Here is a 113267-nt window from a genome sequence, read left to right as displayed (position 1 = left end):
CGCGCGATAGGCTTCGTGGACGTTCGGCAGGCGGCTGCTGCGCGCTTTTTTTGCGCCCGCCACCGAGCTGATGCACGCAGGCAGCAGCACGAGTTTCAGGGATGATGCTAATGACTACACCGCACACCAACAGCCCGTTGATTCAAGAGCTCGACCCCGAGATCGAGGCGCTCGTTGCCGCCGCCGACGCGGCCGCACTTGCCTACGCCGACACGAACCCGAAGGAGCGCGGCGCCGCGCTCGTCGCCGCCGCTGACGCGCTCGACGCGAACGCCGACGAACTCGTCGCGATCGCCCAGGAAGAAACCGGTCTCTCGGAGGGTCGCCTTCGCGGCGAGCTCAACCGCACCGCGGTGCAGTTGCGCCTGTTCGCCGACGTCATCGTCGACGGTGCCTACCTCGATGCCCGCATCGACTACCTCGACACCGACTACGCCCTCGGCGTGCGCCCCGACCTGCGCCGCGTACTGCAGCCCGTCGGCCCGACCGTCGTGTTCGCGGCCTCGAACTTCCCGTTCGCCTTCTCGGTCGCCGGTGGCGACACCGCCGCGGCCCTCGCCGCCGGTAACCCCGTGCTGCTGAAGTCGCACTCGGGCCACCCGAAGCTCTCGGTGCGTACGGGCGAGATCGTCGCCGCGGCGCTCAAGGGTGCCGGCCTACCCGACGGCGTCTTCGCCGTGTTCAGCGGCCAGGAGAACGGCACCGCGGTGCTCAAGGACCCGCGCATCCAGGCCGGTGCCTTCACTGGTTCGGAGTACGTCGGCCGCCTGCTCGCCGACATCGCGGCCGCGCGCCCGCAGCCAATCCCCTTCTACGGTGAGCTCGGCTCGACAAACCCCGTGTTCGTCACCCAGGCCGCCCTCGACACCCGCGCCGACGACATCGTGAGCGGCTTCGCCACCTCGATCTCGGGCTCGGCCGGCCAGCTCTGCACGAAGCCCGGCTTCGTGTTCCTGCCCGAAGGCCACGGCCTCGACGAGCAGCTCGTCGCCGCGTTCGCCGCGGCAAACGAGTCGACCGGCGAGCAGCGCCTGCTCAACCCGGGCATCACCCGCGGCTACAACAAGCGGCGCGACGAGGTGCTCGCCGCCAACGGCGTGCGCGTCATCACCGAAGGTTCGTCGCGCGTCGACGACGACAAGCAGGGTTGGACCACCCCGACCATCGTCGCCGTCTCGCTCGACGACTTCCGTGCCGGTCGCGAGGCAATCCTCGCCGAGGTGTTCGGCCCGTTCTCGGTGCTCGTTGAGGTACCCGCAGGCACCGACTACGCCGCGCTCGTCAACGAGTTCTTCACCGGTTCGCTCACCACGACCATCCAGGCTGCTGAGGGCGAGGAGAGCGACGAGCTCACGTCGCTCGTGCGGGCCCTGCGCCAGGTCTCGGGCCGCATCCTGTTCGGCGGCTGGCCGACCGGTGTCGCCGTGACCTACGCGCAGCAGCACGGTGGCCCGTGGCCCGCGACGACGAACGACTCGTCGACCTCGGTGGGCACCGCGGCAATCGGTCGCTTCCTGCGCCCGGTCGCATTCCAGTCGATGCCGGATGCCCTGCTCCCGGCCCCGCTGCAGAGCTCGAACCCGTGGGGCGTGCCCCAGCGCATCGACGAGGCCGGCGCCTCGAAGACGTGGGGATCGACCGCGCGGTAGTTTGCGGTTGATCGCTGGGTTGAGCGGTTAAGTGAAGGATGCTCGTGGGCTTGGCCCGCGGGCATCCTTCGGTTTCCGGGGGAGGTGGGGCTGGGTAGGTGCGCCTGTGTGAGATGGACCGTGGTGGGGAGGCAAGGACGGGATACGTGAGGTCGGGCAGGTGCGCCGGTCTGGGATGGGCCATGGTCGGGAAGCAAGGACGGGATACGTGGGTCTGGGACGCTCGCGCTGGCGCGGTCACGCGCCTGGCCGAGCCCGCGCATCCGGCCACGCCCGCGCATCCCGTCACGGTCACGCAAAGTGAGTCGAAGTTACGGAACATCGCGCGAGAAACCGTAAATTGAACTCACTTTGCGGCGAGGGTGCCCTCCCAGCAGCGACACCCACCCGATTCCCGCCACCACGCAGACGTCACGACACAGAGGGTCCCCGATATCCCAGTTCTCGGCGAAAAAGTGGGATCTTGGGGACACTCGATTGGCCGGGCCACGCTCGCGGGTTCGGCACCGCCACAGGGTGTCCCCGATATCCCAGATTTCGGCGAAAAAGTGGGATCTTGGGGACACTCGACGGGCAAAGGCGCACGCCGAGCGGGCGGCGCGTTGACGCGCCCAGGCTGGGTGACTAGCGTCAGCGAAGTGACCCGCACCCTGACTCTCGCCCAGGCGCGCCGCGTCGCCATCGCCGCGCAGGGGCTCGATCGCCCGCGCCCCGACACCGTGACGATGCGGCAGCTCACCGGCGTGCTCGACCGCATCGGGCTGCTGCAGATCGACTCGGTCAACGTGCTCACCCGCGCGCACCTGCTCCCCCTCTTCGCGCGCCTCGGCCCGTACGACACCGCCCTCCTCGACCGCGCGACCAGCAAGGCCCCGCGGCGCCTCATGGAGACCTGGGCGCACGAGGCGACTTACGTGCCGTCGACGACGTTCCCGCTCCTCATGTGGAAGCGCCGCAACTGGGGCGGCATGAACGCCGCGAACCTCGAGGCGAAGCATCCGGGCATCTTCGAGCTCGTGCAGGGCATCGTCGCCGAGCACGGCCCACTCACCGGCCGCGAGCTCGAGCGCTACGTCGACGAGGCGCACGCCGCGCGACCGACCGGCGGCTGGGGCTGGTCGTGGAGCGGCGCGAAGGTTGCGCTCGAAATCCTCTTCGACGAAGGCGTGCTCACCGCATCCCGCCGCAACGCCCAGTTCGAGCGCGTCTACGACCTCACCGAGCGCGTGCTCCCGCCGAAGATCGCCGCCGAACCCATCCCCGACCGGCCGGATGCGGTGCGCGAGCTCGTGCGTATCTCGGCCCGCGCGCACGGCATCGGCTCGCAGCGATGCCTCGCCGACTACTTCCGCCTCGACCTCGCGAGCACGAAGCAGGCGATCGACGAGCTCGTCGACCTCGGCGAGCTCGTCCCCGTGACCGTGCACGGCTGGGATCGTCCGCTCTGGCTCGCGGCCGGGGCGCGCATCCCCCGCCGCACCGACGCGCGGGCGCTGCTCGTACCGTTCGATCCGCTCGTGTTCGAGCGCCGGCGCCTGCTCGAGCTGTTCGGCATGCACTATCGCATCGAGATCTACACGCCCGCGTACAAGCGCGTGCACGGCTACTACGTGCTGCCGTTCCTGCTCGGCGAGCACCTCGTCGCGCGCGTCGACCTCAAGCACGATCGCGCGCGGGGCGTGCTGCTCGTGCGCTCGGCGTTCGCCGAACAGCCGGATGCGCTGGCCGCAAAGACCTGGCCGCGCGCGGATGTGGTGGTCGCGAACCTCGCCGAGGAGCTCGCGACGATGGCCCGCTGGCTCGGCGCCGATGCGGTCGAGGTCGAGGCAGATGCGCGCGGCGACCTCGCGACGCCGCTTCGCCTGGCATCCTGAACAACGCACTTAACGAATTCCCGTGTCGCTGGTGTGCGGCAAGATAGAAACATCGGCACTTCCCGCCCCGCCAGTTGTGAAGAAGGAACGCGTTCGCCAGTGGTCAATCACGTGAATTTCATTTGGAATATTGCCGAGTCGCTGCGGGGCCCGTTCAAGCCGGCTGAATACGGCCAGGTCGTGCTGCCGTTCACGGTGCTGCGGCGCCTGGATGCGGTGCTCGCGGCGACGAAGCCGGACGTGCTCGCGCTCGCCGACAGCCTCGGCGACGTGCCCGAGATTCTGCGCCACATGGAGCTGACGAAGGCGTCGGGCCAGGAGTTCTACAACACGAGCCCGTTCGACATGGCAAAGCTCATCGCCGACCCGAACGACCTGCGCCAAAACATTGCCGCGTATATCGCCGGGTTCTCCACCAACGTCCGCGATATCTTCGACCGCTTCGAATTCGAGACGACGCTGAACAAGCTCGCCCAGAAAAACAAACTCTTCGCGGTTACCGAGAAGTTCGCGCACGCTGACTTCCACTCCGACCGCGTCAGCAATATCGACATGGGCCTCATCTTCGAGGAGCTCATCCGCTGGGCAAACGAGAAGTCGAACGAGACGGCGGGCGACCACTACACCCCGCGCGAGGTGATCTCGCTCATGGTCGAGCTGCTGTTCGCGCTCGACGACGACGCGCTCTCGCGCTCAGGCGTCGTCCGCTCGATCTACGACCCGACGGCGGGCACGGGCGGCATGCTCTCGGTGGCCGACGAGTACCTGCGCCGCGCGAACCCGGGCATTCAGCTGAGCCTCTACGGCCAGGACTACAACGACTACTCCTACGCCATCTGCAAGGCCGACATGGTGATCAAGGGCCAGGACGTCGACAACATTCGCCTCGGCGACACCCTCACCGAAGACCAGTTCGAAGACAAGAAGTTCGACTATGGCCTCTCGAACCCGCCCTTCGGCGTGGACTGGAAGGACCAGCGCGAATTCATCGACGACGAGCACGCGCGCCTCGGCTTCGCCGGCCGCTTCGGCCCGGGCACGCCCGCGGTGAGCGACGGCGCCATGCTCTTCCTGCTCCACCTCGTCAGCAAGATGCGCCGCACCGAAGACGGCGGCTCGCGCGTCGGCATCGTGCTCAACGGCTCGCCGCTGTTCTCGGGCGGCGCGGGCGGCGGCGAGTCGAATATTCGCAAGTGGCTGCTTGATAACGACCTCGTCGAGGCCATCGTCGGCCTGCCGAAAGACATGTTCTACAACACCGGAATCTCGACGTACATCTGGGTACTCAGCAACCGCAAGGACGAGGAGCGCAAGGGTAAGGTGCAGCTCATCGACGGGCGCGAGTTCTTCGTGAAGCTGCGTAAGGGCCTCGGCTCGAAGCGCAACGAGCTCTCGCGCGGCGACATCGCGCGAATCGTGCAGCTCTACGCCGAGTTCGAGGAGACCGAGCACTCGAAGATCTTCCGCAACGACGACTTCCTCTACCGCACCATCACGGTCGAGCGGCCGCTCAAGCTCAACTGGCAGGCGACGCCCGAACGCATCGACGCGGTGTTCGAGACCCGCCCCGTCAAGAAGCTCAACGAAGCGGATGCGCAGATACTGCGCGACGCGCTCGTCGCCCTGGGTGCGGAGCTGGCCTGGAAGAACCGCGGCGAGTTCCAGCAGGCGCTGAAGCAAGCGGTCAAGGGCCGGATGCTGTTGCCGGCACCGCTGCTAAAGGCAATCACGACGGCGCTCGGCGAGCACGACGACACCGCCGAGGTCTGCACCGACGCGAAGGGCAAGCCCGAGCCCGACACCTCGCTGCGCGACACCGAGAACGTGCCATGGAATGAGGATGTCGACGACTACGTGGCCCGCGAGGTGTTGCCCTTCGTGCCCGACGCCTGGGTCGACCACTCGAAGACCAAGGAGGGCGCGGAGATTCCCTTCACCCGCCACTTCTACAAGTACGTGCCGCCGCGCCCGCTCGAGGAGATCGACCGCGACCTCAACGAGGTCATGGACCAGCTCCGCACCATGCTCGCGGAGGTCGAGCAGTGAATCACCGGCTGCGCGAAAGCAACGTGGCCTGGATAGGTTCGGTTCCCGACACCTGGAATATTGTTCCGGCGAAAGGTCTCTTCACCGAGCGGAAGCAGCGAAACGAACCCGAGGACGTTCATCTCACTCCCTCGCAAAAATACGGCGTCTTGCCACAAGCCGAGTACATGCAGATCACCGGTAGCAAGGTAGTCCTGAACCTCACTGGCGCCGACAACATGCGCCACGTCGAACCAGGTGACTTTATTAGCCATTTGAGAAGCTTCCAGGGTGGCCTCGAATACTCCGAAACTCAAGGAAAGGTAAGCGCGGCCTACACGGTGATCACCCGTCGTACTGAAATATCAGGCGCCTATTACAAGTACCTTTTCAAGAGCGCTCAGTATGTTCAAGCGCTTCAGACAACGACAGACCAGCTCCGTGATGGCCAGTCCATCCGTATGTCTCAGTTCAAGCAGATCCCGCTTCCACAACCTCCACTTGACGAGCAGCAAGAGATCGCCGACTACCTTGACCGGGAGACGACGCAGATCGACGCGTTCATCGCGAAGAACGAGGAACTCATCGCGCTCCTCACTGAACGTAGGTTCGCGATGGTCAAGTTCGCAGTTACAAACGGCGTTGGCAGCCCCACAACGATGGTGAATAGCGGCGTGGAATGGATCGGCGAAATACCTGCACATTGGGAAATTCGGCCGCTTCGTTGGACAGTCAACATGAAAACCGGATCGACGCCTTCAGGTGAAAACGTCTTCTCGGATGAACCGGGCGCTCAATGGATACGACCGGACGACATCGACACCACAGGTGCAGGCAGCGTGGCGACCAGATGGCTCACGCCGTTCGGTGCCTCGCAAGGCAAAGCAACCAAATCAGGGGACACTCTCCTCTGCACGATTGGAGCAACGATCGGCAAAGTGGGTCGAGTCGACGATGACGGCATCTTCTTCAACCAACAAATTACGTCGCTCAGCTGGTCGATGGACCCTAACTTCCTATTCTGGGCGATGGTTGGAGCTAGAGACGCAATCAAGGGCCTCTCGGTCGGCAATACTCTCCCGATCCTCAACAATGACAAGTTGGCAACCTTGCGCATTCCGGTGCCGCCTATGTCTGAGCAGAAACGCATAGTGCAGCGGATCAGTTCACAGACCTCACGAGTCGACAATTCGATCGAAACAGCCCACCATGCGATCGAGCTCGCGAAAGAGCGTCGGGCCGCGCTGATCTCGGCGGCCGTGACTGGCAAGATCGATGTGAGCAAGGAGGCCAGCGCGATATGAGCATGTACGGGGCGCATCGGGAGTCGGTGCTCGAAACCGAGATCGCTGAGCATCTCGCGGCGAACGGGTGGCTCTACTCCCCCACTGACGAGGGCTACGACCGCGAGCTTGCCCTCTATCCCGATGACGTCTTCGCGTGGCTGGGCGAATCCCAGCCGGAGACGCACGCGAAGGCGATTCGCGCATCCGACAGCCCTGCGCAGCAGGCCGCGGCCAAGGCCGACCTCCTCCGCAACTTGACCAAGCGCCTCGACAACGACCCGTTCAAGAACGGCGGCACCCTGCGCATCCTGCGCGAGGGGTTCACCTTCGTGCCGATGCGCGGCGGGTCGATCAAGGTCGACATGGCGCAGTTCCGCCCCGCCACCTCGATCAACCCGGCGACGCAGGCGCGCTACGAGGCCGTGCGCCTGCGAGTGATGCGGCAGGTGCACTACTCGACCCGCCACCCGAACCGCGCGCTCGACCTCGTGCTGTTCGTCAACGGCCTGCCCGTCGCGACGATCGAGCTGAAGACCGACTTCACGCAGTCGGTCGGCAACGCGGTGACGCAATATCAGTTCGACCGCAACCCCGCGGGCGAGCCGCTGTTCGGCTACGGTCGGCGCTCGCTCGTGCACTTCGCCGTCTCGAACAGCGCGGTGAAGATGACGACGAAGCTCGCGGGCGCGAAGACCCGCTTCTTGCCCTTCGACCAGGGCAACAACGAGGGCGCGGGCAACCCGCAGAACCCGAACGGCTCGGCCACCTCGTACTTCTGGCAGGAGATTCTGCAGCGCGACACCTGGCTGCAGCTGTTCGGCTCGTTCGTGCACACCCAGATCGACGTCGACACCAACCCCGACACGGGCAAGAAAACGCGCACCGAGAAGATCCTCTTCCCCCGCTACCACCAGTGGCGCGCCGTGACCCGGCTAGTCGCCGCAGCCCGCGCCGAGGGCGCCGGGCAGCGCTACCTCATTCAACACTCGGCGGGCTCGGGCAAGACGAACTCGATCTCGTGGCTCGCGCACCAGCTCTCGCAGTTGCACGACGCCGACAACGAGCGCGTCTTCGACACCGTCGTCGTGGTCACCGACCGTACGGTGCTCGACAAGCAGTTGCAGGACGCGATCGCGCAGTTCGAGAAGCAGGCCGGCGTCGTGCAGTCGATCACGCGCGACTCGGGCGACTCGAAGTCGAAGGTGCTCGCCGAGGCGCTCGTGGCGGGCAAGCACATCGTGATCGTGACGATCCAGACGTTCGAGGCGCTCATCGACACGATTCAGCAGCTACCCGAGCTGCGCGGCCGCCGCTTCGCGGTGATCGCCGACGAGGCGCACTCGTCGCAGACCGGCTCGACCGCCGGGGCGCTCACCAAGGTGCTCTCGCCCGACGAGCGGGCCGCGGTCGCCGAGGGCGCGCCGATCGACTCGGAGGCGTACCTGCAGTGGGCGATGGCGGTGACCGCCGGCGCCTCGAACATCTCGTACTTCGCGTTCACGGCCACGCCGAAGCAGAAGACGCTCGAGCTGTTCGGGCGGGTGCCCGAGGGCGGCACGCTGCCCGAGCCGTTCGACCTCTACTCGATGCAGCAGGCGATCGAGGAGGGGTTCATCCTCGACGTGCTCGAGAACTACACGCCCTACAAGGTCGCGTGGGAGCTGCAGCATCCGGGCGCCGACTACGACGGCAGCGAGCCCGTCGACGAGTCGACCGCGGCGAAGGCGCTCGTGCAGTACGTGCGCCTGCACCCGACGAACATCAGTCAGAAGGCGAAGATCGTCGTCGACCACTTCCGTAGCTTTGTCGCGCCGCTGCTCGACGGCAAGGCGAAGGCCATGGTCGTCACCGGCTCCCGCAAAGAGGCCGTGCGGTGGAAGAAGTACCTCGACAAATACCTGGTTGACGCGCACATCCAGGGCGTGCAGGCCCTCGTCGCGTTCTCGGGCACGGTCGACGACCCGGAGGACGTGGGCACGGACCTCACCGAGGCGAAGATGAACGAGGGCGTGCGCACGGCCGACCTCGCCGAGGCGTTCAAGCCGTCGACGTACAACGTGATGATCGTGGCCGAGAAGTTCCAGACCGGCTTCGACCAGCCGCGGCTCGTGAGCATGTACGTCGACAAGAAGCTCGGCGGCGTGCAGGCCGTGCAGACGCTCTCGCGCCTCAACCGCATGTACCCGGGCAAAGACAAGACGTACGTGCTCGACTTCGTCAACGAGCCCGAGGAGATCCTCGCCGCATTCCTGCCGTACTACCGCAAGGCATCGCTGACGGCGACGACCGACCCGAACCTCATCTACGACCTCGTCGGCAAGCTCGACGTGGCCGGCATCTACACGATGGAGGAGGTCGAGCGGGCCTTCGACGCCGCGCTCGCTGGTGGCGCGAACGCGAACAGCAAGATCAGCGCCGCGACGCGGCCCGCCGTCGACCGCTTCCAGCACCGGTGGTTCGAGGCCGTGATGAGCCGCGACGAGGCCGCGCAGGAGGAGCTGCTGCTGTTCAAGCGCGACGCGCAGGCGTTCGTGAAGTTCTACGACTTCATCTCGCAGGCGCGCAACCTCGAGGACACCGGCTTGCCTCGGCGGCACTATTTCTTCCGGCGCATCCTGCCGCAGTTGCGGACGGCGACGGTCGATGAGCCGATCGACATTTCGCAGGTCGAGCTGCGCAGCTACCGCATCTCGAAGGGCGAGACCGTCAAGCTCACGCTCGAGCAGGGCCCGGGCCTCGACCCGATCACCGCGATTGGCTCGGGTGCGGTGCACGAGAAGCATCGCGACGAGCTGCAGAAGATCATCGACAAGCTCAACGAGCGCTACGGCGGCAAACACCCGCCCGGCGCTGTCGACTACACGTTCAACAACGTGCTCATGCGCCTCTCCCGCGACGAGGAGCTCGCCGAACAGGCGCAACACAACACCTCGCATCAGTTCGAGGAGTCGCCAGCGCTACCCCGGGCCTTCGCGCGGGCGATGATGCGCGCCCGCAGCGAAACCCCGCAGATCATCGACGACGTCCTGGGCGACTCGGAGATCTTCGCGGAGCTCGCCCGGGCAATCCCCGCGATGCTCTACGAGACCTTCAGAAAGAACGGTCGCCCCGAAGACCCCCGCGCTTAGACAGAAACATCCCGGTTGGATGGCGTTCAGGGCGATTCCCCTCAACGCCACCCAACCGGGATGGGACGTCTGGGCTACTTCTTGTTCGCGAGGCGCCAGCGCTGACCCGGGTCGGTCGCGATGCGCAGCCACTGAGCGAGCACGTTCGCACAGACCGTCGTGATGACGATCGCGAGACCGGGCAGCACGGACTGCCACCAGGCGATCGACAGGTACTCGCGGCCCTGGGCCACCATGAGACCCCAGCTGAGGTCCGGCGGCTGGATGCCGATACCGAGGAACGCAAGCTGCGCCAGCGCATGCAGATGGTCTACCAGAGCCCGTTCGACTCGCTCAACCCGCGCATGAACCTGCAGCAGATCATTAGCGAGCCGCTGAAGTCATTCAAGGTCGGCGACGCCGCCGCACAGAAGAAGCGCGCCCGCGACCTGCTCGACCAGGTGTCGCTGCCGTCGAATCTCATCGACCGGTTCCCGGATGAGCTCTCGGGCGGCCAACGCCAGCGCGTCGCGATCGCGCGCGCCCTCGCGCTCGAGCCCGAGTTCGTCGTGCTCGACGAGGCGGTGTCGGCGCTCGACGTGTCGGTGCAGGCGCAGATTATCAAGCTGCTCGACGAGCTGCAGGGCGAGCTCGGCCTGAGCTACCTCTTTATTACCCACGACCTCGGCGTCGTCGCCGAGTCGGCCGACACCGTCGCCGTGATCCAGCACGGCAAGATGCTCGAGTACGGCCCCACCGCCGAGATCTTCCCTCACCCGCAGAGCGACTACACGCGCAAGCTGCTCGACGCGGTGCCGAGCCTGTAGCCCGCGCCCGCGCTGGCCGCGCATCCGCCTTCGCGCTCACTTTGTGGGTGGTTCGGCCGGCGCGTAACAGTGTTGCGGGGCGCGTGCGACATACTCGGTCACACGGCTTGGGATGCCCAGGGTCGCCCGCTTGACTGGATGCACGGCCCGGACACCGCGACACGGCGCGGCCCGGGCCGGCCAACTTCCACGACGGCAGGAGCGCCAATGACGACCCCCGACCACGCCGCCGCGGTGCGAAGACTCGAGGACGAGGCGCTCGAGTTCACGCGGCAACTGATTCGCATCGAGAGCGTCAACACGGGCGATCTCGCGACGATCGGTGACGGCGAGACGCGCGCCGCGAGGCTCGTGCAGGAGTGGCTCGGCGAGGTCGGTATCGAGGGTGAGTTCTTCGAACCGCATCCCGGCCGCGGCTCGTTCGTCGCGCGCGTGCCGGGGAGTGACTCTTCGGAGCCCGCACTGCTCGCACACGCGCACCTCGACGTCGTGCCGGTCGATGCACGCGACTGGACCGCGCCGCCCTTCGGCGCCGAGGTGCGCGACGGGTTCTTGTACGGCCGCGGTGCCGTTGACATGAAGCACTTCGCTGGCACGCTCGTGGCCGTGGTGCGGCACTTCGCACGCACGGGTGTGCGGGCGCGGCGCGATCTCGTCCTCGCGTTTCTCGCCGATGAAGAGGCGGGCGGGGTCTGGGGCTCGCGGTGGCTCGTGCGCAATCGGCCCGAGTTGTTCTCGGGCGTGACCGAGTCGATCAGCGAAGTCGGCGGGTTCTCCGTGCCCTTGGATGCGTCGGGCCGACGCGCGTACCTGCTCGCGACCGGCGAGAAGGGCCCGGCGACGGTCGCGCTGACCGCGCGCGGGGCCGCCCGGCACGCCTCAGGATTGTCGTCGGAGAACACGGTGGTTGCGCTGGCCGAGGCGGTCGCGCGCATCGGGGCGTACGAGTTTCCGGTCGCGCGCACGGGTGCGCTCGAGGCTTTCCTGGATGCGTTTGGTCGCGCCCGCGGCCGCGCGTTCGACGAGGCGACGCTCGAGGCTGAGCTCGCGGGGCTCGAGATCGCGGGTCCGCTCGTCGGTGCCGGCCTGCGCACGACGGCGACCCCGACCGTGCTCGAGGCCGGCGGCAAGCCGAACGTCGTGCCGGGGCGTGCATCCGCGCTCGTCGATGTGCGGGTGGTTCCGGGGCAGGACGAGCTCGTGCGCGCGACGCTGCGCGAGCTCGCGGGGCCCGATATCGTGATCGAGGAGCGCGCCTGGTTCCGCGGCACGGAGTCGCCGGCGTCGGGGGCGTTCGTTGAGGTGCTGCGCGAGGCGATCGCGGTCGAGGATGCGCAGGGCGAGGTCGTGCCGTACATGCTGCCCGCGAGCACCGACAACAAGCATTTCTCGACGCTCGGCATCGCCGGGTACGGGTTTACTCCCCTGCGGGTGCCGCTCGACTTCGACGTGTTCGCGCAGTTCCACGCCGCCGACGAGCGCGTGCCCGTCGAGGCGCTGCAGTTTGGGGCGCGCGTGACGGCGCGTGTGTTGGAGCGGGCGTAGTGGTGGGTGCTGAGGGTGCGCCTGGCCGGCCCGCGGGTTGGCGGGTGGTCCGCTCGCTGCGCGACCGTGAGTCGGCCCCGTGGGCGAATGGCCTCGGATCGACGACCGAGCTGGTCGGCCTCGATGAGGAGGTGCCGGGAATCGTTCGCGACGGCCGCCGGTGGAAGCTCAGCGTCGCAGACCTCCAGCAGCCCGCAGACTTCTCACCGCTGCCGGGGCTGCACCGCACGTTCGTGCCGGTGGGCGCATCCGTCTCACTTGAGGTCGACGGCCGCGTGCACCTGGTTGGCGATGGCGTGCTGCTGCGCTTCGGCGGCGGCGCGGCCACCGCGCTCGTCGCGCTCAGTGCGCCCTGCAACGCCGTGAATCTCATGGCCGAAAGTGCGGACTTCGACCTGCGGGTTGTCACGTCTGCCGCGGATGCGCCGGGTGCGATCGTGCTCATCGCGCTCGCCGATTCGGAGTTGGTTTCGCGGTTCGACCTGCTCGTGCCGGACGGTTCACTCGGCAACGGCGACCTCCCCGCAAGCCTCGGCGCGATTGTCGCCTGAGCCTCGACGCCGCGGTCGGTCAACGAGTCGGAGTTGTGCGGCAGCTAGTCGCAGGTGCCGCCGATCGAGCAGGTGGTCGTGGTGACCGCCCCGCCAAGGAGTCCGTCGAGGCCCTGAATCGCGGGCAGCGACGTAGCCGATTCGCCCGCGGCGGATGCCGTGGTCACGGCGTCGCCGAGGTCTTGCACCGAGGTTTCGCGCGGCTCGCTCACTTCGCGGCCTCAGCATCCTGCTCGGCGACGAGCGAGCGCACGACCTGGCGGAAGGTGTCGAGCGGCAGTGCGCCCGGCGCGGTGTACTTGTGGTTGAAGAGGAAGAACGGCACGCCCTGGGCGCCGAGCATCTGGGCGCGGCGGGCCTCGTCGGTGACCTCCTGGTTGAAGTCGTCACCGGCGAGCACTTCGCGGGTGCGCTCCTCGTCGAGGCCCTGCTTCGTGGCGGCCGCGACGATCTCGTCCTGGTTGAAGGGGTTCACGTCACCCGCAAAGTAGCGGCGCTGCAGGTCGAGGAAGAACGCGTCGCCGTCACCACCGTTGTCGATGACCGCCTGGCGCACGCGGTGCAGTGGGCGGGTGTTCGCCATCGGGCGCTCGGTCGCGTAGGGGCGGCCGATCTCGTCGGCGAGGCCGTGGATCTGCTGTTCCATCTGCTCGATCTGCTCGCGCGGCATGCCCTTGCGGCGGGCGAGGTGGTCGACGTTGGTTTCGCTGCCGTCACCGACGGGCGAGGTCGGGTCGAGCTCGAACGCGTGCAGCTGGATCTTGAAGCGGTCGCTGAGGCCCTCGGCCTCAAGAGCGTCGTGAAGGCGCGATTCGCCGATGTAGCACCACGGGCAGACGACGTCGGTCCAGATGTCAATGGCAATCGGCTTGGGCGTGGTCTGCGTGTTCGAAGTCATGCCCGAGACAACGCGGCATGCGCCCCTCAAATTCCCGCGCGCCCGCGCATCCCTGGTAGGTCCATGGGTGTTGCGGGGCGGCAGACGCAGGGCTCAGAACAGCGCCCGCCACGGCTGGAACAGGGCGAAGTTCGCGAGGCCGGCGATGAGCCCGAGGATGCACAGCATGAGTCCGACGCCCGCGAGAATCGCGCCGACCGGCGCGAGCGGAACCGTGACCAGCGCGTTCATGCCGATGTACGAGTGGGGCTCGAGCACCTGCAGGAACATGACGATGACGAAATAGATGGGCGGCAGCAACGAGAGCGTGCCAAGCACGGTCGCCGCCAGGGCCTGATTGCGCCCGGGCGCGGGTGCCGGCTGCTCCGACTCGCCCAGCTGACCAACTTCGCTCATGCGCGTCACCCTAGCCGCGCCTCCGTCGACCCTGCCACACGAATGATTGCGGTTTCATCACTGCTCCCACTCGCGCGGGCGTTGCGAACACCAGCTAGGTCCATCACGTCCAGGGTTCGAAGTAGGCGAGCACGACGAGGCAGGCGATGACCCCGATCACGCACAGCACGAGGCCGACGTTCGCCTTCGCGCCCTGCCGCTTCGCCCGGGTCGCGAGCCAAATACCGATGCCCGCAAGAATCGCACCGACCGGCGCTGTCGGAACCGTCAGCAAGCCGAAGAAGCCGATGAACGACTCAGGGTTCAACAGTTGGAGGGTGCCGATGACCAAGAAGTACACGGGAGGAATCAGCGACAGTGCCCCGAACACTACCGCGGTGACGGCCTTGCCTCGTCCTGGTTGGAATGTCTCGCTCACCGGCGTGACCGGCCGCAGAACTTCGCTCATGAGCGTCACAGTAGCCCAGCATCCGCCGCCCCTGACCGAACGCAAGATTGCAGTTTCATCACCGCGCGCATCCGGCATTCCGGCCATGATCATGGGTGTCGCGTTTGGGCCCATTTCCCGGCCGAATTCGCGCCCGACTGGGGCGAAACGCACCGCCTAAGGCCCGCAGTGACGCGGGCGGCGCACAATGGGGGCATGTCTGCAGAGTCGCGGTTTCCGAAGTCGGTCTATGCGTCGGGCGAAGAGCCGGATGCGCGCTTCACGCTGTCGAACGAGCGCACGTTTCTCGCGTGGATGCGCACGGCGATCGCGCTGATCGCGTGCGGCATCGCGCTGCAGCTGCTCGGCCAACAGCTGCACGAGGTGATGCGGATGCTCGCGGCCGTCGCGCTCGTGCTGACCGGCATCGTGCTCGCGGTCGCCGCGTGGTTTTCGTGGATGCGCACCGAGCGCGCGCTGCGCCGCGACGAGCCGCTGCCGCGCACGCCGCTCGGGCTGATCTTGTCGATCTCGGTCGCGGTATCGGGCGCGCTGCTCGTCGCGGCGATGTTGCTATGACGCTGCACTCGTACGACCCCGACGACGTCGCGCTGCCGCGCAGCGAAACGCGGTTCGCGTGGCAGCGCACCGCGCTCGAGATCGGCATCTACTCGCTGCTCTGGTCGCGCCTCATGCTCGGGCGTCCCGGCGAGGATGTGCTCGCGCTGCTCGGCTACCTCAGCATCGCCGCCGCGGCCGGGCTGTATCTCGGCGCGAGCATCCGTCACTCGGGGCGCCGCCCGGTCTTCAATCGCGCGCCGTGGCTGCAACTCGCGCTGCTGCTCGGGACGGTCGGCGCGGGCGTCGTCGCGCTCGTCGTGATCGCGCTCTCGGCGCTGCCGCAGTCTGCCGCGCCGTAGGTCGCCCGACGCCCGCATAGGTGGGGATGGCGGTGGCCGAGCAACTTGCGATGCGGTTTTCTACGATCGCTGCGGCTGTAACCGCAGCGATCGTAGAAAACCGCATCCCATCGGCAGCAATCACCGCAGCCGCCATCGCACCTCGCGGAAAACGCGAAGGGGCCCCGCACACGGCGGGACCCCTCAGCGACAGCGACTAGATGCGGGCGACCGCGCGGCGCGCGCCCTCACCGAGCGAATCGAGCTTCGCCCAGGCGATCTGCGGGTGGATGCGGCCACCGAGGCCGCAGTCGGTCGAGGCGATGACGCGCTCAGGGCCGACGATCTTCGCGAAGCGGGCGATGCGCTGCGCGACGAGGTCGGGGTGTTCGACGAGGTTCGTCGAGTGGCTCACGACGCCGGGCACGAGGATGAGGTCGTCGGGGATGATCGCCGCGTTCTCTTCCCACACCTCGTACTCGTGCTCGTGGCGCGCGTTCGCGGCCTCGAACGACACCTGGCCGACGTTCGCCGAGAGCACGGTCTTGAGGATGTGCTTCAGCTCGATGTCGGTCGTGTGCGGTCCGTGCCACGAGCCCCAGCAGAGGTGCAGGCGCACGAGTTCCTTCGGCAGGCCCTTGATCGCCTCGTTGATCGCATCGATGCGGATCTGCGTGAACGCGAGGTAGTCCTCGACGCTCGGCTCGGGGTTGATCTGGTCCCAGTTCTCGGCGAGCGACGGGTCGTCGAGCTGCACGATGAGGCCGGCATCGGTGACGGCCTTGTACTCCTCGTGGAGCGCGGGGATCCAGGCGTCGATGTGCTCCTGCTCGCTCGCGTAGAAGTCGTTCTGGATGCGCGCGGCCGAGCCGGGCGCGATCGCGGTGATGAAGCCGCGCTCGCCGGCCTCGAGCGCCGAGGCGAGGTTGCGCACGTCGGTGGCAATCGCATCCTGGCCGACGTACTCGATCTCGCCGGTCGTTGCCGGCCACTCCGTCGCGTTCTTGCCCGTGCCCATGCCGCTGTTCGGGTCGGCGTAGGCCTCCGCGAAGATCGTCCAGTCGCGGCGGTCGGGGAACGAGGTGAGCTGCACGTTGCCCGGCGTCGAGCGCACGGGCTCCTGCGTGAACGGGTTGTCGCCGGTGAGCGAGAGGCCCTTGTTGCGCTGGAACGAGTAGGTCCACCAGGCGCCGTAGTCGACCGGGCTCGACATCGCCTTGCCGAACTCACCGTCACCGGGCTGCGTGATGCCGAGCTCGCGCTGGCGCTCGACGACGTCGCGCACCGCCTCGGTCACGAGGGCGTCGTATTCGGGCGTCGACTGCAGTGTGAAGCCGTCGTCAGCGACGGTGCGCGCCGAGTTGGCGTCGATGAGCGCCTGCGTGCGCGGCAGGCTTCCGGCAGTGGTGGTTTCGATTTTCGTCATAGTGCTCAAAAAGTATCGAAGTACCCCGATATTTCTGCGCTTTGTGACGCCGCAAGACTTTTTGCTGCGGTAGTGATCGCACACCGAAGCACTTCACATTTTCGAATATTTCGAATAAACTGGTGAGGAAGCAGACAGGAACTCACCATGCGCAACACCCTCGACGACTCCAACGGCCGCACCTTCGTCCCTAGCGAAGCTGAAGGTGCCCAGTTCGCGCGCATCAAAGAACAGCTTGAGCAGCAGTCCGCCAACGGCGCGACGATGCGCATCGTCGCCGGCGATGGCGAGGAGCTCGAGCTTCCCGGCAGCCTCTTCGAGGTCGTGCGGCATATCGCCATGACACTCAGCGAAGGTCGCGGCATCAGCGTCATGCCGCACGACACCCAGCTCACAACACAGGAGGCCGCTGACTTCCTCGGCATCTCGCGACCGACGCTGGTGAAGCACCTCAGCGAGGGAGAGATTCCCTTCTCGGCCGTCGGTCGCCATCGCCGAGTACTGCTGACAGATCTCCTCCGCTACCAAGAGGATGCGCGGGTCAAGCGACGCGCGCTCCTCCGCCGCACTGCGCGCGAGGGCCAGCAGGACGGCCTCTTCGACGTCACCTACGAGCCCGAGTCGGAGTAGTCAGCAAAATGGCATTCTCCGATGCCGAGGTACACGGGTACGAGTCACTGGCACCCCAGATGACGTGCGACGAGAACGACAGACATGTGCTGGCCGCAGCCGTTCGAGGTGACGCCGCGGTGCTGGTGACGTTCAATCTTCGCCACTTCCCGAACGATGCCCTGGCTCCATACGATATCGACGCCATTCATCCCGATGAGTTTCTGCTCAACCAATTAGATCTTCATCCGGAGGAGACTGTGGGGGCAGTCCTTCGACAGGCGGACGCGTACGAGAAACCGCCGCTCACGACGACCGCACTCTTGGCGCAACTCGCAAAGGCTGGTGTGACCAAGTTCGCCGAAGCGGTTTTGCGATTGCTCTAGTTCGCGGTCGAGCGCGCTGATCACGACCGTCACCTACGCCTTCGAGGATGCGGCGGGCACGCGCCGTTTCGTGCAGCGCTCGACGCGCATCCCGGTCGCCGACCCGCTCGTCAACGGTGAGGTCGTCGACGTGTGGTTCGACCGCGCGGATCCGTCGAACACGAAGCGCATCGTCATCCGCCGCCGCGACGCCGCGCGCCGGTGACGTAGCGTGGCAGCCATGCGCAACAACCAGCCGATCGACGACGTGCCCATCGCCACCGACATGATCCGCCTCGGCCAGTTCCTGAAGTTCTCGGGCCTGCTCGAGACCGGCGGCGACGCGAAGGAGCTCATCGGGGATGGTCTGGTCGAGGTGAATGGCGAGGTCGACACCCGGCGTGGCCGGCAGCTGCACAACGGTGACGTCGTGACGTTCGAGGGGCGCAGCGCGCGGGTGGTCGCGCCAGTCGACGACGCCTAGCCGGTGGCGCGACACGTTGACGCGCGCAATGTCCGCGCGTCCGTGGCCTCAATCGCGTGGGTCACGTTCGTCCCGTGGTCGAAGCTGAAGCGCCTCAAGGAACTCGACGACGACGCGGACAACTCGTCGCAGTAGCCCACTCGCACGACTACCTCAGGCGGGTTGGGCCGACTACGCGAGCCGACGCTCACTGCGGGCGCTGCCGCGAAACTCTAACCGCGAGCGTCGGCCGCCGCCGCTTCCTTCTTGCGCGCGTAGGCCCGCGCCGCCCGCACGCGATCGCCGCAGCGCGTCGAACACCACTGCCGACGCGCGTGGGTTCGCAAAAAGAACCGGATGCACGGCTCGGCTTCGCAGCGCGCGAGCAGCGGCGCCTCGTCGCCGGTCAGTAGCGTCGCCGCATCCTCGGCGATCACTGACATTGCCTGCTCGACAACCTGCGTCACGGGATGCTCCGGGACCCGAACGAACCCACCCCCAGGTGCCATGCCGAGCAGCGGGATTTGCGGGGCCGCCTTCATCGCCGCATTGATGCGGTCGAGCGCGTGCTCCCCCAGCCGCACCCCGTCGACCGCCGCTGCGAACGCCTCCCGCAGGTCCTCGCGCATGCCGAGCAGCCGGTTCTGGCAGTAGGACTCGAGCATGGAACCTTCGGCGGCGAGGCCACGTTCGATCAGCCACGACGTAGCGTCCGCGGGCGTCTCGATCGCGTCGACCACCACGTCGCCAGGCAGCCGAATCACGCTGTTCACGAGGTCGATACTGGGATGCTCAAGCGCACCAGGACTCGGGGGAAGAGGCAGTTCGTGCATAGTTCTCATGGTAGCAACGTCGATTTACCGTGAACTTTTGCTACGCTAAGCCTCACGGCAAACACCTCTACTTGCCGTGACTTGCGAGCACCGAGGCTCCAGCCTCCGACGACACGCCCGCCACCAACACCAAGGAGCATCATGACCACACCGAACCGCGCCCTGATCATCATCGACGCCCAGCAGGAGTACTTCGAGGGCCTGCTTCCCATTCAGTTCCCCGACCGCAACGAGTCGGTTGCGCGCATCGCCGCGGCCATCGACGCCGCCGCAAACGCCGACGTTCCGGTCGTGATCGTGCAGCACGAAGCGCCCGCCGGCGCACCCATCTTCGACCCCGCGGGCGCGACGTTCCCACTGCATCCCGAACTCGAGGCGCGCGCCGACAAGGCCGCGCACCAGTTCACCAAGTCGTTCGCGAGCGTCTTCGCCGGCACCAGCCTCGAGGAATGGCTGCGCGAGCGCAACATCGATACCGTCACCCTCGTCGGCTACATGACGAACAACTGCGTGCTCGGCTCGGCCGCGGCCGCCGAACCGCTCGGCTTCGGCGTCGAGGTGCTATCGGACGCGACTGGCGCGATCGACCTGTCGAACGACGCCGGATCTGCCTCGGCACAGCAGGTGCACGAGACGCTCATGGCGCTGCTCAACTCGAACTGGGCGGCGGTCGCGACGACGGATGCGTGGGTCGAGGCGATCGGCAGCGGCTCCGCACTGCAGGGCGGCAACCTCATCGAGTCGGCGGCACAGGGCCGCGCCGCGTAGTCGGATCGCAAGAAGCGACCGCGAGACAAAGGCAAGCCCCACAGCAGGAAATGCGACCGGCGCTGGAACCAGCAATCCGCAACTTCCGGCGCCCTCGCATCTACCTTCGCCGACATGGTCGCCACACGTAGCCGTTTGGGCGTCGTTGATTCTCACCCGCCCGGCGGGGTGCGACGCACGCACTCGCAGCCGCATCGCTCCCCACGGTTGAAGGGCAGCATCCGCTGATCCAGAATTGTTCGCGATGCTGCGTCGTCATTCGCGGCGCACCGAACTGGGAGAGCACGTATGGCGACTGAGGGTTCCGAAGCCGCAAACATTCAGACATTCGTCGACTACATCCGTGCAAGCGCGATGTCAGCGCAGGCCGGTGATTCGTTCGACGGGCAAGGCCTGGGCGACCTCTGGCGCCGGCCCGAGCCGCAACTCCTCCCCACCCCCTCGGTGGTGCGGGGCTTTCGCATCCGCATCGACCTGCAGCACACGAAACCGCCGGTGTGGCGCCGCGTCGAGGTGCCCGGCGACATCCTCCTCCCGCGACTGCACGAGGTAATTCAGGCGGCGATGGGATGGACCGACAGTCACCTGCACCGCTTCCGCAGCAGCAACGACCAGAACCCTCCCGAGTTCCTCACCCGGTTCGACCTCGCCGAGGGCACCGAAGGGATGCTCGAAGACGACGTGCGTCTCGATCAGGTCCTGGCTGCCGAGGGTGACCGACTCTGGTACGACTACGACTTCGGTGATGACTGGAACCACCTCCTGCACGTCGAGAAAGTGCTCGACAGCCCTCCTCCGGCACCGACGTGCGTCGGTGGGAGGCTTGCCTGCCCGCCAGAGGACTGCGGCGGCGTTTGGGGATATGCAGAGCTCGCCGCCTGGGTGCGCGCGGACTACGACAACGCGATCCTCCCTCAGGCTTTCGACAGCGCAGCGGAAGGTCGCGACTGGCTGCCCGACGGCTGGCACCCCGATACCTTCGCCATTGGTGAGACGAACGAGCTCATTGCGGCAGCCATGGCAGACCCAGTTCCGCTCGTCGAAGAACTTGAGTCGCTGCTCGAACTGGCCGACAACGTCGGCGCACGAGGCGTGCGCGACGCGCTCGCACATCCCGCCATTTCCGGCGCAACTGACGTCAGCGCAGAAGATGCAGCGGATCTCGCCGAGCCGTTCCTGGTGCTCCTCGACGTCGTCGCGCCCGGTGTTACGCTCACCAACGCCGGGTATTTGCAGCCCGCGGCCGTCGAGCAGATCGCCCACCGCACGGGTGTCACCGATTGGTGGCCCCGCAAAGCCAACCGAGAAGACCTCACTCGGCCGGTCATGAATCTGCGCACCACGGCGCGTGCTCTGGGGCTCGTCGCTGTACGCAAGGGCCGCATCGCCCCGACTCAGGCCATCGCCAAGCACCGTGACGATCCGCAAGCGATCCTGCGGCACATTGTCGGCCGCCTCCCCCTCGGAAGAACACCCGACGAACGGCACGCCGGCTGGATGGCGCTCACCGTGGCCGCGAATGAAACGCCTGCGGAACTCTGGGACTCGCGCATCAGTGAACTCATGTTTGAGCTCGGCTGGAGCGACAGTAAAGACCCTTACCGTGCGCCAGCCCCCGGCAGCGCCACGCTCGACGTGCTCCGCCTGCTCGGAGGGTCGATGCGCGGGATCCGCAGACCTCGGGGCGTGAACAAGGCGGTCGCCGCTATGGCCCGGGCCGTCATTTTGCCCTGACCGCGATGAGCGCGCTGTTGGAAGGGAGTCTTGGTCGCGACACTCGGGAACGAACCCCGGAAAAAGTGCACCAAATTTGCACAATAAACACCTCAGAAACGAAGAAAACCCCTGGATACCAGGGGTTTTCTTTGGCGGTGACGGTGGGATTTGAACCCACGGTGGAGTCGCCCCCACACAACATTTCGAGTGTTGCACCTTCGGCCGCTCGGACACGTCACCAGCGTCTATTTTAAGCACATTTCTCAGTGCCCGCGCAACTTATGTTTTGCCGAATTTTGGCGAGGGCCGGATGCGGGGGTCGCGGGCCGCTCTCGCAGGCAGCTGCGCGCGCCGACCGTCCCCCGCCTCCGTGTGGCGCCCCAGTGCATCCCGCCACCGCCATTCGGTGTCCCCGAAACCCCAGTTCTCGCGCGAGGAGTGGGACATCGGGGACACCCTGCGCGGGGTCACCGGCCAACCCGACGCGCGCACCCAGCCCAGCCCTCGCATCCGCCCGCCGGCGCCACACAGTGTCGCCGAGATCCCACTTTTCGCGCGGAAACTGGGACGTTGGGGACACTATGCGACTGCCCGCACCCACACCCCCGAAACCACCCGTCGGTACGATGCCTTCAGGCCACCGCACGCGCACGACCCCAAAGGATGACGACGACTCGATGACCACCGACCGCACGAACACCCCTGCTCGCCGGTCACCCCGCCTCGCCTGGATCCTCGCCGGCGCATCCCTCGTCATCGTCATCCTCGTCGCGGTCATCGTCTTCGCGCCCCGCGACGCGACCGAGACCGGCGCGACCGGCTCGGGCACCGCATCCAGCACAACCATCCCAACCCCGACGCAGAACATCGCCGAGCAGCTCATCGTGCCGGGCTACGACCCGAACCGAGGCACGTTCACGCTGCCCGACGCATCCGGCCTCACGGCCAAGCCGATCACCGCGAACTTCGCGCTCGCCGACGACGCAACCACCTGGGGCGGCACCTTCGGCCTCAGCTTCGAGGCGACCGAGCTCGCCAACCCGGCCTGGAACAGCGACAACTCGAACCTCACGACGACCCTCGCCGCGCTCGGCCACCCGGCACTGCGCTTCGGCGGCAACAAGGTCGACCGGCGGATGTGGTGGACGAGCACCGACGAACCCGCGCCCGAGTGGGCCGAGGCGACGGTGACTCCGGACGACCTCGAGCGGGTCGCGGCGGTCGTCGTGGCGGTCGATGCCGACGTCACGCTCGTCGTCGACCTCGGCCACAATGACCCCGAGCGCGCTGCCGACATGGTGAAGTACGCGACGGCCGCGTTCGGCGAGCGCCTGCTCGCAATCACGATCGGCAACGAACCAAACGGCTACTCCCCCGAGGCGCAGCCCGACCTCGCGGTGCGCGGCGACGACTGGGACACCGACGCCTACCAGGATGCGCTGGTCGAGTACTCCGACGCGATCGACGCCGAGACCCCGGGCACGAACTACGCCGGCCCGGGCGCCTACGACACGACCTGGCTGCGGGCGTACACCGAGTCGGATCTGCCGAACAAGGCCGCGGTGACGATGCACTGGTATCCGCTGTGGCGCTGCGACGCGACGAGCAACCAGTCGTCGACGACGACCATCGAGAACCTCACCTCGCCGTCGCTGCGCGAGAGCGCGCACAAGATCCTCGGCCTCGGCAAGGGGGTCGCCGACGATGCGGGGCTGCCGTTCTGGGTTGAAGAGACCGGCCCGACATCCTGCTCGGGCGGCAACGAGACCTCCCGCACGCATGCCCAGGCGCTCTGGACCAGCGACTATGTGTTCACGGCCGCCGAGATCGGCGCCGAGCGCATCGCGTTTCACTCGATGCTCGGGGCGTGCGACGGCGGCGCCCCGATGAGCCCAGTGTGCGCGAGCGGCTCGGTCGACGAGCCGGGCGAAGTGATCGAGGGTCGCTCGAACTTCCTCGCGCTCATGCTGCTGAGCTGGGTGCCCGATGGCCAGGTGCTCACGCCCACGGTGAGCGGCGACGGCAGCGTCATGGTGCACGCCGTCTACGGCAACGACGGCTCGCTCGCGTACGTCATCGTCGACATGCGCGATCCGGGTGCGACGGATGCGCTGGCTCCCGTTTCGCTGCACGCCCCCGACGGCCTGGGGGCGGATGCGCCAGCCGCGTGGACGCCCAACTCCGGCTCCCAGCTCGCGAGCGACGCGCTCGACTCGACCGAGAGCACGCTGCCCGCGATGGCCCCGGTGCAGGCCGACCTCGCCGCCGAGACCTTGACCGCGGATGCGCCCCTCACCGTCGCGAGCACGCCCGGCACCACGACGGTGCTCACGTTCGACGACGCCGGGGCGCACGACAACGGCGACGGCCCGACGGCGAGCGCTTCGGCTTCGGCGACGCCGTAAAAGCGGGATGCGCGGACGCGAGCTGCGCCTGCGTGCCGCCCCGCGCATCCGGTCACCTCGGCCACACAGTGTCGCCAACATCCCACTTTCCACACGAAAACTGGGACATCGGGGACACCCTGCACCGACCACGACGCCCAACGCACCCACGCCACCCATCCACAGGCCCCGACCGACGTCGTAGGCCGCAACTACGCTGGAGGCATGGCCACGAAGAGCAAGCAGCGCAACACCTATGAGTGCACCGAGTGTGGCTACGAATCCATCAAATGGGTCGGCCGCTGCCCCGAGTGCCAGGCGTGGGGCACGGTCGTCGAGAAGGGCGTGCCCACCGGCATCGAGGCCCGCGCGCAGGCCCTCGCGCCCCGCCACCGGGCGGTGCCGATCACCGAGGTGCCCGCATCCGAGGTCGCGCAGCACCAGCCCACGAGCATCGGCGAGTTCGACCGTGTGCTCGGCGGCGGCATCGTGCCTGGCGCGGCGATCCTGCTTTCGGGCGAACCAGGCGTCGGCAAGTCGACGCTGCTGCTCGAAACCGCATCCCGCATCGCCGCGACCGGCGCGCGCGTGCTCTACGTTTCGGGCGAAGAGTCGGTGAACCAGGTGCGGATGCGCGCCCAGCGCACGAACGCCCTCCAGCCCACGCTGCTGCTCGCGAGCGAGACCGACCTCGGCACGGTGCTCGGCCACATCGAGCAGACCGACCCGGCCCTGCTCATCCTCGACTCGGTGCAGACCATCGCGTCGGCGAACGTCGACTCGCTCGCCGGCCAGCCGAGCCAGGTGCGCGAGGTCGCGACGGCGATCATCCGCGCCGCGAAGACCCGCAACATGCCGGCGATTCTCGTTGGCCACGTCACGAAAGACGGCAACGTCGCCGGCCCGCGCCTGCTCGAGCACCTCGTCGACGTCGTCGCGCACATCGACGGCGACCGGCAGACCGCGCTGCGCTTCGTGCGCACGCTGAAGAACCGCTTCGGCCCCACGGATGAGGTGGGCTGCTTTGAGATGTCCGGCGACGGCATGGTCGAGGTGCCAGACCCGTCGGCGCTGTTCGTGAGCCAGCGCGACCAGCCCGTCGCCGGCTCGGCGATCACCGTCGCGCTCGAGGGCAAGCGCGTGCTGCCCGTCGAGGTGCAGGCGCTCGTCGTGCACTCGCAGGCGCCGAACCCGCGCCGCGTCACGAATGGCGTCGACTCGAACCGCGTCGCGATGATCCTCGCGGTGCTCGAGCGTCGCTGCGGCATCCAGCTCGCGAGTCACGACGTCTACGTCTCGACCGTCGGCGGCGTGCGCCTCACCGAGCCGGGCGCCGACCTCGCTATCGCCGTCGCCCTGAGCTCAGCGCAGCAGAATAAGCCGACGAAGCCGAACACGGTCGTCGTCGGCGAGATCAGCCTGGTCGGTGAGATTCGGCACGTGTCGTCCGAGAAGATGCGGTTCTCCGAAGCGAAGCGGCTCGGCTACGGCAATCAGTTCGGGCCCGAGCACGGCACGGTCACGAACGCCATCGGGCTTGCGCTTAGCGGTGGCCGCGGCGGCGGTGGCCCCAGCGGCGGCAGTAGCCGCGACGGCAACCCTAACGGCGGTCGCAACGGCAGCAGTAGCCGCGACAGCAATCCCAGCGGCGGTCGCAACGGCAACCGCAACGGCAACCACCTCCGCCCGGTCTAATCGCCGCCGCTACTGCAGCTCGAAGAAGACCGGCTCCGAGGCGATGCCGCCGATCGACACCGTGAGCGAGTAGTACGCGCCGCCACCCACCGCGGCGGGCCGCGAATCGGAGTCGCACGTGTCGGTCGTCGAGCGCTCGCGCACCCATTCGATCGCGGGCGACGTGACTTCCTTGGCCGGAGTCAGCTCGACGACCTGGCTCGTGCCGTCGGACTGGCAGTCCGTCGACGTCCAAATCGTGTCGTCGCCCGACTTGATCGTGTAGATCTGCGCCGACGTGCCCACGTCCATCCGGCACGGGGTGTCGCTTGTGTTCACGAGCTTCATCGACAGCTGCGGCAGCGCGTCGGCCGCGTACGTCGCCGCGTCGGTGATGGCCGTAACCGTCACGTCGCCTTCGGCACAGACGGCCGGGGTGTCGTCGGTCGGCTCCGGGGTTTCGGATGCGGTGGGCTCGGGCGACTCGGTCGGCTCGGCCTCGCTGGTGGTCGAGGTCGGTGCTGCGGTCTCAGTCGAGCTCGGCGCCGCGCCCGTTGACGTCGCGTCGCCGCCACCGCGAAGCGCCCCGAAAATCGAGACGACGCCCCAGACGAGCAGCGCGACCACGATCACCGCGAGCACAAGCGCGACGAGCCGGCGGCGCCGATATACCGCGGCGCTCGGCTTGCCACCCCGCTGCCCAGACATGTGAGAAATCGTACGCAACCCGGCGCCCACCGCCGCGATCCCACACCGCGACCCCGCGCATCCGGTCGCCTCCGCCCGCGCCCCGCCGAAACTCCACGGAAAACGCCAGCGGCGGCCAGAGCCGAAGCTCCGACCGCCGCAGCGGGTCGCCCGAAGGCGTGTTACTTACGCGTCGGTGTTCCGACGGCGCAGCAGCATCAAGGTGCCGCCGAGCGCGAGGGCGATGACGCCCGCCGCGATGCCCGCGAACATCGCGGTCTCGTTCGCACCGGTGGTCGCGAGCTGGTCGCCCGAGCCGTTGTTGTCAGCCGCCGGCACGGTCGAGGTGCCGTCGGTCGAGGTGCCGTCGGTCGCCGCACCGGTCTCGTCGCCAACCGTGAAGGTCACGGTCGCCGAGAGTTCGCCCTGCGTGGCAACGATCGTGTAGGTGCCGGCCGGCCAGGGGAGGTTGTCCTCGAGGACGGCGCCGGTGGTCTGGTCGACCGTCTGGTAGGTCAGCGAACCGCTGATGACACCGTCGGCGTCGGCCATGACATCCTCAACGCTCTGCGACTCGCCGTCGCCGAACTTGATCGAGACGCTGACCGGCTGGTTCGGCGTGAAGTTCACGCCGACGTAGTTGACGCCGTCAGCCGACTCGGCGGTGGTGTAGTGCTCCTGCTCGGTGACGAGCTGGGGCTCCTGCGACTGCGACTCCGACTGGGTCGGGGCAGGCGTCTCGGTCGCCGGGGTGGTGGGGGCCGGGGTCTCGGTCGGCTCCGGGGTCGTGGTCGGGGCCGGGGTCTCCTCCGTGGCGGTCACGGTGAGGGGCAGGTTGACGGTCGAGCCCGAGGGCTGCGCGACGACCTGGATGGTGTAGTCGCCCGCCGCGGTGTCGGCCGGAACCGTGAAGGTCACGTCGGCAGTGGTGGTCTCGCCCGCGAGGGTCGAGCCGTTCACGGTGCCTTCGCCGATGACGTTGCCGTCGAGCAGCACCTCAACGGTGGTGTTCGCGACGAGGTCGAGCGAGTGCAGGTCAACGTCGGTGACGGTGATGGTCTGCTCGGCGCCGGCCTCGATCGACGGCGCAGCGCCGTCCTCACCGAAGTAGCCGTCGATCTGGAAGCCGTTACGGGTCTGCTCGGGCTCGAGCAGGGTGTCGGGGAGGCTCTCGACGTACTGCACGAACGCGTCGAGGTCGACCGAACCGGTGTCGTAGACGCCCTCGTTGTTGTTCAGCGCGAAGAAGTTGTCGCCACCAGCCGCGAGGAACGACGGCATGACGACCTTGTAGACCTGGTCGTCAACGAGCGGCGCGCCGTCGACGTAGACCGAGGTGATGTGGGTGCCCTGCGTGGTCAGCGGGTCATCCGAGGTCGAGCCGGTGTAGCTGTAGTCGACGTTCGACGAGATGCCAAGCTGCAGGTAGGGGCGGCCGGGGACCGCGCCGTTGGCGTCGAGCTGCCACTGCTGCTCGAGCACGTTCTTGAGCTCGGCACCGGTGATCGAGACGACCGAGAGGTTGTTCACGAACGGGAGGACGGTCTGGGCGTCCTTGTAGGTGAGCACGCCGTCGCCGGCGATGTCGGCACGGAGGCCGCCCGGGTTCATGATCGAGAGGTCGGCGTCGAGCGCGTCGGTGCCGACGCCCTGCGCCCAGAGCATCATCGAGTCGGCAACAACGCTGCCGAGGGTCGACTCCTGCGCACGGTTATCTTGGACCGTCACAGCGCCGGTGGCGTCGTAGGTCTTCGCGCGGGTGATGTCTTCTTCAACCACACCGATCTGCTCGGCGCCGAGCACCTCGGCCTCGGCGACCGCGGCGTCCTGGATGCCGACGACCTCGGCGTAGGTGGCCTGCGAGTCGGCCGAGAGCGTGGTCGCATCGACGCGCGGCGTGCCGTCCGCGTTGTAGGTCGGGATGACCGACGACGACGAGCTCACGACGTTGCCGTCAGCGTCGACGTCGAGCACGATCTGGCCGACGTTCTCGGCGTACTGACCGGCCTGAACCACCTGGCGGATCTTGCCGTCAATGTTGGTCTCGTAGTTGTAGGTCTGGTGCGTGTGCGCCTCGTAGATCGCGTCAACCTCGGTCGACGTCTCGTTCGCCATCTGCGCGAAGAGCTCGTTCGAGGCGTTGTCATCGTAGGTGCCGCTCGTGGGGCCACCCTCGTGGTACGAGGCGATGATGATGTCGGCTTCGCCGTTCGACTCGTCGCCATCCGAGAGCTGAGCCGCGTACTCGTTGACCGACGCGACCGGGTCGGTGAAGGTGAGGCCCTGAATGCCGTCCGGGCTCACGCCCGAGACGGTCGACTGCGTCACGGCGCCAACGACGGCAACCGTGTGGCCGGCAACCTCGTAGGTGCTGTACGCGTCGAGCAGCGGGGTGCCATCGGCCTTGATGACGTTGGCAGCGAGCAGGGTGCCGAACGTGTCGCGAATCGCGAGCGCGTCTTCCTGGCCCTTGTCGAACTCGTGGTTACCCGCGGTGAACGAGTCAACGCCGAGGGCGACGAGCGCGTCCTTCGACGGCTGGTCGCCGGCGACCGACGACTCGAACTCCGAGGCGCCAACCTGGTCACCGTTGCCGATGATGAGGCTGTTGTCGGCGCCGAACGTGTCCTGCACCTGCAGCACGTTGGCGGCGAAGGCGTCGACCTGCGTGATGCGACCGTGGAAGTCGTTGAAGCCGATGAGGTTGATCTGGGTGGTGCCTTCGGTGGGCTGAATGACCTCACCGGTGTTTAGCGCTTCGGCGTTTGCCGGAGCAACGAATGCGGTGGCAGCCAGCGCGAGGCCGAGGGTGGCCGCGACACCGCCCTTCACCAACGGGGACTTCTTAGCCACGGGGCCTCCTAGAGCCGTGATACGAACGCAACGAGCTTTCCATGCGGAGGTAACGTTCAGGTAAAGCCCGGGAACTTTTCACGTTGTGGTCTCCCACAGGGCAGCTGCGCGGGCTCGAACCGCAGGATGCGCGCGACGGGAAATGCAGGATGCGCGACCCGTGCGCTGTGCCCGAGCCGCGCATCCGCTCGTGTAACTAGGCCTGGATGAGCGCCGACGAGACCTCCGAGAGCGACGCGAGCTCAGCATCCGTGAGTTCAAGCGTGGCGCCCGCGATGAGATCGGCGACCTGCGAAGGCTTCGACGCGCTCGCGACCGGCGCGGCGACGCCCGGCTGCTGGCGAAGCCACGCGAGGGCGGTCGACGCGATGCTCGCGCCGTGCTCGCCGGCGATGCGCTCGAGCTCGTCGATGATGCGCACGCCCTCGGCCGTCGCGTACTGCGAAGCGCCGCCGGCTCGCGGCGACTCCCCCGCCTCGACGGGCTCGCGGTACTTGCCGGTGAGGAATCCCGACGCGAGCGAGTAATACGGCAGGATGCTCAGTTCGTGGCGCTGCACCGTCTCGAGCAGCGGGCCCTCGACGTCACCGCGGTGCACGAGGCTGTACTGGGGCTGCAGCGCGACGGGCTTCGCGGCGCCGGTGCGCTCGGCGATGTCGAGCCACTGCTCGACCTGCTCGGCCGAGTAGTTCGACAGGCCGATGGTGCGGATCAGGCCGTCGCGCACGAGCGCGTCGAACCCCGCGACGGTCTCTTCGAGCGGGGTCACCTCGTCGGGCTTGTGCGCGTAGAAGAGGTCGATGGTTTCGACGCCGAGGCGCTGCAGCGACTGCTCGGCGACCGCGCGCACGTTGGCGGCGGTGAGTTGCGGGCCGCCCGGCTGCATGCCGACCTTCGTCGCGATCTGGACGCCCTGCGGCTTGCGCGCGGCGATCCACTCGCCGATGGTGCGCTCGCTCTCGCCGCCCTCGTGGCCCGGAACCCAGTGGCTGTACGAGTCGGCCGTGTCGATGAGCGTGCCGCCGGCCGCGGTAAAGGCGTCGAGCACGGCGAAGCTGGCGTCGCGGTCGGCCGTCCAGCCGAACACGTTGCCGCCGAGGACGAGGGGGAAGATTTCGAGGTCGCTGGTGCCGATGCGCGTTGTGGTCATAGTCGCATTCAACGCGCGAGGCTGCCGCGCATTCCTGCGAGCCGACCCAAAACGTAGCGCGCCGCGCATCCGTGGAAAACGCGGCGGCGGCCAGAGCCGAAGCTCTGACCGCCGCCGCGAATCACCCGCAGGCGACCGGCTTACACCTCGTTGTTGCGACGGCGCAACATCAGCACGCCGCCGAGCGCGAGCGCGAAGACGCCCGCAGCGATGCCCGCGAACATCGCGGACTCGTTCGCACCGGTCGTCGCGAGCTGGCCGCCCGCGTTGTTCGTGCCGTCGGCCGGGATGCTCGTCGCAGTCGCGGTCGCGGCGGCGGTGTCGCTCGGGTCGCTGGTCGCGGTCGCCGACGCGGTCGCGGTGCCGTCGGTCGCTGCGGCGCCCTCGCCCACCGTGAAGGTCACGGTCGCCGACAGCTCGCCCTGGGTCGCCATGATCGTGTACGAACCGGCCGGCCAGGGCAGGTTGTCCTCGATGACCGCGCCGGTCTCGGGGTCAACCGTCTGGTAGGTCAGCTGACCAGTGATCGTACCGTCGGCGTCGGCCGTTAGCGACTCAACGCTCTGCGGCTCGCCGCCGTCGATCGAGATCGCGATGTTCACCGACGCGTTCGCGGCGAAGTTCACGCCGACGTACTGCACACCCGCCGCCGACTCAGCGGCGGTGTAGTGCTCCTGCTCGGTGACGAGCTGGGGCTCCTGCGACTCGGTCTGCGAGGCGGTCGGCTCCGGGGTCTCGGTCGCGGGGGTCGTCGGCGCAGTGGTCTCGGTCGGCTCCGGCGACTCGGTCGGCTCCGGCGTCTCGACCGGGTCGGTCGGCGTCGGGGTCGGAGTCGGCTCCGGCGTCGGAGTCGGCTCTGGCGTCGGAGTCGGCTCCGGCGTCGTCGACATGCCCACGATGATCGGGTTGTGGTCGGATGCGCGGTACGGGCTCTCGTCGTAGAAGTTCGTGACGTTCGCGTTGAAGCGGCTGTACTCGAGGGCGATCGGCTCGTAGGCGTTGATCGTCCAGATGTCCGAACCGTTCATCTGCTCGGCCGCGGCAGGCGAGAGCAGGATGTGGTCGAGCGAGCCGACCGTACCGATCTTGCCGCCGGTCGCGAGCTCCGAGGTGTAGAGGTAGCTGTACTCCGAGCCGTCGGATGCGACCGGCACGTAGCCCGCGTCGGTCAGCGTCGTCACCGGCGCCTCCATCGAGTACGAGTTGAGGTCACCCGTGATGAACAGGAGGTCGGTCGACTGCTCGGCCTGCTGCGCATCCGCGAACTCGAGCAGCGCCTGGGCCTGGCGCACGCGGTCGCCGTTCCAGCCGCCGGTCGCCGACGCCGGGTTGCCGTCGTCGGTGTTCGCGTTGTCGCCCTCGCCCGAGCCACCCTTCGACTTGAAGTGGTTCGCGATGACGACGAAGGGCTCGTCCTCGTTTGCCACGGGGGCGAAGGTCGCGGCGAGCGGCGCGCGGGCGTTCACGAACGCGCTGTCGTCGAGAATCTCGGTCGAGCCATCGACGTAGCTGACCTCAGCATCCTGGTAGATGAACGCGGTGCGGATCACGTCGTCGCCATTCGCGGGCACCGTGTCGGGCGAGGCCACGTACGACCACTTGTCGCTGCCGGCGGCGGCGTTGAGCTCGTCGACGAGGTTGGCGAGGGCCGCGTCGCGGTCCTGACCGAAGTCGCTCGAGTCTTCGATCTCCTCGAGGGCGATGACGGATGCGTCGAGCGCGTTGATCGCGTTCACGATCTTCACCTGCTGGCGCTCGAAGTTCTCGGTGTCGTAGGCGCCGCGGACCGTGCAGTTGTTCGCGGTCGTCGGGTTGCCCTCGCGGTCGGTGTAGTAGGCGCAGCCGTCCTCGTCGGTGCCGAGGGTCGTGAAGTAGTTGAGCACGTTGAACGAGGCAACCGAGTAGTCCGAACCCGAGAAGTCGACCGGCGCATCCTCACGCACCTCGCTGAAGCTCACCGGCGCGTTCTCGGCGCCGACGACCTGCTGCTGCGGCTGGAAGCGCCACATGTCGAAGCCGTACGAGACGATCATCGGCTGGTCGAAGCTTGCGGTGGCGCCGACCGTGACCGGCGTCTGCAGGCTGAGGTAGGGCACCGGCGAGTTCTTCGCGGTGGCGTTGCGCTGGTAGTTCCAGCTCGCGCCGTCGTCGAGCAGCACGGCGCGGGCCGTGTTCTCGTCGACCTGCGCCTGCGCCTCGGCCGAGCCGGGGGCGCCGACCTCGGTCGCGTTGACGAGCGGCCCCTCGCCGAACGCGAGCCCAACCTCGCCGTAGCTGTTGAGTGAGTAGTTGTCGGTCACCGTGTAGGTGCCCTGCGGCGCGACGAGCATGCCCTCGTAGAGCTCGCGCTCGTCCTCGGTCGTCGGCCACGCGGCGAGCTCGAGCGGCTCAACCGTGCCGAGCGCGTCGACCGCGGTGATGCTCGGCTGCACGAGCTGCGTGAGGCCGTAGTACTCGTCCGGAGTACCCGTGACCTGCACCGAGTCGCCGATCGCGACGGTCGGCGCGCTGCTCGTGTAGACGAAGATGCCGTTCGAGGCGTCGTCGGCCTGCTCGACCGGCTGGCCCGCAGCATCCGTCGTCGGGGTCTGCAGGTAGAAGCCGTTGAGGCCGCCGGTGGTGTACGAGGCGGTCACGACGCCGCAGGTGGTGACGGCCTGGTCGGTCGGCAGCGGGGTGGATGCGCCGGCGCCCTGGATTTCCGAGATCGCGACGTCGCACTCGGCCGGCTCAGTGGGCTCGGTCGGGTCGGTGGGCTCTGTGGTTTCGTCGCTCGCGTTGAGGGCGCCCGGGGTCGGCTCGGCGGCGATGAAGTCGGCGCTGTTGTCGTCGGTGTCGACACCGTCGGGGATGCGCTGGGCCGAGGTCGAGTTGCTCAGGCCCGGTGCGGCGGCGGTCTCGTAGGCGTTGCCGCCGACCGTGCCGAATCCGACGAGGTCGACGATGGCGCCCGAGGCGTCGGTGAGGTTCATGGCCGCGCTCGAGGCGCCGAGCCCGAAGTTGCCTTCGACGTCGACGGGGACGTCAGCGGCCGAGGTGTTGCTGCCGTAGGCGCCGCCGACGACGAGCGTGGCGCCCGGCTCGATGGTCGTGCCCGCGGGGATCTCGACGACGTCGCCCTGCGGGTTACCCGAACCCGAGTAGCGGACGACCTGGTAGCCGCCGAGGTCGATGGCAGCGTCGGTGGGGTTGTAGAGCTCAACGAAGTCGCGGTTGTAGGGGGCGCCGCTGTTGCCGCCACCGCCGTAAACCTCGTTGATGACGACGGTCGAGCCGTCGGCCGCGGCGGATGCCGGGTCGGGCTGGCCGAGCGAGGCGACGGCGCCCGCTCCCAGCACGACCGCGAGCGCCGCAGCACCAAGCTGCTTGATCGAGATGCGCACGAACAGATTCCTCACAGTAGAAAGACGAAACTGATCGAGAGCGTATGGGCCCGCGGCAACGAATCGGTAACGGCCTGGGTAGCCGGATGCTGAACTACAGGTGTCGTGCAGGTGTCGGCGGGCGCGTGGCCGCGCTCCGCGGCTCGGAGGCGACGCGCGCACCACCCCGGCCCCGCGCATCCTCGCCGCCCCAGCCCTGCCCACAACCCGAGGCGGCCAAAGCCCGACGCGCCCTACGCCCGCGCCATCTCCAGCAGCATCCGAGTGTTGCCGAGCGTATTCGGCTTGACCCAGGGCAGGTCGAGGAACTCGGCCGTTCCGGCATCGGGCGAGTGAAGGATCTCCTTATAGACGTCGTGGTCAACGACGTGCTCGCCGACGGCTTCGAAACCGTGGCGCCCAAAGAACTTCGTCTCAAACGTGAGGCAGAACAGCCGCGACAGCCCGAGCACGTGCGCGCGCTCGATCAACCCCTCGAGCATCGTGTGGCCAACGCCCATGCCGCGCACCTCGGGAGTGGTGGCGATCGAGCGCACCTCCCCCAGGTCGCGCCACAGCACGTGCAGGGCGCCGCAGCCGACGATCTTGCCGTCAAGTTCAGCGACGAGGAATTCCTGCACGGCCTCGTACAGCACGACGAGGTCCTTTCGCAGCAAGAGGTTGGTGACCATCATCGGTTCCAAGACGTTGCGAATCGCGACCACGTCATCCGTGCGCGCCTGACGCACCACCAAGTTCTGCATCCGTCCATGGTAGTTCGGGCGCCGGGCCCGCGCGGCGGCGCCGTACACTGTGGGAATGCGACTGGGCGTACTCGATGTCGGTTCCAATACGGTCCACCTGTTGGTGGTCGACGCGCATCCTGGCGCACGGCCCGTGCACAAGACCTCGACCAAGTCGGTGCTGCGGCTCATGAAGTACCTCGAGCCCGATGGCTCGATCTCTGACGAGGGCGTCGAGCACATCATGCAGACGATGCACGCCGCCGCCGAACACATCGCCTCGGCGAACCTCGACGAGCTGCTGCCGATGGCGACGAGCGCGCTGCGCGACGCGACGAACGGAGCGAAGCTGCTCAAGCGCATCCGCAAGGAGTGCGGCATCGACCTGCAGGTCATGTCGGGCAAGGATGAGGCGCGCGTCACCTTCCTCGCCGTGCGCCGGTGGTTCGGTTGGAACGCCGGGCGCATCCAACTCGTCGACATCGGCGGCGGATCGCTCGAGCTCGCGATCGGTAGCGACGAGCTGCCCGAGTTCGCGATGTCGCTGCCGCTCGGCGCGGGCCGCATGACAAAGACCTATCTCACTGACGATCCGCCGACCGAGCGCGAGCTCGAGGATCTTCAGACGTACATCGACGACGTGTTGCCGGATGCGGTGAGCAAGTTCACCGAGCTGCGCCAGCCCGATCAGGTGGTTGGGTCGTCGAAGACGATTCGTTCGCTCGCGCGGCTCGCGGGGTCGCAGAGCGAGGGGATGGGCGGCAACGCCATGACGTTCCTGTACCGCTGGCAGCTTGAGGACTGGCTGCCGCGCCTCGCGAAGCTGCCGTCGGAGTCGCGGCACGCGCTGCCGGGCATCACGCAGGATCGCGCCTTCCAGATCGTCGGCGGCGGCACCGTGTTGCTCTCGGTGATGCGCGCGCTCGAGATCGAGCGTCTCGACGTGTCGCCCTGGGCCATGCGCGAGGGCGTGCTGCTCGACTACCTCGACCGGCTGCCGCACAGCGTGCGCGCCAAGCGCAAGAAGTAGGGGTGCGGGCGTGGCTCGACCTCGCCGCAAAGTGTCCCCGTTGTCCCAAAAATCGCGCGAGAAGTGGGATTTCGGGGACACTCGGTCGTGCGGCGAGGCAAGTACGAGGCCGGATGCGCTGGGTCGCCCTGAGCAGGCAGCCGCCAGTTTCCGCGGTCTAGTGTCCCCGACATCCCAGATTTCGCGCGAAAAGTGGGATTTCCGGGACACTCAACGCGGGGTGGGCGCCACACGTGCCCGTCCACATCACCGCCGCCGCGGCTTCGGGATGTACTTCGGGATATACCGCCACAACAGCCACGCCCCGAACAGCCCGAGCACGCCGAAGAAGCCCGAGGTCACGGCGATCCCGGCAAACGCGTGCAGCCCCGACACGACAAACGGCACGGTCGAGCTCGCACCGTCGGTGACGGTGCGCCATGCGGCCAAGAACGGCGCCGGATGCTCGCGGTCGGCGAGGTCGGCGGCGAGCGTCATGACGATGCCCGACCCCACGCCGTTCGCGACCCCGAGCCAGAGGGTAATCGCGACGAACCACGTAGCCGACGCATCCAGGTTGTGCGTGAACGCGAGCACCGCGAAGCCAAGGCCCATGCCGAGCAGGGCGGGCACGCCGCTGGCCGAGCGGCCGAAGCGGTCCATGATCCATCCTGACGTGAAAAACAGCGCGAAGTCGATCGCGCCCGCGATGCCGATGATCAGCGTCGTGAACGCGTCGTCAAGCCCGATCGACAGGCCCCACAGCGGCAGCAGCACCTGCCGACTCGAGCGCATCATCATCAAGATTCCGGCACCCGTGCCGAGCCGCAGCAGCACATCGCCGCGCCGTCGGAACGTCTGCGCGATCGACTCGCGCCCGCGCGACGAGCCAGAACCAGCCACGGCATCCTTCGCCACGGGAATCGCCCCGGTCGGCGCATCCCCGCCCGCGTCGTACACCTCTGCCGAATCGCGCGGCGCACGCGACACCTTCTCGACGTCGGGCAGCACCGCCACGGCAATCGCCGCGAGCGCCGAGCACACGATGAACACCCAGAAGTTCGTCTGCGCATCACCGGTCGCGGTGATCATCCACGTCGCGATGAACGGCCCGACGAACATGCCCGAGCGGAACACCCCGCCGAGCGTCGACATCGACCGCGCCCGGTACTGGAACGGCACGTACGTGCTCAAGAACGCCTGCCGCGCGAGCGCAAACGTCGCCGTCATGGAGCCCCTGCACGAGCACGCCGGCGAGCAGCATCCACGCGTTCACCGCGAACACCGAGATCAGTGCGCCGACGATCGTCGCGAACGCAGAAAACACCATCGCGCGCCGCTCGCCGAAGCGACTCACGACGGCCCCGGCGGGCAAGTTACCGACCGCCTGGCCGATGAGCAGTGAACCGGCGATGAACCCCGCGAAACCGAGATCGGCACCGAGCGATGTCGCGACCGCCGGGATCACCGGCACAATCGCGCCCTGCCCGACCGAATAGATGAACGTCGGCAGCAAGGCGATGATGAGGATGCGCCACAGGGGAGGTTGGGTGCCGTTCGTCTCTTTCGCCATGCTGCCTTTCGTCGTCGCGTACGCCTTGCACGCTACTCCCTCTTGGTCGCGGCCCGCCTTCTGCGCCCCGGCAGCCCTCGCCGGCGGAGCATCACACCCCTGAATCGCAGGTCGACGTCGGTTCATCGTCGATGAAATTCGAGACACCCAGCGCTTCATTGGCCTGTTGTCTACGTAAACGGAGAGTGGGAGAGCAACTTGGTTGCTCTCCCACCCTCTCAGCTACGCGTCGTGGTTACGCGCTATCGCGATACCTAAACGTTCCGCCGTTTGTTTGCAAACCAGATGAGGCCGGATGCGATGAGCAATCCTGCGCTCAGCAAGCCGAGCGCGATCAGGTCGTCAGCACCGCTGTGCGCAAGCTTGGGCGTGTCCGATTCTTCCTGAGCCGTGGGAATAGGCGTCGGCGTAACGGGCGCTGTCGGCGTGTTGTGCGTGGTCTCACCCGGAGGCGGCGTAATCGGCGGAACATCCTCACCCGGAGGCGTCGCTTCCGACGTCGCATGGTTCTTGAACTCCACACCCCACGCATCCGAATTGACCTTCACCTGATACGTGACCGTCACCGTCTGACCAGCAGGAACATTGCCCTCCCACGTCAACGACGAACCATCCAACACCGGCGCCGCAACATCCGCGTCACCAACCTTCGCCGACAACGACCCATCAACAATCTCCGCATGCGCAAACACATCTGAATTGGCCTGGTTTGAGTTCCGATCTGGTTTCCTGTCAGCCGGTTGGTGACAGAAGCGTCTCGGTTCCAGCGTAGTAGGCCTGTTCAACCTCGATCGGGGTGCGCATGTCGAGTTCCCCGTGGAGCCGTTCGTGGTTCCACCACCACACGTATTCGAGCGTTGCGAGTTCGACCTGCTCAACCGTCCGCCAGGGGCCTTGCTGACGGATCAGTTCGGTCTTGTAGAGGTTGTTGACCGCCTCGGCCATCGCGTTATCAAAGCTGTCGCCAACAGTTCCGGTCGACGGGACAGCGCCCAGCTCTTGGATACGGTCGGTGTAGACCATGGCCGTGTAGTTCGACCCGTGATCAGCGTGATGGATGAGCCCATCGAGCCTTCGGGTCCAGCAGGACACCACCGGGCACCGCGGACTCAAGAACGACCCGCGCTACAAGGCGACACGCACCCTGCACACCGGCGCGAGCCTGCTCACCGACAAACAGAAGATCCGCCTGGACGCGGTGTTTGCAGTCGAGGAGCACGTCGAGGTCGAAGCGACCTGGGGCATCTACCAGCGCATCGTCGCCGCTTACCGGGAGCCCGACAAGAAGAAGGGGAAGGCGATGATGCAGGCCGTGATCGATACGATCACCACCGGCGTTCCCGCGGCGCTGCTCGAGATCCACAAACTCGGCCGCATGATGAAGCAGCGCGCTGCCGACATCCTCGCGTTCTTCGACCGGCCCGGCACGTCGAACGGGCCGACCGAGGCGATCAACGGCCGCCTCGAGCACCTCCGCGGTTCCGCGCTCGGGTTCCGGAACCTGACCCACTACATTGCCCGGTCGCTGCTCGAGGCCGGAGGCTTCAGACCCGCGCTACACCCTCAATCGTGAAGAGCCACCAAACTGCTGGCGCACCTCGGCGCCCGTCGTAGGCTGCGCGCCTCGCGCAGCCTACGACGGGCACGCCAGCGAGCCGGGGCGCGTCACCGCCCCGGTCTCCCCCGCACGCTTACCCCAGCACGGGCGTGGGAATGCGTGCTCGCACCTTCGGCCAGGCCGCCCAGCCGATCGGCAGGCGAAATAGGATGCGCTTGGCCGCGTCGACGCGGTCGCTCGGCCAGTCGTCGGCGCGCGAGCGACCCGACTCCTTGCCGTCGCGAAAGCTGAAGGCGTAGCCGATCCACGGGTGGGCGGCCTTGTCGATGCCCTCCCAGTAGTGCCCGGCCGCAACCGCGAGCACTTGCCGCTCGAGCTCGTCGGCCTCGCGCATCCAGTCGGCGCCGGGCGCGTCGTGCGCCGGGAAGGGGAAGTCGTGCAGCACGCCGGCGTGCAGGCAGACGCCGCCGGCGGTGTAGACGAGGGTGAGCGGCGCGCACTTCTCGTTGTGGGGCCGGATGCGCACGGCCCGTTCGATTTCGGAGTCGGGGTGGAACAGCAGGTCGTCGGCGACGGTGAGGCCGGTGGTGACCTCGACTTCGTAGGCGGTCCGAAGGTGCGCGACGAGCGCGTCGGCGACGACGTGCAGCGGCGCACCCGGATGCGCGGATTTGCTCGGCGAGGCGGAGGCGGGACTCCGGTAGCCGGTGCCTGAGGATTGTCCGTCGAATTCGAGGAACGCCATGGTGCCGATCGGCGGACGCACGTAGCGACTCATGCCCCGATCCTCCACCCGATCAGCGCTTTCTGCAACGCGGCGTCCAGGTTTCACCCCGCGCAGCGCCGCTCGGCGGGCCGGACGCCACCCCCGCGCCGCGCATCCCGCGCAGCCCGTGCCGCCCATCCAGCCGCCCACGCGCATCCGCGCCGGAAACAGCAGCGGGCCCGGCCACCCATCGGGGTGGCCGGGCCTGTATGCCTAGCGAGTACTACTCGTCGGTGCTCGTCGTGACACCGGCTTCGGCGTTGCTGGCGGCCGTTTCACCGGCCGACACGCCAACCACCTCGCGCTCGGGGCGCTTGATGTCGAAGTCGAACTTGCCTTCGCCGAAGTCGACTTTGACGTGGTCGCCACCGCGCAGCTCGCCGCGCAGGATGAGCTCGGACAGCTGGTCTTCGACCTCCTGCTGCATCGCGCGACGCAGCGGGCGGGCGCCGAGCGCCGGGTCGTAGCCCACCTTGATGAGCTGCTCCTTGGCGGGGGCCGTGAGCTCGACGGTCATGTCCTGATCGAGCATGCGGTCGGCCAGACGCTTCGTGAACAGGTCGACGATCTCGAGGAGTTCCTTCGGCGAGAGCTGCGGGAACACGATCGTGTCGTCGACGCGGTTGAGGAACTCGGGCTTGAAGTGCTTCTTGAGCTCCTCGTTGACCTTGCCCTTCATGCGCTCGTACGACGTGGTCGTGTCGCCCTCGATCTGGAAGCCGACGGGCCCACCCGTGATGTCCTTCGTACCGAGGTTCGTGGTCATGATGATTACGGTGTTCTTGAAGTCGACCACGCGGCCCTGGCCGTCGGTGAGACGACCCTCTTCAAGAATCTGCAGCAGCGAGTTGAAGATGTCGGGGTGCGCCTTCTCGATCTCGTCGAACAGCACCACCGAGAACGGCTTGCGGCGCACCTTTTCGGTGAGCTGGCCGCCCTCTTCGAAGCCGACGAATCCGGGAGGGGCACCGAACAGTCGCGAGACCGTGTGCTTCTCGCCGAACTCGGACATGTCGAGGGTGATCAGCGCCGACTCGTCGTCGAACAGGAACTCGGCGAGCGCCTTCGCGAGCTCGGTCTTACCAACACCGGTCGGGCCGGCGAAGATGAACGAGCCCGAGGGGCGGTTCGGGTCCTTGAGGCCGGCGCGGGTGCGGCGGATCGTGCGCGAGAGCGCCTTGACCGCGTCTTCCTGACCGATGACGCGCTGGTGCAGCGCCTCTTCCATGAACACGAGGCGAGCGGTCTCTTCCTCGGTGAGCTTGTAGACCGGAATGCCGGTGGCCTGTGCGAGTACCTCGGCGATCAGGCCCGCGTCAACGGTGCCGGTCGCCTTGACCTCGCCAGCCTTCCACTGCTTCTCGAGGCGCAGGCGCTCGCCGAGCAGCTGCTTCTCGTCGTCGCGCAGCGAGGCGGCCTTCTCGAAGTCCTGAACATCGATCGCCTCCTCCTTGTCGGCGCGCACCTTGGCGATCTTCTCGTCAAGTTCGCGCAGCTCGGGCGGCGACGACAGCACCGACAGGCGCAGGCGTGCGCCCGCTTCGTCGATGAGGTCGATGGCCTTGTCGGGCAGCTGACGGTCGCTCACGTAGCGGTCGGAGAGCTGCACCGCAGCGACGATCGCTTCGTCAGTGATGGTGACCTTGTGGAACGCCTCGTACTTGTCGCGGAGCCCCTTGAGAATGTTGATCGTGTGCTGCGCCGACGGCTCGTCGACGATCACCGACTGGAAGCGGCGCTCCAGCGCGGCGTCCTTCTCAAAGTGCTTCTTGTACTCGTCGAGCGTCGTCGCACCAATGGTCTGCATCTCACCGCGCGCGAGCATCGGCTTGAGGATGTTCGCGGCGTCGATCGCGCCCTCGGCCGAGCCAGCACCCACGAGGGTGTGGATCTCGTCGATGAACACGATGATGTCGCCGCGGTTTTTGATCTCCTTGGTGACCTTCTTGAGGCGTTCCTCAAAGTCACCGCGGTAGCGCGAGCCGGCGATGAGCGAGCCGAGGTCAAGCGCGTACACCTGCTTGTCCTTCAGCGTCTCGGGCACCTCGTTGTTCACGATGGCCTGCGCGAGGCCCTCGACCACGGCGGTCTTACCGACGCCGGGTTCACCGATCAGCACGGGGTTGTTCTTCGTGCGGCGCGACAGAATCTGCATCACGCGCTCGATTTCCTTCTCGCGGCCGATGACCGGGTCGAGCTTGCTGTCGCGGGCCATCTGCGTGAGGTTCTCGCCAAACTGGTCGAGCACCGCAGAACCCTGCGGGTTGTTCGACGACCTGGCGCCCTCGGGGCCGGCCGCGACCGGCTCCTTGCCCTGGTAGCCGGCGAGCAGCTGAATGACCTGCTGGCGCACCGAGTTGAGGTCGGCGCCAAGCTTCACGAGCACCTGCGCCGCAACACCCTCACCCTCGCGGATGAGGCCAAGCAGGATGTGCTCGGTGCCGATGTAGTTGTGGCCAAGCTGCAGCGCTTCGCGCAGCGAGAGCTCGAGCACCTTCTTTGCCCGCGGGGTAAAGGGAATGTGGCTGCCGGGCTTCTGCTGCCCCTTGCCAATGATGTCCTGTACCTGGTCTCGAACGGCCTCGAGTGAAATACCGAGTGACTCCAGGGCCTTGGCTGCGACCCCGTCGCCCTCGTGGATCAGCCCAAGCAGTAGGTGCTCGGTGCCGATGTAGTTGTGGTTGAGCAGCTTCGCCTCTTCCTGGGCGAGCACGATCACGCGCCGAGCGCGGTCGGTAAAGCGTTCAAACATCAGGCGTCTCCTTCGGGCTGGTTGCTGTGCCAATTCGGGTACAGCCGTGCCAGTTGCTACGAGACTAAACGGGGGTTCCTGACTTTCGCGCCCCTGTTCGCCGTCGGCGTGCACTCACTCAGCTACGGGCTAGGTACGACCTCGGGCGAGCATTTGGCGCTCGAATTCTTCATCGCGTGCTGCCAGATTTCGCCGAGTGCGGCCGACGATTCGGGCCACGTCGAGTCGCCAGTGAACGCGCAGTCCGACACCGTGAAGTCGAGCTTGAAGTTGCCGCCGTCGCTGAGCGGGTTGCCGAGCACCTCTACCTGATAGTTGACGTGGTCGGCAAGGTCTTGCATGAGCGGCCCAAGCTGCTCCCAGATCGCGCTCTGCTGGAACGCCGCATCCGCCTCCTCGGCCGAGAGGTCATCGGTCTCGCTGTCGAACGAGACGACCTCGATTTGCAGCGGCACGTCGTTGTCGGGGTAGAACGACACCTCGGCGCTCGCGAGGTCGTCGACCGGCATGAACGTCGACGCGACCGTCGAGAGGTAGCCGTACTCGGCGACGCTCGGGAACTTCGCGTCGTGAAACTCGCCCTTGAAGTGCGCGCTCGGCACGACCAAATCCCACTGCCCCGAGTCGGCGCCGGGGTCGGTCACGGCGCGCAGTTGCGCGACAATCGAGTCGGCGGTGTCGGCGTCCGCGTCGTCTGGCAGCTCGATCGCGACGTAGCGCGGGTCGGGCGTCGGAGCCGTGGTCGAGTCACTCTGCAGGTTCGTGATGCGTTCGGTGTAGCCGCGCATCTCGACCGACTCGATACCGTCCAGCTGCAGGTGCATCCAATAGCTCAGCTGCGCGGTGAGCGCATCGCCTTCGAGGTTGTCGAAGTACTCGAAGCTCGATTCGCCGCGCTTCAGCATCGGCTGGGCTGCGGTGAGGCCAGCATCTGACGTAATGGTCGTGAAGTTCGCGGCCTCGGCGCCGACCGTCGACAGCTCGTCGTCCGTGATGTCGTCGGTGAGCGTCACATCGAGACCGTAGATGTCGGTCTGCTGGCCCGTGATGCCGAGCGTGGCCGATTCAACGCCGGGCAGCTCGCGCAGCTCATTAACGTAGGTGCCGAGCGGGTTGTTGTTCTGCAGCGTGCCGGGTTGCTCCGCGGCGGCGCAGCCCGTGAGGTTCGTCAGCGTGAGGGCCGACCCGAGTGCTGCGGCGAGACCGATGAGGAACCTGCGCATGCGCATCCCTCCTCCGGCAGCCAGTCACGTGAAATCTCGCGAACACGGTGACGTCCGCGAGACCTCAGCAGCGTACGACCGCCACCAGAGTGTCTCCTGGTGTTTCGCCGAACGTCCCCTCACCGTGGCTGCCGTCGCGTGCTCTCGCGCGGCGGGATGCGCGGCTCGAGCCGCGCGGGGATGCCTAGCTTTCGGCGCGGCGGGCTCGCTCGGCCTCGAAGCGTTCGCGTTCCTCGACCTCGATGCTCTTGCGCTCTTGGCGCACCTTGCGGTCGGCGTTGAGGGCTGCGTAGATGATGAGCCCGAACATGGCGCCAATGACGATCGTCGGAATCACCGACCAAATCGCGTTCCACCACCAAGCTGCATCCATGATGCACCAATGATACCGCTCTTCAACGCCGCCGCACACGACGCGGATGCGGCGGCGGACTTCGACCGAGGCGGCGAGGTGCACGCGTCTCGCAGCTGACGCTGATGCATCCAGACACTTGTGCGCAGGCTGCGAATCCGCGGAGCATTTGAGCCGCATTCCGAGGTGCGGTTGATCGGGTGACAAGTGCGAGCGCACTCCGGCGCCGTCTAGATGAGAGGGGTACCCCTTGGCTGCGAAACAGACCGACCAGCTCACATTCCAGGACCCAGTAACTCGCTATGAGTCAATCAGCCCGCCGGTGCAAGATCAGCCGGAGCCGGGGCTCGACCAAGACCTCATGCCACAAGCCGACCGCGGCGAACACTCCTACCGCGGAACGGGTCGCCTCACCGGCCGCAAGGCACTCATCACCGGAGCAGACTCGGGAATCGGCGCCGCCGTGGCGATTGCGTTCGCGCGCGAGGGTGCCGACGTCGCTCTCTCATACCTCCCAGAAGAGGAGGTCGATGCGCTCGAAATCAAGGAATTGATCGAGGCGAGTGGCCGCCGCGGAGTCTTGATTCCTGGCGACCTCACCGACCGAGAGTTCTGCACCACCGTGGTCGAGCGGGCAAGGGCCGAGCTTGGGGGGCTCGATATTCTCGTCAACAACGCCGGTCGGCAGATCGCTGTCGAAGAGATCGGCGACCTCACCGACGAGCAGTGGACCACCACATTCGAGACGAACATCCACGCGATCTACCGCGTGTGCAAGGCAGCGGTCCCTTACCTGCAACCGGGCTCAACGATCATCAATACGACCTCGATCCAGGCGTACAAGCCGTCGCCGACGCTGCTCGACTATGCGGCGACGAAGGCGGCGATCAACAACTTTTCAAAGGGCCTTTCGCAGCAACTCGCGCCGAAGGGGATCCGTGTCAATGCCGTCGCGCCAGGACCGGTGTGGACAGTGCTCCAAGTTTCCGACGGCCAGCCGAAAGAAAAACTCCCGGAGTTCGGTAAGAACACCCCCCTCGGGCGAGCCGGCCAACCCACCGAGGTTGCCCCGGCATTCGTCTTCCTCGCGTCGCCCGAGTCCAGCTTCGTCATCGGCGAGACGTTGAACGTAAATGGCGGCCAGCCCTCGCCTTAACCATGCGATGCGTAAGGCCAAGCGCCCCTTCCCTATTCAGATACTGGACCCAGTCAACCTGACTCCCACGAGATTGATCCGAGGTGGTTTCGATGCAGAACTCTGACCGACACGTGAACCGCGAGCGACACCCCGATTTTGCGGATAACCAATTCACGCATCCACCGCATCCGGCACCGCCTGAAGATGCTGAAGGCGGCAACGGCACCCACAGCTCATACGGCGCGGGGCACCCGCACCTCGTCATGACGGGCGTTGAGGGTGGCGGGGCCGAGTTCCCCCTCACCGGTGAAGTGACGACGATCGGTTCCGCGCCGGACAACGACATTGAGTTGCCGGGCCTGTTGCCTCACCACGCGCGAATCACGCACACCGAAACCGACGAGTACGTACTCGACTCGATCGGCGAAACGACCACTCCGTCGGCGGGTGAGGCTTCGCCCACCGATGACGCCCCGACGGGGGCGCGCTTGCGTCACGGCTCGGGTTTCAAGATCCGCGAGCTCGGGTTCGTGTTCCAGCGCGCGGAGTACGCCGACCACGGCCGCCCGTTCGGCGGCCGAGGTGGCGGCGAGGGAGAGAAACAGCCACAGCAGGCCCCGCCGCCCGACTATCGTCCGGCGCACGAAGCCGCGAGAGCCGCCGAGCGGTCGACCCACGATGGGGCACCACCTGTCGTTGACGAGGAGCCTTCGCCGCGCGAGCCACACTAGGCGCACGCTGTTCGTGCGCAAGGGCAACCGCACGAACCGTCTGTTCAGACGCCTACTTCACGAGCGGGAACAGCACCGTCTCGCGAATGCCGAGGCCAGTGAGTGCCATGAGCAGGCGGTCGATGCCCATGCCCATGCCACCTGCCGGCGGCATCGCGTACTCGAGCGCGGCGAGGAAGTCCTCGTCGAGGCGCATGGCCTCGTCGTCGCCGCGCGCGGCCTCGCGGGCCTGCTCGACAAAGCGGTTGCGCTGGTCGACGGGGTCGATGAGCTCCGAGTAGCCGGTGGCAAGCTCGAAGCCGCGCACGTAGAGGTCCCACTTCTCGACGACGCCCGGCTTCGAGCGGTGCGCGGCGGTGAGCGGCGAGGTCTCGACGGGGAAGTCCATGACGAAGGTCGGGCGCTCGAGTTCGCCCTTCACGAAGTGCTCCCAGAGCTCCTCGACGAGTTTGCCGTGGTTCGGCAGCTTCACCTCGACGCCCTCACGCTCGGCGAGCGCGACGAGTTCGTCGACCGTGGTGTCGGGAGTCACAGTCACGCCCGACTTCTCGCTGAGCGACTCGTACATCGACACGCGCGGCCACTCGCCGCCGAGGTCGAACTTGGTGCCGTCGGCCCAGGTGACGACGGCCGAGCCGTCCTCCGACACGGCCTTCGCCGCGTTCTGAATCAGCTCCTGCGTCACGTCGGCAATCGAGTTGTAGTCGCCGAACGACATGTACGCCTCGAGCATCGCGAACTCGGGCGAGTGCGTCGAGTCGGCGCCCTCGTTGCGGAAGTTGCGGTTGATCTCGAACACTCGCTCGAGCCCGCCGACGAGCGCGCGCTTGAGGTAGAGCTCGGGCGCGATGCGCAGGAACAGCTCGGTGTCGAACGCGTTCGAGTGCGTCACGAACGGGCGGGCCGCGGCGCCGCCGTGCATGACCTGCAGCATCGGCGTCTCGACCTCGAGGAACTTGTGGTGCGCGAAGGTCGAGCGCAGCGACGCGTTTACCGCGGCGCGCGTCTCGACCATGTGGCGCGCGGCGGGGCGGGTGATGAGGTCGAGGTAGCGCTGGCGCACGCGGGTTTCCTCGTTGAGCTCGCGGTGCAGCGTCGGCAGCGGCCGCAGCGACTTCGACGCCATCCGCCACTCGGTCGCCATGATCGACAGTTCGCCGCGGCGCGACGTGATGACCTCGCCCTTCACGAACACGAGGTCGCCGAGGTCAACAAATTCTTTCCAGCGCGCGAGCGCTTCCTCGCCCACCTCCGCGAGCGAGAGCATTGCCTGGATCTTCGCGCCGGCGCCCGACTGCACCGCCGCGAAGGCGAGCTTGCCGGTGTTGCGAATGTGCATGACGCGGCCGACGACCCCGGCGATCACACCGGTGCGCACGTCGGCCTCGAGGCCCTGGTTGTTCGCGACGATGTTGTCGATCGTGTCTGAGATCGGCAGTTCGAGCGGGTAGGGGGTGAGTCCCTCCTCGATCATGCGGGCGCGCTTGTCGAGGCGAACCTGCGTCTGCTCCGAGAATTCCTCGGCGGTGAGTTCGTGCTCCTGGCTGTCGGCCATGCGTGCTCCTTGCTGATCGGGCGGGGCGGATGCGGTGGATGCGTCGGGTGGTCAGCCGACGCGGAAAGAACGGTTGTCGATGAGTCGGGTGGGCCCGACCCGCGCGGCGGTGAGTGCGAGCACCTCGCCGCGGTAGTCGTCGGCCACCGGCGCGAAGGTGTCGGGGTCAACGAGCTCTAGGTAGTCCATGCTAGCCAGCGGTTCGGCCGCGTACACGGCGAGGCCGGCCTGCTTCGCGGCGGCCGGGCCGGCGGATGCAGCAGCTTCGGCCGCGCGCAACGCTCGCGAGAGCGTGAGGGCGCGCTGGCGGTCGTCGCCTTCGAGGAATGCGTTGCGGCTCGAGAGGGCGAGGCCGTCGGGCTCACGAACGATCGGCTGGCCCACGATCTCGAGGGGGAAGTGCAGTTCGCGCACCATGCGCCGCACGAGCGCGAGCTGCTGCGCATCCTTCTCACCGAAGACGGCGAGGTCGGGGGCCGCGAGCGTCAACAGCTTCGCGACGACCGTGAGCACGCCGTCGAAATGGCCGGGGCGCGTGACGCCCTCAAGGATCGTGCCGGCCTCCCCTGCCGAGACGGTCGTCGTGGCGGGCCAGTTCGGGTACATCTCTTCAACCGTCGGGTGGAAGACGTACTGCACGCCCGCGGCCTCGAGCTTCGCGAGGTCGTCGGCGAAGGGGCGCGGGTAGCGGTCGAGGTCCTCGGTTGGGCCGAACTGCAGCGGGTTGACGAAGATCGAGACGATCACGGTGTCGGCGTGCTGCTGCGCGAGGTTGACGAGCGCGAGGTGCCCGTCGTGCAGGGCGCCCATGGTCGGCACGAGCGCGACGCGGCCAAGATCGGGGCTGCCGACGCCGTGCCGCAGTGCGCGAAGCCCTGCGAGGTCGAGGATTTCTGTCACCAGACGAGTCTAGAGCCGTCGGCGGCGCCGCCTCGCGCCCTGTGGCCCACCGATGGCCCGCGAATCGATCCCGAACGTGGCCGGAGGTGCGATCGCGCTCAGGTTCTCGGACGAACTCCGAGATTTTGCCGGTTTGAACGGGCTCAGCCCGTTCAAACCGGCATTTTCTCGGAGTTAGTCCAAGTTTTTGCCGGGACCCATGCGTCATGGAGCGCCCGGCCACAGTATTTGGGCTCACACGCGCCACCGAGCACTCAGGCTGGCGACAACCATCAGAGCACACACCTGCGACATCTTGACGCGAATGGACGGCATCAGATGCGGCCCCGCCTGTTGCATTTTCATGATTGGCTGAGCCCTGATCCCACTGTCAAAGGAGTCCGGGTGCCCGCCGCACCGACCGCACGCTGCTTCCGATCGAAACTCGGCGCCCTCGCCGCAGGCCTGAGCCTCGCGCTCCTCGCTGGTTGCGCCGCCGGTCCGACTCAAGACCCCCAGGTTTCACCGACGACGACCCTCATCAGGGAGGAGACACCTGCGCCCTCCTCCGAAGCGACCAACACGCCCACCGATGAGTCCGTAGTCGAGACAGAGGCGGCCGAGCCGCTCGTGTTTCCGACGTGCGAACAGATGAACCCGATGCTCACTTCGATGCATGACGGAGCTCGGCAGAACACGAACATGGAAGCCGTGATTACCGAGGTGGATCTCGACCACTTCCACGAAATCGCTGGCCCTACCGCGGCGACGGCCATGGCGGCGGTGACGCAGGTCCGAGGTTGCTGGTACCCGATTTATCCCGACGGCCACCAGCCGTCCGAATGGATCGCCGAGCTCAGCAAGGCGGACCAGCAGCCATTGATCGACGCACTCAGCTCGGACCCGTCGATCACGGACGTCTCCAGCGCTGGAGCAACGGCGTTCACCTACGACGTCAATCGCGAAGAGACGCACGACATGATCATGGTGACGTACATCTTCATTGGCAACGCCTGGATCATCGACTCCAATGGCGTCGAGCACGCCACCGTCACGCCCGAGGTGATTCATCGCCTGACCCAGCCGCTGAAGGACCTCAACCCCAACTTGGCCTGACCGCCCCCAGCCACGAGCAGGCACCCAGCAATCAGCAGGGATCGGCCACGGCCGCCTTCATCCAGGCGCCCGTCTCGTAGGCGAAGCGTTCAAGCACGCGGCCCGGCTGCCACGGCCGCGTGATGCCGATGAACGACGCCTCGACGTTCGGCGCGCACCGCTCGAAGTACCAGCGGGCCCGGCTCACGTGGGTGCGATACGTCACGACCATGACCTCATCCCAGCCGTGCTCCTCCGCGAGCTCCGATACGTATTGCGCCTCCCCGCGTGTATTAAAAGGCGAAGGCGTGAAGCAGTACTGCGTCACGTCGTGGCCGTCGCCCAGGTCGAGTGTGTCACCCAAATCGTGCTCGCGGCACGTCCACGGCACCCTCGACGGCGCCACCGACGGATCCGGCGACGACACGACAAGCACGTCGGCATAGCCCCGATCCACCAGTTCGAGCGCATGCCCGAGCCGCTCGTTCGGCACACCGAGCACGACGATCGCGTCGACCGCGTGGGCCTCGGTGCGCACCGGCAGAAAGTAGACGGCACCGAAGCCGATCACCATCGCGGCCAGCGTCGCTCCGGCCTGCCACCACAGCCGCCGCAGCCACGCCTCCGCGGCCACGCTACTGCCCCGCGGCGTCGTCGAGATCGTCGGGAATGATCAGATCCTGCGCCTGCGCGAGTGCGTTGTCGGCCGCCGAGCGCACCAGGCTCGAGAGCACGAAGCCGGGCTGCTCAACGCCGATTTCGGTGAGGATGCTCGTCGACTGCTGCACGATCGACCGCGTGAACGAGGTCGCGGTCTCGATCGCGTCGGCGTAGCGGCCGCGGTGCTCCTCAGCGATAACGACCGGCTCAGCGCCGAGTTCGACGACGAGCGCCTGCGCGATCGGCAGCACGGGCCGTGGCGCGGTCACCGCGCACCAGCCCTCCTTCAGTCGGGCCAGGTCGAGCGAGGTGCCAGTCACGTCGATCGCCGGGTGAATCGCGAGCGGAATCACGCCACGATCCAGCGCCTTCCCGAGCGGCGCAGTGCCGAACTCGGCGCACGTGTGCACGACGAGCTGCCCCGGCACCCAGGCGCCAAGCTCGGTGAGCTCGCGGATGCGCGCCTCGAGTCGATCGGCGGGCTCGGCCAGAATCACGAGCTCGGAGCGTTCGATGACCTGCGCCTCGGTGAGTCGCCCGGCGCCCGGCAGCATCGCGGCGACCCGCTCGGCCGGCGACCCGTCGCTCACGGCAACACCAATCAATGCGTGGCCCGCGCCGGCGAGCCCGGCCGCAAACACCGGACCAAACGGCGCATCGCCAACGAGCCCAACACCGAGCCGGCCATCGCGCTGCTGCGCGGAATCGAATGAGGTCATGCGTGCTTTCCCGAGGCGTCACGAACGCCGCCAATCCTACCGAGCGTCACCGACGAGCGGCGGCCCCTACGACCGCCCGTAGTGCTCGAGCACGTCGCTCATTGCGAGCTCGAGGGCGTCGTGCGCGTCGATGTCGAGCTCCGCGCCGAGGTAGTTCACCGAGAGCGTGACGTCGTCGAAGTAGGCGACGTAGCGGCCCGAGTTGCCGGCGATCGACCACACGTTGACGTCGACGCCGTCGATCGTCACGATCTCGTCGCTCTCTGACGGCGTCTCGGGTTCGGTCACCCAGATAACGAGCGAGGGCGTTGTGTAGTTGTTGATGCCGCTCCAGTCGCATCCCGGCGCGTCGGCCGCCGTCAGCTCGACTGGCTCGAGCTCAGCGAGCCCGAGCGTCTCGAGCGTCTCGTCGCTCAAGGCCGTGCAGGCGTCGACCTCGTCGGCGGCGAGCGGACGCTCGGCGTCGCTGACGTCTTCACCGTTGACCGTGTGCGTCACCTCCTGCACCGAGCAGCCGCTGAGCAATAACGCGGCGCCGGCGAACGCGGCTATCCCCGCGAGGCGAGGGCGGCGGGGAGAGAGGAACGAGAACGGCCGAGGCTCCATGCGTCCATCCTCGCCCGGCCCGCATGCGGCCGCATCACTCCCGGGAATGAACTCGCCGCGCATCCCCGAGCAAGGGCGATGCCCGCAACGCGACTCCTCCCACCCACCCTCGCTACACTCCCGACCATGTCGAAGTCCAAGCCGCTGCTCACCCTCGCCGCCACCCTCACCATCGCCGCCCTCGCGGTAACCGGATGCGCGCAGGCGAGCGACCCCGACTCCACCGACGCGAACGGCGACGCCCAGAACAACGGCGACTTCACGGTCGATGTCACGGTCGACTACACCGACGACGAGGTCACGCTCGCAGAGGGCGACGTGCTCGAGGTCAACTTCGGCACCATCAACACGAGCATCGGCGACGAATGGGGCATCACGGCCCAGCCCGACTCCGACGTCGTCGTAAACACGGTGCGCCCCGGCGACCCCAACGCCACCGCCGTCGCGCCCGGCAGCGACACCGAGTTCTCCCTCTACTTCGAGGCGGTCGGCACGGGCGAGACGTCAGTCACCTTCCAGTACAGCTACCGTGGCACCGCCACCACTCCGGCAGAGGGCCCGGGCTCCACGACGCTCACTATCAAGGTCGAGTAAACCCGCCGCGAGCTACCGCACAATCACGGTCGGCAGCGTCACATCCTGCAGCAACTCGTGGCTCACCGAGCCGAGCAGCAGGCGACGGAACGCGCCGCGGCCGTGCGTGCCAACCACGAGTAGCCGCGCCTTCTCGGCCGCCTTCGTCAGCACATCCACCGGGTGCCCCTCCATCACCACGCGCTGAATCTCGAGGTTCGGGTACTGCGCCTCGATCGGCTCGAGTGCGCGGTCAAGCTCCTCCGAGCTTGCGCGCTCGGTCGCCTTGGCGAAGTCCTCGCCGTACGCGTACTCGTAGCCGAGCCCGGCCGAGAGCTGCCAGCTGATCACCGCGATGAGCGGCACCTCGCGCGAGTTCGCCACCGAGGCCGCAAACTCGAGCGCGAGCCGCGACGGCTCCGAGCCGTCGGTGCCGACGACGACGCCACGACGGTTGCCGAGGTCGATCTCGGGCACAGCGACCACGGGCGCCTTGCTCGCGGCGGCAATGCGCACAACCCCGGGGCTGCGCGAGCGCCTGCCGTGCGAGTCGCGGCCAATCACGAGCAGATCGGCGTCTGCCGAGACCTCTTCGAACCCCTCGGGCAGACTCTTCGCGTGGTGCACCTCGGTGCGCAGCTCGGCGTTGGGGGCGATCGCCCGCGCCGCCGCGGCGTGCTCGGCGAGCAGCTCCTTCGCCCGGGGCTCGAGCTCGTCGCCGGCACCGCCCGCGGCGATCACGCTGAAGATCAGCAGCGTGCCACCCTCGCGCGCCACCTCGGTGGCGGCCCAGGCAACGGCGCTCGCATCAGCGCTCGAGCCATTGATTCCTACGACGATTCGACTAGCCATGATTTCCTCCTCGATGAGGCGTGATGGGTCTGTACATCTCGCGGGGTGCCCCTGGGTCCCGGGGTACTTCAACGCTATGCCCGCTCGGGTGAAAATTCACACCACACTGCCGCACGCGGGCCGCGCAGCACGACGACACCGGCCTCATCGGCAAGTCGCACCACTCGAACGGCTGCAACCCCCAGACCGACTGCGACCTCGTCGGCTGGCCCACGAGCCAGCGTGACGGCTACCAGTTCCGCTACTACAACACCGTGCTCAACGCCCTGTCGTACCGCGCGTATGTCGGCATGGCGGCCGACGGCACGTCGAGCTGGATGAACATGATCGATCGCGGCGCCGGCGCCACGGCCGAGGCGTGGGATGAGTCGCAGAAGAGCAACCTCACCTACTCGCACCCCTGGGCGGCGAGCCCCGCGTTCCACGTGCCGAGTGGCCTGTTCGGCATCAAGCCGGTCGAGGCGGGCTACAGTACCTTCGAGATCGCGCCGCAGCTGGGCTCGCTCGACTACGGCACGGTGACGGTGCCGACGGTCAAGGGTGAGGTCGGCACGGGCTTTGCGCACGATAGCGCGGGCGACCTCGCAGTGATCGCGCAGGTGCCGGGCAACACGAGCGCGTCGCTGACGGTGCCCGTGCCCGACGGCACGACGCAGGTGTTCGTCGATGGCGACGCGGTCGACGTCACCCCGAGCGGCGGCAACGTCGCACTCGAGGACGTCACCGCGGGCTGCCACCTCGTCACGCTCAGCGACAGGGGACTGCTGCACGAGTAGGTGACATCTGATCTGGCTTGCCCGCGTGGTGGGCCTGGAAGGATGTTGCTGTGCCCAAGCCCTACCCGAGTGAATTCCGTGACGACGTCGTGCGCGTCGCTCAGAACCGCGAGCCCGGAGTCACGATCGAGCAGATCGCGAAAGACTTCGGTGTTCATCCGATGACGCTGCAGAAGTGGCTCCACCGGGCCAAGGTCGAGGAGGGCACGGCGCCGGGTCAGTCCCGGTCCGAGGCGGCGGAGATCCGTGAGCTGCGGAAGCGGAACCGGCTGCTGGAGCAAGAGAACGAGGTGCTGCGACGGGCGGCGGCGTATCTGTCGCAGGCGAACCTGCCGGGAAAAGGTTCTACCCGCTCGTGATGGAGCTCGCCACCGCAGGGATTCCTGTGACGGTGACGTGTCGGGTGCTCAAGCTCTCTCGCCAGCCCTACTACCGGTGGCTGGCGAACCCCATCACCGAGAGCGAGGTGGTGGAGGCGTATCGCGCGAACGCACTGTTCGATGCTCACAAGGACGACCCGGAGTTCGGGCACCGGCTCCTCGCCGATGAAGCCGCAGACGCAGGTGCGGCGATGTCGGACCGGACCGCGTGGCGGATCGCGTCGAGCAACGGCTGGTTCAGCGCGCTCGGGAAGCACAAGCGGGGTAAGGGCCGCCGGCCCGGCCCGCCGGTCCACGACGACCTCTGCGCGGTGGTCGACGAGGACGGCAGGACTCGGCATGTGTTCGCCGCCGAGGCACCGAACGAGCTCTGGCTCACGGACATCACGGAGCACAAAACGAGTGAGGGCAAGCTCTAGCACTGCGCGATCAAAGACGTCTTCTCCGGTCGGATCGTCGGGTACTCGATCGACTCGAGGATGAAGTCCCTGCTGGCGGTTCAGGCCCTCGAGAACGCTGTCGCGATGCGCGGCGACGTCGCCGACTGCGTGGTCCACAGCGACAGAGGATCTCAGTTTCGAAGCCGGAAATTCCTACGTGCGCTGACCCGCCACCGCATGGTCGGAAGCATGGGAACAGTGGGCTCGAGCGGAGACAACGCGGCCATGGAATCGTTCTTTGCGGTGCTTCAGAAGAACGTCCTCGACCGCCGCTCCTGGACCACACGCGAGCAGCTGCGGATCGCGATCGTCACCTGGATCGAACGGACCTACCACCGCCGACGACGCCAACGCCGACTTGGACGTTTGACCCCCATCGAGTTCGAGACCATCATGAACACGACCGTCGCACTGGCGGCGTGACTACAACCTGTCACCTATCCGTGCAGCAGTCCCGACATGGGCTGTTTCAACCATTGGTAGTACGCCTGCTCACTGAAGCCGAGCACCCTGCACGCCACTGCGACAGGCACCCGAACCCGGGCGCCTGTCGCAGCCATCTCACGGACGAGAGGGAACACTATTTTGGGGGCGTGATGTGCACCTGCGACAGATACGCTGCCGCACGCCTGAGGACCTCGTTTTCCATCTCGAGCTCACGAATTCGTTTGAGCGCTTGGCGCATCTCCCGCTGCTCGTCAGGGTCTTTTGACGGGGTCATCCCATACGACGTGAACCTCGCATCTTGTATCCACGAGGCGAGAGCTGACTTCGAGATCCCGAGATCTTTACACACGGTTTTCTGCGTGAGGCCGGATTCCACGAGCGCGACAGCATCTCGCTTGAATTCCTCGCTGTACTTCGATGGCATAGTCATCATCCTTTCAGCATCGATCGGGACTGCCGAAGGTTTGGTTGACTCCAAGACCGCATGATTCCTGAGAGGGCGTCGTGCTGAAAGGATGGCAACCATGCCGAAGATCACCTACACCGACGAGTTCAAGCGCGACGCGGTCGCGTTGGTCGAGTCGGGTATCCCTCAAAAGCAGGTCGTCAAGGACCTCGGAGTGGCGAAAACCACGCTGCAGGCATGGCTCCGTGACGCGAGGTTCAAGTCCCATGGGATGACCCCGACCACCGATCCAGAGGCGCGCAAGGACATGTCGCAGGCACTGCGTCGGATCCGGGAGTTGGAGATGGAAAACGAGGTGCTACGGCGCGCGGCGGCGTATCTGTCGCAGGCTCACATCACGCCCCCAAAATGATCTATCCGCTCGTGAAGGAGATGGCCGCGGTCGGTGCCCGGGTGAGGGTGCCGGTGGCGGTCGCGTGCCGGATACTGGGATTCTCCAAACAGGGCTACTACAAGTGGCTCAAGCAACCGGTGTCAGCCCGTGAGGCCGAGGAGCAAGAGCTCATCTCGGTGTTGCATCAGCTTCACAACGACGACCCGGAGGGCGGCTACCGGGTGCTGGCAGACGACCTCGCTGAGTTGGGCTACGAGTTGTCCGAGCGCAGAGTGTGGCGGTTGTGCCGGGTCGCCGGCATCCAATCGGTGTTCACCACGCGGAAGACTCGCTACAAGAAGGCCGGCGCGCCGGTTCACGATGACCTGGTCAACAGGCAGTTCAGCGCCGACGGCCCCAACGAGCTATGGCTGACCGACATCACCGAGCACCGCACCCGCGAGGGCAAGGTCTACCTGTGTGCGATCAAGGACGTGTTCTCCAACCGGATCGTCGGCTACTCGATCGATTCACGGATGAAGGCCCGGATCGCCGTCAACGCGCTCGAGATGGCAGTGGCCCACCGAGGCCGGCCCGCTGGGGTGATCGTCCATTCCGATAGAGGGTCCCAATTCCGGTCGCGCCGCTTCCGCAAAGCGCTGAAGCGCCACAGGCTACGTGGCTCGATGGGCAGGGTCGGGGCATGTGGCGATAACGCCGCGATGGAGTCGTTCTTCGCGCTCCTGCAGAAGAACGTCCTCGACCGTCGATCCTGGGGCACACGAGAGGAACTGCGCCTGGCCATCGTGTCCTGGATCGAGGGCAAGTACCACCGCAAACGCCGTCAACGCCGACTCGGGAAACTCACCCCCATCGAGTTCGAACTCATCATGAACCCAGCCGCTACACTGGCGGCATAAACCCGGAGGTCAACCAAACCTTCAGCGGACCCATCTTCAGATCGATGCAGTCTTGGACCCAACCAAACCTTCAGCAGACCCTTCTTGCTGGATCCGGCGCCGGCACAGGTCGAGGGCGTCACCGGCGAGCCACACGACGTGGAACGGGTCCATGACGGTGGTGGCGTCGGGCAACTCTTCGGTGGTGGCGGTCTTGAAGCCGGTGAACCCATCCATGGCCACGACCTCCACGCCGGCCCGCCACGCTTCGGGTCGGGCAGCTAGCCACGTCTTGAACGCCTGCTTGGAGCGGCCCTCGACCATGTCCAGCAGGCGTGCCGGGCCGGTGTCATCCCTGATCGGGGTGAGGTCGATGATCACGGTGACGTACTTGTCGCCGTGACGGGTGTGCTGCCACACGTGCTCGTCGACGCCGAGCACATGGACGCCGTCGAAACGCCGCGGATCGTTGATCAGGACCCGCTTGCCCTCGGCCAGGACGGCGTCGTTGGCGGTGTTCCACGACACTGCCAGCCCTTCGGCGATCCGGGCTACGGTCAGATGCGCGACCACGAGTCCTTCCAACGCCCACCGCACCGCCCGCCGGGACAACTTCGCCCGCGGCTCGGCGGCTCTGCTCATGTCCTGACGCCACACATGCCCGCACTCGCCGCAGCGATAGCGACGCACGGTGACGAGCAAGATGGTGGGTCGCCAGCCGAACGGCTCGTGCGCCAGACGACGCACCACGGTGCCACGTGGCGTTCCCTCGCAGCCGCACCGCCGGCACCACTGGTCCGGCTCAACGACCCGGCAGGCCAACACGGCCCGCTTCGGCTCGATCTGTTGGCCGACGACCTCCAGGCCGAGCTCGTCGAGGCGGGTGAACGTGGTCAGGTTGGGGCGCGTGAAGGTAGCGTGAGGCACGTCGAGGTCTTCCGGATGGTGAGTGTGAGAACTTCCATCTTCGGGAGGCCTCGACCCTCATCCGCGGACCGACGCGCCGCCGTGATCACCCCGCCTCCACACCCTCAAATGTGATGAGCCGTCAAACCCTTGACCCCGACGACTACACCGACGCCCAAGCCATCGCCGCGATCGCCCGCATCACCCGGGGCAACTTCCGCCTCGTCGATCGACTCTTCACCCAAATTGAACGCGTCATGAAGATTAACGAGCTGCACACCATCACCGACGACGTCGTTGAAGCAGCCCGATCAACCCTGGTGGTTGGCCTCACCTGAAGCCGCCAAATAAAGCTGCGAAATCCCGCCAAACGAAGTTAACAGTCACAGCCTCGGCGGGCTGCCCTGCCGAGCTGCCCGAAAACGACCGTTTACGGGCAGTGTCACTTCGGGTAGCTCGGGCCGTCTACGACCAGCCCGAACGGGCCGCGACGTGTGCCCCACGGCAGCGGCTTACCCTCGTCCATATCAGCGCACAGCCCGCACCTCGACGTAGGCGGCGAGGGCTTCGCGCACCACGTCAGATTCCTTGCGGTGCTCGCGCTCGGCAATTGCGGTCACGCGATCCTTGAGCGCCTGCGGCACGCGGGCACGCACCACGGGCGATGCTCCGGCCTTCGCGCCGACGCTCGGCCGCCCGAGCACAATGCGGGTCAGCTCGTCCACACTCGTCGCGCCCGTGGCCTCAATGAGACTACGCTGCGCCTCGGCGGTCGCCTCCGATCCTCGGCGCACGGTGCCAGGCTTTACCTTGAAGTCGCCGCGCTCGGCGCGCGCCGCCAGCTTTTCGTAGTTGGTGCTCATGGTGCTACTTCCCTTCGTTGAGTAGGTGTCGGAACAGATCACTCAGTGGCATCGCATGAAAGATCACAATGGTTCGCGGTGGACGGTGCGCGGCGATAACTTCGATGTAGCGATCAGTCTGACCGTGCGGGTGCCCGACATAGACCATCGTGACTTCGCCCGGCTCCCCATCAACTTCGGCCGATACCTCCGCGTGCATGATCGCGTAGAGCGAATCTTCGCGCGGAATGCCGTGCTTGTCGGCGCTACTCGTGAACTGAACTCCCATAACTAAAGGGTAGCACAAAATGCGGCTACATAACAGTAGCCCCATTTACCGTTGGCTGCCGCTAGCCGCGCATAAAGCTGCCCGGGTGTATCAGCGGCATTAAACAGATGAGGGGGCAAGAACCATGTGAAGGATTCCTGCCCCCTGGTGAGGCGCTCGCAAAGGGGAATGCGTACACGCCTCTCCCCGCCTGTCAGCCGACGTCCATCGGGGAAATGAAACCGTCGTTCATGAGGGCAGGGTGCTCAGAATCAGAGTAATCCGTCCTAAACGTTTCCTGATACAAATTTCGAGGTAGCCAGTCAGGTGGGAGGCGTGTACGCCTCCCACCTGACTGCTCACTTAGCTACGCCGACGGCGCGCGGCCAGGAGTACGGTGGCTACACCGGCAAGGAGTAACCCCAGTGCCGCAGCACCCATGATGCCCAGCCCAGCACTACCGGTGGAGGCGAGATCGCCGCCCTTCTCGACCGGAACTTCGTCCTTCTCGATAGTGTTCGTCAGCGAGATTTCCACCACGTCGGACTTGCCGACTGCGACCGTATCGGTGCTGAATTCGTGACCTGTCCAGGTCGCGCCGTCAACACCGGCAGGGGTCTGCTCAGTCAGTTGACCCTCTGCACCAGCGGGCAGGCCGTCAACGGTACCCGGGGTGCCGTCCGCGCCCTCTTCGAGGGAGCCTCCGCCCGCCTCGAAACCAACCCCGGCCTTGTACTCGTAGTGCACCACGAACACTGCACCATTAGCCACAAGGTTCTTGCCGCTGCCGTCAATGAGTTTCTGGATGCTGAAGCCGCCCTCGCCGAGCGCGATCTCGTTCACCAGGGCCACCTCAGCGGTCTGGTTTTTGCCGACCGTGACGACGTTGCCGTCAGGGAACGACGCCGATACCCAAGTGCCGTTCTCCGGGTCAACCGGAAGCACTTCTTCCAGCGTCACGACCGCGCCCTCGGGGAGGCCGTCAACCGTGGCGGTGCCACCCTTGGTGACCGTCAGCGACCCTTCGCCCGCCTCGTACCAGTCACCGGCCGGGTAGGAATAGTTCACCGTGAATTCGGTGTCCTCACCGATCAGATCGGCACCCGATCCCTCGACCGCCTTGGTCACTGCGAAACCACCAAGATCGCGTTCGATCTCGTTGGTCAGTACGACCTCGAATGTGGTCTTATCACCGATGGTGAAGGTCGGGTTGTCGAACTCGTAGCCGAGCCAGGTACCGCCCGCGACCTCGGTCGGGGTGGCCTCGGAGACCGTCACCTCGGTGCCGTAGGGCAGCGGATCACTAACAATGGCCTCGCCGTTGTTGGCAACGGTCAGGGTGCCCGTACCGGTCGCGGGGTCAGCTCCGAGACCTTCGGGGAGCGTGTAGCTGTAGTCCACGGTGAACAGGGCGTCCTCGCTCACGAGGTCGGCACCGTCTCCGGTGACCGCCTTGAGCACGGAGAAGTCACCGTTGTTCCACGAAATCAGGTTGTCCAGATCAATGCTGACAACCGTGTCCTTCACGACTGTGAAAGACGACTCGCTGAACTCCGGCTCACCCCAAGTGCCGCCGGTCGGGTCATCCAACGAGAGTTCAGTCAGGGTGACCGTCGCACCAGCGGGAATGCCGTTGACGGTTTCGGTTTCACCAGCACCAAACTCGATCTGACCGGAACCGGCAGGGAACCCGTTGATCGCGTCGTACTCGTACGTCACCGTGAACGCGGCATCTTCGGGCACAAGTTCCGTACCGTCACCGATAACTGCCTTGGTGATCGAGAAGCCGCCCACATCTTGCGTGATCGTGTTCCTCACCGAGACCGTCACCGGATCGGTGCTGTCACCAATGGTGAGCGTCGCAGGGTCGATGACCGGTTCACCCCAGGTTGCACCAGGGTCCGCTGAAGGTTTGGTTGACCTCCGGGTTTATGCCGCCAGTGTAGCGGCTGGGTTCATGATGAGTTCGAACTCGATGGGGGTGAGTTTCCCGAGTCGGCGTTGACGGCGTTTGCGGTGGTACTTGCCCTCGATCCAGGACACGATGGCCAGGCGCAGTTCCTCTCGTGTGCCCCAGGATCGACGGTCGAGGACGTTCTTCTGCAGGAGCGCGAAGAACGACTCCATCGCGGCGTTATCGCCACATGCCCCGACCCTGCCCATCGAGCCACGTAGCCTGTGGCGCTTCAGCGCTTTGCGGAAGCGGCGCGACCGGAATTGGGACCCTCTATCGGAATGGACGATCACCCCAGCGGGCCGGCCTCGGTGGGCCACTGCCATCTCGAGCGCGTTGACGGCGATCCGGGCCTTCATCCGTGAATCGATCGAGTAGCCGACGATCCGGTTGGAGAACACGTCCTTGATCGCACACAGGTAGACCTTGCCCTCGCGGGTGCGGTGCTCGGTGATGTCGGTCAGCCATAGCTCGTTGGGGCCGTCGGCGCTGAACTGCCTGTTGACCAGGTCATCGTGAACCGGCGCGCCGGCCTTCTTGTAGCGAGTCTTCCGCGTGGTGAACACCGATTGGATGCCGGCGACCCGGCACAACCGCCACACTCTGCGCTCGGACAACTCGTAGCCCAACTCAGCGAGGTCGTCTGCCAGCACCCGGTAGCCGCCCTCCGGGTCGTCGTTGTGAAGCTGATGCAACACCGAGATGAGCTCTTGCTCCTCGGCCTCACGGGCTGACACCGGTTGCTTGAGCCACTTGTAGTAGCCCTGTTTGGAGAATCCCAGTATCCGGCACGCGACCGCCACCGGCACCCTCACCCGGGCACCGACCGCGGCCATCTCCTTCACGAGCGGATAGATCATTTTGGGGGCGTGATGTGAGCCTGCGACAGATACGCCGCCGCGCGCCGTAGCACCTCGTTTTCCATCTCCAACTCCCGGATCCGACGCAGTGCCTGCGACATGTCCTTGCGCGCCTCTGGATCGGTGGTCGGGGTCATCCCATGGGACTTGAACCTCGCGTCACGGAGCCATGCCTGCAGCGTGGTTTTCGCCACTCCGAGGTCCTTGACGACCTGCTTTTGAGGGATACCCGACTCGACCAACGCGACCGCGTCGCGCTTGAACTCGTCGGTGTAGGTGATCTTCGGCATGGTTGCCATCCTTTCAGCACGACGCCCTCTCAGGAATCATGCGGTCTTGGAGTCAACCAAACCTTCGGCAGTCCCGAAGTCCTGGCCGGAGCGTTCTGACCCTTGCTTATGATTGGCCCGCAGGGTGCCTTGGCGTTGATCTGTCGAGCCTCCGGCCGGGCGCGCAGTAACCGCTGCCGCCGGATCGGGCGTGACCTGATAGGAGCCTGGAGCAGTCTCGACAACGCGTCCCCATGACAGTCCTGTCCACCCGCCGGCGACAGCGTGACACCACGCTAACCGGCAGGAGGACCGAAGAACATGACCGCAGTCGAGCCCGCCCGCTCCGGGCACGTCGTGATCGGCGTCGACACGCACAAGCACATCCACGTCGCCGCAGTGATGGACTCCATCGGCGGGATCCTCGCGACCCTCACGATCGCGACCGATACAGCTGGCTTCAAGCAACTGCTGGAGTGGGCGAGCGGGTTCGGGAAGATCATCGCGTTCGGCATCGAAGGCACCGGCTCCTACGGGGCCGCGCTGACCTCGTTCTTGCGCCGGAACGATCACAAGGTCGTCGAGGTCTCGCGACCGGATCGTCGGTTGCGGCGCCTGAACGGCAAGTCCGACACTCTCGACGCGGAGAACGCCGCCCGGGCGGTCCTCGCGGGGTTCGCGACCGCGGTCCCGAAGAGCGCCGACGGCGTAGTCGAGATGATCCGGCAGCTGAAAGTCGCCCACGACACCGCGGTCAAGGATCGCACCGGAGCGATGGTCACCCTCAAAGCGATGCTCGTCCACGCTACCGAGGATCTCCGACGCGAGACGGCGCGGAAGACGCAGAAGATGATCGCCCGTCACTGCGCCGCGCTCCGGCCCCGTGGGCTCGAAACGCCGGAGGACGCGAACCGTCACGCGCTCCGGTCGATCGCGAAACGCTGGATCGCGCTCAATGAGGAGATCACCGAGCTCGAAGAGCAGATCGAGCAACTCGTTCTCCGGCGGGCGCCGCATCTGCTGGACGAGTTCGGCATCGGTGTCGACACTGCCGCGGAGATCCTCATCGTCGCCGGCGACAACCCCGAGCGCATCAAGAGCGAAGCCGCGTTCGCGAAGCTCGCCGGCATCAGCCCCATCCCCACAGGGTCGGGCATGACCAGCGGGAAGCATCGCATCAACCATGGCGGTCACCGCCAGCTCAATGCCGCGATCTACCGGACCGTCATCGTGAGGATGAGATTCCACGAGCCGACGATCGCCTACGTCGCCCGCCGCACCGCCGAAGGCAAGAGCAAACGCGACATCATCCGCTGCCTCAAGCGCTACGTCATCCGCGAGGTCTACCACCTCGTCAAGACCGACCCTAGAACCGGCGAAATCGCGAGTTGACAACTATAGGAGCATCGACGCCTATGTCGAGCGCTATGAGAGGCTCGCCGCGTGATCGGGTACTACATCCACCACCACGGGCTCGGCCACCTCGCCCGCGCGACCCGGATCGTTTCGGCGTGCCGGACACCCGTGACGGCCTTCAGTTCGCTGCCGCGCCCCGACTCCTGGCCCGGCGACTGGTTCGAGCTTCCCGACGACCGCAGCGACGCGCCGGTCCGACCGGATGCGGGCGGCGTCCTCCACTGGGCCCCGCTCGACCACCCCGGCCATCGCCGACGCTTCGGGATGCTCGCCGAGCGGCTCGCCGCCGATCTCGACGCGATGGTCGTCGACGTGTCGACCGAGGTGACGCTCCTGTCGCGCCTGTTCGGCGTCCGCACGGCCGTCGTCGCGCAGCGCGGCGACCGCAGCGACCGCCCGCACCGCACGGCATGGGATGCGGCCGACCGCATCCTCGCGCCCTGGACGCCGGCCACGGCCGAGCCGTGGTGGCCGCAGGAGTGGGCGGCGAAGACGGTGCATCTCGGCGCGCTCTCCCGGTTCGACGACCGGCCGTCGCCCGCTCCGCGGCACCTCGCGGATGCGGCACCCGCTGAGCCCGAGACGACCGCCCGCCGGACGGTGCTGCTGCTGTGGGGCGGAGGCAGCGACCTCGACGCGGCGGCGACCGACGCGGCCCGCGAGGCCACTCCCGGCTGGACCTGGCGGGTGTGCACGCCCCGGCAGCCGTCACCGGACCTGTGGACCGATCTGCTCGCGGCGGATGTCGTCGTCGCCCACGGCGGGAACAACGCGATCGCCGAGATCGCCGCCGCGCGCCGTCCCGCCGTCGTCATCGCGCAACCGCGACCCTTCGACGAGCAGCATGCGAACGTCTCAGCGTTGCGCCGGGCGGGCTGCGCCATCGGGCTCGACGCATGGCCGACGGATGCGGACTGGCCGCGTCTGCTCGAGCGGGCGCTCGCGACGGGCGGCGAGCGCTGGGCCGTCTGGCACGACGGCCGCGGCGTCGACCGAGCGGCCGCCACCATCGACACGCTCGCGGAGGAGGGACGATGCGGCTCGCGATCGTGACCATCGCCGCGGGACGGCACGACCACCTCCGCCGACAGCGCGAATGGGTCGCCCGCCTCGATCCGGCCCCGCTCACGCACCTCGTCGTCTCGATGGGCGACCCCGAGCTGCGCGGGATCGTCGCCGCGGTCGATGCGCCGCACCGCGTCGTCGAACTCCCCCGCGCCGAGCACCTCCCGCTCGCCCGCGCCCGGAACACCGGAGTCGACGCCGCACGCGACGCCGGCGCCGACGCGGTCGCGCTGCTCGACGTCGACTGCCTCCCCGACCGCCGATTCGTCGCCGTTCACCTCGACGCACTCGCCGCCGCGTCGGCGTCGGCCGACCCGGCGGCGATCAGCGGACGGGTGAAGTACCTGCCGCCGGGGATCGACGACGCCGATCACACTCCGGACAACCTCGCCCTCCTGGGCGAGGACCACGACGTTCGCGTCGTCCCGGCAGACGCCGCGCTCGAACCGGGCGACCCGCGCCCGCTCTGGTCGCTCAACATCGGGATGACGCTCGACGACTGGGATCGCGTCGGCGGATTCGACGAGGCGTACACCGGCTACGGCGGCGAGGACACCGATTTCGGGCAGCGCCTCGACGCCGCGGGCGGGACGATGTGGTGGACCGGCCGGGCGCTCGCCTATCACCAGTACCACCCGGTCAGCCGTCCCCCGCTCGAGCACGTCGAGGACATCGTCCGCAACGCCGAACTCTTCCGGGACCGCTGGGGGTTCGTGCCGATGGCGGGGTGGCTGGAGGAGTTCGAGCGCCGCGGACTCGTCGTGCAGTCGGGCGGCCGCTGGCGCGTCGCCTAGTCGGCGTGGCTCAGCCGGCGGCGCCGCGTCCGAAGACCTCGACGATCTTCGCGTCGAAGGCCGGCAGGTCGTCGGGCGTGCGCGAGCTCACGAGGTTCCCGTCGACGACGACCTCCTCATCGACCCAGGTCGCTCCGGCGTTGCGGAGATCGGTCTGGAGCGAGGGGTACGAGGTGAGGGTCCGGCCGCGGACCGCGTCGGCCTCGACGAGCGTCCAGGCCGCGTGGCAGATCGCCCCGAGGGGACGGTCGGCCTCGACGTGACGACGCACGATGCCGACCGCGTCCGCATTCATGCGGAGCTTGTCGGCGTTGCCCGTGCCGCCGGGGAGGATGATCGCGTCGAACTCGGCCTGCGCGGCATCGGCGGTCGTGCGGTCGACGGGCACCTCGGTGCCGTTCTTCCCGGTGATCGTGCCGGCCGCCGGGGCGAGCACCTCGACGGTCGCGCCGGCGTTGCGGACGGCCTCGAGCGGCGAGGAGAGTTCCGAGTCCTCGAAGCCGTCGGTGGCGATGACGGCGACGGTGGTGCCGGTGAGATCGGTCATGGTCGTGCTCCTGTTCGCTGTGCGTGGTCGCTGGATGCGCTGGCCCGGCCACCGTAGGCAGCCCGGCCGAGGATGCGGTGTGAACCGGTGCGGTGCGCCCGGGCACAGTGCGGACCGCCGGGCACCCGGCCCCGGCTCGCGTCAGTCCGGCGCGCCGGGCACCTGCTCGGGAGCGAGCTCGCGGACCGGCACGACGACGGTGTCGGCGAGCCGCCAGTCGAGGTCGCGGACGAGATCGCGCGCGTGATCGAGACGGTCGAGCGTGATCGACTCGCCGGCGCGCGGCACGACGAAGCACTCCGCGTGCAGCACGTGGCCCTCGTCGCGGATGCGGGCGCCCGCCGCGACCACCCAGGGCAGTTCCCGGAGCGCATCGCAGACCTCCTCGACGATCGGGTCGTCGTCCTCCCCGTCGTAGGTCGTCGGGCGGGCGTCGGCGAGCGAGCGGACCGCATCCATGAGGAGCGAGACGCCGTCCTTGAGGATGCTCGCCGCGACGAAGATCGCTGCGGCCGCATCCGCCCACCACAGCCCCGCACCCACGCCGAGGACGCCGACGATCGTCGCGAGCGCGGTCTGCCAATCGGCCTTCGACATGTCGGCGTCGGCGTAGACGACCTTGTCGTGGAGCACCTGCGCCGGCTTCTGCTTGAGTCGGCCGAGGATCATCGGGCCGATCGCGACCACGAGCATCGCCGCGCACATGAGCCAGCCCGACCACAGCTGCCAGCCGAACAGCACGACCGTCCCCATCGGGGGACGATCACCGGCGATGAGACCGAGCGTCGAATCGATGAGGACGTAGCTGCCGAGCGTGAACAGCGCGACGGCGGCGACGAGGTGCGCGATGCCGATCGCCCGGTGGTACCCGTAGGGGTGCTCCTCCGAGGGCGCTCGGCGGATGACGCGGACGGCGACGAGGAAGGCGATCGGCGGCAGCAGCGACAGGGTGTCCTCGATCCAGGCGGCCTTCATCGCCTGCGACGAGCCCGAGACGAGGAAGACGAGGACGACGGAGAACGACATCGCGGCGAGCGTGATCCATTCGAGCCGGATCGCCCGCCGCAGGGCATCCTGCTGCTCCGGCGGCAGCGAGGTGCCGCCGAACCGCGTCCCATCGCTGCGTCGCGTCGACCGATCGTCGCTCATGACTCGCGTCCCGAGTCGTGGAGGTAGGTCTCGAGCGAGACGAGCAGCGCGTTCTCGCCGGACTTCACGAGGAACACGAGGCGCTCCTCCTTCCCCTCGGCATCGAGCGCGGTGCCGTACGGACGGGTCAGCGCGGCCTCGGCCGACCACGGCGTGTCGTCGGGGAAGCCGCCGGCGACGATGTCGACCTCGCCCCGCTCGAGCAGCGCGACCATGTCGGTCTCCGAACCGTGCTCGAACCGCACGTCGACGCCGAGGGATTCGGCGTAGCCGGTGAGGATCTCGGCCTCGAGCCCCTCGATGCGATCCTCATCCCGGATGTCGATGTGCGGAAGATCCTCGGTGACGCCGACGACGAGACCGTCCTCGCGGACACGCTCGAGCGTGCCGTCGACATCGGCGGGATAGCCGCCGCTGCACGCACTGAGCAGGAGCATCCCGGGCACGAGCGCGTACGCGGCCGCACGCCGACGCCCGCCCGCCGCAGTCCGCCGACGGCTCGGTGAGATCGGCATCGTGTGTCCCTTCGTGGTGTTCGCCACCATGATGTCGAGTCTAACCCGGGAGCGGGCTGCCGGGTGGGCAACGTTTCCGGCTCAGTCACCACCGCCGCCGTCGCCGCCGCCGCCATCGCCGCCACTGTCCCCGCCATCGCTGGAATCGCTGCACTCGCCGCCGTCCGCGGAGCCGTCGTCGCACTTCCAGTCGTCCTGCGCGGTCGTCGACCCGCCGCCGCCATCGGTGCCGGCGGCGCCGGAACCCATCGCCGCCGCGATCGCCACCGCGGCCCAGGACGGGTGGACCCATTGCGCCGGCAGGAGGTACGCCTTGCGCGTCCCCACCGACTCCAGCACCGGCCGTACCCGCGCCGTCACATAGGCGGGCGGGGTGTGCGGCGAGGCGCCCGGCGCGCCGTAGATCGTGATCGTGATGGTGCCCGCCTCGTCCGCCGCCGCACGCCGCCACGCGCGCCAGCGTCGCCCGTCCGTGAGCGGTCGCCAGGCGGACGGTCCGAGCGTCGACTGCCGGTGGATCTCCTGCATGAGCCCGATCGCCCGCGGCACGTCGCCCGCCTCGCGCAGGGCGATCCGCTCGACGGGCAGCCCGGTGTGCCGATCGCGCCACTGCCAGTTCCGTGCCGCGCTGATCCCGCCGAGCGCGATGAGGAGGCCGAAGATGGCCATGGTGATCCCGATCGGCAGGGCGCCCACGTCCTCGCGGCTGCCCCCACCGATGATGCTGATGACGAATCCGACGCCGAGCACGAGCGCGGGAACGCCGAACAGGACCGGAAGGATCATCCGCCCCCACCGCATCCCCGCCCGCACACGGACGAAGGGGAACGCGGGGTCGAGCGCGGACGGATCGTGGCGCCACAGCCGCTTCTGCGTGGTGTCGTGCGGTTCGGGCACGATGCGGACCGGTGGTGACGAACGCATCCCTGCCGGCATTTCCCCTCCTCGGCGCGGTTCGTCCGGCAGGGTACCGGCCGCGGGCGTCGTGAGCGTGAGCGGCGCCGTCAAGACGGAGCGAACGGGCTGCTATCCGAGCACGTCGCGGCGCGAGAGCGCCCAGGCCGCGACCGCGACGAGGAGCGCCGAGACGCCCCACAACAGCCCCAGTCCACCCCAATCGACGCCGTTCGCGAGCGGCTCGGAGCCGTACGCCCACGCGAACGGCGAGAGGTTCCGCAGCCATTCGAGGCCGTCGTTCATCTTGCCGACGGCGTCGAACGCGTGCCCGAGCACGGCGACGGCGGCCCCGGCACCGAGCGCCCACACACGGCGCCCGGTCAGCGCGCCGGCCGCGAGCGCGGTCGTCCCCGCCAGGGCCCCGAGCCCGACCCACGCGAGCGTCGTCGCGAGGATGTTCGCCGGTTCGAGGTCGAGTTCGAACGCCGGACTCATCACCGTGAGCAGCCCGAACACGACCCCGCCGAGGAGGAGCAGCTTCACGATCAGCGCCGCGGCGCTCTCGAGCGCGACCTGGACGCGACCGACGGCGTGGGCGAGGGTGAGTTCGAGCCGGCCGGTCTCCTCCTGACCGGCGATGGCGGCGGCGCCCCAGCCGATGCTCGCGATCGTGATGAGGACGAAGCCGAGCAGCCCGAAGAACGAGGCCTGCGCGTACCCGGCGCCGCTCGCCATATCGTCATAGCCGAGGGTCTGCACGAGCTCTGCCGGGAGCTGATCGATGAGCTCGGTGATCTCCGGGCCCTGGAGGGTCGGATAGAGCGGCAGATAGAGCGCGAGCACCGCGATGATGCCGAGTGCCCAGCCGACGAGCCCGCGCCATCCGTCGAGGAGGGTGCGCCGCAGGATCGGCAGCGCGGAGGTCCGGTGCGGGACGGCGTGCGTCGGAGTGCTCATGTTCGCTGTGCTCATGTTCGCGGTGCTCATTTCCCGCTCTCCGTTCGCGAGTAGAGGTCGAGCACCGAGGTCTCGAGATCCGGTTCCTCGATCGACAGGTCGCGGATGGTGAACTCCGCGAGCGCCTTGATCACCGGGTCGATCTCGCCGCGCACGGTGGCGTCGAGGCTCACGTGACCGGATGCGGTCGGTTCGGCGCTGAGGTCGTGGAGCATCGGCAGCCAGGCGAGGCGGGCCCGGATCGCCTCGGCGCTCGCGCCGTCGAGGATCGCGCGCAGCTGCGCGACGCTCGCGAGCCGCAGCGAGGCGACGTCGCCGCGGGCGACGATGCGGCCGGCCGAGAGCACGACCATCTCGTCGGCGACATGCTGCAGTTCGCTGAGGATATGGGAGCTGAGGAGCACCGTCTGGCCGGCGTCGCGGGCCTCGGCGACCATCGTGAGGAACTCGCGCTGCATGAGGGGGTCGAGTCCGCTCGTCGGTTCGTCGAGGATGAGGAGCTCCGGCCGGTGCATGAACGCCTGGATGAGGCCGAGCTTCTGCCGGTTCCCCTTCGACAGTGCGCGGGCCGGCCGGTCGAGGTCGAGGCCGAGCCGTTCGGCGTAGCCCTCGACCGTTCCCGGCTCGACGGGCCCGCTGAGCTGCGCGAGATGGTGCAGGAGGGTCCGCCCCCGCATCCGCTCGGCGAGTCGCCATTCGCCCGGAAGGTAGCCGATGCGGCAGCGCTGGGCCGCGTTCGAGCGGCGCGGCTCGCGCCCGAGCACGGTGAGTTCGCCCGCCGTGGGGCGGATGATGTCGACGAGCATGCGGAGCATCGTCGTCTTCCCGGCGCCGTTCGGGCCGACGAGGCCGACGACGCTGCCCCGGTCGACGCGCAGGTCGATGCCGTCGATGGCGAGGTGGGTGCCGTAGCGCTTCTCCAGCGCTCGGGCTTCGATGACGGCGGTCATGCGCGGTCCTTCGTCTCGGAATCGGGTCGATCGTGCGGCCCGACTCCATTCTGCTCGACGAGATGACGGCGCGGTTCAGGGCCTGGAGCGCCCCGGCGGCCCGGGCTGCGGTGTACTCGCGGTGCACTCGCGGCGTACTCACGGTGACTCGTCAGTGCGGGCGGCATGCGCCGCCCGCGTCACGTCAGGCTCGACGCTTCGACTCCGTGCTCCTCGAGGTCCCGCGCTTCGCGGTCGATGACTTCGCCGTCGACGCCTTCGACGCCGAGGACTTCGACGTCGATGACTTCGCCGACGAGGACTTCGCCGACGACTTCGCGGTCGACTTCGCCGACTTCGTCGAGCCCGATGTCGCGTCGGTCTTCGAGGATGCCGACGCGGACTTCGTGCGAGACGTCGACGACGACTTCGCGCGCGACTTCGACGCGGACCCGCCCGCATCCTCGCCCGTCGAGGTCTCGGCCGCATCCTCCGCCGCCTCACCCGCCGAGTCCCCATCCTTCGTGCCCCGTTTGCGCGCGAGGCTGCGCTTGAGCACCTCCATGAGGTCGATCACCTCGGCGCCCTCGCCCTCATCGCCCTTCTCGGCCACCGCCGCATCCCCGAAGGTCTCGGCCGTGTCGACCGCATCGCCGTGCTCGAGTTTCGCGTCGACGAGCTTGCGCAGCTCCTCCTGGTAGTCGTCGGTGAACTGCGAGGGGTCGAAATCGTCGGCGTACTGCTCGACGAGCGCGGCCGCCATCTTGAGTTCCTGCGCGGTCACCTTCGCCCGGCTCTTCACCGCCGGGAAGTCGACGTCGCGCACTTCGTCGGCCCACAGCAGGCCCTGCAGCACGAGGACCTTGTCGCGCACCCGCAGCACCCCGAGACGCGTCTTCTGCCGGAGCGAGAAGCGCACGACCGCCGTGAGATCGGTCTGCTCGAGCGTCTCGCGCAGCAGCAGATACGATTTCGGCGACTTCCCCGTCGGCTCGAGGAAGTAGGGCTTCTCGAGCATGACCGGGTCGACCTGCCCGCTCGGCACGAACTGGACGACCTCGATCTCGTCCTTCATCGCCGCGGGCAGCTCGTCGAAGTCCTCCTGCTCGAGGATGACGGTGCGCTCGCCGTCGTCGTAGGCGCGGTCGATGTCCTGGTACGGAACCGTCTTCCCGCACACCTCGCAGGTGCGCTGGTACTTGATGCGCCCGCCGTCGTCGGCGTGCACCTGATGGAACTCGAGGTCGTGGCTCTCGGTCGCCCCGTAGAGCTTCACGGGGACGTTGACGAGGCCGAAGGAGACGGAGCCGGTCCAGATCGCGCGCATACCGCAGGGTCGCATCCGTGCCCGTGATCCCCCTGCAAGCCGACTCCCGGGCCCCGTGCAGGCACGCACGGGAGCATCGGCGCATGACTCGCGAGCAGACCGTCACCGTCGCCGGGCGCACGCTGCGCGTCTCGAACCTCGACAAGGTGCTGTATCCGGCGACGGGGACGACGAAGGCCGACGTCCTCGACTACTACGCGCGGGTCGCCCACGTCCTCATCCCGCAGGCCGCGTGGCGCCCCGCGACCCGCAAGCGGTGGCCGGACGGGGTCGGCACGGAGGATGCGGCGGGCACGTTCTTCTTCCGGAAGGATCTCGAGGACTCGGCGCCCGACTGGGTGCCGCGCGCGACGATCGAGCACCGCGAGCACACGAACACGTACCCGCTCGTCAACGACCCGGCCGTCCTCGCCTGGCTCGGCCAGGTCGCGGCGCTCGAGATCCACACGCCGCAGTGGCGGTTCGACGCGGCGCTCGCACCGGCGAACCCCGACCGACTCGTGTTCGACCTCGACCCGGGCCCGGGCGTCGCGCTCCCCCAGGTCGCGGAGGTCGCTCGCCGGTGCCGCGAGGTCCTCCTCGACATGGGCATGGATGCGGTCCCGGTCACGAGCGGGTCGAAGGGCATCCATCTCTACGCTCCCCTCGACGGCCGTCACACCTCGGATGAGGCGAGCGCCGTCGCGCACGAGCTCGCACGGGCGCTCGAGACCGACCACCCCGACGAGATCGTGAGCAGCATGAAGAAGTCGGTGCGCGAGGGGAAGGTGTTCGTCGACTGGAGCCAGAACAACGGGAGCAAGACGACGATCTGCCCGTACTCGCTGCGCGGCCGGACGCATCCGATGGTCGCCGCGCCCCGCACCTGGGAGGAACTCGAGGACCCCGACCTCGCGCACCTCGACGTCGAGGCGGTGCTCGAGCGGGTCGAGGCGGTGCTCGACCCCATCGCCGGGCTCGGCTGGGTCGGCGCGGGCGCACCGGTGGATGCGGAGTCGGGCGCGGCGGCGACGGCGGGCCGGGACCTCCTCGAGACGTATCGGAGCATGCGCGACGCGTCGAAGACGCCGGAGCCGGTGCCCGCCGAACCGCTGCGCGGCAGCCACGATGCGCCGATCGCCGACGGCGCGAACGCGCCCTCGTTCGTCATCCAGGAGCACCACGCGAGCCGGCTCCACTGGGACTTCCGGCTCGAGCACGCGGGAGTGCTCGTGTCGTGGGCGGTGCCGAAGGGGCCGCCGCTCGAGAGCGACGAGAACCGGCTCGCGGTGCAGACCGAGGACCATCCGCTCGACTACGGCGGCTTCGAGGGGACGATCCCGAAAGGCGAATATGGCGCCGGCACGGTGTCGATCTGGGATGCGGGGACGATCGAGATCGAGAAGTGGCGCGAGGGCAAGGAGGTCATCGCGGTCCTCCACGGCCGCCCCGACGGCGGTCTTGGCGGCGTACCCCGCCGCTACGCCCTCATCCGCACGCACGGGATGGGCCGCGGCGGCGGCGCGAAGGACGACCGGAACTGGCTCCTCCACCTCATGAAGGAGCAGCCGGATGCGGACGCGCCGGGGCCGACGTCCTCCGCATCCCGGACGCGGACGAAGGCCGAAGGTGCCGACGAGCCCGCCGCATCCCGCACGCGGCCACGGGACCCGACGCGGGCCAACGACGAGGAGACGTCGATCGCTCCGATGCTCGCGACGCTCGGCACCGCCGCCGATATCACCGGCGACGAGGAATGGGCGTTCGAGATGAAATGGGACGGCGTCCGCGCCGTGGCCGCGATCACCCCCGAGGGCGACGTCGTCCTGCGCAGCCGCACCGGCCGCGATATGACCGCGACCTACCCCGAACTCGCAGCGCTCGCCGACGTCGTCGACCCGGCCGTCCGCGACGCGGGCGTCACGATCGTCGATGGCGAGATCGTCGCCCTCGCCGAGGGGCGACCGGATTTCGGACTCCTCCAGCAGCGGATCGGGCTCACCAAGCGCGCCCAGGTCGAGGCGGCGATGGCCTCGACGCCGGTGAAGCTCATGGTGTTCGATCTGCTCCGCCGCGGCGGCGAGCACCTCCTGCGACGCACCTACCGCGAACGCCGCGACGCCCTGTTCGAGACGCTCCGCGAGGACGATCCCATCCTCCTCCCCCACGCCGACCACGACGACCTCGACCACGCGATGGCGCTGAGCCGGCGGCTGCGGCTCGAGGGGGTCGTCGCGAAGCGGGAGTCGAGCGTCTACCAGCCGGGCAAGCGTGGGCGCTCCTGGGTGAAGGTGAAGCATTCGAAGCACCAGGAGGTCGTCGTCGTCGGCTGGCGCGCCGGCCAGGGCGGTCGATCCGGCCGCGTCGGCTCGCTCCTCGTCGCCGTCCCGGATGCGGACGGCACGCTCCGCTACGCCGGCCGCGTCGGCAGCGGCTTCGCGGAGCGCGATCTCGACGCGATGGCGACGAAATTCGGGCAGCGGGCCCGGAAGACCCCGCCGCTCGACGACGTTCCCGCGGCGGATCGACGCGATGCGACGTGGGTCCGCGCCGATCTCGTCGGCGAGGTGCAGTACACGGAGGTGACGGGCGAGGGGCGGTTCCGGCATCCGGTGTGGCGCGGGTGGCGCCCGGACAAGGCGGCCTCCGAGGTGCGCTGGGAGTAGCGTTCGCGTATGCCGATCGCCCCGTTCTCCGCGCAGCAGCGCCGTGTGCTGCCGACGGTGCTCATCCCGGCATTCATGTCGCTGCTCGCGGTCTCGATCGTCAACGTCACGCTGCCGTCGATCCGCGATTCGTTGCACGCGGACACCTCCGACCTCCAGTGGGTCGTCACCGGCTATGCGCTCGTCTTCGGCGTCGTGCTCGTCGCGGCCGGCCGCGCGGGCGATGTCTGGGGTCGCGGACGGCTCTTCGTCGCCGGGCTCGCACTCTTCGGCACCGGCGCCCTGCTGTCCGGGCTCTCGCCCGACATGCTCGTGCTCAACCTCGCCCGCGTCCTCATGGGCCTCGGTTCGGGGGTCCTCAGCCCGCAGGTCTCCGGCATCATCCAGCAGTACTTCCAGGGCGAACTGCGCGGACGCGCCTTCGGGCTCTTCGGCGGGGTCGTCGGAGTCTCGGTCGCCGTCGGTCCGGTCCTCGGCGGCGCACTCGTCGCGATGTTCGGCCCGGAATGGGGCTGGCGCAGTTCGTTCCTCGTCAACGTGCCGATCGCCGCCATCGCGATCGTCGCCGCGCGGCGCTTCCTGCCGACCACGGCCTGGGAGCCGGTCGCGCCGGACGACCCGAGTTCGACGACCGGGAGCCTGCCCGTGGTGACCGCTGCGGCAGCGGATGCGGACCGACGGGAGGGCGGACGTCACCGGGGCCGCGCCGATTTCGACCCGATCGGGATGCTGCTCCTCGCGGCGGCGACGCTCGCCGTCATGCTCCCGTTCATGGAATGGGCGCTCGGCGCCTGGGTCTGGATCGTGCTCGCGGTCGGGATCGTCCTCGTCGCCGTCTGGGTGTGGTGGGAGCTGCGCTATCGTTCCCGCGGCGGCACCCCGATGGTCGATATGGAGCTCTTCCGCACGCGGTCGTTCGCGAACGGATCGCTGCTCATCGCGCTCTACTTCTTCGGCTACACGAGCGTCTGGCTGCTCGTGGCGCAGTACATGCAGATCGGGCTCGGGCATCCGGCGCTCGCCGCCGGGCTCATCGGACTGCCTTCGGCGATCGCCGGGGCGATCACCGCGCCGATCGCGGGTCGCTACGTCGTCCGGGTGGGCCGGGTCATGGTGCTCTGGGGTCTCGGCATCGGTGTCCTCGGCCTCGCCGCGAGCGCCGCCATCGTCCTCGCGCACGATTCGACCGGCCTCAGCGAGTGGTGGCTCCTGCTCACCCTCGGGCTGCTCGGAATCGGCCAGGGCCTCGTCGTCTCGCCGAACCAGACGCTCACCCTCGCCGACGTGCCGCTCGCCTATGCGGGAAGCGCCGGCGGCATCATCCAGACCGGTCAGCGCATCGGCACGTCGATCGGCATCGCGGTCATCACGGGGATCGCGTTCTCGCTCGCGGCGACGAACGGCTGGGGACCGGCCCTCGCCGTCGGATTCGCCGCGATCATCATCGTGCTCATCCTCGCTGCCGCCGTCGCGGTCGCCGACCTCGTCGCGCAGCGCCGCGCCGGCCGTTAGCGCCTGGCGGGGGTCTTGCTTCCGGTCGAGCGCGCGCCGTGAACGGCCCCACGTGGGAGGCTGGGCCCATGCTCCCGCATCCGGACCTCGTGCTGCTGCGGCGCGTGCGCGACCGCATCGACCGCGAGTTCGATCGACCGCTCGACGTGCCCGAACTCGCCCGTGGCGTCCACATGTCGGCGGGGCATCTCTCGCGCCGGTTCAAGGCGGTCTACGGCGAGTCGGTCTACTCGTACCTCATGACCCGCCGGATCGAGCGGGCGATGGCGCTGCTGCGCCACTCCGACCTCTCGGTCACGGAGATCTGCATGACCGTCGGGTTCTCGTCGCTCGGAACGTTCAGCACCCGCTTCGCCGAACTCGTCGGGATGCCGCCGTCGGCGTACCGGGAGGCGGCGAACGCCGACGACGCACTCGGTGTGCCCGCCTGCATCCTTCGCCGCATCGACCGACCGATCAGGAATCGAGAAGCTCCCCCGTGGTCGGCTTCGTAGTCTGGCGTCCATGACGATCACCATCCATTCCAGCTTCCTCCCCCACCTCGACCCCGACGCCTCGCTCGCGTTCTACCGCAATCTGCTCGAATTCGAGGTGCGCCTCGACGTCGGCTCCGGCACGATGCGCTGGATCACCCTCGGTGCACCCGGTCAACCCGACACGAACGTCGTCCTGCAGCCACCGACCTGCGATCCCGGCCTCACCGAGGCCGAGCAGGCGACGATCGCCGACCTCATGGCGAAGGGCAGCTACGCCGCGCTCAATCTCGCCAGCGACGACCTCGACGGCCTCTTCGCGCGGCTCGAGGGCGCCGGCGTCGAGATCGTGCAGGAACCGAAGGACCAGCCGTACGGCCTGCGCGACGCCGCCGTCCGCGACCCCGCGGGCAATCTCATCCGCATCCAGGCGAAGGAGGCCTGATCATGGCCGGGTTCACGAAGGCCGAGCGCGAGGCGATGCAGGAGCGCGCGGAAGAACTCCGCGCCGAGAAGGGCGGGAAGACGAAGGCGAAGAACCTCGAGGCCCTCCTCGAGACGATCGAGGAGCTGCCCGCCGGCGACCGGGCGATCGCCGTCGCCCTCCACCAGGTCGTCACCGAAGTCGCCCCGCACCTCGATGGCCGCACCTGGTACGGCATGCCGGCATACGAACTCGACGGCGACGTCGTCCTGTTCCTCCAGGTGACGAGCAAGTTCGACACTCGGTATTCGACGCTCGGCTTCAACCAGGATGCCCGACTCGACGACGGCGAGATGTGGCCGACCCACTTCGCCATCCCGAAACTCACCGACGACGTCGTGAAGCGAATGCGAACCCTCGTGCGCACGGCGGTCGGCGACTGAGCTCGGCGCCGCGAAACTCACTGCCGACGCACAGCGCAGCCGCGGCGATTCGTTCTAGCGTCGCTGGTGGATCCACCACCAGTTCCCTCGCCCGGTCAGAAGGAGTCCGTCCATGCCCACGCTCGCGACCTACATCGCCTTCCTCGGCAACGCCGAGGAGGCCTTCGCCCACTACCACGACGTCTTCGGCGGCGACCTCCAGGTCATGAAGTACGGCGACTTCCCGCCGATGGAGGGCATGCCCTTCGAGCCCGACCCGAACAGCGCCGCGCACATCCAGCTCGACCTCCCCGGCGGCCGCATCTGCGGCGCCGACGCGGTGCCGGGCGAGGACTACGCCGTGCGCGACACCATCTACTCGATGCTCTACACCTTCGAGACCGTCGACGAGGCGAAGGACCGCATCCAGAAGCTCGTGGATGCGGGCGGCACGGTGCAGATGCCGTTCGAGCCAGCCCCATGGGGCGGCCACTACGGCCAGGTCTTCGACAAGTTCGGGATCATGTGGTCGTTCGACGTGCCGGACGAGGACGCCTAGGTCCTCACGCACCGTCCTGCGCCGCAGTTCCGTCGGCCCGCGCCATCTCGAGATCGGCGCGGGCCGAGCGCCGTTCCGGCCCCGATTGGGCGGACTCCCCGGGTGATCTGGGACGATCAGGGCAGCCGACCGCAGCCGCGGTCCCCGCATCGCATCGAGGAGGAACCCATGTCCGATGGCGCCGGCCCCGTGTTCAAGAGCAAGACCGACCTCAGCCGCGACGAGCTCGCCGATCTCTTCCAGACCCTCGCCGACCGCGCGAGCGAGGGCAGCCTCACGCTGAGCACCGGCACCGAACAGGTCGTGTTCGACCTGCCCGACGGCTGCCTCGTCGAGCTCGAGGTCGCCGACTCGGCCGTCCAGGGCGGCTTCGAGCGCGAACTCGAACTCGAGATCACCTGGCGCGTCGACGAGACGGGCGCTCCGATCGAGGGGCAGACCCCGAAGCGCGGCTTCACGATCTCCTGATCGGCGCGCGCGGCCTCCGGCGATGGGATTCCCGGAGGCTGTCGCCGGTCACTTCCGCGACACGACGCGCAGCGCGCCGATGATCCCGACGAGGAAGAGGACACTTCCCCCGGATATCGCTGCGGCGTTGAACGCATCCGGTCTCGGGAGGTCCATGCAGACGTCGGTCACGAACGCAGCAACTGACGGGATTCTGCGCAAGTGACGTCGTCGCGAGGCGGTCAGTTGCGCAGAAGCCCGTCAGTTCCGAGCGACGACGGCATCGGCGTTCTGCGGGCGCACCTGCCGAGGGCGATGGCGATGCCGCGCTCTGCCGCGGCACTCAGCCGTTGCGCGCCGAACGGAACACGCCGAACACGGCCCCGATGAACAGCACGATCCCCGCGACGATCGCGCCGGTCGTGATCGCCTCCGAGCGAGGCGTCCCCATAATGAACTCCGACACGAGCCACGCACCGAGGCCCACGATGATCGCGGCCACCGTCGCCGTACCGACCGCGACGAGCGCGGCGTTCATCCCCGTCCGATTCGTGTTGTCCGCCACGATTCCATTCCCCTTTCCCGCGCGCGTCCCGCATCCGTCGCGTGGAGGGTACGAACGCGACCTTGGAGTGCCATGGGCACGCGAAGCGATCGCGAACGTCAGTGGGTGGCGCCGAGCGGCACCGCGAGGTCGGCGTCGTGCGCGCCGATGGCGCGCAGCGCCGCGATGAGGGCCCGGGCCGTGTCCTCGATCGGCAGCGACGGCGCACCAGGATGCGCGGCCGCCTGCTCGGGCGAGTACGGCACATGGACGAAGCCGGACCGCATCCTCGGCCGCTCGCGCTGCGCGTGACGCAGGACGCCGTACATGAGGTGATTGCACACGTACGTGCCGGCGGTGTTCGACAGTTCGGCCGGAATTCCGATGTCGCGGATCGCCTGCACCATCGCCTTCACGGGAAGCGTCGAGAAGATCGCCGGCGGGCCATCGGGGTCGATCATGCGGTCGATCGGTTGGCCGCCCGCGTTGTCCGGGATGCGGGCATCGTCGAGGTTGATCGCGACGCGCTCGGGAGTGACCGCGCCGCGGCCCCCGGCCTGCCCGACGCACAGGACCGCATCCGGCTCGAGACGCCCGATCGCCGCGATGACGACGTCGACGGAGCGCCCGAAGGCGGTCGGCACCTCGAGCGCGTCGACCTGCATCCCGTCGAGGTGCGGCGGCAGGAGCCGGACGGCATCGAGGGACGGGTTCGTCGCCTCACCGTCGAACGGCTCGAATGCGGTGACGAGGATGCGCATGTCGCGAGCCTAGCCCTGCACTGCGGCCCGTCGACGGCGGCGCATCCCAGCACCGGAGCATCGCGCCGCCGCGCGGACCGTGTCAACGGCCGGACACGGATGCCTCGGCGAACGCCCACCACTTGCGGGCAAGGGCCGGGTCGGAGGCCTGCGCCGAGCGCGCGCACAGCACCGGATATCCGCGCAGGCCGCGAACGCCGTCGGGTCCGACGTAGCTGCACGGGGCCAGTGGTTGCGTCGCGGCATAGAGGATGCTGAGGGCCGCCTGCGGGACGGGGTTCGCCATCGCCGCGGCGATCCGGTCGACCGCGGCCCGGCCGAAGCGGGTCCGGGCGGCGTTCGCGAGCTCCGTGCCCGCCCAGCCCGGATGGGCGAGCTGCACGTCGACCGGACTGCCATGCGCGGTGAGCCGGTCCTGCAGCGCCCGCGCCCAGAGGAGGTCCGCGAGCTTCGATTGACCGTAGGCGGCGGCCGTGCTCCAGCGGCGGTGCTGGAAATGCGGATCATCGAAATCGAGGCGCGCCGTGAAGTGCGCCAGCGATCCGAGGATGACGACGCGGCGGCGGATGCGATCGAGCACGAGATTCGTGAACAGGAACGGAGCGAGCGCGTTCACGCCGAGGTGGAGTTCGAACCCCTCCGCCGTCGTCGTGCGAGTGGTCGTCGTGACCCCGGCGTTGTTGATGAGCACGTCGATCGGTGGGACCTGTTCGGCGGCGCCGCGAACGCTCGAGAGCTGCGCGAGATCGAGTTCGATGATCTGGATCTGCGCGGGCGACGCTTCCCCGGATGCGGTCGCGAGGCGCTGCGCGACCTCGGCACCGCGGGTGGTGTCGCGGACCGCGAGGACGAGCTCGGCGCCGTGCTCGGCCGCGATCCGCGCGGTTTCGAGCCCGAGCCCACGAGTCGCCCCGGTGATGAGCCAGCGCTGCCCGCTGAGATCCGGGATCTGGTCGAATCCCCAGCGCGGTGACGGCGTCATGCGATCGGACGGTCGGTGGGCCATGCTCGTCTCCCCTTGATAGGCCTGATACTCAGAGTTTCCAGTGAGCCTGGAGTGCATTGCACATTCTCAGCGAACTGATAGGCTCGCCAATGTCGGCGTTGTATGCGACGGACCCGAACAGCGGGACCACACAGCGTCGCACGTTGGGGGAGCATTATGACGACCTTCAGGGCAACGCTCGCACTTCGGCCCCTTGTGGCCATCGCCGCCGTTCTCGGACTCATCGGCGCCGTCTTCTTCGGCGCCGCGATGGCCATGGCCACGAACAAGGGCACCCAGTCCGGTGTCTCGACCGAGGGCTGCAATGTCGCCTGGAACACGACCGCGGTCATGGACGAGGACCTCAAGAACGATGACGCGGAGTACCCGGGGCTCATGACGAGCGTCGACGGCACCCCGACGGACTCGTTCGTCAACGGCGGGTACATCAAGGAGGTCAACCCCGTCCTCGGTGACCCCGGCCTGTTCGAGATGAACCACTTCTACTACGGCAGCGGTGACACGCTGACGCAGGTGTGGCGCATCCCGACCGCCACCGACTCCACGATCCTCGACGCGAAGGTCACCTTCACGCTCCCCACCGAGGTGAAGGACCTCAAGGTCACCTTCGACTCGACCTCGACGAACGCGAACATGGTGAAGTGGGGCGGCAACTACGCGAAGTACACGTGGGCGTCGCAGGCCACCGCCGTCGACAACGGGAACGGCACCTGGACCGTCGACCTCGGCGACCTCGTCGCCGGCACCGGCACCGTCTACCAGTTCATGGTCGAGCTCGGCGGCAGCAACTTCACGCCGGCCGACCGCTTCGTCGCCTCGGCCGACCTCACCGGCACCTACGCCCCCGGCACGAACGGTGGCAAGTGCCCGATCACGGACGCCCCGGCCAAGCCGACGCCGACGGCGGACCTCGAGGCCTGCACGGCCGAGTTCCTCGGCCAGACGCTCTGGAGCATCTACGACCGCGACATCACGGTGCGCGACAAGGTCACCGGCGTCGACGGCGACGACACGCTCGGCGAGGTCAACGCCGACGGCTGGGGCGCGAACATCGGCGCCGACGGCTGGAAGAGCGGCGCTGAGCGCAGCCTCCGCCTCTACGCCGCGACGACGCAGGAGCTCACGAACGTCACGTACACGATCGACGCCGTCCAGGGCATGACCTTCGGCAACGTCTCGACGACGGCGGACACCCCCGGCGCCGGCCAGCTCCAGAAGAACGGCTACACCGCGAAGGTCGAGGGCGTGACGATCGAGAAGGTGAGCGACACGCAGATCGTCGTCACGATCGAGCGCATGCCGGCGAACTCGTCGCTCTCGTTCAACGCGGCCGCCGTGCTCGACGGTTCGGAGCAGACCCTCGCGCTCAACCACCGCCTCAACGGCGACGTGGCCGGCTGCGAGCAGCCGGAGCCCACGACCGAGTCGAAGATCGTCGACGAGGTTCCGAACTGCGAGGACAAGACCGTCACGGTGAAGACCGAGACCGCCACGACCACCTACGTGTGGAACCCCTCGACGCTGAAGTTCGACAAGGAGACGACCACGGAGGTCACCGAGTCGGTTCGTCCCATGACCGAGGATGAGATCGCCGAGTGCCCGACCCCGTCGCCGACGGACACCCCGACCGACACGGCTGCGCCGACGGACACCCCGACCGACACGGCTGCGCCGACGGACACCCCGACGGTGACCCCGACCGACACGGCCACCCCGACGGTCGTCCCGACCACGACGGACACCGACGCCCCGAAGCCGTCCGACTCGGCGAAGCCGACCCCGGTCAAGCCGATCGACACGGACAAGCCGGGCTCGGGCCTCGCGACCACCGGTGACGAGGGCTTCCCGGCGCTCGCCGCGATCTCGGCCGCGCTCGTGCTCGCCGGCGCGGGCATGCTCACGCTGGTCCGCCGCCGCCAGGCCTAGCGGTCACCGCACCCACGAAGGGGCGTCGGATCTTCACTGATCCGGCGCCCCTTCGGCGTGAACGGGATGCGGTTCACCGCCGTGTCGCAGGCCGTCTCGCTACGGTGAACCCATGGAGTTCGAAGCGCTCGGTCCGGACATCTGGGTCGCCGACGGACCCACTGCGCTCGATCTCGTCATCGTTCCGTATCCGACCCGGATGACCGTGGTGCGTCTCGCGGATGGGGGCCTGTGGGTCTCATCGCCCATCGCGTCGAGCTTCGACGGTCTCGAACGGCTCCGACGACTCGGCCCGGTCGGCCACCTCGTCGCCGCGACTCCACGCCATATCTGGCGTCTCGAGCACTGGCACGAGCTTTTCCCCGAGGCGCGGCTCTGGACATGCGCGAAGGGCCCCGCGACGCTCGGCGGCCGCGATCTTCCCGCCGCGGTCCTGCGGAACCGCACGGCGACGCCCTGGCGCGAGGAACTCCCCCACGCCGTGTATCCCGGCATCGGATTCGAGGAGACGACCTTCTTCCACCGCCCGAGCAGAACGCTCCTCGTCGAGGACATCGTCCAATGCCACGAGCATCATCCCGCTCGGCCCGCGTTGAACCGACTGATCCGGTTCGGCGGCGTCGCCGCCCCTGGCGGCGTCCCGCGCGATGTCCGGGCGATCACTCGCCGTGACGCTGCGCGACGCTGGGCCGAACGGGTCCTGTCCTGGGACTTCGACCGACTCGTGATGGCGCACGGCCCGATCATCCGGACCGGCGCGAAGCGCTACCTCGAAGCGCGATTGGACTGGCTGCTCACGCCGCGTCGACGATGAGGTCGTCGTACTCCGGGTGCCGCTCGAGGAACGCCTGCGCGAAGGTGCACACCGGACGTACCCGCATCCCGCCCCGCGCCCGCACGTCGTCGAGCACGTGCCGAACGAGCGCCGACCCGACGCCCTGCCCTTCGGCCCACGATTGCACGACGGTGTGGAGAATGGTGAACTCATCGCCCTCGACCGAGTAGGCGACGAGCGCCGCGAGCTTGCCGTCACCGTGCGCCTCGTAGCGTCCGAGGTCGGTGTTGTTGGTGAACTCGAGATCCATGATGCTCCCTTGTGTGCTCGTGGACGGTGCCGACGGACCTGTCCTCAACGTGCCGCGAGCCTACGGCGCTCCACTGGGATGCGGATGCGAGCCCGCTCCGCTACTCCCGCCCGGAGCTGATCCAGCGAGGATCATCGGTGACGTTGCGGCCGCCGTGGACGCCCTCGGCGATCGAATCGAGGCGGTGCAACTGGTCGTCCGTGAAGCTCACGTCGCAGGCGCCGAGGTTCTCCCGCATCCGAGCGGACCGGCGGGAGCCCGGGATGGGTACGCAGCCGACGCCGATCTGTTCCGCCTTCCGAAGGAGCCATCCGAGCGCCACCTGCGCGTTCGTGGCGCCGATCTCCGAGGCGACTTCGGAGATCGTGGCGACGGCCCGCTGGTTCGCGTCCCATCCGGTGCCCATGCGCTCGGTGCGGCCGCGGAAATCGGTCGCGATCTGCTCGGGTGAGAGCATCCCCGTCAGGAATCCGCGTCCGAGCGGACTGTACGGGACGAACCCGATCCCGAGCTCGGCGCAGGTCGGCACCACGTGACGTTCGACGTCGCGCGACCACAGGCTCCATTCGGACTGGACCGCGGCGATCGGCGCGGTCGCGTGGGCGCGGCGCACTTCGTCGGCGGTGACTTCGGAGAGCCCGAGGTGGTGCACCTTGCCCGCGGCGACGAGGGCGGCCATCGCGCCGACGGTCTCCTCGATCGGCACGTCCGGGTCGGCGCGGTGCAGGTAGTAGAGGTCGATCGTGTCGACCCCGAGTCGTCGGAGCGACGCGTCGCAGGCGTCGACGACGTATTCGGGCCGGCCGTCGGTCGACTTCGCTCCTCGATGGCCCTCGCCGAGCGTGATGCCGGTGATGCCGAACTTCGTCGCCAATTGGACGTCGGAGCGGCGTCGGGCGAGCAACGGCGCGAGCATCTCCTCGTTCGTGCCTGCAGGTCCGCTGCGCCCCTCGACCGGCTTCCCGTACACGTCGGCGGTATCGAGGAACGTGATGCCGGCGTCGATCGATTCGTCGAGCGTGCGACGGGCTTCGTCGTCGGTGGTGCCGCCGTAGATGTGGCTCAGGGCCATGCATCCGAAGCCGATGGGGGAAGTCGTGAGCGTCCCGAGCGTGGTCATGGGGTGGGTCCTTCCGCATAGGTGGCGATCTTGTACTCGGTGGCGGCGAGAGCGAGCTGAAGCTCGCCGATCCGGCGACGCAGGGTGTCGCGGTGCTCGAGCATGAGGTCGAGGCGCTCGGAGACGGTCTGCGGCCCGGCGTCGACGAGGAGGAGGTAGTGTTGGAGGTCGGAGATCGGCATTCCGGCCGTCCGCATCCGGGTGATGAAGACGAGACGGCGGATCGCGCGCGCGTCGTAGCGTCGGTGGCCGGCCCGGTCGCGGGGCACGTCGACGAGCTCGATGCGCTCGTAGTAGCGCAGGGTGTGGGCCGTCACCCCGAGGTGTTCGGCGGTCGTGGCGATGTCCCACCATGTCGACGGGTCGTCCAGGGTGAGCCCTTGCAGGGCCTCGATCGACACCCCGCCCGGCGGGTCGGTGGCGAGCCGGAGGGCCCGCTCGAGATCGGTCGTCATGGCCATGACGCTACGGCTTCGAGCGCGCTCGAACGCAAGGAATCCGGTGCCGGTTCTGCGCCGGCGATCACCCGAGGAGCAGCACGAGCACCCAGATCGACACGGCGACCGTGAACACGAACCACAGCACCCCGGCGATGGCGAGGGTCGCCGCGGCCCAGCGGCGGCGCTCCGGCCACCACGGCAGCTCCCGCCAGCGGCGCACGGCGACGATGATCGAGGCGATCGTAAGACCGACGACGAGGCCGAACAGCCGCAGCGGCGCCCAGTACCAGGGCGCGGCGATGCCCCAGATGAGGAGCGAGCCGACCGCGCCGAGCCCCTGCCCGATGAGGCGCACCCGGCTGCGGCTGCGCACGGCGCCCCAGCCGAAGAGCCCCACCGCGAGCAGGCCCGCGACGACCCAGCCGATCGTGTCGGGGTCGATCGGAGGCGGGCCGGGCAGCGCCGCCGCGTCGGCACCGAGGAGGACGAGGCCCGCGCCGGTGACGTCGTGCTCGGTGTTCGTGAGCACGATCGCGGCGGCACCCGCCTCGCGGTCGATCGCGAGCATCGTGCGCGTGCCGCCGGTGCCGCCGTTGTGCCACGTGATCCCGCCGGCGTCCATCCATGCGAGGCCGACTCGGAGTTCGCCCATGTTCGTGGGCCACCGCTCGCCGAGCGCGTCGAGACCCGGGGCGGTGCCGTCGAGGATGGCCGTCGCATAGCGGACGAGGTCGTCGGCCGTGGTGGTGACGCCGAGGCCTGCGGGCGCGTACCCCGCGCCGTTCCAGGGCTCGTTCACCCGGCCGTTCGCCTGGTGCGGCTGCAGGACGTCGGGCGCCGGCGAGGCGAGGTCGATTCGCGTGTCGGCCATGCCGAGCGGGTCGAGCAGCCGGTCCTGCACGAGGGCGGCCCAGTCCTCGGCGCCGGTCGCGCGGGCGAGGGCGTGGCCGAGGAGCGCCGCGCCGAGGTTCGAGTACGCGAACTCGCCGCGTCCGGGCAGCTGGCTCGTGCGGGCGGCGGCGGCGACGAGATCGGCGAGCAGCGCGGTGTGCGAGGCGACGGCCGGCGCGAGGGCACGGAGGTGCTCGGGCGTTTGCGCGCTGCCCGGCAAGTTCGGATGCGGGATGGTAGTCGTGTGGGCGAACGGGCCGTCGCTCGGGGCGGGTGCGGTTACAGGCGCCGCGACGCGGATGTTGCCCTGGTCGAGGTAGTAGCAGGCGCGCGTCGCCATCGGGTCGCCGTAGACGTCGAGCTCCTCGCCGCGCAGCACGAATGCGACGAAGCGGCCCGAGAGCCACGTGACGAGTTCGTCGACACGGGTGCGGGATGCGCCGGCCGCCAGATCAGCGCGGGCGGCGGCGACGAGATTGCCGGCCACGGCGTCGCGGCGACTGGCCACCGTCGCGCGCCGAGCATCCGCGTCGCTGCGGGCCGTGCCGCCGGGCGCATCCGTCGCCGGGGCGAAGGCATGGCCGAGGATCAGCACGGCGCAGCGCTCCCCCACCGCCTGCCGATGCTCGAGGTCGGGGTCGATGGCGAAGTGCCAGTCGTCGAGGGTGAGCCGCTGCCAGCGCTCGCGCGGTAGCTCGGGCTCAACGCCGCGGATGCCGATGAAGCCCTTCGCGAAGACGTTCTTGTAGCCCCAGTGCTTGTACGCCGGCTTGAGCTGCTGCTCGTGGCGGTGGAACTTGCGGATGGCCGCGAGCCGGCGCGGTTCGGGGTCGCGCGCATCCTGGCCCGAGCGCTGGCCGCCCGCGCCGAGCATCCGCCTCGCCGCCGCCGCGAGCGCGCGCACCCGGCTAGGCACGGGCACCCGGGGCGTGGTCGTCGAGCACACGCTCGAGAATCTCGAGATAGCGCGTCGCGAGGCTCGAGTACGCAACGTGTTCGCGCGCCCACTGCTGGCCAGTGTCGCCGATCTCGAGGCGCTCGGGCTGTTCGATAAGGGCTTTCCAGACGCCGACGAGGTCGTTGACGTTGCCCGGCTGCACGACGGTACCGGCGTGCGCCTCGAGCAGAATGCCTGCGCTCTCGCCCGCGAGGATGCCGGTGATGTGGCGCCCCGTCGAAAGCAGCTCGTAGAGCTTCGAGGGGATGGTCCAGAGGAACGGCTCCCAGTCGCGCAGCGAAACGATGGTCGAGTCGGCCCAGGCGTAGTGGTGCACCACCTCGTTCGGCGGCACGCGGTCGAGGATCTCGACCGGCTCGCCGAGTTGCGCGTTGAGCTGCCGCAGTGCCGGGGCCTCGTGGCCCGCGCCCACGATGCGCGCCGCGAGGCGATAGCCCTGCTGGCGCAGGATCGCGGCCGCGCGGATGATGAGGTCGAGGCCCTGGCTGCGTCCGAGGTTGCCGATGTAGAGCACTCGCAGCTCGGGGTGATCGGCGTCGCGGGCCGGCACTTGCTCGTAGGTTTCGGGCACGGTGCCGTTGCGGATGATCTCGAGGTGTTCGACACCGCGCTCCTCGAGCACGCCGGCGAACGCGCTCGTCGTCGTGACGACCTGCCCCGCCGAGAGTTGCGCGCGCGTGACCGATTCGTGGATGCGCCGCTTCACCATCGCGACCGGGCCGCGGCCGTTCGCGAGACCGGGCGTGTAGGTGACGAGGTCGGGCCAGGCGTCGCGCATCTCGGTGATGACGGGCAGGCTGAACTTACGGCCGAGCCAGTTGCCGGCGTAGATCGTCTCGATGGCGGGGGCCGTCGCGACGATGATGTCGGGGCGGATGCGGTCCTTCTTGATGAGCTGCGCCGCGCGGCGGGCGGTGGATGCGGCGGCCGTCGTGTGGTCGAAGGTGCGCGTGATGATGTCGCCGCGGTGCGGCAGCCAGCCGCTGCGGAATACCTCGACGCCGTGCTCGGTCGTCATGTGGCTGCCGGCGCGATAGGTGCGGCGGTAGTGTTTCGCAAGCTTGCCCGACGGGTAGTGCGGCGGCGGGGTGATCACCGCGACCTCGTGCCCGCGCTCGACGAACTCTCGCGTGAGCGCGCCCCAGCGTCGCTGCGGGGCACCGTCTTCGGGGGCGAAATAGTGGGTCAGCAGTAAAACCCGCACGTATCCCCTCCTCTTCGCTCCCGAGTGCTCGTCGTTTCAGAATACGGGGTGCCTACCATGGCGTGGAACGACCATGGGATACTGCCGTCATAGAACACGAGGAAGCGAACCGCGCCGAGCCCCGTCAGCGGACCCGCGCACAGCGCCGTCGCCGCAACGTCTGGATTGCCATTGGCTCGGTATTCCTCGTGCTGGTGCTCGCGGCCGGCGCCGCGATCGACTCGGTGTACGCGCGCTGGGGCAACACCGAGACGATTCAGGATGCGTTCCCCGACGAGACCGTGCGCCCCACCGAAAACACGAGTGGCTCGATGAACATCTTGCTGCTCGGCTCTGACTCGCGCGACGACCAGACCTCGACCGAACTCGACGGCACCGGGTCGCGCGCCGACACGATGATCGTGGCGCACATCCCCGCCGACCGCTCGGGCGTGCAGATGATGTCGATCATGCGCGACTCGTAGGTCGACGTTCCGGGCTACAGCATGAACAAGATCAATGCGGCGATGGCGTACGGCGTGCCGCTCGTGATCCAGACCGTGGAGGGCATCATTGACCAGCGCATCGACCACGTCATGATGGTCGACTTCGAGGGGTTCAAGGACATCACCGACGCGCTCGGCGGCGTGTCCGTGAACAACCCGACCGAGTTCACCTCGGGCTCGCCGACGAACGAGCACTTCCCCGCCGGGCAGATCACGCTCTCGGGTGACCGGGCGCTCGCGTTCGTGCGCGAGCGGTACGCGTTCACCGACGGCGACTACCAGCGCGTCGAGAACCAGCAGCTGTTCTTGAAGGCCGTCGCCGACAAGATGCTGAGCCGCGACGTGCTGACGAACCCGATCACGCTGAACTCGCTGTTGAACTCGGTGGTGCCGTACATTGCGCGCGACTCCGAGCTGACCGTGAACACCATGGTTGAGCTCGGCACGAGCATGGCGTCGGTCAAGAGCAGCGACATCACGTCGTTCACGCTGCCGACGAGCGGTACCGGCGATGAGGGCGGCCAGTCGGTCGTCTACGTCAACGACGCCGAGTTGCCCACCGTGCAGCAGCACTTCGCCGACGACACCCTCGCCGGCTACGACCCACCCGCGCGGTAATTCTCTGCTTGCGTGACGTTGGCGGCCGGCCGATGGGTCAGGCGTCGAGGCCGAGCGTCTGCACGACGTGCCAGACGCGCTCGCGCTGCGCCGCATCCAGGCCCTGAATGGGCAGCGGCAGGCTGCGCTCCGGCGCGAGACCGAGGTGCTCGGCGATCGCCGCGACCACGCGCAGGCTGCCGCCGAGTTCGGCGAACAGCTGCCACAGCGGCGCGAGTCGCTCTGAGGCGGCGGATGCTCCGGTCGCGTCGCCGGCGAGGGCCGCGCGGGTGATCGCGAGCGCGGGCTTGGGCAGCGTTCCGCCGATCACCGAGTACCAGACGTCGCAACCGGCGCTGAGTCCGGTCGCGGCGAACGCGTCGCCCGAGATGCCGATGGTGACGTGCTCGGGAATGCCGGCGCGGATCTCGGCGACGCGGGCTCGCACCGCCGCGAGGTCGCCCGGCACGCCGGGGATCTTGATCGACGCGATACCCGGCAGCTGCGCGATGCGGCCGTAGAGCTCGGTCGTGAAGGTGAAGTGTGTGGTGCCGGGATTGTCGTAGACGACGACCGGCAGTTCGCTCGCGTCGGTCACGGCGCGGAACAGCTCAAACACGTCGTCGTGTGTGAGCGGCTGGTACGTCATCGGGGCGAGCAACACCGCCTGCGCGCCGGCCCGCGCCGCATTCTCGACGTTCTTCAGCACATCCGAAGTGCGTAGCGCGCCGACGCCGACCGCGACCGGGGTCTCGCCAGCGTGCTGCACGGCCAGCTGCGCGACCCGGGCGCGCTCTTCAACCGAAAGGTACGCGTACGAGCCGGTCGATCCCAGCGCGGTGATCGCATCCACGCCCGCGGCCGCGAGGCGATCGACGAGGCCGGCGAAGGCGCGCTCGTCGACGCGGTCGTCGGCGAGCGGGGTGAGCGGAAACGCGTTGAGGCCAGTGAACACGGTGATCTCCTGAGGGGTAGGCGGTGGGTTGGATACTAGGCGGGCTACGAGCCCGGCGTCGGGGCGTGCTCGATGCCGAGCGTCGGGTTGCCGTAGACCGACTGCACCTCGGCGATGACGACGCGGTACTCGCCGAGCCACTCGCCGTGTCGGCGTTTCGCGAGCTGGTGGGTGTCCATGCCGACGAGCTGCTTCAGCGCATCCATGTCAGCCCAGTAGTAGACCTCCGAGTAGAGCCCGGTCTCTTCGTTGTGCCAGGCCTCCTCGCCGAGGAATCCGGGGATCTCGCGCGCTCGGCGGGCGATCTCGCCGTCGATGCGGTGAAACTCGTCGGTGAGCTCGCCCGTCTCGAAAATGAACGTCGAGCTGTATTTCGGGGTGGATGCGGTGGTCACTCGGCGTCCTTTCGCGGGTTCTCGTGCAGCCAGGCAAGCACCTGCTGCGCGTGGGTGTTCGGTGGGAAGATCGGGTAGAAGACGTGCTCGACGACGCCGTTGGTGACGATGAGCGTGAGGCGACTGTAGAGGCGGTCGTGGCCCTCTGCCGCGAAGGTCGGCAGGTGCAGGGCGTCGCCGAGCGCGAACGCTTCGTCAGAGAGCATTGGGAACGGCAGGCGCAGGCGGTCGACGACCTCGGCCTGGTAGTCGGCGTCTTGGCTCGAGAGGCCGAACACGCGGGTGACGCCGGCGTCGCGCAGCTCGGTGAAGTGGTCGCGGAAGTTGCAGGCCTCGGTCGAGCAGCCGCGCGCGCCGGGAATCGCATCCCAGCCCTCGGGCAGGTCGACGCCGGGGCGGCCGGTGAGCGGATAGAGGTAGATCACGACGCGACCCGGAATCGGCTGGTCGAGGCGCAGCTGTTCGCCGTCGCTCGTGGGCAACGTGAGCGGCGGCAGCTTGAGGCCCGGCAGGTGGGCGGCCGCGCCGTCGTCATCGGGCACCGGCAGGCCGTCGGGCAGGATGGTGTAGTCGGTCACGTCGGGCTCCTTTGCCTCGTGGTGGTCGCTGAACGTTCGGGCCGCGCTCTCGTTGAGCCGCGTCTGCAGGTCGTTGCGGCGCCGCGTGAGCTCGGCCAGGACGCCGTCGATCTCGGCGATCGCGTCGCGATAGACCGCGAGCGAGCTGACGCATTCGTCGCCGTGCTCGTGGCCCGCGTCGAGGCACTCGAGAAACGGCGTGGCGCGGGCGGGGGCTATGCCGAGCGCCGCGAGTTTGCGGATCTCTTGCACCGCCTGCACGTGGTGCTCGCCGAACGTGCGGTAGCCGTTGTGCTCGCGGTCGGGCGTGATCAGGCCGATTTGCTCGTAGTACCGCACCGCCTTCACCGTGGCGCCGGCGCGCTGCGCGAGTTCTCCAATACGCATCTCAACCTCCACAGCCAAGGTAAACCTTGACCCCAGGGGCAGAGTCAACTTGCGGGAAGCAATTAGCGCCGCGGCGAGGCAGTAGCGGTCTACGGCTGATGGCTCGCCGCGGCGCTAATGGCTGCGGCTGGGCGGATGCGCTGGTTACGGGCGCGGTCCGGCCGGGGGCTGCGGGGGTCGGCCTTGGCTCGGGGCCGAACCCGCGCCCGGCGTCGAACCTGCACCGGGTGCCGAACCCGCGCTACCCGCCGCGGCCTGCTGCTCGCGGCGCCACGCCTCTTCGGCGGCCAGCACGCGCTGGGTCTGCGGGTCGAGGGCGCGGCCAGTGCGGCGCGCATCCGCGGCGTGCATGTGCGCGGCCGCCACCGTCGCGCGGGCCTGCGCCTCGAACCAGCGGTGCGAGGTGTCGTCCTTCGCCGCGCGGATCGCGAGCTTCGAGAGCTCTTCGTGCAGCCCGTTGAGCAGCTCGCCCGACACGGCCGGGAGGATCGGGTGAATCGGCCCGGCAACGGTGTCGATGCGCACGTTGCCGACGCCCGACATCCGCTCGAGCAGCGAGGTGCGCGAGGTCACCGACTGGATGCGCTCGCCCGGCACCATCGCGATCGACCGAGTGAGCCAACCGGTGCGAATGTAGACGAGTCCGCCGTCGATGGCCCCGCCGATGAAGCGAATGCTGAACGGGTGCAGCCACCACGCGCGCATCGGCGCCGGCGTGAACTCGCGGTTGCGGCCGCCCTTGAAGCCCGACTCGAGCAGCTGCGCGGTGCGCGGGTTCATGTGCATCGGCATGACGAGCTGCAGCACGCGCTCGACCTCGTCGCGCGTGCCGACTGGCAGCACGATGAAGCGCTGCAGTGCGTTCTGCTGCTCCTGCTGCGAGGAACCCGTCCGCACATCCGCACGGTTGACGCGAATCGAGTACCACTTGAACGGCTTCCACAGCACCGGCTGCCGCACCTCAATCGCGTGGATGCGCCCCGGCGGCAGCGTGTCGTTCGTCTGGCTGAGGATGCCGCGGCCGATGCGCAAACCGTCGGGCGTGCCCGCGATCGTGTACTGCATGTTGCCGAGCGCGGTGCTGCCCGCCGAGACGAGGGTGATGAACAGGATGAAGCCGATCGTGCCGACCGAACCGAACAGCCAGGCGACGTCAAAGCCGAACGGCACGTCTCTGGGCAGGGCCGCCCCGAGGATGCCGCGCACGACGACGTAGCCGATGATGCTCGCGACGAGGAGGATCGCCGCCGCGAGTACGCCGCCGAGCGCCGCGGTCGCGGCCATGCGGGCGGGCTTCACGCGCACGACCGACTGTTCGGCGACCATTTCTGGGCTGAGTTCGGGCCCGGCGAAGTCCTCGACCGCGCGGTCAACGAAGGCGCTGAGCTGGCCGCGGCGCGGGGCCGGCGGCGGGGTCGCGCCCGGTTGCATCGGGGAGCCAGGGATGCCCGGCGCTGCGGGTCCACCGAACTGGCCTGGGGCCTGGGATGCGGGGGCCGCCGCCTGCTCGGCGAGCTGATGGCGACGCTCGGTCTGGCGCTTCTTGGCGCCGGATGCGCGGCGCAGAAGCTCGGCGCGCAGCCCGTTCGCCTGGTCGGCGTTGAGGTACTTCAGCGAGAAGCCGGCTTTGTCGCCCGCGCCCGACGTCTCAACGTCGGTGAGGTTGAAGATGCGCGCGAACACCGGGCGGTTGAGGTTGACCGACTGGAGGCGATCGAAGCGCACCTGGCGGTTCGACTTATTCAGCACGCCCTTGCGCAGTTCGAAGACCTCGTCGGTGAGCCGGAACTCGGTGTTGCGGTAACCGAGCCACGTGCCGAGGATCGCGAGCACAAACACGACAAACACGCCAACCAGCGTCAGCATGATGACAAAGCCAGGCAGGCCGTCCTCTGCCACGGCGGGCAGGAAGCTCATGAGCAGCACGATGCCGGCCCAGAAGAACGCGAAAATGCCGCCGACGATGTTGATCCATAGGGTGGCCGGATGCAGTCGGTGCCAGTGTCCGTCGGCGAGGTCGTCGCCGCGCCCAGGGGCCTGTGGTGGGAACTGCTGGGGGTAGCCCTGCTGGTGCTGTTGGGGCTGGCCCTGCTGCGGATGCTGCGACTGACCCGGGTACTGGCCGAAGCCCTGTTGCTGCGGCTGACCCGGCTGCTGCTGCGGGTTGCCCCGTTGCTGGCCGAATCCCTGGCGTGACTGCGAAGGCTGCTGCCCGTGGACCTGCTGCCCCGCGGGCTGCCCGTTCGGTGCCTGCTGGAACGTCGGCCGCCCGGGCGTCTGCCCGTATTGCGGCCCGGGCTGCTGCCCGAACGGCTGGTGCGCCGGGTACTGCTGCTGGTGCTGACCAAACTGGCCCTGCGCATCCGCGGGTTGCTGCCCGGCCCGACCCGACGCATCCTGGCCCTGGCCCCCGGCCTGAGCCTGCGCATCCTGGCCCCCGGTGGGCGCCGGTGGCCGCTCCTGCTCGAACTCGTCTGCCATTACAGACCAGCCCGTCGCGTTTCGGCGACGCGGATGAGGTGGTCGCGCAGTTCGTCGGCCTCGGTAGGGGTGAGGCCCGGGATGCTCACGTTCGTCGACGCCGCGGCGGTGACGGTGGTGAGCGACGCGATGCCGAGCATGCGGTCGAGCAGGCCGCGGCTCACGTCGATCACCTGGAGACGGCCGTACGGCACCGCGACGAGGCGTTTGGCGATGACGCCGCGCTTGAAGACGAGGTCATCCTCGCGCAGGGCGTAGCCGATGCTGCGCACGCGGATGAACGACATCGGAATCTCGATGGCCGCGATGACGACGAAGACAGCACCGATGATCCACCACGGGAACGGGCCAGGAATGAGGGAGAGGCCGATCGTGACGCCCACGAAGATCACCAGCCAGATGATGGCGCCGACCAAGGTGCGGAACGCGAGCTTCGGCGAAATCCTGCGCCATTGAATGCCGGGCGTATCGGGGAATTGCATTGGTGCCTCTCGACCTCGGGTGCGGTGTCCCGGGAAAGCCTAGCTACCCGCGCGGCTCCGCGGCGCCGGAATCATGCCTGCGATGGATGCTCGGTAGCGGCTCGCGCGAGTTGTTGACCGCCGGGCACAAACTGGGCCTGGTGGTACTGGTGTGACCCGTGTTGAATACAACGTGGCTACCTTCTGGTGATGCCCATACCGCAATTGTCCTGCGATAATGCAGTGAATACGCAGAGTCTGCGCCTGCTCTAGAGAACGGCAACACCCCAGTGACCCAGCCCCTTAACGACTATGGCGGACTGCTCGAAGAGGCAGGGCCCGGCGCGTTCGCGCGGTTTTCGGCCTGGATGCGTCAGCCGCGCAACCTGCTCGTCGTGGGTATCGTAGCGGTCGCCCTGGTGGTCGCTGGTGGCGCGCTTGCGATGATGCTGCAGCAGGGCGGGCAGGCTCCGATGGCGACCGAATCACCGACATCGACGCCGTCGCTGAGCGAGACGCCCGACAAGTCGCAGAGCCCGACGCCGTCGCGGCCGGCGACGCGCACGCCTGTGCCGACCGAGTCGCTGCCGCAGGCGCCGAAGCCGGAAAACGACAGCCCCGAGGTTCCGATTGACCCGAATGCGAGTGGATCTGGGACGGGTGGGGCTGGGTCAGGCGGGTCTGGGTCAGGCGGCAGCGGCTCGGGTGGCACCGGCGGCGACTTCGAGCCTTGCGCTGACGGGCTGCAGCTCGACGCGAACGGCACCTGCGTGCCGGTTTCGACTGACACGAACGGGTCGACCGACGGCACTGCCGGCGGTGGCGGCGAGACGAACACCGGCGGCCCCGGCGACACATCCGGCAACGGCGACTCGAGCGGCGAGTCGCCGACCGACCCGTCGACGCCCGACAGCGAAGGTGACGCCGACTCGAACGCCGCAAGTCCCGATGACACCGTGACCGACGCCGTCAGCTAGCGGGCACACGGGCCGCTCACCGCACCCGCCCCAGGGATACGAGGGCGACGCTCGTTCGACATCGGCATGCTGCATTTGTTTCTAGGTTGCGGCCCTGAGTGACGCGCGCCGGGAACCTGACCTGACCGATGCAACACACCTGTTCAAAGCTCTCGGCAACGAGTCGAGGGCCTGGGCAACGAGTCGAGGCTCGGGCTGTTGCGGCTCATCGGCAACGTGCCAAAAACTGCGGGCCAAGTGACGATGACGACGAGAATGTCGCGGCCGCTGGCCTGCCACCGCCTCGCACGCTGCGACGATCGAGCCTCGTGCTCGCCAGCCGCAGCGGCAAAGAGGCGTCGCTCGAGCCGGCCGATATGCGCGTTTCGCACGTCATCGCTGATGCCGATGACGCCGATGTCTTACCCGACGCAACGCACGATGCCACCCCTGCGTGCATCTACCCGACGTCCACCACCTAACAACCCACCCAAGACGCCCCCGCCCAGGCAGTTGAGTGGTCACTTTTTGTAGTTCTGGCGGCGCCAGAACTACAAAAAGTGACCACTCAACTGCCTGCCTCGCTTCGGGGCGACGGAGTGCCTTACCGCGGCCCCGAGCGAGACAGGCTCGACCCGCCGGGCGCAGTTGCCACCGAAACGCGGTGGATTTCCCAACGTGGGGAGGGGCTGAGGGAGATCTCCCTCAGCCCCTCCCCACGTCGGGAAATCCGACGCGTGACCGGGTTAGCCGGCGGAGGGGACCGAGTCGCCCGCGGGCTCGCTGTCGTCGGGCGGGAGGGCGCACCAGTTTTCGGCAACGAGACCCGCGACCAGCAGCGCGACGGCGCACACGAGCGACACGATTGCCAACGGCATTCCGGCGCCCACGACGGTGCGCGAGGCGAGCCACAACACCGTGGCCAAGCATCCGCCGGCGAAAATGCTGCCGCCGAGGCTCGACGCCTTCGCGAGCGCAAGCGCAAGCATCGCGCGCTGCGGATCGACCCGCTTACGCGACACCTCGCGCCACTCGGGGCGGTCGTCCTCGACGTCATCGCGCCGACGGTCAGTCGAATCCTGCGCTTTGCGCAGCGCCTGCGTGTACCGGCGCACCGGCCACGCGAGCACGATCGTGACGATACCGATGAGCAGCAGCGTGATGCCGAACGGCAACGACGGCACGATCGTCGCCGAGCCGCCCGACGTGAGCCAAACCTGCAGGGCCCAGACGACGACGCCGGCCGCGACGAAGAGCAGGACGAGGTGCCAGGGGTTGGTGCGGGTCATCCGCGGTACCTCTCGACTCGGTCGGCGGCGTTCGCGAGCAGTTCGCGAATCGGGCCGCGGCCGGGCAGCGACGCCTCGGGCTCGATCTCGGTCCAGGGCGCGAGCACGAAGGCCCGCTCAAACGCGCGCGGATGCGGCAGCTCAAGCGTCGCATCGTGCAGCTGCAGTCCGCCGTGCTCGATGATGTCGAGGTCGAGCGTGCGACTCCCCCACCGCTCGGCGCGCACGCGGCCGTGCCCGGTTTCGATCTGCTGCAGCCGGTCGAGCAGCTCGTGCGGCTCGAGGCTCGTGTGCACCGCGATCACCGCGTTGAGGTACGCCGGCGCCGACTCGTCGATGCCGTGCGTCGTGAGCGCCGGCGTCTCATAGAGGCTCGAGCGCAGGTGCGGCCAGACACCGTCGAGATCCTCGATCTCTTCGAACGCGTCGCGGATCATCGCCTCGCGGTCGCCCAGGTTCGAGCCGAGCGCGATGATCGCGCGGGCGCTCGGGCGTCGCGCCTCGACGGGCTGCGCGCCCTCGGGTCGGTACCGCAAAATTGAAATCATCACGTCGTCGAAGCGCAGCTTCACCGGCGCCTGCGGCTTGTGCACCGTGATGCGCACGGCCTGCGGGCCGGGGAACGCGAACGTCACCGCCGCGAGCCGCTCGGCGAGGGTCTCGAGCAGGTCAACCGGCTCCTGCATCGCGACCTCGTAGAGCGCGCGCATGAGGTGGCCGTAGTGCACCGTCTGCTCGATCTCGTCGGATGCGGCGGCCGCGCGCGTGTCGATCCAGACCTCGGCGTCGATGTAGAAGTCCTGGCCGTTCGCGCGCTCGTGCGCGAAGACGCCGTGACGGCCATGCACGTGCAGCCGGTCGATGACGATGCGGTCGAGCTCGGGGGCGGGCAGCGCCGGATGCGCGGCCGGGCCCGGCCGGTTCGGCGTGAGCTGGATCGCGGCCTCCGCCGGGTGGATGTGCGGAGTCGCGAATGCGGTGGGCTCATTCGCGGCCGGGGTGCTGGGAGTAGCTCCCCCGGTCGCCGCGTTCGCGGCCGACTCCTCGCGCGCATCCGGCGCAGCGGCCGAGGCCCGCGTCATGTCCGCGGCCGGCTGTTGCTGCGCATCCCGGCCGAGGCCAGCATCCCGCTCAGTCACTGCTCGGCTCCTTGCTCGCGCAGGTCGGCACCGTTCTGCCAGGCCGAGACCGTGTCGATGGCGACTCGGGTCGCGGCGACGTTGTGCACCCGCACGCCCCACACACCACGCTCGGCGCAGAGGGCCGACACGACCGCGGTCGGCAGGTCGCGGGCGGCGACGGGCGCCTCCGCCGGCAGCAGCTGTCCGATGAAGCGCTTGCGGCTCACCCCGACAAGCACCGGATGCCCGAGCCGCTGCAGTTCGTGCAGGTGGTTGAGCACGGCCCAGTTGTCGTCGTGATCCTTCGCGAACCCGAGACCCGGGTCGAGGATGATGCGCTCAGGCGCGATGCCCGCCGCGACGGCGCGGTCGCGCATCTGCTGCAACTCAGCGAGCACCTCGGTGGCGGTGTCGTCGTAGTCGGCGAGGTCGTTCATGACGACGCTGTGCCCGCGCCAGTGGCTCAACACGAACCGCGCGCCGCGCTCGGCGACGACCTCGAGCATCCGCTCGTCGGCGCGTCCACCCGAGACGTCGTTGATGATGACGTCGCCCGCGTCGAGGCAGGCCGCGGCGGTGTCGGCGTACATCGTGTCGACCGAAACCGGGATGCCGTCGGCGACGAGCTGCTGCACCACCGGCAGCACACGCGCGAGCTCTTCGTCCTGCGGCACGCGCTCGGCGCCGGGTCGGGTCGATTCGCCGCCGACATCGATGATCGTCGCGCCCTGCGCCACGAGCCGATAGGCGCGTTCGAGCGCGGATGCGGTGCGCGCGTCGGCGCTCTCGAAGTCGAGGGTGCCGCCGTCGCTGAACGAGTCGGGCGTGACGTTGAGCACGCCCATGATCTCGGTCGTGCTCGGGTCGATGGTGACTTCCGCGGACAGACGCAATTCGCTCATGTCGATATTGTCCCGCACTCTCTCGTGCGCCGCTTGGGTCAGTTTGGGCGTGTGGCGCGGCGTCCGCTGCCGACGGCCAGAGATAATCGGGCGACATCGGCGCACCGGCGGGCCCGAGGCCACATAGGATGCCGAAAAGACTCCCCAACGAAAGGCCGCCATGTCGACGCAGACATCTCCCGAGTCGTCGGGCCACTCCCCCAGCCGCGGCGCTGACGCCGGCGCGAGCACCGCATCCGCGGGACTCATCGAGCGGCAGGGCATCGACGTCGTCGACCCGTCGCAGCGCACCGCGAAGCCGTCTGATCTGTTCTGGCCGTGGTTTGCCGCGAACGTGTCGGTGTTTGGCATGTCGTACGGCTCGTTCATTCTCGGCTTCGGCATCTCGTTCTGGCAGGCAACGGCGGTTGCGATCATCGGTATCGTCGTGTCGTTCTTCCTCTGCGGCCTCATCGCGATCGCGGGCAAGCGCGGCTCGGCGCCGACCATGGTGCTCAGCCGCGCCGCGTTCGGCGTGCATGGACAGAAGGTGCCCGGCATCATCTCGTGGCTGACGTCGATCGGTTGGGAGACGTTCCTCGCGATCATGGCCGTGCTCGCGACGTCGACCGTGATCACGCAGCTCGGCGGCGACGGCGGCGTGGTCGTGCAGATCATCGCCACCGTCGTGGTCGCGGCGCTGATCGTCGCCGCGTCGGTGCTCGGCTACCACGTGATCATGCGGCTGCAGTCGATCCTCACCTGGATCACCGGCGCCGTCACGATGCTCTACGCAATCCTCGCGTTCTCGCACATCGACTTTGCGGCCGTCTCAGCGCTCGAGGGCGGCAGCCTCGGCCAGGTCATCGGCGCACTCGTCATGGTGATGACCGGCTTCGGCCTCGGCTGGATCAACATCGCCGCCGACTGGTCGCGCTACCAGCGACGCGATACCCCCGACAGCAAGATCGTGTTCTGGAACACCTTCGGCGGCTCGGTCGCGCCCGTCGTGCTCGTCGTCTTCGGCGTGCTGCTCGCCGGCTCCGACCCCGCGCTCAACGAGGCGATCGCGGGCGACCCGATCGGCGCACTCGCGGCCATCCTGCCGACCTGGGTGCTCATCCCGTTCTTGCTCACCGCCGTGCTCGCGCTCGTGTCGGGGGCCGTGCTCGGCATCTACTCGTCGGGGCTGACGCTGCTCAGCCTGGGCATCCGCATCCCCCGCCCCTCGGCCGCCGCGATCGACGGCGTGATTCTGACCGCCGGCACGATCTACGTCGTGTTCTTCGCGACCGACTTCCTCGGGCCGTTCCAGAGCTTCTTGATCACGCTCGGCGTGCCGCTGGCGTCGTGGGCGGGCATCCTCATCGCCGACATTCTGACGCGGCGCCGCGACTACGACGACGCCGCGCTGTTTGACGCGCGCGGCCGGTACGGTTCGTGGGACTGGCTGTCGATCGGCACGATGGTCGTCGCCTCGGTGATCGGCTGGGGCTTCGTCGTGAACTCGTTTGCCGAGGACGCCGCATGGAACAACTGGCAGGGTTACCTGCTCTGGATGGTCGGCGGTCGCGATGGCGACTGGGCCTACGCCAACCTCGGGGTGTTTTTCGCGCTCGTGCTGTCGTTCGTGGTCGCGTGGGTTGGCCGTCGCGGCAAGATCCGCCGGCAGGAAGCGGATGCTGGCTGAGGCTTCGCGGGTGGGCACACGTTGCTGCGGCCGCCGCGCAGGCTTTCCCCGAGATCCCAGTTTTCGCGCGAAAAGTGGGATCTCGGGGACACTCGGCAGTGGTCGTTCGAAGCGCGACCGTGAGCAACGGCGCAAGGTGTCCCCAACATCCCACTTCTAACGCGAAAAGTGGGACGTTGAGGACACTAGGCAGCGGCCGCCCTCGGCGTAATCGCGACCCACGAAGCAAAGTGTCCTCTGAATCCCACTTTCAACGCGAAAAGTGGGATTCCGGGGACACTAGGCGCCGCGAGGGAAGCAGGAGCGGCGCCAAGCGCCGCGGCTCCCTCGGCGCCGCAAGCGGCGCGCTCCCCTAGTCGTCGCGGTCGGAGGCACCCAGGGCGATGAGCCGCAGCACTTCGGCCCGAGCATCCGGGTTGTTGAACGCGCCGCGGGTCGCGAGCGTAACCGTCTCGGAGTCGCTCTGGCGCGGCCCGCGGTCAGCGACGCATCCCTGCCGCGCCTCGAGCACGGCGATGGCGCCGCGGGCATCGAGGCCGGTCATGATCGCGTCGACGAGCTCGTCGCCGAGCCGCTCCTGCAGCGTCGGCGCGCTCGACAGCGTCTCGACGAGGTCGTACAGCCGGCCGAACCCGATGATCGAGTCGCCGGGCAGGTACGCGAGCTGCACCCAGCCGTCGAACGGCAGCAGGTGGTGCTCACAGACCGAGCGAAAACGGATGTTCCGCAGCAGCACCGGCTGCCCCGACTCGACCGCCTCAAGGCGCTCAACCGACGGCGCCGCGTCGGGCTCGTCGAGCGAGATGCGGCCCTCAATTAGCGGCGCGACCGCGTCAACGTTAACTCCCGCAAACAGTTCGGCTGCCGCGGCGGCGACCCGCGCAGGCGTCCGCGCGAACTGCGCCGAATCGGGGTCAAGGCCGCATGCGGCGAGGAAGTCTCGCACGGCCGCCTGCGCGCGCTGCGCATCCACCGCCATCGTTACGACCATGCGCCGGGGCGCGTCGGGCCCTCGGGGTTGTCAAGACCCGAGCCAGGTTCGGGCCGGTCGAGGCCAGGATGCACGTCGGTCACGCCGGGCTTGTCGCCCCCGAATCCGGGCTGCGGCACACCACCGGGATGCGCGCCACCATCGGGCTCGCCAGCACCGCCGGGCGTGTGGTCGCCACCGGGCTGACCAGCGCCAGCCCCATCTTCACCAGACCCCGACGCGTGACTCGAAGGCTCCTCTTCACCACTCGCAGGAAGGTGCGGCTTGAGCTGCACTGGCGGGCGCGAGCTCACGGGGCGCTCTGGGCTCGAGAGCCACTGCGCGCGTTCGGGCAGCTTGACGATGCCCGCGAAGATCTCGGCGAGGCGCTCGTGGCCGATCGTCTCGACGTCAAGCAGTTCGGCGGCGAGGCGGTCGAGCACGTCACGGTTGTTCGTGAGCACCCACCAGGCCTCCTGCTGCGCCTGCTCGAGGAGCCCCTGCACCTCGCGGTCGACGACGAGGGCGGTCGTGTCGGAGTAGGGCGCGCCCTGCGAGCGCGAGTACGGCGACTCGCCCTCGTTGTCGCCGAGCTTGATCGCACCGACGGTGTTCGACATGCCGTATTCGGTGACCATCTTGCGGGCCGTCTTCGTGGCCTTCTCGATGTCGTTGGATGCGCCGGTCGTCGGGTCGTGGAACACGAGCTCTTCGGCGATGCGGCCACCCATGGCGTAGGTGAGCTGGTCGAGCAGTTCGTTGCGGGTCACCGAGTACTTGTCTTCAAGCGGCACGACCATGGTGTAGCCGAGGGCGCGGCCGCGCGGCAAGATCGTGATCTTCGTTACCGGGTCGGTGTGGCGCAGGGCCGCCGCCGCAATGGCGTGGCCGCCCTCGTGGTACGCCGTAATCAGCTTTTCCTGGTCGTTCATGACGCGGCTGCGGCGCTGTGGGCCCGCGATGACGCGGTCGATCGCCTCGTCGATCGCGCGCGCGTCGACGATCTGCGCGCCGAGGCGGGCCGTGAGCAGCGCGGCCTCGTTGAGCACGTTCGCGAGGTCGGCACCCGTGAAGCCGGGGGTCTTGCGGGCGACGACCGAGAGGTCGACGTCCTTCGCGATCGGCTTGCCCTTCGAGTGCACCTCGAGGATCTTGCGGCGGCCCTCGAGGTCGGGGGCGTCGACGCCGATCTGGCGGTCAAAGCGGCCGGGGCGCAGCAGGGCCGGGTCGAGCACATCCGGGCGGTTCGTCGCCGCGATGAGAATGACGTTCGTCGTCGCGTCGAAGCCGTCCATCTCGACGAGCAACTGGTTGAGCGTCTGCTCGCGCTCGTCGTTGCCGCCGCCCATGCCGACGCCGCGCTGGCGGCCGACCGCGTCGATCTCGTCGATGAAGATGATGGCGGGGGCGTTCTGCTTCGCCTGCTCGAACAGGTCGCGCACGCGCGAGGCACCCACGCCGACGAACATCTCGACGAAGTCGGAACCCGAGATCGAGTAGAACGGCGTACCCGCCTCACCCGCGACGGCCTTCGCGAGCAGCGTCTTACCCGTGCCGGGAGGGCCGTAGAGCAGCACGCCCTTCGGAATCTTCGCGCCGACCGCGAGGAACTTGTCGGGCTCCTTCAGGAAGTCCTTGATCTCGGCGAGCTCCTCGAGCGCCTCGTTCGCGCCGGCAACGTCGGCAAAGGTGACCTGCGGGTCTTCCTTATTGACGAGCTTCGCCTTCGACTTGCCGAACTTCATCATGCCGCCTGCGCCGCCGCCCTGCATGCTCGACAGCATCAGCCAAACGAAGAAACCGATGAGCACGAGCGGCAGCAGCAGCGAGAGTGCGGTGCTGAACCAGTTCGGCCCGGGCACTTCGTCGTTGTAGTTCTCGGCGATGTTCGCGTCGTCGACCGCGCCGACAACCGCCTCGGCCCGCGCATCCACGAAGTAGAAGTGCGCCTGCTGGCCGTACTCTTCGTCGGCCTCGGCGAACTCGATGTTGACCCGGTTGTCACCCTGAACGATGGTGACGGTCTTGAGTTTGTCCTTGTTCAGGATCTCGAGACCCTGCTGCGTCGTGACCTCAGTGTTGCCCTGCTGGTTGATCAGGCTGAAGCCGATTCCGATCACGATCACCGCGAGCAGCACAATCGTGATCGGGCTCTTCAGGAGTTTCTTCAAGGTTTTCATGCGCGCGAGCGAACCCGCTGCCTTTCGTTCAGCGAAGCCGGATGCCCGGCTCGGGAAGCGGGGCAGCAACACGCCCCTCCAGTTGCGGAAATCCTACTAGCGCCCACTTTGGCGCTGGCTGCCCGTTCGCCACCCGCGCACTCGACGTGCGGCGGGCCGGATGCGCGGGTCGAGCGCAGCGCCGGGAGGCCGAATGCCCGCGAAACTACGCGAGCGAAACCGAACGCGGGTCAATGCCAAACGAGTGCCGCAGCGCCGAGCGCGCCGCGTACCACCCGCCGAGCCCGTGCACCCCTGGCCCCGGTGACGCCGCCGACGAGGCGAGGTAGATGCCCTCTCCCGGCGTGCGCCACGGATCGGGCGCGAGCACGGGCCGCGCGAGCAGCTGCGACAGCTGCACCGCGCCCGAGCTGATATCGCCGCCGACATAGTTCGCGTTGTACTCGCTGAGCTCGGCCGCCGGCGTGCACTTCACCCCGACGACGCGGTCGCGCACCCCCGGCGCGAAGCGCTCGAGCTGCGCAAGCACGCGTTCGGTCACGTCGAGCGTCGAGCCGCGCGGCACGTGGGTGTAGCTCCAGACGGCGTTGAACTCAGCCGGGTTGCGGCCCGGGTCGAACTCGGTCGGCTGCGCGAGCAGCACATACGGATGCGCCGCGTGCCGACCGCGCGCGACCATCCCCTCAGCCGCCGCGACCTCGGCGCGGGTGCCGCCGAGGTGCACCGTCGGGGCCTGTGCGATGCGCGGATCCGCCCAGGGAATCGGGCCGTCGAGCACGAGGTCGACCTTCGCCGCGGCGTTGCCGAACCGGAACCGGTCGAGGGAGCGCAGGTAACTGCCTGGCAGCTTCGAGTGGGCGATCTCGGTGAGCGCGCGGGCCGAGGTGTCAAAGACGTGCACGTCGTAGTCGCCGAGCTCGGCGATGGCACGGATGCGCCTGCCGGTCTCGATCTGCCCGCCGTGCGCGAGCAGGTCGTCGGCGAGGGCCCGCGAAATCGCAGTCGAGCCGCCCACCGGCACGGGCCAGCCACCGGTGTGCCCCGCGACCGCGAGCACGAGGCCGATCGCCGAGGTGCCGAGCGCGGGCATGCGCCCGATCGAGTGGGCCGCGACACCCGAGATGAGCGCGGGCGCGGCGACGTCGCGAAAACCGAGGTTCCACAGCGGCGAGCCCTGTCGTAGCGCGGCGAGGCCGGTCAGCACGGTCGCGATGAGGTCGCGCGGTACCCGCACCATGCTGCCGCCGAGCGCGAAGTCAAAGACGCCGGCCGCGCGGTCGACGAGCGGCCGCATCAGTCGCCCGTACGCCACCCCGTCGATGCCAAGCTCGGCGACGGCGCGGTCGAGGTCGCGATACGCGATCGCCGCCTCGCGCCCCTCGAGCGGATGCGCGTACGACGCCTCGGGCACGACGAACTCGACCTTGTCGGCGAGCCGGAACTCGTGGAAGAACGGCGATGCGAACGCCATCGGGTGAATCGCCGAGCAGGTGTCGTGCACGACCCCGGGCATGACCGACTCGGCCGTGCGCGTGCCCCCGCCAATCGTGTCGGCCGCCTCGAACACCGTGACGGGCACGCCCGCCCGCGCAAGCGTCACGGCCGCGGCGAGCCCGTTCGGGCCCGAACCGATTACGGCGGCGGATCGGGCTGCACGAGTCATAGTCCCGAGGGTAGCCAGTCGCGGCCAGCGCGCCCACCGCCCGCCCGCGCAGCCTCCTGACAGGCAGGCGAACGCGGGCCGAGTAGCCTCGGCAGCATGAGTGAGCGCAGCGCGGCATCCTCCGAATCCAGCACGACCGAGGGGCCGAGCAGCATGGCCGAGCTCGACTTCAGCGCGGTGCGCGAGCAATACGAGCTGCGCGAGGAGTTCTCCCCCGAGCTCGAGCAGGCGGCCGCCGAGGCAAGCGACCGCTTCGCCGAGGGCCGCATTGACGCCCGCGATCTCGCGCTCGTCACGATCGACCCGCCCGGGTCGAAGGATCTCGACCAGGCCGTGCGCATCGAGCAGGGCACCGAGGCGGGCCACGCCGGGTACACCCTTTTCTACGCGATCGCCGACGTCGGCGCGTTCGTCGCGCCCGGCAGCCCGCTCGACGCCGAGTCGCGCCAACGGGGCGAGACCAAGTACCTGCCCGACAGCAACGTGCCGCTGTACCCGCGCATCCTCTCCGAGCAGACCGTGAGCCTCGTCAAGGGCGAGGATCGCCCGGCCGTGCTCTGGCAGATCGAGACGAACGACCAGGGCGAGCTCACCCGGGCCCGCGTGCGCCGCGCGACCGTGCACGTGCGCGAACGCCTCGACTACCCGACGCTGCAAGCCCACTATGACCACGGCAAGCTGCTGCCCGAACCCATCGAGCTGCTGCCCGAGTTTGGCGGGGTGCGCGAGGAGCGTGCCCGCGAGCGCGGCGCCGTCGAGCTGCAGCTGCCCGAGCAGGATCTCGCGCACGTCGACGGCAACTGGCAGCTACGCCTCGAGCCGCGCACCCAGATGGATGCGTGGAACGCGCACTGCTCGCTCGCGACCGGCATCGCGGCCGCCCGCATCATGCTCGCCGGCGGCACCGGCCTACTGCGCACGCTGCCGGCGCCCGACGAGTCGACGGTGCACCAGTTCCGCCAGGCCGCCCGAGCCCTCGGCGTCGACGCCCGCGACGAGCAATCCCCCGGCGAGATCCTCGCGAGCCTCAAACCCGACGACCCGAAGGCGCTCGCGCTCAACTCGGCGGCGACGAAGCTGCTGCGCGGCTCCGGCCACCTCGCGTTCTCGCCCGACAACCCGCCCGAGAACAACGGCGCGACCTGGCACGCCGGCGTCGCGAGCCAGTACGCGCACGCGACCGCGCCCATCCGTCGCCTCGGCGACCGCTTCGTCAGCGAGGTTGCCCTCGCGTTCGGCGGCGAATGGGTCGCGCACGACGGCAGCGCGCAGGTGAGCGGCGAGGTGCCCGCCGAGATTGCGGATGCGCTGCCCGAGTTGCCCGGCCTGCTGCAGAACTCGGGCCGGGTCGCGGCGTCGGTCGAGAACGAGTGCATCAACCTAGCCGAGGCGGTCGCGCTGCAGGATGCGGTGAGCCAGGAGTTCGACGCCGGCCTGCTGCGCGCCGGCGACGGCGATCACCACGCCGAGGTCTTCGTCTACGAACCGCCGGTCATCGCGCAGTGCCGCGGCGACGTTCCGGCGGGCGAGCACGTGCGCGTGCGGCTCGTCGAGGCGAACCCGACAACCCGCAAGGTGCGCTTCGAATACCCCGCCTAGGCGTTGTTCCTCGGGAGGTTGTGTCGAGTGTGAGTAGGTGAAGGCCTCCGTGGAGGATGTGGGTAACCACACTCACGTCCCACAACACGAAGGCCTTCATGTCTCACGCTAATGCCCCGTTCACCCCAGCAGGGCGACTTCGAATGGTGTTGCTCGTCGTCAACGACGGCTGGCCCATGTCCCGAGTCGCGGACCGGTTCCAATGCGCGTACGGCACCGTCCGCAAATGGGTGACCCGGTACCGTGCCGGAGAACCCCTTGTAGATCGCTCGTCCCGCCCGCGCACCTCACCGAACCGCACCCCGACCCGACTCGAGCGCCGCATCATCGGGTTACGCGTGAACCGACGCTGGGGCCCGCACCGCATCGCCTACCACCTCGGGGTTGCGCGGTCCACGGTCGGCCGCGTGTTGGCCCGCTACGGGGTCCCGCTGCTGCGGCACGTGGACAAGACCACAGGCCTGCCGGTGCGCAAACCCAAAGTCCACCGGTACGAGGCCGCCGCACCGGGCGAGTTAGTGCATGTCGATATCAAGAAACAAGGCCGCATCCCTGACGGTGGCGGGCACCGGGCACTCGGGCGTGTCAAGGGGAACCGGCACAACAAGCGACGCGGACTCGGGTACTCGTTCGTGCACCACGCGGTCGATGACCACACCCGCATCGCGTACTCCGAACACCTGAACGACGAGCGTAAGGACACTGCGGCCGGGTTCTGGGACCGTGCCCGCGCCTATTTCGCATCCCTGGGGGTCACGGTGACCGCGGTGATGACCGATAACGGGTCGTGTTACCGATCCAAGGCATTTGCTCACGCGCTGGGTGACGGGGTCAAGCATCGACGAACGCGCCCGTACCGAACCCAAACTAACGGCAAAGTTGAACGCTTCAACCGCACCCTGGAAGACGAATGGGCCTACGCACGCGCCTACACGTCAGAAGCGGAACGACTCGCCGAGTACCCGCGATGGCTGCATCACTACAATCACCATCGACCCCACACCGCGATCGGCGGACTGACCCCCATGCAACGACTACACAACGTCACGGGGAATAACAGCTAGCTAGCCTGCGAGTCGAATCCGTCGGAGTCTGCTAGGGCATCCCCGTCCTTTCCTCGAGGCCGTCGTTCGTCGCCTCATACGTGCACCCCATCGCGCCTAGCGGCGTGCCCAGCGACAACTGGCGCCGTCACCATCGCGCCCGTTGTCGCTGAGGGCGCCACAGTCACTCGCGCCGCGTCGCTGACGGCGCGACTCAGCCTGTTAACTTTGTGCGCCGACCGCGTACGCCGCCTGGCCGATGTGCTGCGCGGCGTCGTCAATGATGCTCACGAGGCGGGCGCCGCGGGTCACCGGCGGGTTCCAGTTCGTGTCGATGACGTCGTCGAGGTCCGCGTCGCTGAGCGTGCCGAGGTAGGCGAGCAGCGCATCCGTCGTCGCCACGAAGTAGTCGAGCAGCGGCGCGGCGCCGTGCACGACGATGCTGCGCGCCTGCTCGGCCGTCTGTCCGTAGCCGCTGGTGTCGCCGAGCTCGCCGAGCGCGAGCTGCTCGCGGAACCGCGGCCAGACCTCATCCGTGCCCGCGAGCGGCGCGAGCTGCGCGTCGATCTCGCGGCCGGCGTGCCAGATGAGCCAGGCCGGCGAGTTGTCGTGGCCGGCGGGATGCGAGTTGAGCGTCTCGTCGCTGAGTTTCGTGGCGAATTCGAGCAGGGCGTCGCGGGGTCGGGTGGCGAGGTCGAGGAGTACTTCGGTGCCGTTCATGCGCGCCACCCTACTCGCGGGTGACCCCGCCTCCCTGACCGCTCCCGCGCATCCATGGGTGTCGCGTTTAGCCCCATTTCGCGCTCCATAACCGCCAAAAATGAGGCTAAACGCAACACCCATGCTTCGCAGGAGGGGGCGCGGCGCGGGCTAGCGGCGGCGGAGGCCCTTGAGGAGGCCGCGCAGGCCCTTGGGCTTCGGCTTCGCCTCGGCGGCTTCCTTACGCTCGGCCTCGGCGGCCTGAGCGCGGGCGCGCCGCTGCAGGCGCTTCTGGTCGCGCTCGAGGCGCGGCAAGTCAAGACGAATCACCTCGGAGATGCGGTCGGCCCGCTCCCCCGGCTCGTCGACCCCCTCCGGCACCTGCGCGAACTCGGAGTCGAGGTTGAACTCGATGTTGCGCGCCACTTCGCGCCACGCGGCCTGCTGCGCGACCGAGACGAGCGTGTTCAGCGTGCCCTCATCGGTCGACCGGCGCCGGAGGTCGGCCGCGACGGTCTCGGCGTTCTCCTTGCGATGCTTGAGATTCGCGATGTCGCCGCGTCGATAGTCGTGCATCCCTGTCGACTTGAAGCCGAGGCTTCGGGCGCGCTTGATCATCTGATCGAGGTACGCCACCTCGTTGTCGCTCTCGTCGGCGAGGTCGGTGAGGATCTGCATCGCCTCGCGCAGGTAGCGCTTGCGCGAGAACTCGCCGCCCGAGCCCAGGATGTCCATGAGGATGTGGTTCTTCATCCCGAGCCGCGCCGCCGCGTGGGCAATCGTGATGCCCTCCTCGACCGAGGCACCGCCGCTCACGAGATCGCCAGCCGCGATCACCTTGTTCTTGCCGGACGCGGTGGTCGCCGGCGCCGACGGCGTCGCGCCCTCGGCTGGCTCGGCCGCTTCGGTCGACTCAGCAGCCTCAGCAGCTTCGATAACTTCGACGGACTCGGCGTCCACGGCCGATTCGACCGGCGTCGCGGACCCAGACGCATCGCCAGCGGCGGGCGATTCCGCCGCATCCGTCGCCGGCGCGGGCGTCTCGACCGGCGCATCCGGGGGGGGCGCTTCGGCGGGCGCGCGACGCGTCAGCCGCTGCGGGGCGTCTGCGGTTGGCTCGGTCATGCGCACCCCCTCCTCAAGTACGAGTCCTAGTGTCCCTGATTTCCGCCCGCTTTGCCGCTTCCCGACGGTCGTCGTCATGCTGCGCTCCTCACCACCGAGTGCGACAATCGCAGGGTTCCGTACGACGAAGGAGTCAGTCATGGCCGAGAACGAATCGGGTTTCAGCGAAGCCGAACGCGCCGCAATGAAGCAGCGCGCCGAGGAGCTCCGCGCGCAGAAGGGCGTGAAGGGCGCGGCGAAGCGCGAGCGCGAGTATCAGGCCTGCCTCGACGCGATCGACGCGCTGACCGGCGCCGACAAGCAGGTCGCCGAGCGGCTGCACGTCATCGTGAGCGAGGAGGCGCCCGAGCTCGACCCGAAGACCTGGTACGGCTTCCCGTCGTATGCCGACGACGGCGATGTGCTCGTGTTCCTGCAGCCGGCCTCGAAGTTCAACACTCGCTACCCGACCATCGGCTTCCAGCAGAACGCCCAGCTCGACGACGGCAAGTTCTGGCCGACGTCGTTCGCCGCCCTCGAGATCGACGACGAGATCGAACAGCAGCTGCGCGCGCTCATTCGCAAGGCCGTCGGCAAATAGCCGCCGCGAGCGCGCGGCACCGCGGATGCGCGGGGTAGCCCCAGCGCTAGCGGGCGTCGCGCGAGGTTGCGTTCACCGCATCCGAGCGTTCTTGCCCGGTGAGCTGCGCGATCGCGTCCATGATGCGTTCGGTCGCCTCGGTGCGGGCGCGACCGCCGGGCAGTTCGGCGAGGTCGCTGAGGTCGAGGGGCGCACCGAAGCGCACCTCGACGCGGCGCCCGCGCCCGAAGTGGCGAAACGCCCGCATCCCGTCGGCGCCGATGATGCCGACCGGCACGACCTGCGCGCTCGTGTCGAGCGCCATCCAGGCGGCGCCGCTGTGCCCCTTGTGCAGCCGGCCGTCGCGCGAGCGCGTGCCCTCCGGAAACACGCAAAACGCGCTGCCCGCCTGCAGGATGCGGCTGCCCGCGTCGAGCGCCGCCCGCGCGTCGCGCCCAGCGGCCCGCACGACGGGCACGCCGCCGATCGAGGTGAAGAACCACCGACCAAGCTTGCCCTTGCGGCCCGAGCCCGTGAACAGGGCCGACTTCGTCAAGAACTGCACGGGCCGCGGCGCCGACACCGGAATCAAGATCGTGTCCCACGCCGACTGATGATTGCTCGCGAGCAACACCGGCCCCTGCTTCGGCACGTTCCGGCGCCCGTGCACCCGCGGCCGATACACAAGCCACAGCAGCGGCCGCAGCACGGCCCGTCCGACGTAGTAGACGATGCCCGGCTTCGGTGCGGGTTCTGGCGCAGCGTCGGTGGTCACCCAATGAGCGTACGCGCGGCCGACCTCGCCACCCGCGCAACACCGGCATGAGCGACTGAGGTAAGCCTTCCATTCCTAGCGCTGACCAGGCATTTTTACGATAATTAAGACATGAACAATGTCCGCTCCGCACTCAGGTCCTATCCGCTGGTCGCCGCGACCATCGTGGTCGGCATCGTCGGCTTGACGCTGCTCGCGACCCCGGCGAGCGGCATCGCTCCGTCGCTCGTCGGCGCGTACGCCATCGCGATCGCGGCGTGGGAGGCCGTCGGCATGGTCCGCGAGCTGCTGCGCGGCCACGCGGGCCTCGACATCCTCGCGGTCACCTCGATCACGGCCGCAGTGCTCGTCGGCGAGGTCTGGGCCGCGCTCATCGTCGTGCTCATGCTCACGGGCGGCGCCGCGCTCGAGGACTACGCCTCGAACCGCTCGAAGCGCGAGCTCACCGCGCTGCTGCAGCAGGCCCCGCAGACGGCGGTGCGCATCCGCCCCGATGGCACCACCGAAGAACTCCCGGTCGACGACATCGAGATCGACGACGAACTGCTCGTGCGCCCCGGCGCGCTCGTGCCGGTCGACGCCGTCCTGCTCGACGAGCGAGCCGTCTTCGACGAGTCCTCGCTCACCGGCGAGAGCCTGCCCGTCACCCGCGCGGCCCGCGAGCGCGTCTCGAGCGGCGCAGTCAACGGCTCGGTCGCGGTGCGGATGCGCGCGGTCGCCCTCGCGCGCGACAGCGAGTACCAGCAGATCGTGCGACTCGTCGAGGAGGCCTCGCAGAGCAAGTCGAAGGTCGTGCGACTCGCCGACCGCTACGCCGTGCCGTTCACGATCCTCGCGCTCGTCATCGCCAGCATCGCGTGGGCCATCTCGGGCGACCCGGTGCGCTTCGCCGAGGTGCTCGTCGTCGCGACGCCCTGCCCGCTGCTCATCGCGGCGCCGGTCGCGTTCCTCGGCGGCATGAGCCGCGCCGCGCGCTTCGGCCTCATCGTCAAGGGCGGCGACACCCTCGAGCAGCTCGCCCGCGCGAAGTCCGTCGCCTTCGACAAGACGGGCACGCTCACGACCGGGCGCCCCTCGCTCGAGCGCATTGACGCGGCGCCCGGCTTCAGCGCCGACGACGTGCTGCGCCTCGCGGCATCGGCCGAGGTCTACTCGTCGCACGTGCTCGCGGGCGGCGTCATCGCCGCGGCGACCGAGCGCGGGCTCGAGCTCGCGAGTATCGCGCAGGCTGAGGAGCTCGCGACCAAGGGCGTCGCGGCCATGCTTGCCGAGGATGCGCCGTGGCGCGGCGTCGTGCGCGTCGGCAAGCCGGCGTGGGTGCGCTCGTTCGCGCCCGCCCTCGAGAACGCGTCGCTGAACGCCGGCGAGCTCGCGATCTACGTCGCCCTCGACGATGCGGTCGTCGGCACGCTCGTGATGCGCGACCAGGTACGGCCCGAGGCGGCCGAGACCGTCGCGAGCCTCGCATCCCTCGGCGTCGAGCGCCGGCTCATGGTGACCGGCGACGTCGCGGCAACGGCCGAGCCCATCGCCGCGAGCCTCGGCATCGACGAGGTGCACGCTGAGTGCCGACCGCGCGACAAGGTCAAGATCGTCGCGGGCGTCGAGCCGCGGCCGCTGATCATGGTCGGTGACGGTCTCAACGACGCCCCGGTGCTCGCGGCAGCCGACATCGGCTTCGCGATGGGCGCGCGCGGCGCGACCGCGGCGAGCGAGTCGGCGGATGTGGTGAACCGCTTCGACTCGCTGGCGGGCGTCGCACACGCGGTGCGCATCGGCCGTGACACCGTGCGGATCGCGCTGCAGAGCGTCTGGCTCGGCATCGTCATCAGCGTCGGGCTCATGCTCGTCGCTGCCTTTGGCCTGCTGCCTGCGCTCGCGGGCGCATGGCTACAGGAGCTCGTCGACCTCGTTGCGATCCTCGGCGCCCTGCGCGCTATCGGGCCGCGCCTCGAGCGCGGCCGCAACATCGCGATGCCACGCGACGCGGAGGCAACCATGAGCGTTGCGGCAGATCACGCGCCGTCTACCGCTCATGAATCGCCCGAGCGCTAATCCTTGGCCCCAGAAAACCAGCCACGGAAACGAAAAAAGCCCCGGGTGTCGAACCCGGGGCATCTGTGGCTCCGACGGGCGTCGATCCCGTGACCTCTCGATTTTCAGTCGAACGCTCTACCAACTGAGCTACAGAGCCAAAGCAGCTTTCGCCGCTGAGAGAAACGCCCTCATCTTTCGACAAGGGCGCCGCTTCTCCGCGACCCTGACGGGACTTGAACCCGCGACCTCCGCCGTGACAGGGCGGCACGCTAACCAACTGCGCTACAGGGCCTCATATTGAATTTTTCAGACGGTTCAACCTAACAGCTTTTTCCCGGTGTCGCCACCGTGACCCCAACGGGATTCGAACCCGTGTTGCCGGCGTGAAAGGCCAGTGTCCTAGGCCACTAGACGATGGGGCCGAAGCTGTATCGGCATGACCGCCGAAGAAAAACCCTAGTGCACATTCACACACGAACGCAAATCGCACGCTCCGAGCCGCCACGACCCTACGCCTACGACCCACGCATCCGCCGAAGCAACACTCGCGCGAATACCCGAAAACCACGCACGAACCGCGAAAACACGCGCATCCGGGGTTACAAATTCGTCACATAGCCACTAATGTGGTGGATGTTAACCGTGTGACATGAGTGATCCTCTGCGACAAATGCCTAGCTCTGTGCATGACCACGCCCGCACCCCAACCGATTGCCCGCGCGTCTCGCGCAGCAAACGAAAGGCATCAATGTTTTCGTCCAAGACCTCCCGCCGGGCCCCCCGCGCCCGTGCGGGCCGGTCAGGGCTGGTAACCGGCGCGGCCGCACTACTCATCATCGGCCTCGTTGGCAACGGCGCGATTCCGGCCAACGCCAAGGACCTCGACGACTACGCGACCTGGGACGACGTCATCTCGGCCCAGGACGACATCGACCAGCAGAACGCGCTGA

The 113267-nt window shown here is 68.2% G+C and carries 105 protein-coding genes, 4 tRNA genes and 6 pseudogenes (1 of these 115 cut by a window edge); 50 read left to right on the top strand and 65 right to left on the bottom strand.

The genetic code is table 11. The features are described 5' to 3' along the window. The first annotated feature begins 110 nt into the window (after positions 1-110). The 5 genes from EJL01_RS11140 to EJL01_RS11120 all read left to right on the top strand — a co-directional run bounded on the left by EJL01_RS11140 (position 111) and on the right by EJL01_RS11120 (position 9962). Positions 111-1649 (top strand): aldehyde dehydrogenase (NADP(+)), encoded by a 1539-nt coding sequence (locus EJL01_RS11140; protein WP_125107708.1) that lies wholly within the window; start codon positions 111-113, stop codon positions 1647-1649. 638 nt (positions 1650-2287) lie between these two features. After that, positions 2288-3523: a winged helix-turn-helix domain-containing protein gene (locus EJL01_RS11135; protein WP_241209209.1), complete on the top strand. Its 1236-nt coding sequence runs from the start codon at positions 2288-2290 to the stop codon at positions 3521-3523. Between the two features lie 99 nt (positions 3524-3622). Next, positions 3623-5569: an HsdM family class I SAM-dependent methyltransferase gene (locus tag EJL01_RS11130; RefSeq protein WP_125107707.1), complete on the top strand. Its 1947-nt coding sequence runs from the start codon at positions 3623-3625 to the stop codon at positions 5567-5569. After that, positions 5566-6852 carry a restriction endonuclease subunit S gene (locus EJL01_RS11125; protein ID WP_125107706.1) on the top strand — a complete coding sequence of 429 codons (1287 nt, stop codon included), beginning with the start codon at positions 5566-5568 and terminating at the stop codon, positions 6850-6852. Before EJL01_RS11130 ends, EJL01_RS11125 begins: the two co-directional genes overlap by 4 nt. After that, a complete protein-coding gene (locus EJL01_RS11120) occupies positions 6849-9962 on the top strand; it encodes a type I restriction endonuclease subunit R (protein ID WP_125107705.1) in 3114 nt (1037 codons plus the stop codon). Before EJL01_RS11125 ends, EJL01_RS11120 begins: the two co-directional genes overlap by 4 nt. A gap of 74 nt (positions 9963-10036) precedes the next feature. On the opposite strand, the gene EJL01_RS11115 is transcribed toward EJL01_RS11120, so the two are convergent. Then, complete coding sequence (locus EJL01_RS11115; RefSeq protein ID WP_235988218.1) at positions 10037-10198, bottom strand: hypothetical protein; 162 nt, start codon at positions 10196-10198, stop codon at positions 10037-10039. A gap of 63 nt (positions 10199-10261) precedes the next feature. Here EJL01_RS11115 and EJL01_RS11110 point away from each other — a divergent pair, with 63 nt between their 5' ends. From EJL01_RS11110 to EJL01_RS11100, 3 genes are all read left to right on the top strand, one after another. Then, positions 10262-10768, top strand: coding sequence for an ABC transporter ATP-binding protein (locus tag EJL01_RS11110; protein ID WP_241209208.1), 507 nt, complete (start codon positions 10262-10264; stop codon positions 10766-10768). Positions 10769-10975: 207 nt separating this feature from the next. Then, entirely contained in the window at positions 10976-12313 is a 1338-nt protein-coding gene (locus tag EJL01_RS11105; RefSeq protein WP_125107704.1) for a M20/M25/M40 family metallo-hydrolase, read from the top strand. Next, entirely contained in the window at positions 12313-12864 is a 552-nt protein-coding gene (locus tag EJL01_RS11100) for a HutD family protein (RefSeq protein WP_125107703.1), read from the top strand. Before EJL01_RS11105 ends, EJL01_RS11100 begins: the two co-directional genes overlap by 1 nt. A gap of 44 nt (positions 12865-12908) precedes the next feature. Here EJL01_RS11100 and EJL01_RS13020 read toward each other — a convergent pair whose 3' ends face one another. The 4 genes from EJL01_RS13020 to EJL01_RS11085 all read right to left on the bottom strand — a co-directional run bounded on the left by EJL01_RS13020 (position 12909) and on the right by EJL01_RS11085 (position 14606). Next, positions 12909-13076, bottom strand: a complete 168-nt coding sequence (locus EJL01_RS13020; RefSeq protein ID WP_164509808.1) for a hypothetical protein — start codon at positions 13074-13076, stop codon at positions 12909-12911. After that, on the bottom strand, positions 13073-13762 hold the full coding sequence (locus tag EJL01_RS11095; protein WP_125107702.1) for a DsbA family oxidoreductase: 690 nt from the start codon (positions 13760-13762) through the stop codon (positions 13073-13075). The genes EJL01_RS13020 and EJL01_RS11095 overlap by 4 nt, the downstream gene beginning before the upstream one ends. 93 nt (positions 13763-13855) lie before the next feature. Beyond that, a complete protein-coding gene (locus EJL01_RS11090; protein WP_125107701.1) occupies positions 13856-14158 on the bottom strand; it encodes a hypothetical protein in 303 nt (100 codons plus the stop codon). A 103-nt stretch (positions 14159-14261) separates the two neighbouring features. After that, positions 14262-14606 (bottom strand): hypothetical protein, encoded by a 345-nt coding sequence (locus tag EJL01_RS11085; RefSeq protein ID WP_125107700.1) that lies wholly within the window; start codon positions 14604-14606, stop codon positions 14262-14264. A 195-nt stretch (positions 14607-14801) separates the two neighbouring features. On the opposite strand from EJL01_RS11085, the gene EJL01_RS11080 reads away from it, so the two are divergent. Next, a complete protein-coding gene (locus EJL01_RS11080) occupies positions 14802-15164 on the top strand; it encodes a YidH family protein (RefSeq protein ID WP_125107699.1) in 363 nt (120 codons plus the stop codon). After that, positions 15161-15505, top strand: coding sequence for a hypothetical protein (locus EJL01_RS11075; RefSeq protein WP_125107698.1), 345 nt, complete (start codon positions 15161-15163; stop codon positions 15503-15505). Before EJL01_RS11080 ends, EJL01_RS11075 begins: the two co-directional genes overlap by 4 nt. Positions 15506-15701: 196 nt before the next feature. Here EJL01_RS11075 and EJL01_RS11070 read toward each other — a convergent pair whose 3' ends face one another. Continuing rightward, on the bottom strand, positions 15702-16910 hold the full coding sequence (locus tag EJL01_RS11070; protein ID WP_125107697.1) for a cobalamin-independent methionine synthase II family protein: 1209 nt from the start codon (positions 16908-16910) through the stop codon (positions 15702-15704). 147 nt (positions 16911-17057) lie between these two features. On the opposite strand from EJL01_RS11070, the gene EJL01_RS11065 reads away from it, so the two are divergent. The 4 genes from EJL01_RS11065 to EJL01_RS11055 all read left to right on the top strand — a co-directional run bounded on the left by EJL01_RS11065 (position 17058) and on the right by EJL01_RS11055 (position 18368). After that, on the top strand, positions 17058-17540 hold the full coding sequence (locus tag EJL01_RS11065; RefSeq protein WP_125107696.1) for a helix-turn-helix domain-containing protein: 483 nt from the start codon (positions 17058-17060) through the stop codon (positions 17538-17540). Between the two features lie 8 nt (positions 17541-17548). Continuing rightward, positions 17549-17905 (top strand): VapC50 family PIN domain-containing toxin, encoded by a 357-nt coding sequence (locus tag EJL01_RS11060; RefSeq protein ID WP_125107695.1) that lies wholly within the window; start codon positions 17549-17551, stop codon positions 17903-17905. Positions 17906-17975: 70 nt separating this feature from the next. Beyond that, a complete protein-coding gene (locus EJL01_RS13375; RefSeq protein WP_282827774.1) occupies positions 17976-18110 on the top strand; it encodes a hypothetical protein in 135 nt (44 codons plus the stop codon). Between the two features lie 15 nt (positions 18111-18125). Next, positions 18126-18368 (top strand): RNA-binding S4 domain-containing protein, encoded by a 243-nt coding sequence (locus tag EJL01_RS11055; protein ID WP_125107694.1) that lies wholly within the window; start codon positions 18126-18128, stop codon positions 18366-18368. Between the two features lie 212 nt (positions 18369-18580). Here the strand turns inward: EJL01_RS11055 and EJL01_RS11050 are convergent, their stop codons facing one another. After that, the gene (locus EJL01_RS11050; protein ID WP_125107693.1) at positions 18581-19180 is read right to left on the bottom strand and encodes a CGNR zinc finger domain-containing protein; all 600 of its coding nucleotides are present in this window, start codon (positions 19178-19180) and stop codon (positions 18581-18583) included. A gap of 141 nt (positions 19181-19321) precedes the next feature. On the opposite strand from EJL01_RS11050, the gene EJL01_RS11045 reads away from it, so the two are divergent. Together EJL01_RS11045 and EJL01_RS11040 are read left to right on the top strand one after the other, a co-directional pair. After that, a complete protein-coding gene (locus tag EJL01_RS11045) occupies positions 19322-19948 on the top strand; it encodes an isochorismatase family protein (protein WP_125107692.1) in 627 nt (208 codons plus the stop codon). A 288-nt stretch (positions 19949-20236) separates the two neighbouring features. Continuing rightward, positions 20237-21682, top strand: coding sequence for a plasmid pRiA4b ORF-3 family protein (locus EJL01_RS11040; protein WP_125107691.1), 1446 nt, complete (start codon positions 20237-20239; stop codon positions 21680-21682). Positions 21683-21814: 132 nt separating this feature from the next. Here EJL01_RS11040 and EJL01_RS11035 read toward each other — a convergent pair. Further along, positions 21815-21904: transfer RNA gene (locus EJL01_RS11035), tRNA-Ser, on the bottom strand. 437 nt (positions 21905-22341) lie between these two features. Here EJL01_RS11035 and EJL01_RS13370 point away from each other — a divergent pair. Both EJL01_RS13370 and radA read left to right on the top strand, forming a co-directional pair. Beyond that, complete coding sequence (locus tag EJL01_RS13370) at positions 22342-24069, top strand: hypothetical protein (protein WP_125108039.1); 1728 nt, start codon at positions 22342-22344, stop codon at positions 24067-24069. Positions 24070-24273: 204 nt separating this feature from the next. Then, the gene (radA, locus tag EJL01_RS11025; RefSeq protein ID WP_125107690.1) at positions 24274-25743 is read left to right on the top strand and encodes a DNA repair protein RadA; all 1470 of its coding nucleotides are present in this window, start codon (positions 24274-24276) and stop codon (positions 25741-25743) included. 9 nt (positions 25744-25752) lie between these two features. On the opposite strand, the gene EJL01_RS11020 is transcribed toward radA, so the two are convergent. From EJL01_RS11020 to EJL01_RS11000, 5 genes are all read right to left on the bottom strand, one after another. Further along, entirely contained in the window at positions 25753-26430 is a 678-nt protein-coding gene (locus EJL01_RS11020; protein ID WP_125107689.1) for a hypothetical protein, read from the bottom strand. A 165-nt stretch (positions 26431-26595) separates the two neighbouring features. After that, entirely contained in the window at positions 26596-29262 is a 2667-nt protein-coding gene (locus tag EJL01_RS11015; protein ID WP_125107688.1) for a 5'-nucleotidase C-terminal domain-containing protein, read from the bottom strand. Positions 29263-29458: 196 nt separating this feature from the next. After that, complete coding sequence (locus EJL01_RS11010) at positions 29459-30412, bottom strand: aldo/keto reductase (protein WP_125107687.1); 954 nt, start codon at positions 30410-30412, stop codon at positions 29459-29461. A 140-nt stretch (positions 30413-30552) separates the two neighbouring features. After that, positions 30553-33795: an ExeM/NucH family extracellular endonuclease gene (locus EJL01_RS11005; protein WP_164509807.1), complete on the bottom strand. Its 3243-nt coding sequence runs from the start codon at positions 33793-33795 to the stop codon at positions 30553-30555. Positions 33796-34028: 233 nt separating this feature from the next. Beyond that, the gene (locus tag EJL01_RS11000) at positions 34029-34538 is read right to left on the bottom strand and encodes an amino-acid N-acetyltransferase (protein ID WP_125107685.1); all 510 of its coding nucleotides are present in this window, start codon (positions 34536-34538) and stop codon (positions 34029-34031) included. Positions 34539-34593: 55 nt separating this feature from the next. Between EJL01_RS11000 and EJL01_RS10995 the strand changes: the two genes are divergently transcribed. Beyond that, a complete protein-coding gene (locus EJL01_RS10995; protein WP_125107684.1) occupies positions 34594-35547 on the top strand; it encodes a Ppx/GppA phosphatase family protein in 954 nt (317 codons plus the stop codon). A gap of 246 nt (positions 35548-35793) precedes the next feature. On the opposite strand, the gene EJL01_RS10990 is transcribed toward EJL01_RS10995, so the two are convergent. The 4 genes from EJL01_RS10990 to EJL01_RS10980 all read right to left on the bottom strand — a co-directional run bounded on the left by EJL01_RS10990 (position 35794) and on the right by EJL01_RS10980 (position 38122). After that, the gene (locus tag EJL01_RS10990; protein ID WP_250645395.1) at positions 35794-36708 is read right to left on the bottom strand and encodes an MFS transporter; all 915 of its coding nucleotides are present in this window, start codon (positions 36706-36708) and stop codon (positions 35794-35796) included. Continuing rightward, positions 36599-37099, bottom strand: a complete 501-nt coding sequence (locus tag EJL01_RS13335; RefSeq protein WP_250645394.1) for an MFS transporter — start codon at positions 37097-37099, stop codon at positions 36599-36601. The genes EJL01_RS10990 and EJL01_RS13335 overlap by 110 nt, the downstream gene beginning before the upstream one ends. A 254-nt stretch (positions 37100-37353) precedes the next feature. Continuing rightward, the gene (locus tag EJL01_RS10985) at positions 37354-37758 is read right to left on the bottom strand and encodes a DUF7927 domain-containing protein (protein ID WP_164509806.1); all 405 of its coding nucleotides are present in this window, start codon (positions 37756-37758) and stop codon (positions 37354-37356) included. Positions 37759-37831: 73 nt separating this feature from the next. Further along, positions 37832-38122, bottom strand: coding sequence for an integrase core domain-containing protein (locus EJL01_RS10980; RefSeq protein WP_125107682.1), 291 nt, complete (start codon positions 38120-38122; stop codon positions 37832-37834). Between the two features lie 52 nt (positions 38123-38174). On the opposite strand from EJL01_RS10980, the pseudogene EJL01_RS10975 reads away from it, so the two are divergent. Further along, positions 38175-38672, top strand: a pseudogene (locus tag EJL01_RS10975) (transposase); the annotation flags it as partial. Positions 38673-38790: 118 nt separating this feature from the next. On the opposite strand, the gene EJL01_RS10970 reads toward EJL01_RS10975, so the two are convergent. The 4 genes from EJL01_RS10970 to EJL01_RS10955 all read right to left on the bottom strand — a co-directional run bounded on the left by EJL01_RS10970 (position 38791) and on the right by EJL01_RS10955 (position 43855). Beyond that, entirely contained in the window at positions 38791-39435 is a 645-nt protein-coding gene (locus EJL01_RS10970; protein ID WP_125107681.1) for a DUF6226 family protein, read from the bottom strand. A 211-nt stretch (positions 39436-39646) separates the two neighbouring features. Beyond that, positions 39647-42175: an ATP-dependent Clp protease ATP-binding subunit gene (locus tag EJL01_RS10965; RefSeq protein WP_125107680.1), complete on the bottom strand. Its 2529-nt coding sequence runs from the start codon at positions 42173-42175 to the stop codon at positions 39647-39649. Between the two features lie 122 nt (positions 42176-42297). Then, on the bottom strand, positions 42298-43398 hold the full coding sequence (locus EJL01_RS10960; RefSeq protein ID WP_125107679.1) for a hypothetical protein: 1101 nt from the start codon (positions 43396-43398) through the stop codon (positions 42298-42300). Positions 43399-43582: 184 nt separating this feature from the next. Beyond that, positions 43583-43855: a hypothetical protein gene (locus EJL01_RS10955; protein ID WP_235988216.1), complete on the bottom strand. Its 273-nt coding sequence runs from the start codon at positions 43853-43855 to the stop codon at positions 43583-43585. A 145-nt stretch (positions 43856-44000) separates the two neighbouring features. Between EJL01_RS10955 and EJL01_RS10950 the strand changes: the two genes are divergently transcribed. Continuing rightward, positions 44001-44906, top strand: coding sequence for an SDR family oxidoreductase (locus tag EJL01_RS10950; RefSeq protein WP_125107678.1), 906 nt, complete (start codon positions 44001-44003; stop codon positions 44904-44906). 92 nt (positions 44907-44998) lie between these two features. Further along, positions 44999-45619 carry an FHA domain-containing protein gene (locus EJL01_RS10945; RefSeq protein ID WP_125107677.1) on the top strand — a complete coding sequence of 207 codons (621 nt, stop codon included), beginning with the start codon at positions 44999-45001 and terminating at the stop codon, positions 45617-45619. A gap of 52 nt (positions 45620-45671) precedes the next feature. On the opposite strand, the gene lysS is transcribed toward EJL01_RS10945, so the two are convergent. Then, complete coding sequence (gene lysS, locus EJL01_RS10940) at positions 45672-47174, bottom strand: lysine--tRNA ligase (RefSeq protein ID WP_125107676.1); 1503 nt, start codon at positions 47172-47174, stop codon at positions 45672-45674. 51 nt (positions 47175-47225) lie between these two features. Next, positions 47226-48074: a pantoate--beta-alanine ligase gene (gene panC / locus EJL01_RS10935; RefSeq protein WP_125107675.1), complete on the bottom strand. Its 849-nt coding sequence runs from the start codon at positions 48072-48074 to the stop codon at positions 47226-47228. Positions 48075-48392: 318 nt separating this feature from the next. Between panC and EJL01_RS10930 the strand changes: the two genes are divergently transcribed. Further along, on the top strand, positions 48393-49169 hold the full coding sequence (locus EJL01_RS10930; protein WP_125107674.1) for a hypothetical protein: 777 nt from the start codon (positions 48393-48395) through the stop codon (positions 49167-49169). Between the two features lie 31 nt (positions 49170-49200). On the opposite strand, the gene EJL01_RS10925 is transcribed toward EJL01_RS10930, so the two are convergent. From EJL01_RS10925 to EJL01_RS10915, 3 genes are all read right to left on the bottom strand, one after another. Further along, entirely contained in the window at positions 49201-49782 is a 582-nt protein-coding gene (locus EJL01_RS10925) for a YdcF family protein (RefSeq protein ID WP_125107673.1), read from the bottom strand. A 1-nt stretch (position 49783) separates the two neighbouring features. Further along, positions 49784-50527 (bottom strand): DUF2520 domain-containing protein, encoded by a 744-nt coding sequence (locus tag EJL01_RS10920; protein WP_125107672.1) that lies wholly within the window; start codon positions 50525-50527, stop codon positions 49784-49786. A 66-nt stretch (positions 50528-50593) separates the two neighbouring features. After that, positions 50594-51133, bottom strand: a complete 540-nt coding sequence (locus EJL01_RS10915; protein ID WP_125107671.1) for a DUF3558 family protein — start codon at positions 51131-51133, stop codon at positions 50594-50596. A 126-nt stretch (positions 51134-51259) separates the two neighbouring features. On the opposite strand from EJL01_RS10915, the gene EJL01_RS10910 reads away from it, so the two are divergent. Further along, positions 51260-51727: a hypothetical protein gene (locus tag EJL01_RS10910; protein ID WP_125107670.1), complete on the top strand. Its 468-nt coding sequence runs from the start codon at positions 51260-51262 to the stop codon at positions 51725-51727. A gap of 12 nt (positions 51728-51739) precedes the next feature. Here the strand turns inward: EJL01_RS10910 and EJL01_RS10905 are convergent, their stop codons facing one another. After that, positions 51740-52558, bottom strand: coding sequence for a universal stress protein (locus tag EJL01_RS10905; RefSeq protein ID WP_125107669.1), 819 nt, complete (start codon positions 52556-52558; stop codon positions 51740-51742). A gap of 254 nt (positions 52559-52812) precedes the next feature. Here EJL01_RS10905 and EJL01_RS10900 point away from each other — a divergent pair, with 254 nt between their 5' ends. Further along, positions 52813-53334 carry an alpha-L-rhamnosidase C-terminal domain-containing protein gene (locus EJL01_RS10900; RefSeq protein ID WP_125107668.1) on the top strand — a complete coding sequence of 174 codons (522 nt, stop codon included), beginning with the start codon at positions 52813-52815 and terminating at the stop codon, positions 53332-53334. A 50-nt stretch (positions 53335-53384) separates the two neighbouring features. Beyond that, positions 53385-54577: pseudogene (locus EJL01_RS10895) on the top strand (IS3 family transposase). A gap of 32 nt (positions 54578-54609) precedes the next feature. On the opposite strand, the pseudogene EJL01_RS10890 reads toward EJL01_RS10895, so the two are convergent. Further along, positions 54610-55025: pseudogene (locus EJL01_RS10890) on the bottom strand (transposase); the annotation flags it as partial. Between the two features lie 100 nt (positions 55026-55125). Between EJL01_RS10890 and EJL01_RS10885 the strand changes: the two are divergent. After that, a protein-coding gene (locus tag EJL01_RS10885; RefSeq protein WP_241209084.1) for an IS3 family transposase occupies positions 55126-56300 on the top strand; the annotation gives its coding sequence in 2 pieces (ribosomal slippage) (positions 55126-55405 and positions 55405-56300; 1176 coding nt in all). A gap of 81 nt (positions 56301-56381) precedes the next feature. Here EJL01_RS10885 and EJL01_RS10880 read toward each other — a convergent pair. After that, a pseudogene (locus EJL01_RS10880) lies at positions 56382-57206 on the bottom strand (ISL3 family transposase); the annotation flags it as partial. Positions 57207-57328: 122 nt separating this feature from the next. Between EJL01_RS10880 and EJL01_RS10875 the strand changes: the two are divergent. Further along, positions 57329-57523, top strand: a pseudogene (locus EJL01_RS10875) (AAA family ATPase); the annotation flags it as partial. 189 nt (positions 57524-57712) lie between these two features. Here the strand turns inward: EJL01_RS10875 and EJL01_RS10870 are convergent. The 4 genes from EJL01_RS10870 to EJL01_RS10855 all read right to left on the bottom strand — a co-directional run bounded on the left by EJL01_RS10870 (position 57713) and on the right by EJL01_RS10855 (position 61399). Beyond that, positions 57713-58048 carry a ribbon-helix-helix domain-containing protein gene (locus tag EJL01_RS10870; RefSeq protein ID WP_047523845.1) on the bottom strand — a complete coding sequence of 112 codons (336 nt, stop codon included), beginning with the start codon at positions 58046-58048 and terminating at the stop codon, positions 57713-57715. A 4-nt stretch (positions 58049-58052) separates the two neighbouring features. Further along, a complete protein-coding gene (locus EJL01_RS10865; RefSeq protein ID WP_047523849.1) occupies positions 58053-58316 on the bottom strand; it encodes a hypothetical protein in 264 nt (87 codons plus the stop codon). 342 nt (positions 58317-58658) lie between these two features. Beyond that, positions 58659-60089, bottom strand: coding sequence for a DUF5979 domain-containing protein (locus EJL01_RS10860; protein WP_164509804.1), 1431 nt, complete (start codon positions 60087-60089; stop codon positions 58659-58661). Between the two features lie 135 nt (positions 60090-60224). Next, positions 60225-61399, bottom strand: a protein-coding gene (locus tag EJL01_RS10855) for an IS3 family transposase (protein ID WP_241209084.1) whose coding sequence is annotated in 2 segments (ribosomal slippage) — positions 60225-61120 and positions 61120-61399 — 1176 coding nt in all. Because the reading frame shifts where the segments join, the coding sequence is not laid out codon by codon here. Between the two features lie 300 nt (positions 61400-61699). On the opposite strand from EJL01_RS10855, the gene EJL01_RS10850 reads away from it, so the two are divergent. Genes EJL01_RS10850 through EJL01_RS10840 form a run of 3 tightly spaced genes read left to right on the top strand, consistent with a single transcriptional unit; the run spans position 61700 to position 64653 of the window. Beyond that, positions 61700-62770, top strand: a complete 1071-nt coding sequence (locus EJL01_RS10850) for an IS110 family RNA-guided transposase (RefSeq protein WP_125107665.1) — start codon at positions 61700-61702, stop codon at positions 62768-62770. Positions 62771-62821: 51 nt separating this feature from the next. Next, positions 62822-63847, top strand: coding sequence for a glycosyltransferase (locus EJL01_RS10845; protein ID WP_125107664.1), 1026 nt, complete (start codon positions 62822-62824; stop codon positions 63845-63847). After that, the gene (locus EJL01_RS10840; protein ID WP_125107663.1) at positions 63829-64653 is read left to right on the top strand and encodes a glycosyltransferase family 2 protein; all 825 of its coding nucleotides are present in this window, start codon (positions 63829-63831) and stop codon (positions 64651-64653) included. The genes EJL01_RS10845 and EJL01_RS10840 overlap by 19 nt, the downstream gene beginning before the upstream one ends. Positions 64654-64663: 10 nt before the next feature. Here EJL01_RS10840 and EJL01_RS10835 read toward each other — a convergent pair whose 3' ends face one another. The 7 genes from EJL01_RS10835 to EJL01_RS10805 form a co-directional block, all read right to left on the bottom strand. Next, positions 64664-65200 (bottom strand): type 1 glutamine amidotransferase domain-containing protein, encoded by a 537-nt coding sequence (locus tag EJL01_RS10835; RefSeq protein WP_125107662.1) that lies wholly within the window; start codon positions 65198-65200, stop codon positions 64664-64666. A 141-nt stretch (positions 65201-65341) separates the two neighbouring features. After that, on the bottom strand, positions 65342-66349 hold the full coding sequence (locus tag EJL01_RS10830; protein ID WP_125107661.1) for a cation efflux transmembrane domain-containing protein: 1008 nt from the start codon (positions 66347-66349) through the stop codon (positions 65342-65344). After that, complete coding sequence (locus EJL01_RS10825; RefSeq protein ID WP_125107660.1) at positions 66346-66894, bottom strand: transporter substrate-binding domain-containing protein; 549 nt, start codon at positions 66892-66894, stop codon at positions 66346-66348. Before EJL01_RS10825 ends, EJL01_RS10830 begins: the two co-directional genes overlap by 4 nt. Positions 66895-66945: 51 nt before the next feature. Next, positions 66946-67800, bottom strand: a complete 855-nt coding sequence (locus EJL01_RS10820; RefSeq protein WP_125107659.1) for a hypothetical protein — start codon at positions 67798-67800, stop codon at positions 66946-66948. A 90-nt stretch (positions 67801-67890) separates the two neighbouring features. After that, positions 67891-68733 carry an ABC transporter permease subunit gene (locus EJL01_RS10815; protein WP_241209207.1) on the bottom strand — a complete coding sequence of 281 codons (843 nt, stop codon included), beginning with the start codon at positions 68731-68733 and terminating at the stop codon, positions 67891-67893. A gap of 11 nt (positions 68734-68744) precedes the next feature. Continuing rightward, positions 68745-69668: an ABC transporter ATP-binding protein gene (locus tag EJL01_RS10810; protein WP_125107658.1), complete on the bottom strand. Its 924-nt coding sequence runs from the start codon at positions 69666-69668 to the stop codon at positions 68745-68747. 184 nt (positions 69669-69852) lie between these two features. After that, a complete protein-coding gene (locus EJL01_RS10805) occupies positions 69853-70974 on the bottom strand; it encodes a non-homologous end joining protein Ku (protein WP_125107657.1) in 1122 nt (373 codons plus the stop codon). Between the two features lie 83 nt (positions 70975-71057). Here EJL01_RS10805 and EJL01_RS10800 point away from each other — a divergent pair, with 83 nt between their 5' ends. From EJL01_RS10800 to EJL01_RS10770, 7 genes are all read left to right on the top strand, one after another. Further along, complete coding sequence (locus EJL01_RS10800) at positions 71058-73619, top strand: ATP-dependent DNA ligase (protein ID WP_125107656.1); 2562 nt, start codon at positions 71058-71060, stop codon at positions 73617-73619. Between the two features lie 9 nt (positions 73620-73628). Next, the gene (locus EJL01_RS10795; RefSeq protein WP_125107655.1) at positions 73629-75131 is read left to right on the top strand and encodes an MFS transporter; all 1503 of its coding nucleotides are present in this window, start codon (positions 73629-73631) and stop codon (positions 75129-75131) included. A gap of 68 nt (positions 75132-75199) precedes the next feature. After that, positions 75200-75625 (top strand): helix-turn-helix transcriptional regulator, encoded by a 426-nt coding sequence (locus tag EJL01_RS10790; protein WP_125107654.1) that lies wholly within the window; start codon positions 75200-75202, stop codon positions 75623-75625. Between the two features lie 10 nt (positions 75626-75635). Continuing rightward, on the top strand, positions 75636-76049 hold the full coding sequence (locus EJL01_RS10785) for a VOC family protein (RefSeq protein WP_125107653.1): 414 nt from the start codon (positions 75636-75638) through the stop codon (positions 76047-76049). Positions 76050-76051: 2 nt separating this feature from the next. Beyond that, positions 76052-76471: an iron chaperone gene (locus EJL01_RS10780; protein ID WP_125107652.1), complete on the top strand. Its 420-nt coding sequence runs from the start codon at positions 76052-76054 to the stop codon at positions 76469-76471. A gap of 112 nt (positions 76472-76583) precedes the next feature. Beyond that, positions 76584-77009 carry a VOC family protein gene (locus EJL01_RS10775; RefSeq protein WP_125107651.1) on the top strand — a complete coding sequence of 142 codons (426 nt, stop codon included), beginning with the start codon at positions 76584-76586 and terminating at the stop codon, positions 77007-77009. Between the two features lie 168 nt (positions 77010-77177). Continuing rightward, positions 77178-77477, top strand: coding sequence for an amphi-Trp domain-containing protein (locus EJL01_RS10770; RefSeq protein WP_125107650.1), 300 nt, complete (start codon positions 77178-77180; stop codon positions 77475-77477). A gap of 322 nt (positions 77478-77799) precedes the next feature. Here EJL01_RS10770 and EJL01_RS10765 read toward each other — a convergent pair whose 3' ends face one another. From EJL01_RS10765 to EJL01_RS10755, 3 genes are all read right to left on the bottom strand, one after another. Beyond that, complete coding sequence (locus EJL01_RS10765; protein WP_125107649.1) at positions 77800-78021, bottom strand: hypothetical protein; 222 nt, start codon at positions 78019-78021, stop codon at positions 77800-77802. A gap of 98 nt (positions 78022-78119) precedes the next feature. Beyond that, positions 78120-78761, bottom strand: a complete 642-nt coding sequence (pcp, locus tag EJL01_RS10760; RefSeq protein ID WP_125107648.1) for a pyroglutamyl-peptidase I — start codon at positions 78759-78761, stop codon at positions 78120-78122. Positions 78762-78843: 82 nt separating this feature from the next. Further along, positions 78844-79767: an SDR family NAD(P)-dependent oxidoreductase gene (locus EJL01_RS10755; protein WP_241209206.1), complete on the bottom strand. Its 924-nt coding sequence runs from the start codon at positions 79765-79767 to the stop codon at positions 78844-78846. Between the two features lie 156 nt (positions 79768-79923). On the opposite strand from EJL01_RS10755, the gene EJL01_RS13015 reads away from it, so the two are divergent. Together EJL01_RS13015 and EJL01_RS10745 are read left to right on the top strand one after the other, a co-directional pair. Further along, complete coding sequence (locus tag EJL01_RS13015) at positions 79924-81693, top strand: hypothetical protein (protein ID WP_164509803.1); 1770 nt, start codon at positions 79924-79926, stop codon at positions 81691-81693. Between the two features lie 112 nt (positions 81694-81805). Further along, positions 81806-82507: a DUF4336 domain-containing protein gene (locus EJL01_RS10745; RefSeq protein ID WP_125107647.1), complete on the top strand. Its 702-nt coding sequence runs from the start codon at positions 81806-81808 to the stop codon at positions 82505-82507. On the opposite strand, the gene EJL01_RS10740 is transcribed toward EJL01_RS10745, so the two are convergent. The 5 genes from EJL01_RS10740 to EJL01_RS10720 all read right to left on the bottom strand — a co-directional run bounded on the left by EJL01_RS10740 (position 82488) and on the right by EJL01_RS10720 (position 87391). After that, positions 82488-82778 (bottom strand): GNAT family N-acetyltransferase, encoded by a 291-nt coding sequence (locus tag EJL01_RS10740; RefSeq protein WP_125107646.1) that lies wholly within the window; start codon positions 82776-82778, stop codon positions 82488-82490. The two genes, EJL01_RS10745 and EJL01_RS10740, sit on opposite strands and share 20 nt — an antisense overlap. 100 nt (positions 82779-82878) lie before the next feature. Beyond that, a complete protein-coding gene (locus EJL01_RS10735) occupies positions 82879-83898 on the bottom strand; it encodes an aldo/keto reductase (RefSeq protein ID WP_125107645.1) in 1020 nt (339 codons plus the stop codon). Beyond that, complete coding sequence (locus tag EJL01_RS10730) at positions 83895-84353, bottom strand: MerR family transcriptional regulator (protein ID WP_125107644.1); 459 nt, start codon at positions 84351-84353, stop codon at positions 83895-83897. The genes EJL01_RS10735 and EJL01_RS10730 overlap by 4 nt, the downstream gene beginning before the upstream one ends. Before the next feature lie 67 nt (positions 84354-84420). After that, positions 84421-86175 (bottom strand): serine hydrolase domain-containing protein, encoded by a 1755-nt coding sequence (locus EJL01_RS10725; protein WP_125107643.1) that lies wholly within the window; start codon positions 86173-86175, stop codon positions 84421-84423. After that, complete coding sequence (locus tag EJL01_RS10720) at positions 86138-87391, bottom strand: glycosyltransferase family 4 protein (RefSeq protein WP_125107642.1); 1254 nt, start codon at positions 87389-87391, stop codon at positions 86138-86140. Before EJL01_RS10720 ends, EJL01_RS10725 begins: the two co-directional genes overlap by 38 nt. A 62-nt stretch (positions 87392-87453) precedes the next feature. Between EJL01_RS10720 and EJL01_RS10715 the strand changes: the two genes are divergently transcribed. Together EJL01_RS10715 and EJL01_RS10710 are read left to right on the top strand one after the other, a co-directional pair. Further along, on the top strand, positions 87454-87855 hold the full coding sequence (locus tag EJL01_RS10715) for an LCP family glycopolymer transferase (RefSeq protein WP_125107641.1): 402 nt from the start codon (positions 87454-87456) through the stop codon (positions 87853-87855). A gap of 18 nt (positions 87856-87873) precedes the next feature. Further along, positions 87874-88494: pseudogene (locus EJL01_RS10710) on the top strand (LCP family protein); the annotation flags it as partial. Between the two features lie 37 nt (positions 88495-88531). Here EJL01_RS10710 and EJL01_RS10705 read toward each other — a convergent pair. From EJL01_RS10705 to EJL01_RS10685, 5 genes are all read right to left on the bottom strand, one after another. Next, positions 88532-89428: a dihydrodipicolinate synthase family protein gene (locus tag EJL01_RS10705; RefSeq protein ID WP_125107639.1), complete on the bottom strand. Its 897-nt coding sequence runs from the start codon at positions 89426-89428 to the stop codon at positions 88532-88534. Positions 89429-89472: 44 nt separating this feature from the next. Beyond that, positions 89473-89823 (bottom strand): antibiotic biosynthesis monooxygenase family protein, encoded by a 351-nt coding sequence (locus tag EJL01_RS10700; protein ID WP_125107638.1) that lies wholly within the window; start codon positions 89821-89823, stop codon positions 89473-89475. Continuing rightward, positions 89820-90788, bottom strand: a complete 969-nt coding sequence (locus EJL01_RS10695; protein WP_125107637.1) for a MerR family transcriptional regulator — start codon at positions 90786-90788, stop codon at positions 89820-89822. Before EJL01_RS10695 ends, EJL01_RS10700 begins: the two co-directional genes overlap by 4 nt. A 144-nt stretch (positions 90789-90932) precedes the next feature. Beyond that, a complete protein-coding gene (locus EJL01_RS10690) occupies positions 90933-93269 on the bottom strand; it encodes a PH domain-containing protein (protein ID WP_125107636.1) in 2337 nt (778 codons plus the stop codon). Next, positions 93269-93751 (bottom strand): PH domain-containing protein, encoded by a 483-nt coding sequence (locus EJL01_RS10685; RefSeq protein ID WP_125107635.1) that lies wholly within the window; start codon positions 93749-93751, stop codon positions 93269-93271. Before EJL01_RS10685 ends, EJL01_RS10690 begins: the two co-directional genes overlap by 1 nt. A 269-nt stretch (positions 93752-94020) precedes the next feature. Between EJL01_RS10685 and EJL01_RS10680 the strand changes: the two genes are divergently transcribed. Next, on the top strand, positions 94021-94707 hold the full coding sequence (locus EJL01_RS10680) for a hypothetical protein (RefSeq protein ID WP_125107634.1): 687 nt from the start codon (positions 94021-94023) through the stop codon (positions 94705-94707). A 308-nt stretch (positions 94708-95015) separates the two neighbouring features. Then, positions 95016-95168 carry a hypothetical protein gene (locus tag EJL01_RS13125; RefSeq protein ID WP_193127991.1) on the top strand — a complete coding sequence of 51 codons (153 nt, stop codon included), beginning with the start codon at positions 95016-95018 and terminating at the stop codon, positions 95166-95168. A 264-nt stretch (positions 95169-95432) separates the two neighbouring features. Here the strand turns inward: EJL01_RS13125 and EJL01_RS10670 are convergent, their stop codons facing one another. From EJL01_RS10670 to folP, 3 genes are read right to left on the bottom strand one after another with little or no spacing between them, the layout of a single operon-like run. Further along, positions 95433-95975 (bottom strand): DUF3180 domain-containing protein, encoded by a 543-nt coding sequence (locus EJL01_RS10670; protein WP_125107633.1) that lies wholly within the window; start codon positions 95973-95975, stop codon positions 95433-95435. Continuing rightward, positions 95972-97114, bottom strand: coding sequence for a 2-amino-4-hydroxy-6-hydroxymethyldihydropteridine diphosphokinase (gene folK, locus EJL01_RS10665; RefSeq protein WP_241209205.1), 1143 nt, complete (start codon positions 97112-97114; stop codon positions 95972-95974). The genes EJL01_RS10670 and folK overlap by 4 nt, the downstream gene beginning before the upstream one ends. Continuing rightward, complete coding sequence (gene folP, locus EJL01_RS10660) at positions 97111-97998, bottom strand: dihydropteroate synthase (protein ID WP_125107632.1); 888 nt, start codon at positions 97996-97998, stop codon at positions 97111-97113. Before folP ends, folK begins: the two co-directional genes overlap by 4 nt. 160 nt (positions 97999-98158) lie before the next feature. Here folP and EJL01_RS10655 point away from each other — a divergent pair, with 160 nt between their 5' ends. Then, entirely contained in the window at positions 98159-99667 is a 1509-nt protein-coding gene (locus EJL01_RS10655; RefSeq protein WP_125107631.1) for a purine-cytosine permease family protein, read from the top strand. A 352-nt stretch (positions 99668-100019) separates the two neighbouring features. Here the strand turns inward: EJL01_RS10655 and folE are convergent, their stop codons facing one another. The 3 genes from folE to EJL01_RS10640 form a co-directional block, all read right to left on the bottom strand. Beyond that, positions 100020-100658, bottom strand: a complete 639-nt coding sequence (gene folE / locus EJL01_RS10650; RefSeq protein WP_235988308.1) for a GTP cyclohydrolase I — start codon at positions 100656-100658, stop codon at positions 100020-100022. Continuing rightward, a complete protein-coding gene (gene ftsH, locus EJL01_RS10645; protein ID WP_125107630.1) occupies positions 100649-102817 on the bottom strand; it encodes an ATP-dependent zinc metalloprotease FtsH in 2169 nt (722 codons plus the stop codon). Before ftsH ends, folE begins: the two co-directional genes overlap by 10 nt. Positions 102818-103022: 205 nt before the next feature. Next, entirely contained in the window at positions 103023-104480 is a 1458-nt protein-coding gene (locus EJL01_RS10640) for a phytoene desaturase family protein (protein ID WP_125107629.1), read from the bottom strand. Between the two features lie 96 nt (positions 104481-104576). On the opposite strand from EJL01_RS10640, the gene EJL01_RS10635 reads away from it, so the two are divergent. Together EJL01_RS10635 and EJL01_RS10630 are read left to right on the top strand one after the other, a co-directional pair. After that, complete coding sequence (locus EJL01_RS10635) at positions 104577-106079, top strand: RNB domain-containing ribonuclease (protein WP_206427731.1); 1503 nt, start codon at positions 104577-104579, stop codon at positions 106077-106079. 98 nt (positions 106080-106177) lie between these two features. Continuing rightward, positions 106178-107143: an IS481 family transposase gene (locus tag EJL01_RS10630; RefSeq protein WP_125107628.1), complete on the top strand. Its 966-nt coding sequence runs from the start codon at positions 106178-106180 to the stop codon at positions 107141-107143. A 201-nt stretch (positions 107144-107344) separates the two neighbouring features. Here EJL01_RS10630 and EJL01_RS10625 read toward each other — a convergent pair whose 3' ends face one another. Next, positions 107345-107842: a DinB family protein gene (locus tag EJL01_RS10625; RefSeq protein ID WP_125107627.1), complete on the bottom strand. Its 498-nt coding sequence runs from the start codon at positions 107840-107842 to the stop codon at positions 107345-107347. Positions 107843-107992: 150 nt separating this feature from the next. Further along, positions 107993-108946, bottom strand: a complete 954-nt coding sequence (locus EJL01_RS10620; protein ID WP_125107626.1) for a hypothetical protein — start codon at positions 108944-108946, stop codon at positions 107993-107995. 139 nt (positions 108947-109085) lie between these two features. Here EJL01_RS10620 and EJL01_RS10615 point away from each other — a divergent pair, with 139 nt between their 5' ends. Next, complete coding sequence (locus EJL01_RS10615; RefSeq protein WP_125107625.1) at positions 109086-109526, top strand: iron chaperone; 441 nt, start codon at positions 109086-109088, stop codon at positions 109524-109526. A gap of 46 nt (positions 109527-109572) precedes the next feature. Here EJL01_RS10615 and EJL01_RS10610 read toward each other — a convergent pair whose 3' ends face one another. Then, the gene (locus EJL01_RS10610) at positions 109573-110280 is read right to left on the bottom strand and encodes a lysophospholipid acyltransferase family protein (protein WP_241209204.1); all 708 of its coding nucleotides are present in this window, start codon (positions 110278-110280) and stop codon (positions 109573-109575) included. 111 nt (positions 110281-110391) lie between these two features. Here EJL01_RS10610 and EJL01_RS10605 point away from each other — a divergent pair, with 111 nt between their 5' ends. After that, entirely contained in the window at positions 110392-112335 is a 1944-nt protein-coding gene (locus tag EJL01_RS10605) for a heavy metal translocating P-type ATPase (protein WP_125107624.1), read from the top strand. 66 nt (positions 112336-112401) lie between these two features. On the opposite strand, the gene EJL01_RS10600 is transcribed toward EJL01_RS10605, so the two are convergent. The 3 genes from EJL01_RS10600 to EJL01_RS10590 form a co-directional block, all read right to left on the bottom strand. Next, positions 112402-112474: transfer RNA gene (locus tag EJL01_RS10600), tRNA-Phe, on the bottom strand. A 61-nt stretch (positions 112475-112535) separates the two neighbouring features. Further along, positions 112536-112609, bottom strand: a tRNA-Asp gene (locus EJL01_RS10595). 57 nt (positions 112610-112666) lie between these two features. Continuing rightward, positions 112667-112739: transfer RNA gene (locus EJL01_RS10590), tRNA-Glu, on the bottom strand. Between the two features lie 326 nt (positions 112740-113065). On the opposite strand from EJL01_RS10590, the gene EJL01_RS10585 reads away from it, so the two are divergent. Further along, on the top strand, positions 113066-113267 hold the beginning of the coding sequence (locus EJL01_RS10585) for a M23 family metallopeptidase (protein ID WP_125107623.1). Its footprint extends 1214 nt past the window's final position; 202 of the gene's 1416 nt are visible here — the first part of the coding sequence; its start codon is at positions 113066-113068; the stop codon falls past the right edge of the window.

The organism is Gulosibacter massiliensis (assembly GCF_900626105.1).
Classification (GTDB): domain Bacteria; phylum Actinomycetota; class Actinomycetes; order Actinomycetales; family Microbacteriaceae; genus Gulosibacter; species Gulosibacter sediminis.
This window is presented reverse-complemented; position numbering and strand designations above follow the sequence as displayed.

Bases quoted from the DNA above. Each gene is read 5' to 3' on its own strand.
- EJL01_RS11050 (WP_125107693.1), bottom strand. From the start codon at position 19,180: ATGCACGAACTGCCTCTTCCCCCGAGTCCTGGTGCGCTTGAGCATCCC.
- EJL01_RS10640 (WP_125107629.1), bottom strand. From the start codon at position 104,480: ATGACTCGTGCAGCCCGATCCGCCGCCGTAATCGGTTCGGGCCCGAAC.
- EJL01_RS10625 (WP_125107627.1), bottom strand. From the start codon at position 107,842: ATGAACGGCACCGAAGTACTCCTCGACCTCGCCACCCGACCCCGCGAC.
- EJL01_RS10740 (WP_125107646.1), bottom strand. From the start codon at position 82,778: ATGGATCTCGAGTTCACCAACAACACCGACCTCGGACGCTACGAGGCG.
- EJL01_RS11095 (WP_125107702.1), bottom strand. From the start codon at position 13,762: ATGACTTCGAACACGCAGACCACGCCCAAGCCGATTGCCATTGACATC.
- EJL01_RS10905 (WP_125107669.1), bottom strand. From the start codon at position 52,558: ATGGCTAGTCGAATCGTCGTAGGAATCAATGGCTCGAGCGCTGATGCG.
- EJL01_RS10850 (WP_125107665.1), top strand. From the start codon at position 61,700: ATGACCGCAGTCGAGCCCGCCCGCTCCGGGCACGTCGTGATCGGCGTC.
- EJL01_RS10840 (WP_125107663.1), top strand. From the start codon at position 63,829: ATGCGGCTCGCGATCGTGACCATCGCCGCGGGACGGCACGACCACCTC.
- EJL01_RS10620 (WP_125107626.1), bottom strand. From the start codon at position 108,946: ATGACCGAGCCAACCGCAGACGCCCCGCAGCGGCTGACGCGTCGCGCG.
- EJL01_RS10785 (WP_125107653.1), top strand. From the start codon at position 75,636: ATGACGATCACCATCCATTCCAGCTTCCTCCCCCACCTCGACCCCGAC.
- EJL01_RS10825 (WP_125107660.1), bottom strand. From the start codon at position 66,894: ATGGTGGCGAACACCACGAAGGGACACACGATGCCGATCTCACCGAGC.
- EJL01_RS10635 (WP_206427731.1), top strand. From the start codon at position 104,577: ATGAGTGAGCGCAGCGCGGCATCCTCCGAATCCAGCACGACCGAGGGG.
- EJL01_RS10960 (WP_125107679.1), bottom strand. From the start codon at position 43,398: ATGCGCAGGTTCCTCATCGGTCTCGCCGCAGCACTCGGGTCGGCCCTC.
- EJL01_RS10970 (WP_125107681.1), bottom strand. From the start codon at position 39,435: ATGAGTCGCTACGTGCGTCCGCCGATCGGCACCATGGCGTTCCTCGAA.
- lysS (WP_125107676.1), bottom strand. From the start codon at position 47,174: ATGGCCGACAGCCAGGAGCACGAACTCACCGCCGAGGAATTCTCGGAG.
- EJL01_RS10870 (WP_047523845.1), bottom strand. From the start codon at position 58,048: ATGAGCACCAACTACGAAAAGCTGGCGGCGCGCGCCGAGCGCGGCGAC.
- EJL01_RS10655 (WP_125107631.1), top strand. From the start codon at position 98,159: ATGTCGACGCAGACATCTCCCGAGTCGTCGGGCCACTCCCCCAGCCGC.
- EJL01_RS10780 (WP_125107652.1), top strand. From the start codon at position 76,052: ATGGCCGGGTTCACGAAGGCCGAGCGCGAGGCGATGCAGGAGCGCGCG.
- EJL01_RS10815 (WP_241209207.1), bottom strand. From the start codon at position 68,733: ATGAGCACAGCGAACATGAGCACTCCGACGCACGCCGTCCCGCACCGG.
- EJL01_RS10995 (WP_125107684.1), top strand. From the start codon at position 34,594: ATGCGACTGGGCGTACTCGATGTCGGTTCCAATACGGTCCACCTGTTG.
- EJL01_RS11045 (WP_125107692.1), top strand. From the start codon at position 19,322: ATGACCACACCGAACCGCGCCCTGATCATCATCGACGCCCAGCAGGAG.
- EJL01_RS10630 (WP_125107628.1), top strand. From the start codon at position 106,178: ATGTCTCACGCTAATGCCCCGTTCACCCCAGCAGGGCGACTTCGAATG.
- EJL01_RS10965 (WP_125107680.1), bottom strand. From the start codon at position 42,175: ATGTTTGAACGCTTTACCGACCGCGCTCGGCGCGTGATCGTGCTCGCC.
- EJL01_RS10775 (WP_125107651.1), top strand. From the start codon at position 76,584: ATGCCCACGCTCGCGACCTACATCGCCTTCCTCGGCAACGCCGAGGAG.
- EJL01_RS10735 (WP_125107645.1), bottom strand. From the start codon at position 83,898: ATGACCACGCTCGGGACGCTCACGACTTCCCCCATCGGCTTCGGATGC.
- EJL01_RS11000 (WP_125107685.1), bottom strand. From the start codon at position 34,538: ATGCAGAACTTGGTGGTGCGTCAGGCGCGCACGGATGACGTGGTCGCG.
- EJL01_RS10830 (WP_125107661.1), bottom strand. From the start codon at position 66,349: ATGAGCGACGATCGGTCGACGCGACGCAGCGATGGGACGCGGTTCGGC.
- EJL01_RS10670 (WP_125107633.1), bottom strand. From the start codon at position 95,975: ATGACCCGCACCAACCCCTGGCACCTCGTCCTGCTCTTCGTCGCGGCC.
- EJL01_RS10770 (WP_125107650.1), top strand. From the start codon at position 77,178: ATGTCCGATGGCGCCGGCCCCGTGTTCAAGAGCAAGACCGACCTCAGC.
- EJL01_RS11090 (WP_125107701.1), bottom strand. From the start codon at position 14,158: ATGAGCGAAGTTGGTCAGCTGGGCGAGTCGGAGCAGCCGGCACCCGCG.
- radA (WP_125107690.1), top strand. From the start codon at position 24,274: ATGGCCACGAAGAGCAAGCAGCGCAACACCTATGAGTGCACCGAGTGT.
- EJL01_RS11110 (WP_241209208.1), top strand. From the start codon at position 10,262: ATGCAGATGGTCTACCAGAGCCCGTTCGACTCGCTCAACCCGCGCATG.
- EJL01_RS10805 (WP_125107657.1), bottom strand. From the start codon at position 70,974: ATGCGCGCGATCTGGACCGGCTCCGTCTCCTTCGGCCTCGTCAACGTC.
- pcp (WP_125107648.1), bottom strand. From the start codon at position 78,761: ATGCGCATCCTCGTCACCGCATTCGAGCCGTTCGACGGTGAGGCGACG.
- EJL01_RS11140 (WP_125107708.1), top strand. From the start codon at position 111: ATGACTACACCGCACACCAACAGCCCGTTGATTCAAGAGCTCGACCCC.
- EJL01_RS10920 (WP_125107672.1), bottom strand. From the start codon at position 50,527: ATGACCTCATTCGATTCCGCGCAGCAGCGCGATGGCCGGCTCGGTGTT.
- EJL01_RS11065 (WP_125107696.1), top strand. From the start codon at position 17,058: ATGCGCAACACCCTCGACGACTCCAACGGCCGCACCTTCGTCCCTAGC.
- EJL01_RS11055 (WP_125107694.1), top strand. From the start codon at position 18,126: ATGCGCAACAACCAGCCGATCGACGACGTGCCCATCGCCACCGACATG.
- EJL01_RS10605 (WP_125107624.1), top strand. From the start codon at position 110,392: ATGAACAATGTCCGCTCCGCACTCAGGTCCTATCCGCTGGTCGCCGCG.
- EJL01_RS10615 (WP_125107625.1), top strand. From the start codon at position 109,086: ATGGCCGAGAACGAATCGGGTTTCAGCGAAGCCGAACGCGCCGCAATG.
- EJL01_RS11085 (WP_125107700.1), bottom strand. From the start codon at position 14,606: ATGAGCGAAGTTCTGCGGCCGGTCACGCCGGTGAGCGAGACATTCCAA.
- EJL01_RS11060 (WP_125107695.1), top strand. From the start codon at position 17,549: ATGGCATTCTCCGATGCCGAGGTACACGGGTACGAGTCACTGGCACCC.
- EJL01_RS11115 (WP_235988218.1), bottom strand. From the start codon at position 10,198: ATGGTGGCCCAGGGCCGCGAGTACCTGTCGATCGCCTGGTGGCAGTCC.
- EJL01_RS10790 (WP_125107654.1), top strand. From the start codon at position 75,200: ATGCTCCCGCATCCGGACCTCGTGCTGCTGCGGCGCGTGCGCGACCGC.
- EJL01_RS10930 (WP_125107674.1), top strand. From the start codon at position 48,393: ATGCGGCCCCGCCTGTTGCATTTTCATGATTGGCTGAGCCCTGATCCC.
- ftsH (WP_125107630.1), bottom strand. From the start codon at position 102,817: ATGAAAACCTTGAAGAAACTCCTGAAGAGCCCGATCACGATTGTGCTG.
- EJL01_RS13370 (WP_125108039.1), top strand. From the start codon at position 22,342: ATGACCACCGACCGCACGAACACCCCTGCTCGCCGGTCACCCCGCCTC.
- EJL01_RS10980 (WP_125107682.1), bottom strand. From the start codon at position 38,122: ATGGTCTACACCGACCGTATCCAAGAGCTGGGCGCTGTCCCGTCGACC.
- EJL01_RS10745 (WP_125107647.1), top strand. From the start codon at position 81,806: ATGGAGTTCGAAGCGCTCGGTCCGGACATCTGGGTCGCCGACGGACCC.
- EJL01_RS13015 (WP_164509803.1), top strand. From the start codon at position 79,924: ATGACGACCTTCAGGGCAACGCTCGCACTTCGGCCCCTTGTGGCCATC.
- EJL01_RS11010 (WP_125107687.1), bottom strand. From the start codon at position 30,412: ATGACCACAACGCGCATCGGCACCAGCGACCTCGAAATCTTCCCCCTC.
- EJL01_RS10685 (WP_125107635.1), bottom strand. From the start codon at position 93,751: ATGCAATTCCCCGATACGCCCGGCATTCAATGGCGCAGGATTTCGCCG.
- EJL01_RS10755 (WP_241209206.1), bottom strand. From the start codon at position 79,767: ATGGCCCACCGACCGTCCGATCGCATGACGCCGTCACCGCGCTGGGGA.
- EJL01_RS10800 (WP_125107656.1), top strand. From the start codon at position 71,058: ATGACTCGCGAGCAGACCGTCACCGTCGCCGGGCGCACGCTGCGCGTC.
- EJL01_RS11040 (WP_125107691.1), top strand. From the start codon at position 20,237: ATGGCGACTGAGGGTTCCGAAGCCGCAAACATTCAGACATTCGTCGAC.
- EJL01_RS10810 (WP_125107658.1), bottom strand. From the start codon at position 69,668: ATGACCGCCGTCATCGAAGCCCGAGCGCTGGAGAAGCGCTACGGCACC.
- EJL01_RS10865 (WP_047523849.1), bottom strand. From the start codon at position 58,316: ATGGGAGTTCAGTTCACGAGTAGCGCCGACAAGCACGGCATTCCGCGC.
- EJL01_RS10945 (WP_125107677.1), top strand. From the start codon at position 44,999: ATGCAGAACTCTGACCGACACGTGAACCGCGAGCGACACCCCGATTTT.
- EJL01_RS10835 (WP_125107662.1), bottom strand. From the start codon at position 65,200: ATGACCGATCTCACCGGCACCACCGTCGCCGTCATCGCCACCGACGGC.
- EJL01_RS10695 (WP_125107637.1), bottom strand. From the start codon at position 90,788: ATGCGTATTGGAGAACTCGCGCAGCGCGCCGGCGCCACGGTGAAGGCG.
- EJL01_RS11070 (WP_125107697.1), bottom strand. From the start codon at position 16,910: ATGACGAAAATCGAAACCACCACTGCCGGAAGCCTGCCGCGCACGCAG.
- EJL01_RS11075 (WP_125107698.1), top strand. From the start codon at position 15,161: ATGACGCTGCACTCGTACGACCCCGACGACGTCGCGCTGCCGCGCAGC.
- EJL01_RS11120 (WP_125107705.1), top strand. From the start codon at position 6,849: ATGAGCATGTACGGGGCGCATCGGGAGTCGGTGCTCGAAACCGAGATC.
- EJL01_RS13335 (WP_250645394.1), bottom strand. From the start codon at position 37,099: ATGGCGAAAGAGACGAACGGCACCCAACCTCCCCTGTGGCGCATCCTC.
- EJL01_RS11105 (WP_125107704.1), top strand. From the start codon at position 10,976: ATGACGACCCCCGACCACGCCGCCGCGGTGCGAAGACTCGAGGACGAG.
- folP (WP_125107632.1), bottom strand. From the start codon at position 97,998: ATGAGCGAATTGCGTCTGTCCGCGGAAGTCACCATCGACCCGAGCACG.
- EJL01_RS11080 (WP_125107699.1), top strand. From the start codon at position 14,802: ATGTCTGCAGAGTCGCGGTTTCCGAAGTCGGTCTATGCGTCGGGCGAA.
- EJL01_RS10915 (WP_125107671.1), bottom strand. From the start codon at position 51,133: ATGGAGCCTCGGCCGTTCTCGTTCCTCTCTCCCCGCCGCCCTCGCCTC.
- EJL01_RS10795 (WP_125107655.1), top strand. From the start codon at position 73,629: ATGCCGATCGCCCCGTTCTCCGCGCAGCAGCGCCGTGTGCTGCCGACG.
- EJL01_RS10820 (WP_125107659.1), bottom strand. From the start codon at position 67,800: ATGCCGGCAGGGATGCGTTCGTCACCACCGGTCCGCATCGTGCCCGAA.
- EJL01_RS10730 (WP_125107644.1), bottom strand. From the start codon at position 84,353: ATGACGACCGATCTCGAGCGGGCCCTCCGGCTCGCCACCGACCCGCCG.
- EJL01_RS10910 (WP_125107670.1), top strand. From the start codon at position 51,260: ATGTCGAAGTCCAAGCCGCTGCTCACCCTCGCCGCCACCCTCACCATC.
- EJL01_RS10690 (WP_125107636.1), bottom strand. From the start codon at position 93,269: ATGGCAGACGAGTTCGAGCAGGAGCGGCCACCGGCGCCCACCGGGGGC.
- folE (WP_235988308.1), bottom strand. From the start codon at position 100,658: ATGGTCGTAACGATGGCGGTGGATGCGCAGCGCGCGCAGGCGGCCGTG.
- EJL01_RS11020 (WP_125107689.1), bottom strand. From the start codon at position 26,430: ATGTCTGGGCAGCGGGGTGGCAAGCCGAGCGCCGCGGTATATCGGCGC.